Consider the following 115,343-nt stretch of genomic DNA (forward strand, 5'->3'; position numbering starts at 1 on the left):
ATCGGTAGGGAGTGGGTCTGGGAATACGTCTGCAAGCTCAGGAAGTACGGATTCAGCTGATTCCAAAGCTGAAGCCAAGTCCGACTGACAACAATAAATTCATAAGATTGTAAGCCCAGATTTTGAGCTGGGCTTTTTTCGTGGGGCAGAGCTTTTGTGAAGCTATCACCTGTCGGATAGGTCTAAAAGGAGTTCATCCAGCGCCTTTGAAATTCTTCTTGTTCGAAAATATCTTGTGCGATATTTTCATCATCAAAATCAAAAATATGGACGATGTGGTCGCGAGTGGCTTTTTCTCCAAGAATCATCTCGTAGGCAACAGCTCCGTTGCTCATTTGGGAGCACATTCTAGATGGGTAAACATTAAGTTTCGCTCCTTTACAAAGGAACTTGGTTTCGGGGAAGTCTCGTCGCATTCGTGCTAAACATAGGAATAGGTCGTCTTCTGTATAGGTTTTTTTGAATCCGTTTTTTCTAATCAGTGTTAATTCGCTGTACTTGTCTATAAGTGTTGCGAATTCAGTTTTGTTGCCTGTTTTAAGTTGTATTCTATTAATCGGCATTTTGTGGTCTTAGATTTTAAGGTGGTTGTGCGTAGAGCTGTGACGATTGCGTTAATTTCTTGGGTGTGTTGTTCAGGGTGTGTGTTTTAAATGTAGCATTACTGCAGGGAGAGTGATTCAAGCCATTTCTTGTAAAATTTTATTTGATCTTCTATGTTATTTGTGATGTCTTGATCCTCGTAGTCGAAAATTCGGATAGTATCGTCTTCGTCACTTGGTTTTCCTAGAGTCAGTTCATAAGCAGCGAGCCCTTTAGACATCTGTGAAGACATTCGTGAGGGGTGAACGTTTAGCTTTGATCCTTTGCATAGAAATTTTATTTCTGGATTGTCAGCTCTGAGTAAACCAAAACATACGAATAAGTCGTAGGCTGAATATTGTTTAGAGATATCATTTTCTATCGTAAGTTTAAGGCTTAGGTTTATCCTGTCGCATTCGATTGTTGCTGTTTCATTGTTGTTTTTTTTGATAACGGGGATTTCTATTTTTTTCATTTTTTTCCAAGCAAAGTAGTGCTTGTTGTTCTTTAAGGCAGCGCCAAATTTTTATTTTGTCTGCTAGTTCGATTTAGGTTTGTTGGTAGTGTGGCATGACTTTCTTTCCTATATGCTTATTGCATCGTTCGAAATTTGAGCAGGATTTTGAAGGCTGGATAAAATTCTGATTTGTCCAATAGTCAAGTTAGTCTGACTTCTCCGTATTAATCCAGCGCATGTAAAACTCTCGTTGTTCGCTTGGGTTGTTAGTAAGATTTTCATCGTCGTAATCAAATATATAAACTACATCTTTAAGGGATGCTGCTTTTCCCAAGGCGAGTTCATATGCCTTTAAACCTTGAGTCATTTGTGATGACATACTTGAGGGGTGGACATTGATTTTTGAACCCTTGCAAAGAAAATCAATATGAGCGTTATCCTCCCTGAGCTGGCCAAAACATTTATAAAAATTTAAGCCTGTATAGGTTTTTTTAAGTCCGCTATCTAAAAGTAAAGTTATTGAGATGGGGCTATCGTCACAAATTAGCTGAGCCATTTCTTTGATTTTGTTGATGCTAATGGTTATCCTGACATTTGTTATCATTTTCTTATTTTCCTATTTGGATTTGGAATCGAATACCCAAACTCCCTACCGTCATCAATTATCAATGTTGCTCCAAGCACATCTTCGGGTTTTATATGTCCGCGTATCGCAATCTCCTCCTCAGCTCCAAAATCATACAACGTGCCAAGTTCTTTCTTTAAATCGTAGCCAGGAATTTTTTGCAACGTGAAAAGGTATCCGATTTTTGTATTAAACCCGGTCGCGAAAAGTTTACCTACTTCCCTTGATGGTGATGTGCTGATGAAATTACTCGGTGGATGTTCGCTGTCGATAGAATGCAGCAATAAGTCCTCACTTTTGCCTTTGCTTTTGAACCCGTTCTGAAATACGTCATCTGGTTCGAGTTTGTCCCCGCGATATAGGTAGTCGTTTTCCTTTTTGGGCTTGGGAAGCGCGGGCTCTCCCTCATCAACCTTAGCTCCACCCACACTATCCGGCTCTGAACAACCCGGCCTATTCGCCCCCGGACAATTCCCGCTCAACCCCAACGGATCCACCCACCCCGTCGGATTCGGCGTATACCGATACGGGTTCAACCCGCCGGCCAGCTTCACCGGGTCCGGTGTCAGGTAGCGCCCGGTGTCGGGGTGGTAGTAGCGGTGGCGGTTGTAGTGCAGGCCGCTTTCGGGGTCGAAGTACTGGCCCTGGAAGCGCAGCGGTTGCTCCAGCTGTTCGCCGTGGCTGTGGCTGAGCTGGCTGATCTTGCCGTAGGCGGTGTAGCGGGCGGACCAGACGATTTCGCCGCTGTAGTCGGTGAGTTCCTGCGGGGTGCCGAGGTGGTCGAGTTGGTAGTAGAACGGGCAGGCTTTTTTCGGGCCTTGGCCGTCGAGCATCGCCAGCGGGCGGAAGCTGCCCGGTTCGTAGAGGTAGCTGCGGTAGTGGCTTGGGCTGCTTTCGGCGATCACTTGATCGCCTTGCCAGAAAAATTCCGTGGTCTGGCCGTCGACGGTCTTGCTGATGCGTCGGCCGAAGGCGTCGTAGCGGTAGGACGTTTCGCGACCGTCGGGGGCGGTGAAGCCGATCAGGCGGTGCTGGCTGTCGTAGCGGTATTCGCGCAGGTCCTGGCCGCGGCGTTCGCCGATCAGGTTGCCGTAGGCGTCGTAGCGGTAATGCCGGTCGGCGTGGCGCAGCAGGCGGTTGCCCTTGAGGTGCCAGGGGCCGGGGCGGTCGTGGATCAGCAGGTTGCCGGCCGGGTCGTGAGTGAAGTGTTCCGGGTCCTGCCCGCGGGCGTGGCGCACGTGGGTCAGGCGGTCGAGCGGGTCGTACTGGTAATCGCGCTGGCCGTGGCGGGTGTCGGCAACCTGTGCGAGGTTGCCGTTGGCGTTGTAGGCGTATTCGCGACGGTACAGCGGACGCTGCTGCTGGCTGACGGCGTGGGCCTGCAAGCGGCCCTGGTCGTCGTAGGCAAAGTCGCTGTGCAGCACACCGTGCTGGCGCTGCTGTTCGCGACCGCCGACAAAGCGGTGGGTGGTCAACCGCGAGCCGTTGAGGTCGATCGCCGTCAGCGCCCCGCCCTGGGCGCGGTGATACGTGAGGCGGCTGTTGTCCGGCAAGCGCAGGTGCTGCAACTGGCCGCCGGCGTCATAGCCATACCGCAGGGTGCCCCAGCCCTGATGCTCGGTGATCAGCCGGTCGTGGGCGTCATACGCGAACTCCAGCGGATGGTCCTGACCGTCGTCGACGCTGACCAGCCGCCCCAATCCGTCGTAGCGGTACTCGACCTTGGTCCCGTCGGGCAGGGTCTTGACCAGCAGGCGTCCGGCGCTGTCACGCTGGTAAGCGGTAATGAGCTGCGAGCCGTCATCGCCGAACTCGGTTTTCTCCAGCAACTGGCCGTTGAGGTCGTAGGCGTAGGCGGTGCGCCGCCCGTCGAAGCCGGTTTCCTGTCGGATCAAGCCCGTGGGCGTGTAGTCCAGCCGATAGGTGTCGCCGACTTCGTTTTCGATCTCGGTGAGCAGCAGCTGGGCGTGCTCGTAGCGGTACTTGAGCGTGCTGCCGTCGGGGTTGATCCGCCGACTGACCAGGTGCAGGTCGTCGGCGTATTCAAAGCGGGTGACCCGCCCCAGTTCATCGGTTTCAGCGGTGATCTGGCCGTAGGCGTTGTAGCTGTAACGACGGCTGGCGCCTGTGGGAAACGTGGTCTGCAGCAGTCGGCCGGCGGCGTCCCACTGGTAACGCGTAATGGCACCGAATTCATCCTGAACCGTCGTCCGGCGCCCCCGCGCATCGTAGGCATACTGCCGGCATGCGCCGTCGGGCAGGGTTTCGCCGAGCAATTGGCCGAGGCCGTTCCACTCGAACACATGCCGGCTGTGGTCCGGATACCGGATCGTCAGCAGCCGTCCCTGCGCGTCGTACTCGTGGTAGGTGCTCTGGCCGTCGGGGTCGATCAGCCAGGTCAGATCGCCCTGGGCGTTGCGTTGATAGGTCCACTTGGCCTGGCCGCGATAACGGGCATGCAGGAAACCGTTGCGGTACTCGTAGGACGTCGGCTCGCCTTCCGGCGGAATCAGCGCGATCAACCGTCCGAGTTCGTCGTAGCGGTATTCAGTGACCGCACCGAGGGCGTCCTGCTCGGCGATCAAACGACCCTGGGCGTCATAGGCCTTGCGCTGTTCGCCACCGTCGGCCGCGATCCGCCGCACCAGGCGCGCGCGGTCGTCGTGGGCGTAGGTTTCCTCGCTACCGTCGGCGTGCCGGAGCAGCACGCTGCCGTCGTCGCCCCATGCGTAGCGCGTGTCCATCTGGGCAAACGAGGCCCAGTGACGGATGCAACGGGCGGCCTTGCCGGAGTTTTCCCACTCCCAATAGAAACTCGCACCCCCGGCCAGCTGCCGTTGCAGGATGACGTGCTGTTCGTCGTAGTCGTAGCGCTCGCTTTCGCCGGCGGCGTTGCTGGCCTCGATCAAGCGCCCGCGGGCGTCATAGCGGTAGCTGACCAGCGTCTGCTCGGTGCGCCAGACCGGCGGCTGATCGCCCGAACAATCAAAACGCTGGTAGTCGACGGCGATCAAATGGCGACGCTCATAACGCAGCAGCAGACCGCGCCCGGCGCCGTTATCCAGACGCTGAATGCGCTGGGAAATGTCGCGCTGCACGGTCAGACGATTGCCATAGGCATCGCTGATCGCACTCAGGCGCCCGCCGACAAAGTGATAAAAGCGCGCCGCTTCACCGGCCAGGGCGACGATCAGCTCTTCGGGCGCATCACCGAGGTAAATCGCCGCCCGCGACAGGCTGTTGTGGATCGCCGGGCGGGCCGCGCTGGGCAAGGGAAACGGCGTGCGGCGGTTTTCGGCATCAACCCACACCACCGTGTCGCCGTCGATCTCCAGGCGCTGGCCCAGCGAATGGCTCCAGCCAAAGCCCAGGCCACTGTCGATCTCCACCGCGCTGGTGCGATACAAACGGGTGAATTCGAACGGCAGCAGGCCGTCCAGCACGCCGTCGGTCAGGGTCAGCAGTTCTTCGCCGGTGACCAGCGACACCGGGCAGCCATGGGTGGCGGTGCGGTCGGCGGCGTCGGCGCTGTCGCCGTTGGGGTTTTTCGCTTGCGCAGGGACATCATCCCGATGTTCCTGGCGAGCCAGACGGGTCATGGCTGCGGACTTGTTACGAGCGATGGCGACGGGGTTGTCCACCAGCACATCTGCCGACCCTGTCGGGCTGATGCGCATTGGCACCGCAGGCGCGGGTTTCAAGGGCGCGTTGCGGACATTGATCACCACGGGTTTGAGAGCGCCCGCGTGGCTGGACAGATCAGATCGGCGGGCCAGTTCGGCCAGGCGCAAACCTGCTGCTGCGAGCCATTGTCGGGTGCGTTCGGACTTGATCTTCGCCAGCACCTTGGTGCTGATGCCGAGACCCAGGCCGGCAGGACCGGTCAAGCGCACGAGCAGGAAACTGATCAACAACTCTGTACGAATTTGCGCCACGACTTCAGCGATGTACTGCGGCGGCAACATCCTCAGCCAACTGGTAAAGGCCGCCAGATGAATGAACATCAACGGCTCGTCGCTCAACACCAGCAACACGTTGGCGATCGCTTCAGCCGAGGCGTTCAGCAGCGTGGCGAGTTCGACTTCGCTCAGGTATTGAAGGAGTTTTTCACTGTTGGCCTGCAGGTCTGCCATCAGGGCAAAGACCTGCTTCACGTCATCCCATAGACCCTGCAGCGCTTTCTCGAATCCAAGCCAGTCCGCTTGCAGCAACAGGCCGTAGCGCTGGATGAAATCCGCCTCGGAAAAGTGGCTCCACTGCGGTTCAAACTCGAGGGTCCATTCGTTGCGCAACCAGCCTTCCAGCTCATCGACAACGTCCTGGTAAGAGTCGTACAGCGCTTTGACGTGTTCGCGGGTTACGTTGGGAAAAAAAGTGATGCGGTAGCGCTTGCCACGCCAGCAATCAGGGACGTTGAGGATGCCGCTCGGGCCAATGGTTTGATGGATCGGCTCGCCGTATTTCGCGCCGTCGGCACCTTCGGATATCAACGGTTCGAGCTTGACCGGGGTATTGCCGATGGGCACGAAGCGCGCGGCTTCGAACATGTGCACCAGGGTCAACGGGCCGCTGGCGGGGCACGTGGCAACCGTGGAGCTGACGGGTGTGGTGGAGTTTTTCGGGGCGCTGAGGCGGACTTCGTTGCCGACCTTGAACACTTGCTCGACAGCCAGTGTCCCGCCAGTCCAGAAATTTTCCGCCCAGGATTGATAGTCGTTGAGGCATAGGCGGAAATCACCGAGCACCGCTTCGACGTCCGGTCGCTGCGGGTTCATGGCAGCGACCACCAGCAGGCCGATGGTGTTGTTCAAGGCCAGCAGCTTGTCTGGATCAAACATTCGCGGGGTTTCGCCTGGAGAAATAGGCGGGAAACTTTGCGTTGGATCAGGTGCGAAAGAAGTCGGGAAAATTGGAGTTTTCTGTAGGGCGAATCGCCAAATCAGTGTCGCCACTTCGTCATGGGGCGGGTTTTGCCCGTTGCCCTGGGGCTGCCACGCTCGCTATGCTGCTGAAACCTTTAATCCATCACGGAACGGCCGCACCTGAGCCGCCTGGGATATCGTTCAATACGGATCAGATGCGATGAATGCACCGCTGAAAGAATTCGGCCCGATCAAGGCCGTGATTTTCGATATGGACGGCTTGTTGCTGGACACCGAGGGCATTTACACCGAAGTCACGGCTCTGATCGCCGCACGCTATGGGCGAACTTTCGACTGGAGCCTCAAGCAGAACATCATCGGTCGTGGCGCGGGTGACCTGGCGCGCTACGTGGTCGAGGCGCTGGAGCTGCCGATCAGTGCCGAGGAATTCCTGGTGATCCGCGAACCGCTGATGCGCGAGCGTTTTCCTACAGCGCAGGCAATGCCTGGCGCACAGGAGTTGGTTCGGCATCTGAAGGCGCACAACATTCCGATTGCCGTCGGCACCAGTTCTTCGAGCCAGTCGTTCGGTCAGAAAACCACGTTGCATCGCGACTGGTTCGCCTTGTTCGATTTCATCGTCACCGCCGATGACCCGGACGTGGGCGCGGCCAAACCTGCACCGGATATCTTTCTGACTGCCGCGCGGCGCCTGGGCGTTGCTCCCCGGGATTGCCTGGTGTTCGAAGATTCACCGTTCGGTGTCACGGCGGCGAAGGCAGCGGGGATGACCGCGATCGCGATTCCGGACGCGGCCATGGCTGACGAAAAGTACGCACACGCCGATGGCATTCTTCGTACGCTCAAATCCTTCAAGCCGGGCGCCTTTGGCTTGCCGGCGCTGGAATGGGCCTGACATCTGTAGGCATTTGATCGGCGACTAATTCCAGGCGTACTTCATCCGTTCTCTGAACAGACAACTTTTGAGGTACGTCCGGTGACCCCGCTGACATTGCTGTGCCTGCCTTATTCTGGCGCGAGCGCCATGGTCTATAGCCGCTGGCGGCGCAAACTGCCGGAGTGGATCAAGCTGCAACCGGTGGAATTGCCGGGGCGTGGCGCGCGCTACGGCGAGCCGTTGCACACCGACATGCGCCGCCTGGCCCTGCAATTGGCCCACGAACAAAAAGCCATGCTCAAGGCACCGTATGCCTTGTTCGGCCATAGCCTGGGTGCCTTGCTCGCCTGTGAGATGGCCCATGCGTTTCGTTCGCTGGGCGTTGCGGAACCGGTGGCCTTGTTCGCCTCCGGCACCGCGGCGCCAACCATGCGTCTGGAATACGACCGTGGTTTTGCCGAGCCGAAAACCGATGCCGAATTGATCGAGCAACTGCGCAGCCTCAATGGCACCCGCGAAGAAGTGCTGGCCAATCAGGAACTGATGAGCCTGACACTGCCGATCCTGCGCGCCGACTTCCAGCTCTGCGGACGTTTCGAGCCGATCCAGCGACCACTGCTCAAGTGTCCGGTGCACGTGCTCGGCGGCAAGGCAGACCGAGCGACCACCGAGCAGTTGATCGGCTGGAGCAAGGAAACCCACGGCAGCTTTTCCTTAGACATGCTCGCTGGCGGGCACTTCTTCATTCATGAGCATGAAGCCAAGGTACTCAAGGTGATCAAGGATCAGCTCGACGTTCATCATCGACGGCACGCTATGGCCGTCACTGCCTGACCCCGATTCTGTAGGAGCAAAGCTTGCTCGCGATGGCAGTGTGACTGGCGATATCCATGTCGGATGTCACACCGCTATCGCGAGCAAGCTTTGCTCCTACCGGTTTTGGGTTGGTCAGTTTTCTGTTATCGCCCTCGTTTTATCTCTCTTCTGATAGTTGTTCTCATTCGCTAATTTTTCCGGTCTGCATTCGTTTTATAGGGACGACGTGCCTTTGTGCTTCCCGCCACTGATCCGGATACCAAGAAATGAATGCTGAAGACTCCTTGAAACTTGCTCGCCGGTTTATCGGGTTGCCCCTGGAAAAGCGCCAGGTGTTCCTCGCGGCCTTGCACAAGGAGGGCGTTGATTTCGCCCGTTTTCCCATTCCTGCCGGCGTCGACGCCGAGGATCGCCAGGCGCTGTCGTACGCCCAGCAACGCATGTGGTTTCTCTGGCAACTGGACCCGCAAAGCGGTGCGTATAACTTGCCCGGTGCGGTGCGCCTGAGCGGTCGTCTGAATCTGGCGGCGCTGGAACAGGCCTTCGCCAGCCTGGTGGCACGTCACGAAACCCTGCGAACGGTGTTTGCGCCGCAGCCCGACGACAGTCTGCTGCAAGTGCCGGCCACGGCGCCGCTGGTGATCGAACACGTCGATTTCTGCAGCTTGCCGGCCAATGAGCGCGAGCAAGCCGTGGCACAAGCCGCCGAGCGGCAATCGATATTGCCGTTCGACCTGGGCACGGGGCCGCTGCTGCGTGTCACCTTGCTCAAACTCGCCGAGCAGGAACACGTCCTGCTGCTGACCCTGCACCACATCGTCTCGGATGGCTGGTCGATGAACGTGCTGATCGATGAATTCATCCGCTGCTACGACGCTTTCGATGCCGGTACGCAACCGCAACTGGCGCCATTGCCGATCCAATACAGCGACTACGCCTTGTGGCAGCGGCGCTGGCTGGAGGCGGGCGAGCAAGCGCGGCAGCTCGAATACTGGCAGGCACAATTGGGCGACGAACACCCGGTGCTGGAACTGCCGCTGGATCATCCGCGCCCGGCAATGCCGAGTCATCGTGGCACCCGCTACGAGTTCGCCGTCGACGAGCACCTCGCCGAGCAACTGCGCGCCACTGCACAGAGGCACAACGTCACGTTGTTCATGCTGCTGCTCGGCGCGTTCAACGTGCTCCTGCACCGCTACACAGGCCAGCGCGACATCCGCGTCGGTGTGCCGATTGCCAACCGCAACCTCGGCGAAATCGAAGGCCTGATCGGTTTCTTCGTCAACACCCAGGTGCTGCGCACGCAACTGGACGGCCAGACTCGGGTCGACGAACTGCTGCATCGCATCAAGGAAACGGCCCTTGGCGCACAGGCTCATCAAGACTTGCCGTTCGAGCGACTGGTCGAAGCCTTGAAACTGGAACGCAGCCTCAGCCATACGCCGCTGTTCCAGGTGATGTACAACCACCAGCCGCAGGTTGCCGACATCAGCAGCGTCACTACCGCCTCCGGTTTGGCGCTGGGCATGATCGAGTGGCAAGGGCGCACCACCCAGTTCGACCTGACCCTCGATACCTATGAAAAGGCGGGAAAGCTGCACGCCGCATTGACCTACGCCAACGACCTGTTTGACGCCACGACCATCGCACGTATGGCGCAGCACTGGACGCGCTTGCTGCAAGGCATGGTCGGCGATTCACAGCAACGCATCAGTGATTTGCCGATGCTGGAACAGGCCGAATACCAGCGCATCGTGCACGACTGGAACCGCGCCGATGAACGCTTCGCCGAAGATTTGTGCATTCATCAGATGATCGGCAAGCAAGTGTCCGAAAGCCCTGACGCATTGGCCGTGACCTTTGCGGACAAACGCCTGACCTACAGCGAACTCGACCAGCAAGCCAATCGCCTGGCACACAAACTGATCGAACTGGGCGTCGGCCCGGAAATCCGCGTCGGCGTGGCAATGCAGCGCTCCGAACAGCTGCTGGTGGCCTTGCTCGCGGTACTCAAGGCTGGCGGTGCCTACGTACCGCTCGACCCGGATTACCCGGCCGAGCGTGTCGCCTACATGCTGGAAGACAGCCGCGCGCTGCTGCTGTTGACCGAACAGGACGTGGCCAAGACCCTGAACGTGCAGGCCGCAACCCAATTGCTGATGCTCGATGGCATGGCGACAGGCCTGGCCGATTACCCGAGCGATGCCCCGATCACCCGTGTCACGCCGGACAACCTGGCCTACGTGATCTACACCTCCGGCTCCACCGGCAAACCCAAGGGCGTGGCCATCGCCCACCGTAACGTGCTGGCGCTGATCGACTGGTCCGCATCGGTTTACAGCCGCGAAGACATCCAGGGCGTGCTGGCCTCGACCTCGGTGTGCTTCGATCTGTCGGTGTGGGAGTTGTTCGTCACCCTGGCCAACGGCGGTTCGCTGATCATCGCCCGCAATGCCCTGGAGCTGCCGCAACTGCCGGCCCGGGATCAGGTGCGGTTGATCAACACCGTGCCTTCGGCGATCAATGCGCTGCAACGCGACGGGCAGATCCCGCCGAGCGTGCGCATCATCAACCTGGCCGGTGAGCCGCTCAAGCAAAGCCTGGTGGAGGCGTTGTACCGGCAAGCGAGCGTCGAGCATGTCTACGACCTGTACGGCCCGTCGGAAGACACCACTTATTCGACCTGGACCCGCCGCGAGGCCGCTGGCCGCGCCAACATCGGCCGCCCGCTCAAGCACACCGCCAGCTATCTGCTCGATGCCGACCTGCAACCGGTGCCGCAGGGCGTGTCTGCCGAGCTGTACCTCAGCGGTGCCGGGATCACGCGCGGCTACCTCGCACGGCCCGGCATGACCGCTGAAAAGTACGTACCCAATCCGTTTTCCAGCACTGGCGAACGCCTGTACCGCACCGGCGACCTGACCCGGTATCAGGCCGACGGTACTCTGCAATACGTGGGCCGCATCGACCATCAGGTCAAGGTCCGCGGTTTCCGTATCGAGCTGGGAGAAATCGAAGCGCGGTTGTTGCAGCAGGACGCCGTGAGAGAGCTGGCGGTGTTGGCTCAGGACGGTGTCAGCGGTCAGCAGTTGGTGGCGTACATTGTGCCGAGTGACTTGGCACTGATAGTCGATGCCGATGCGCAAGCGATCCTGCGCGAGACGCTGAAAGCGGCGCTGCGTCAGCATTTGCCGGACTACATGGTCCCGGCGTTCCTGCTGTTCCTCGAACATCTGCCGCTGACCCCTAACGGCAAACTCGACCGCAAGGCGTTGCCGTCGATTGATGGCGTTACGCAACAACGCGAACACGTTGCACCTCGTAGCGAATCGGAAAAAGCCCTCGCCGCCATCTGGCAAGACGTGCTGGCCATCGACAGCGTCGGCCTGGAAGACAACTTTTTCGAGCTGGGCGGCGACTCCATCGTTTCGATGCAAGTGGTCAGCCGTGCGCGGCAGGCCGGGATCGTGCTCAGCCCCAAGGACTTGTTCCAGCACCAGACCATCCGCAGCCTCGCTCAAGCCGCACGCTCTGGCGGGCCATCGCAGATCGATCAAGGTCCGGCGGTTGGCGAAGTGGCACTGGCCCCGGTGCAGCAATGGTTTTTCGAACAAGAGATCCCCGAGCGTCAGCACTGGAACCAGTCGCTGCTGCTGGTACCGCGGGTGGCATTGAATGTCGAAGTGCTGAAGCGGGCCCTGGAGCAATTGCTGACTCAACACGACAGCTTGCGGCTGCGTTATGCACAGGCAGAAAACGCCTGGCTGCAAACCTACGCCGCGCCGACCACGCAGTCGGTGTTGTGGCAGCGCAAGGCGCAATCGGTCGGTCAGCTCAACGCCTTGTGCGATGAAGCCCAGCGCAGCCTCGACCTGCACAACGGACCGTTGCTGCGGGCAATGCTGGTTGCGATGGCCGATGGCTCAGAACGTTTGCTGTTGGTTATCCACCACTTGGCGGTGGACGGTGTTTCCTGGCGCGTGCTGCTGGAAGATTTGCAGCACTTCTACAACGGCGGTACCGCGCAGGCGAAAACCAGCAGCTATCAGCGTTGGGTCGCACGTTTGCAGGCGCATCTGCCGGCCTTCGAACGCAACCTTGGTCACTGGCAGAGCCAACTGCAAGATGCGCCGAACGACCTGCCCTGCGAGCGCCCGAACGCTGCGCTGGAAAACCGCTACGAGCAAAAGCTCGAACTCAAACTCGACAGCGAGCAAACCCGCAAGCTGCTGCAACAGGCGCCGGCGGCTTACCGCACCCAGGTCAACGACCTGTTGCTGACCGCACTGGCCCGCGCCGTTTGCCGCTGGAGCGGGCAGGGCAGCACGTTGATTCAGCTCGAGGGTCATGGCCGCGAAGACCTGTTCGATGGGATCGACCTGACCCGCACTGTCGGCTGGTTCACCAGCCTGTTCCCGGTCAACCTGAAACCCTGCGCCGATCTCGGCGCGTCGATCAAAACCATCAAGGAGCAATTGCGCAACGTGCCGGACAAAGGCCTGGGCTACGGCGCGCTGCGTTATCTCGGCTCGAAGCCGGTACGCGATGCACTGGCGGGGTTGCCGCAACCGCGCATCACCTTCAACTATCTCGGGCAGTTCGACCGGCAGTTCGATGAAGGCGCATTGTTCACGCCGTCCGCTGAAGGCAACGGTGTGGCGCAGGACCCCACGGCGCCGCTCGGCAACTGGCTGGTGGTTGAAGGCCAGGTCTACGGCGGCGAGTTGTCCCTGAGCTGGGGTTTCAGCCGCGAGATGTTCGACACCGCGACCATCCAGCGTCTGGCTGACGAGTACACGTTGCAGCTCAACGCACTGATCGATCATTGCTGCGCGCTTGAAGTGGCGCAGGCCACGCCGTCGGACTTCCCGTTGGCGCAGATCGATCAGGCGCAACTCGATGGATTGCCGCTCTGCGTCTCGACGCTGGAAGACTTGTATCCGCTGTCGCCGATGCAACAAGGCATGTTGTTCCACACCCTGCACGAGCCGCAGGTCGGCGCCTACATCAGTCAGTTGCGTTTGGACATCGGTGGCCTGGACGTCGAGCGTTTCAGCCGCGCCTGGCAGGCCGCGGTCGAGCGTCACGACATTCTGCGCAGCAGCTTCCATTGGCAGGGGCTCGACGTCGCGCATCAGGCGATTGCCCGACAGGTGACGCTGCCGCTCGAGGTGCTTGAAGCGACCGACACCGACGCACTGGCCGATGCCGAACGGGCGCGAGGTTTCGAACTGGGCAGCGCACCGCTATTGCGCTTGAAACTGGTGCGTACCGGCACCGACGCCTGGCACCTGATCTACACCAGCCATCACATCCTGATGGATGGCTGGAGCAACGCGCAGTTGCTTGCCGAAGTGATCGAGCATTACGCAGGCGGGCAATCGCTGCCGGCGCCGACGGGGCAGTACCGCGATTACCTCGGCTGGTTGCAACAGCAATCGGCCGACGCTGGCGAGCAGTTCTGGAAAGCTGCGTTGGCACCTCTGCATACACCGACGATGCTGGCCGAAGCCCTGCGCCCACCCGTCGGCGTCGAGGGCAGCGAGGACCTTCGCGTGACCCTCGACAGCCGCGCCACCCAGCGCCTGGGCGAGTTTGCCCGCCAGCAAAAAGTCACCCTCAACACCGTGTTGCAAGCGGCATGGAGCCTGTTGCTGCAACGCTACACCGGTCAGGATTGCGTGGTGTTCGGTGCCACGGTGGCCGGGCGTTCGGCACCGCTGCCGGGCATCGAAGAGCAACTGGGGCTGTTCATCAACACGCTGCCGCTGGTGTGCTCGATGAAGCCCGACCAGAGCGTCAGCCAGTGGTTGGGTGAACTGCAAGGCCTGAACCTGGCGATGCGCGAGTTCGAGCACGTGCCGCTGTACGACATTCAAGGCTGGGCGGGGCAACAGGGTTCGACGTTGTTCGACAGCCTGCTGGTGTTCGAAAACTTCCCCGTCGCCGAAGCCCTGAAGCAGGGGGCGCCGGCCGGGTTGTCGTTCGGCAACCTGCATAACCATGAACGCACCCACTATCCGCTGACCCTCGGCGTCGAGCTGGGCGAAGCGTTGAGTGTCGATTTCAGCTATGACGCGGCGCGTTTCAGTGCCGCTCAGGTGGCGCAGCTCGCAGCCAATCTGCAGCACCTGCTGAGGCAATTCGTGGCAACGCCGGAAATGGCACTGGGAGAGCTGGAACTGCTCGATATCGCAGGCAAGGACGCGTTGCTCGCCATCAGTCAACCGGCAATGGTCGAGTTATCCACAGGGCTTTTGGCTCACGAGCGAATTGCCGCGCAAGCCGCTGCCGCTCCGGATGCGCTGGCATTGAAGGTCGATGGCCAAAGCCTGAGCTACGGCGAACTCAATGCCCAGGCCAACCGCCTGGCCCATCGTCTGATCGACAACGGCGCCGGCCCCGGCAAACGTATCGGCCTGGCCTTGCGGCGCGGTCCACAGTTGATTGTCAGTTTGCTCGCGGTACTGAAAAGCGGCGCGGCCTATGTGCCACTGGACCCGAAATACCCGGCCGAACGCCTGGGCTACATGATCGAAGACAGCCGCCTCGACGTGCTGCTCTGCGAACCCGGCCTGCTGGACGATTTGCCGCTGCCAGTGCATCTGCGCCTGTTGAGCCTTGATGAAACCGCAGGCTACCCGGCCAACGATCCACCAAGCCATGTCGTTGCCGAGGATCTGGCCTACATCATCTACACCTCCGGTTCCACCGGCCGGCCCAAAGGCGTGGCGATTGCCCACGGTGCGCTGCGCGAGTTTTGCCAGACCGCCGCCGATTATTCGCGGTTGTCGGCCGCCGACCGTGTGCTGCAATTCGCGACCTTCAGCTTCGACGGTTTCGTCGAGCAGTGCTACCCGGCGCTGTGCGTCGGCGCGGCGTTGATCATGCGCGGTGACGAGTTGTGGGACGCCGGCCGGCTGGCCGCGCAAATCGTCGCCCAAGGCGTGACCGTGGCCGACTTGCCGGCGGCCTACTGGTTCCTGCTGGCCCGCGAATGCGCCAGTGGCGTGGTGCGTAACCTTGGTGATTTGCGCCAGGTGCACGTCGGCGGCGAAGCCATGTCGGTGGAGGGTTTACGTCTGTGGCATCAGGCTGGTCTGAGCCCTGTGCGTTTGCTCAATACCTACGGTCCGACTGAAGCGACCGTGGTCTCCAGCGTGCACGATTGCCAACTGCAAGATGCCAGCGATGCGTTCGGTATCCCGATTGGTCGTGCAATCCCCGGTCGTGCGCTGTATGTGCTGGATTCGGCGGGTCAACTGCTGCCCGCCGATGGCGTCGGCGAGTTGTGCATCGGAGCTCCGGCCTGCCTGGCGCAAAGTTATTTCGACCGCCCGGCGCTGACCGCCGAACGCTTTCTGCCCGACCCGTTTGCCCGTGAACCGGGGGCGCGGCTGTACCGCAGCGGTGACCTGGCGCGCTATAACGCCCAGGGCGATCTGGAGTACGTCGGGCGCATCGACCATCAGGTGAAAATTCGCGGGTTGCGCATCGAGATGGGCGAGATCGAAGCCTGCCTGCAAGCTCGGGACGAGGTACGTGAAGCGGCGGTCATCGCCCAGGACGGTACGCAACTGGTGGCGTACATCGTCGCCAGTGGCGCGGTTACGTCCGAGACACAATACCTGCAAGCGCTCAGGTCGGTTCTGCGCCAGTCGCTGCCGGAATACATGGTGCCGAGCCATTTGCTCCTGCTCGACAAGCTGCCACTCAACAACAACGGCAAACTCGACCGCAAGGCCTTGCCAAGGGTTGAAGCCAGTGCTGCACAACGGGCCTTCGTCGCACCGCTGGAAGGGCTGGAATCGCAGCTGGCGCAGATCTGGCAGCATGTGCTGCAAGTGGAACAAGTGGGCCGCGACGACAACTTCTTCGAGTTGGGTGGCCACTCGTTGCGGGTACTGCAAGTGATTTCGCGGGTGCGTCAGCAACTGAACATCGAACTGTCGGTGAGCAGCCTGTTTTCCGCTGCGAGTCTCTCGGAGTTTGCCGAGCGTGCGGCGCTTGCCGAAATCAGCGCTCAGCCGCCACTGCAACCTGCGGCGGCCGATCAGCCGCGAGTTCTGTCCTACGCCCAGCAGCGCCAGTGGATTCTCTGGCAACTGGACCCGCACAGCAGTGCCTACAACATCCCGGCCGCACTGCGCCTGAAAGGGCCGTTGAACCGCGACGCACTGCGTGCAGCCTTCCTGCACTTGCAGGCCCGTCACGAAACCCTGCGCACGACCTTCGAACAGGACGGTCAGCAGGCCCGCCCATTGGTGCACGCCGAACTGGCGTTGCAGTTGAGCGAGCGACCAGTTGTTGAGTCGGCGCTCAGCGATGCGCTGGCCGAAGAAATTGCCCAGCCGTTCGACCTGCGCACCGGTCCGCTGTGGCGCGCATTGCTGCTGCAAGTCAGCGCCGAAGATCACGTGCTGGTGCTGACCGTGCACCACATCGCCGCCGATGGCTGGTCGATGCAGGTGATGGTCGATGAATTCAGTGCTTTGTATCAGGCCGCCATCGAGGGTTGCGCGCCTGACCTCAACAGCTTGCCGGTGGCTTACAGCGACTATGCCCGCTGGCAGCGCGACTGGCTGGAAGCGGGCGAGGGCGCTCGGCAACTGGCGTGGTGGCGCGAGCAACTGGACGGCAGTCAGGCACCGCTGGAACTGCCGAGCGAACTGAGCCGTCCGGCCCGTCGCAGCGGGCGCGGTGCCAGCCTGATGCTCAACGTCGATCGGCAACTGCTGGCTGGTTTGCGTGAGCAGGCACAGGAGCAGCAAGTGACCTTGTTCATGTTGTTGCTGGCGAGCCTGCAGACCTTGCTGCACCGCCAGAGCGGGCAGTCGGGCATCAGCGTCGGCGTGCCGAGCGCCGGTCGTTCGCGGATCGAAACCGAAGGCCTGATTGGCTTCTTCATCAACACCCAGGTGCTGCGTGCCGAGATCGACGGGCAACAGCCGTTCAGTGCCTTGCTGCAACAGGTCAAACAAACGGCACTGAATGCCCAGGCTCATCAGGACTTGCCGTTCGAGCAACTGGTCGATGCCTTGCAGCCTGACCGCAGCCTCAATCACAGCCCATTGTTTCAGGTGCTCTACAACCACCAGCAGCAGATGGGCGCGAGCGTCGAGCGGGTGGTCGGCGGTTTGCAGGTCGAGCGCTTGCACTGGCAACAGCACACCGCACAATTCGATCTGATGCTCGATACCCAGGAACAAGGCGACACACTGGACGCCAGCCTGACCTATGCCAGCGATCTGTACGACGAAGCCTCGATGCAGCGTTTCGCCGAGCAATGGCTGAACCTGCTGCGTGCGGTGGTGGCCGATCCGCAGCAACGCGTCGCCGAACTGCCGTTGCTGCAAGCCTCGCAGTACGACGCTTTGATCGAGCACTGGAATCCGGCGTTCCAGCTGCAAGCGCCATCGCCGACCTTGCATCAGTTGTTCGAAGCGCAAGCCGCGCAACGGCCGGACGCGGTGGCACTGGTCTTTGAGGGCGAACACCTGACCTACGCCGCGCTCAACGCCCAGGCCAACCGCCTGGCGCGCAAGCTGCGCGAGCAGGGTGTCGGGCCGGAAGTGCGCGTGGGCATCTCCACCGAGCGGGCGCTGCCGCTGGTGGTCGGTCTGCTGGCGATTCTCAAGGCCGGTGGCGCCTATGTGCCGCTCGATCCGCAATACCCCGCCGAGCGCTTGAGCTACATGATCGACGACAGCGGCATTGCGCTGCTGTTGACCCAGTCTCACTTGATCGACGGTTTGCCGGCACGTGATGGCGTGCAGGTGCTCGACCTGGGCGCGATGCAACTGGACGCTTACAGCGCCGACAACCTGGCGCCGCTGGCGACGGCGGACAATCTTGCCTACGTGATCTACACCTCCGGTTCCACCGGTCGCCCGAAAGGCGCTTTGCTCAGCCACGGCAACGTCGGGCGCTTGCTGACGGCCACCGCCGAACAGTTCAACTTCGGTCCGGACGATGTGTGGACCTTGTTCCATTCCTACGCGTTCGATTTCTCTGTGTGGGAGCTGTTCGGTTCGCTGTGCACCGGCGGGCGCCTGATCATCGTGCCGTACTACATCAGCCGTGAGCCGCAGGCATTCCACCGCTTGCTCTGCGATCAAGGGGTGACGGTGTTGAACCAGACCCCGACCGCGTTCCGCCAGTTGCTGCCGATTGCCTGCGCCAGCGCACGCGGTCTGGCGCTGCGTCAGGTGATCTTCGGCGGTGAAGCACTGGAAGTGGCGAGCTTGCGCCCGTGGTTCGAACGCTTCGGCGATCAACAGCCAACGCTGGTGAACATGTATGGCATCACCGAAACCACGGTGCACGTGACCTACCGCGCCATTCGCCGGGCCGACCTCGACGGCAAGGCGCAGAGCCCGATCGGCCTGCCGATCCGCGACCTGCGCTGGTACTTGCTCGACAGCCAGTTACAACCGGTGCCGGTGGGGGTGGCAGGCGAGCTGTACATCGCTGGCGCCGGTCTGGCGCGGGGTTATCACGGACGTTTCGGCCTCACCGCCGAACGCTTTGTACCGAGCCCGTTCGACGCTTCGCAACGGCTCTATCGCAGTGGCGACCTGGCGCGCCAACGTGCCGACGGCAGCATCGATTACCTCGGGCGCATCGACCAGCAAGTGAAGATCCGCGGTTTCCGCATCGAACTGGGCGAGATCGAAGCCGCGCTGCTGGCGCAACCCGGCGTTCGCCAGGCGGTGTTGAGCGTGTACACCGCTGACGCCGGGCCGCAGCTCTGCGCCTATGTCGTCGCCGAGCAAACCCCGCATGACCCGATTGCCTGGCGTGACAACCTGCGCGCCGCGCTCAAGGTCGACCTGCCGGACTACATGGTGCCAAGCCACTGGCTGCTGCTCGATGACTTGCCGCTGACCAGCAACGGCAAGCTCGACCGCAAGGCTTTGCCGCTGCCGTTTGCCGAAGACTGGCAGCGACCGTTCGAAGCCCCAGAGGGCCAACTCGAACAGCAACTGGCGGCGATCTGGGCCGACGTGCTGGGCGTGGCGCAGATCGGGCGGCGCGACAACTTCTTTGAATTGGGCGGGCACTCGCTGCTCGCCGCCCAGGCCAATGCCCGCGTGGAACTGGAATTGGGCATCGAGCTGCCGTTGCGCGCGCTGTTCGAAAGCCACGACCTTCAGGCTTACGCCGCCATGGCCTCGCAACAAGCCCCGACTGACAACGATGCACGTCTGGATGCGCTTGAGTCGCTTCTCGACGAGATGGAGATCAACTGATGGAACACAGCACCGCCATGCGTATCGCCACCCGCTTCGCCGGCCTGCCTGCCGACAAGCGCCGCGAGTTTTTGAGCAAGATGCAAGAGCAGGGTGTGAGCTTCGGTCAACTGCCGATTCCAGCCGCCGTCGAGCCGCCAGCGCACTTTGAACTGTCCTACGCGCAGCAGCGCCAATGGTTCCTCTGGCAGCTCGATCCACAGGGTTCGGCCTACAACATTCCCGCGGCCCTGCGTCTGCATGGACCGTTGAATGTAGAGGCCCTGCAACAGAGTTTTGACCGGTTGCTGGAACGGCACCAAAGCCTGCGCAGCCGTTTTGTCGAGGATGACGGCCAGGTGCTGCAATCCTTGGCGACGTTCACTTCATTGGCTATCGAGCAGCACGATTTGCGCGATGAACCTGCGGCGCAACGCTTCGAATGTGCAATGAAAAAAGTCGAGCAGGAGATCGCCCGCCCATTCGATTTGCAGCACGGACCGTTGTTGCGTGTCAGCCTGCTGCAACTGGATGCCGAGGATCATGTGCTGGTGCTGACCCTGCACCACATCGTCACCGATGGCTGGTCAATGGGGGTATTGATTGAAGAGTTTTCCCGACTGTATGCCGCCCATTGCCAAGGGCTGGACGCAGAACTGCAAGGGTTGCCGATCCAGTATTCGGATTACGCCGCGTGGCAACGGCGCTGGATGGAAGCGGGGGAGCTGGAACGGCAACTGAACTGGTGGCGTGAAAAACTCGGCAGCGAACAGCCGCTGCTGGAACTACCGACCGATCGCCCGCGCCCGGCCCAGCCGAGCCAGCGCGGTGCGCGACTGGACTTCGCCCTCGACGCGGACTTGGCCAGCGGTCTGCTGACCCTGGCCAAACAACGCGGCGTGACGCCGTTCATGCTGTTGCTGGCCAGTTTCCAGGCCTTGCTCTATCGCTACAGCGGTCAAGCCGACCTGCGCGTCGGTGTGCCGATCGGTAACCGTAATCGCAGCGAAACCCGTGGCCTGATCGGTTTCTTCGTTAACACCCAAGTGATGCGCGCCGAACTCGACGGACGCCTGCCGTTCAGCCAGTTACTGGAGCAGACCCGCGTCACTTCGCTGGATGCCCAGGATTACCAGGACTTGCCGTTCGAGCGTCTGGTGCAGGCGCTGCAAGGCGAGCGCAGCCTCAGCCACAGCCCGCTGTTCCAGGTGATGTTCAACCACCAGCTAGCCCGGCCGGCAGCGGTCAGCGGTTTGCTGGCGGGGCTGCGGGTCGAGGCGTTGAACGCCACGGCGAAGTCCACGCAATTCGACCTGCAACTCGACACCCAGGAACAGGGTGACCAACTGTTAGCCAGCCTGACCTACGCCACCGACCTGTTCGACGCCGAGCGCATCGAAACACTGGCCCGGCATTGGCGCAACTTGCTGGCCGGCGTGCTGGCAAACCCGCAAACCCCGCTGGCCGAATTGCCGCTGCTGGATGCCGACGAGCGCCTGCGTATCCTCGATGAACTCAACGACACCGCTCAGGACTATCCGGGCGAAGTCTGTGTGCAACGGCACTTCGAAGCGCGGGTGCTTGAAAATCCTCAAGCGACGGCGCTGGTGTTCCAGGGCCAGGACCTGAGTTATGCACAGCTGAATCTGCGCGCCAACCGCCTGGCCCATCACTTGCGCGGGCGAGGTGTCGGCCCGGAAGTGATCGTCGGGATCGCCTGCGAGCGCTCGCTGGAAATGGTCGTCGGCCTGTTGGCGATTCTCAAGGCCGGTGGCGCCTATGTGCCGTTGGACCCGGAATATCCGCGCGATCGCCTGAGCTACATGATCGAAGACAGCGGTATTTCGCTGTTGCTGACCCAGGCGCATTTGCTGGCTCAATTACCGACCCCGGACACCGTGCGGACCCTGTGCCTGCACGCTGACGCCGATTGGCTGAGCGATCTGCCGGGCAGCGATCTGCCAAACATTGCCGTGGCGGAAAACCTTGCCTACATGATCTACACCTCCGGTTCCACCGGTAAGCCCAAGGGCGCGGGCAACCGCCATGTGGCGCTGCACAACCGCATCGAATGGATGCAGCAGGCCTACAACCTGCAACCGTCGGACCGCGTGCTGCAAAAGACCCCGTTCAGTTTCGACGTGTCAGTGTGGGAGTTTTTCTGGCCGCTGATGAAAGGCGCCACGCTGGTGATCGCCGCGCCGGGTGAACATCGCGACCCGCAACGGCTAGCCGCATTGATCGTCGAACAGTCGATCACCACGCTGCACTTCGTGCCGTCGATGCTCTCGGCGTTCATTGGCGCTGATGAAGCGCTGGCCTGCACCTCGCTGACCCGGATCATTTGCAGCGGTGAAGCGCTGCCGATGGAATTGCAACGCCAGACCCTGCGCAGCCTGCCCCGAGCCAACCTGTACAACCTGTATGGCCCGACCGAAGCGGCCATCGACGTGACTCACTGGACCTGCGTCGAAGAGGGCCGCGACAGCGTGCCGATCGGCCGACCGATCGCCAACTTGCGCACCTGCATCCTCGACAGCGAACTGCAACCGTTGCCGCTGGGCGCGGTGGGTGAGTTGTACCTCGGCGGTGTCGGCCTGGCTCGGGGTTACCACCGTCGCGGCGCGCTGACCGCCGAGCGTTTTGTGGTCGACCCGTTCGGCAGCGGCGAGCGTTTGTACCGCACCGGCGACCTGGCGCGTTACCGCGCCGACGGCGCCATCGACTACTGCGGACGCATCGACCATCAAGTGAAGATCCGTGGCTTGCGCATTGAACTGGGGGAAATCGAAGCGCGCCTGCAAGAACATGCCGGTGTGCAGGAAGCCGTGGTGCTGGCCCTCGACGGCCCGAGCGGCAAGCAACTGGTGGCCTACATCGTGCCGCAGCAGCGTACCTTGGTCGACGCCGATGCCGAACGGCAGGGCGTGTGGCGTGAAAGCCTGAAAAGCCATTTGCTCGGCAGCCTGCCGGATTACATGGTGCCGGCACAGACGGTGCTGATCGAGCAAATGCCCCTGAGCCCCAACGGCAAGCTGGACCGCAAACGCCTGCCGGCGCCGACCGCGCAGGTCAGCCAGCGCGCATTCGAAGCACCGCGCAGTGCCCATGAGCAGGTGCTGGCGCAGATCTGGCAGGACGTGCTGGGCGTTGAACAGGTCGGGCGTCAGGACAACTTCTTTGAGCTGGGCGGCGACTCAATCATCTCGATCCAGGTGGTCAGCCGTGCTCGCCGCGCCGGCCTGAGCCTGCAACCGCGCGACCTGTTCCAGCAGCAAACCCTGCAAGCCTTGGCCGCCGTGGTCAAGGAACAAGCAGCACCGTCGGCGCAACAGGGGGCGGTGGATGGCGTGCAAAAACTCACGCCGATACAGCGCTGGTTCTTCGCCGAGCCGATCCCGCAACGCGCTCACTGGAACCAGGCGGTGTTGCTGACACCGCGCGAAACCCTTGAGTTGCCGCGCCTGCAAGGCGCCCTGCAACGTGTGCTCAAGCAACACGATGCCTTGCGTTTGCGATTCAGCCAGGTCGACGGTCAATGGTCGGCGCGCTATGTCGGCGCCGACAGTACCGACGTCATCGACATGCTCTGGACCGCCCGCGTCGCCAGCGATGCCTCGCTCGAATCGGTGTGCGACGAAGCCCAGCGCAGCCTCAGCCTGCAAGACGGTCCGCTGCTGCGGGTGGCGCTGATCGCCCAGGCCGACGGTTCGCAACGGTTGCTGCTGGTGATCCATCACCTGGCGGTGGACGGGGTTTCGTGGCGGGTGTTGCTGGAAGATTTGCAGGCCGCCTATCAAGGTGAAGCATTGCCGCCGAAAACCAGCGCGTTCCAGGCCTGGGCGGACAAGCTCGACGCTTACGCTCGTTCCGATGCCGCCGCCAGCGAACTGTACTGGTGGCAGGCGCAACTGGCCGGGGCCAGCGATTCGCTGCCGGCAGCCAACCCGCAAGCGAGTCAGGCCGGGCATCTGCGCCAGGGCGTGAGCATCGGCCTGGACCGCGATCAGACTCGCCAATTGCTGCAACAGGCACCGGCGGCCTACCGCACCCAAGTCAACGACCTGCTGCTCACCGCACTGGCCCGCACCCTCAGCCGTTGGACCGGCCACGCATCGGCGCTGATCCAGCTCGAAGGCCATGGCCGCGAAGAACTGTTCGACGATATCGATCTGACCCGCACCGTTGGCTGGTTCTCCAGCCTGTTCCCGGTGCGCCTGACGCCGACCGCCGAGCTCGGCGCTTCGATCAAGGCGATCAAACAGCAACTGCGCGAAGTTCCAGGCAAAGGCCTGGGCTACGGCCTGCTGCGCTACATGGGCGATGCTGCGGCGCAATCAGCATTGGTCGAGCTGCCCCAGGCGCGGGTGACGTTCAACTATCTCGGCCAGTTCGACCAGAGCTTTGCCGAGGACGCCTTGTTCTCCCCAGCCAAGGAGTCCAGCGGTGCCGCGCAATCGGCGGATGCGCCGTTGCCGAACTGGCTGTCCGTGGACGGTCAGGTCTACGGCGGCGAATTGAAACTCGATTGGACCTTCAGCCGAGAATGCTTCGACCTGCGCGACATTGAAGCTCTGGCGATCGATTTCCGTGCTGAGCTGTTGGCGCTGATCGACCATTGCCTGAGCGACGGTGCGGGCGGCGTGACCCCGGCGGACTTCCCGCTGGCGCGGCTGAGCCAAGCGCAACTTGATGGGTTGCCGGTGCCGCCGGGGCATATCGAAGATGTGTATCCGCTGTCGCCGATGCAGGCCGGTTTACTGTTCCACAGCCTCTTTGAGTCGGCGTCCGGCGCCTATGTCAACCAGCTCAGCGTCGAGGTACGCGGCCTTGATGCGCAACGATTGGGCCGGGCGTGGCAAGCGGTGCTCGACAGTCATGCGATCCTGCGCAGCAGCTTTCACTTCCCACAGGGTTTCGAAGCGCCAGTGCAGGTGGTCCATCGTCATCTTGAGTTGCCGATGACCTGCCTTGACTGGCGTGATCGCGACGATCAGGCCGAAGCACTGGCGCAACTGATCGACAGCGAACGCCTGCAACTGGATTCAACTCAAGCGCCGTTGATGCGTTTGACGCTGGTGCGCCTGGATGACGAGCGTCAGCAACTGATCTACACCCACCATCACCTGTTGCTCGACGGCTGGAGCAATTCGCTGTTGCTCAGCGAAGTCTTGCAGCGTTATGCCGGCCAGGAAGTGCCCGCGCCAACCGGACGTTTTGCCGACTACATCGGCTGGCTGCAACGTCAGGATGCCGAGGCAGACGAGGCCTTCTGGCGCGGGCAACTGGCGAGCCTGGACAACCCGACGCTGTTGGCCCAGAGCCTGGCCCATGGCGGTATGAAGCAACCGTTGGACGCGGAGTTTGCCGACCATCGCCAGACCTTCGATGTCGCCACCAGCCAACGTTTCAGCGACTTTGCCCGCCAGCAGAAAGTCACCCTCAACACCTTGGTGCAAGGCGCGTGGGCGCTGTTGTTGCAACGCTATAGCGGCCAACGCAGCGTGGCGTTCGGCGCCACTGTGGCCGGGCGCCCGGTGGATTTGCCGGGGGCCGAAAGCCAGCTCGGGTTGTTCATCAACACCTTGCCTGTGATCAGCAGCCCCGACGCGGTGGAAAGTGTCGAGCAATGGCTGAACCGCTTGCAGGCGCAGAACCTCGAACTGCGCGAACACGAATTCACCGCCCTCGGAGATATCCAGCGCTGGGCCGGGCGTGCCGGTGAGCCGCTGTTCGACAGCCTGCTGGTGTTCGAAAACTTCCCGGTGGCCGAGGCGCTGCAACAGGGCGCGCCGGCCGGTTTGAGCTTCTCGATCCCGCACAACCACGAACGCACCAATTTCCCGCTGACCCTGGCGGCCACCGCCGAAAGTCAGCTGAGCCTGCATTGGAGTTTCCAATGCAGCCACTTCAGCAGCACGGCGATTGTGCGCATGAGCGAGCACCTGGCCGCGTTGTTGGCGGCAATGGTTGCCACGCCTCAGGCAGCGTTGAGTGAACTGGACCTGCTGACCGCAACCGAACGCACCCAGCAATTGCTGGAATGGAACCCGCCGTTCAAGGCCGCGCAAAACCCGCTGTGCGTGCATCAGTTGATCGAGGCCCAGGCCGTTGCCCGGCCTGACGCCACGGCGCTGATTTTCAACGATGTGCAACTGAGCTTCGACCAACTCAACCGCCGCGCCAACCGCTTGGCCCACCATTTGCGCGGGCGCGGTATTGGCCCCGAAGTGCGGGTCGGCCTGGCGATGCAGCGTTCGCCGGACATGATCGTCGGTCTGCTGGCGATCCTCAAGGCGGGCGGCGCATATGTGCCGCTCGACCCGGCGTATCCGGCGGAACGCCTGCGCTACCTGATGGATGACAGTGGGATCTCGCTGCTGATCAGCCAATCCTGGCTGCGGGAAAAACTGCCATTGCCCGAAGGCCTGGCGGTAGTGGAAATCGACCGCGAGCCGCTGGAGTCCATGGCCGACAGCAACCCGGTCAACCTGACTTGCGGTGAAAACCTCGCCTACCTGATCTACACCTCGGGTTCCACCGGGCGGCCGAAAGGTGTGAGCGTGGCCCACGGTCCGCTGGCCATGCATTGCCTGTCCATCGGCGAGTTGTACGGCATGACCCCGGACGACCGCGAACTGCAATTTGCCTCGATCAGCTTCGACGGTGCCCACGAACGCTGGCTGACACCGCTGGTGTTCGGTTCGGCGGTGATGCCGCGCGACGACGAGTTGTGGAGCGTGGAGCGCACCTGCGCCGAGATCGAAAAACACCGCATCACCATCGCCTGCTTCACCCCGAGTTACCTGGCACAGATCGCCGATTACATGGGCGAAGCCGGGCGCGATTTGCCGATCCGCTCTTACACGCCGTGCGGTGAAGGCATGGCCAAGCATGCCTTCGATGAAGTCCAGCAAGTGCTGCAACCCAAACGTCTGATCAATGGCTATGGCCCGACCGAAACGGTGATCACCCCACTGATCTGGCTGGCCTATCCGGATACCGAATTCGACTCGGCGTTCATGCCGATCGGCCGGCCCGTTGGCAACCGCAGTGCCTATATTCTGGACGGTGGCTTGCAGCCGCTGCCGGTGGGCGTGGCGGGCGAGTTGTACCTGGGCGGCGAGGGCGTGGCGCGGGGTTATCACCAGCGCCCGGACCTGACCGCCGAACGTTTCGTGCCGGATCCTTTCGTGCCGGGCGCGCGTCTGTATCGCAGCGGCGACCTCGCACGATTCCGCGCAGACGGGGTGGTGGAATACCTCGGTCGCATCGACCAGCAGGTGAAGATTCGCGGGTTCCGTATCGAACTCGGCGAAATCGAAGCCTGCCTGATGGAACACGTAGGCGTGCGTGAAGCCTTGGTCATCGACCGCGATGGCCCGACCAGCCGCCAGTTGGTCGGTTACGTGGTGCCGCGTGATCCGCTGACCGACGAACAGGATTTGCGTGACGCACTGACGGCGCACCTGCGCAGTCGCTTGCCGGCGCACATGTTGCCGGCGCACCTGATGTGCCTGGCGGCACTGCCGCTGACGCCGAACGGCAAGCTCGATCGTCAGGGTTTGCCAGCGCCGCAAGCCTCGCGCCAGAGCCTCGATCAAGTGGCAGCGGCATCGCCCGCCGAGGCGCTGTTGGTAGAAATCTGGCAGGCGCTGCTGGGCCTGGATTCGCTGGGCGTCACCGAGAATTTCTTCGAACTGGGCGGTGACTCGATCATTTCCCTGCAAGCGGTGAGCCGTGCCGGGCAGCGCGGGCTGGTGTTCAGTCCGAAGCAGTTGTTTGAGCAACAGACCATCCGTGCACTCGCCGCCGTGGCGACCCGTCGTGAAGCTACGTTGGTCCAAACGCCGACCGTCGAGGCGTTTGCCCTTGTTCCGCAGATTGATGCAGCGGCTCGTACAGGGCTGCAAGACCTGTATCCACTGTCACCGATGCAGCAGGGCATGCTGTTCCATTGCCTCGATTCGCCGGAGCTCAACCCCTACGTCAACCAGTTGAGCGTGGCGGTCGACGGCTTGCAGGTGCCGCGTTTCCGTGCGGCGTGGCAAGCGCTGGTCGAGCGCCACGAAGTGCTGCGCGCGGCGTTCCGCTGGCGCGATGGGCTGGCCGATCCGCTGCAAGCGGTGTTCGCCGAGGTCGAGTTGCCGATCCAGGAACTTGACTGGCGCGAACGCAGCGACACCGAACAGGCGTTGAATGAGCTGGCGGCTTCCGAGCAGGCCAAGGGCTTCGACCTGAGCTGCCCACCGCTGATGCGCTTCATTCTGGTTCGCCTCGGTGAAGCGCGTTACCAGATGATCTGGATCTACCATCACCTGCTGCTGGACGGCTGGAGTGCTTCGCGCCTGCTCGGCGAAATGCTGCGCCTGTACCACCACGACAGCCTGCCGGCGCTGACCGGTCGCTACGCCGACTACATCGCCTGGCTGCAACGCCAGGATGATGCCCAGGCCGAAGCTTTCTGGCGTGAGCGTCTGGCCTTGCTGGAAGCACCGACCATTCTGGCCAAGGCCTCCGGTGCCAGCGGTTGCGGCCATGGCGTGATGTACAGCGACCTCAATGCCGAGGCGACGCGCAAGTTGCACAGCTTCGCCAAGCGCCAGCGCGTGACCCTCAACACCCTGGTGCAAGGCGCCTGGCTGTTGCTCTTGCAGCGCCACAGCGGCCAGCGCAGCGTGGCATTCGGCGCCACCGTGGCGGGGCGTCCAACCGCTTTGCCCGGTGCCCAGGACATGCTTGGCCTGTTCATCAATACCTTGCCGGTGATCCAGACCCTCGACCCGCAACAGCCGCTCGGTGAGTGGCTGCGTGAGCTGCAGGATTACAACCTGGCGGTGCGCGACTACGAACACACGCCGTTGTCCGACGTCCAGCGCTGGGCCGGGCAGGGTGGCCAGGGGCTGTTCGACAGCATCATCGTCTTTGAAAACCATCCGGTGGACCGTGCCTTGCGCGGTGGCGAGGAAGGCGAGTTGCGCTTCGCCGAAGTCGGCAGCGGCGGCGTCACCAACTTCCCGATGGACTTGATGGTCAGCGCCAACGAGGAAGGCCTGGAAGTCGAATATCTGTACCTGCGTGATCGCTTCAGCGAACAGGAAGTCGAGCGCATTCGTGCCCAACTGGAAGGCTTGCTGCGTGCATTGCCTGAGGATGCCGACTGCCTGCTCGGCAACATCGGCTTGCCCGAAGCGCGTTTGAGTCTGCCGCACGCGTCTGCCGACAACACTGATCTATTGCACGCGTTCAATCAGCATGTCCGTCATCAGCCGCAGAAAATTGCGTTGTTCTGCGAGGACCGGGAGCTCAGCTATGCCGATCTTGATGCACAGGCCAACGGTCTGGCTCAGCTACTGATCGCACGCGGCATCGGCGCGGAAAACCTGGTGGCCGTGGCGCTGCCGCGTTCCGAACGGACCCTTGTCGCGTTCCTCGCGGTGCTCAAGGCGGGCGCTGCGTATCTGCCGCTGGACCTCGCGTACCCGGCCGAACGGCTGGCGTACATGCTCAGCGATTCAGCGGCGAGCCTGTTGATTTGCGACAGCGACATCGGTGAACGCCTGACGTTGGCCGACAGCCCGCCGCGTTTGTTGCTCGATCAACTGAACGTTGCCGGCAGCAGCGAGTGCCCGGTTGTCGAGCCGCTGCCCGGCCACCTGGCGTACCTGATCTACACCTCGGGGTCTACCGGCCAACCCAAAGGCGTGGCCGTGTCGCGGGGGCCGATTGCCCGGCATTGCCGCGGCATCATCGATCTCTACGAACTGGCAACCCGCAGCCGTGAATTGCACTTCATGTCGTTCGCCTTCGACGGGGCCCAGGAGCGTTGGCTGAGCGTAATGCTGGCCGGTGGCAGCCTGGTGATCCGCGAGGACAACGTGTGGACGCCGGAGCAAACCCTGGAAGTGTTGCATCGGCACAGCGTCACCGTCGCCTGCTTCCCGCCTGCGTACCTGCAACAGATGGCCGAAGTGGCCGAGCGTCTGGGCAATCCCCCGGCGGTCGAGGTGTATTGCTTTGGTGGCGATGCGGTGCCGGACGCGAGTTTCGAACAGGTCAAGCGTGCCTTGCGGCCGAAGCGTCTGGTCAACGGTTACGGTCCGACTGAAACCGTGGTCACGCCGCTGCTGTGGCGTGCCGAGGCCAGCGAACGTTGCGATGCCGCCTATGCGCCGATTGGGCGTGGCGTCGCGGGGCGCGGCTTGTACATACTCGATGCCGATCTCAATCCGTTGCCGGTGGGTGTCAGTGGTGAGTTGTACCTGGGCGGCGAATGCCTGGCGCGGGGTTATCACCAGCGGCCGGGGATGAGCGCCGAGCGTTTCATACCCGATCCGTTCGAGGCCGGTGGCCGCATGTACCGCACCGGTGATCTGGTGCGCCAGCGTGAATGCGGCTTGATCGACTACCTCGGCCGACTCGACCAGCAAGTGAAGATTCGTGGTTTCCGCATCGAACCGGGCGAAATCGAAGCGCGCTTGCGCGATTGCGTGGGCGTGCAGGATGCCGCCGTGGTGGTGCACGACACGCCGACCGGCAAGCAGTTGGTCGGGTATGTGGTGGCTGGCGCTGCGGTCGGGCTGGACCGTCGCTTGAAAGCCGAGCTGCAAGCGCAAATGCCGGACTACATGGTGCCGGCGCGAATCCTCGTGCTGGAGCGTTTCCCGCTGTCGGCCAACGGCAAGCTCGACCGCCGCGCACTGCCCGAGCCGGAATGGGCGCTGGGCGGCTATCGCGCGCCGCGCAATGCGCTGGAACAGGCGTTGACCGCGATCTGGCAAGACGTACTCGGCGTGCCGCAAGTGGGCATCGACGACAACTTCTTCGAACTCGGTGGCGACTCGTTGCAGGTGCTCAAAGTCATCTCGCGGGTGCGCAGCCAGCCGCAGTTGGGCTTTGAGTTGAAACTGCGCGACTTGATGCAGAAACCGTGCATCGCCGAGCTCAGTGGCTATCAGGTAGCCGAGCCCGCGAAAGCACCAGACCCGTTGTTGGCGCTCAATAGCCGGGTCGCCAATGTGCCGGCGCTGTTCTGCCTGCACGCTGGTTTCGGCACGGTGTTCGACTACGAACCGCTGGCCCGGCGTCTGGACGGTCGGCGCACGGTGTATGGCCTGCAATGCCGCATGTTGCTTGATCCGCAGTGGCAGGACGAATCGCTGCTGGCGATGGCCCAGGCCTACGCCCAACGGCTTCGTGCACAACAGCCGCACGGTCCGTATTACCTGTTGGGCTGGTCCTTGGGGGGCGCGTTGACGCAACTGGTCGCTCGGGAACTGGAAGACCAAGGGCAAACAGTGGCGTTTGCCGGACTGGTCGACAGCTACGTGGCGGGCACCGCGGAAGCAGGGGACTGGCGCGAAGATTTGGCGAACTTCCTGAAGTTCGTCCTCGGTCAACCGTCTGAAGACGCAGAAGCATTGATTGATTTGAAAGCCGCTGGCCTGAGTGAACGGGAAGGCGCCGCAGCGGTGATTGAAGCGGCAATGCACGGTGCCAACGAAAACGCGGCGTTGGGCGCGAGCGAGCTGACGCAGATCTTCGCCACCGGCTCATCGCTCAAACAACTGGCGCTGGCGCAACGACGATTGCCATCGGTGCAGGTGGCGGCGCATCGCTGGTGGGTGGCCGGGCGTGATGACGAGCGCCGGGTGTTCGAAGCGCAAGTCGGTCATCACGGCGTGGATCGCTTGTTGGCGGGCGGGCATTACGAGTTGTTGCGTGGTGATGAGTTGCTCAATGAGCTTGAACAACTGTTGGAGCGCCGGACAGCTATTGCTTGAAAACGTTAGTGGCGAGGGAGCTTGCTCCCGCTGGACTGCGCAGCAGGCCCATTCTTGGGGCCGCTTCGCAGCCCAGCGGGAGCAAGCTCCCTCGCCACAGGTTCCCTTCATTGTGTAAAAGGATTCGTCCCAATGGCCGTACTGCCAGAACTTGAAGCATTCCTCGAACTCGCCGAGTTCGGCCGTCTGACCGGTAAAAATCGTCCGATGCACGAACAGACGCCGCAACAGGCGCGGATCGACTTCGAAGCGTCCTCGGGCTTTCTCGATGTGCCGCTGGCGCACATTGCTTGCGAAAACTTCAGCATCGCCGCGCGTGATGGTTACAGCCTCGCGGCTCGCCTGTATCGCGACGGGCAAGCGGCCGATGGCCTGCAACCGGTGATGTTGTATTTCCACGGCGGCGGATATGTGGTCGGCAGCCTCGATTCCCACGATGCGTTGTGCCGTCGGCTGGCGGCGCAGGGTGGTTTTGCCGTGTTGACGGTGGATTACCGGTTGGCGCCGGAATGGCGTTTTCCAACCCCGGTGCAGGACGCCTGCGATGCCGGCAACTGGCTGGTTCGCGAAGGTGCGGCGCGTGGCCTGGATGCATCACGGGTGGCACTGGCCGGCGACAGCGTCGGTGCGACCCTGGCCACGGTGTTGTCGTTGATTGCCCTGCGCGACCCCGCAGAACTGGCGTTGAAGCCCAAGGCGCAGTTGCTGGTGTATCCGGTCACCGACGCCACCACTCACCGCGCTTCGCATCGCGACTTTGCCGAAGGTTACCTGCTGGAAACCCCGACCCTGGACTGGTTCTACGCCCACTACGGCCGCACTCCGGCAGACCTGGCGGATTGGCGCTGCTCGCCGTTGTTGGCTGAAGACTTGTCGGGCGTGGCCCCGGCGCTGGTGTACCTGGCCGGGCATGATCCGCTGCATGACGAAGGGCTGGCCTATGCCGAGCGTTTGCGCGCTGCCGGCAATGACCTGACCTTGCTCGAACAACCGGGCATGACCCATGACTTCCTGCGCATGGCGGGGTTGTTGGGGGAGGTGGAAGGGATTCACCGTGAAGTGGCGGGGTGGGTGCGTTCGCGCATGTGAGATGAACCCAGATCGTTCCCACGCTCTGCGTGGGAATGCCTCAACGGACGCTCTGCGTTCGGCTGTTGAAGGGACGCGGAGCGTCCCGGGCTGCATTCCCACGCGGAGCGTGGGAACGATCCAAAGGTGGCGGGGTGGGTGCGGTCGAGGGTGTGAGATGAAACCAGATCGTTCCCACGCTCTGCGTGGTAATGCCTCAACGGACGCTCTGCGTTCGGCTGTTGAAGGGACGCGGAGCGTCCCGGGCTGCGTTCCCACGCGGAGCGTGGGAACGCTCCATAAAAAATGCCCGCATCTCACGATGCGGGCATTTTCAGCTCAGCTCAACAGCTCAGAAGTCGTACTTCGCCGTGAGTTGGAAATTGCGCGGCTCGCCGTAGAAGGTGGTGCCGAAGTTGCCCAGGCCCGTCAGGTACTTCTTGTCGAAGACGTTGTAGGCGTTGGCGGTGAAGCTCAGGTGTTCGTCGTACTGATAACGGGTCATCAGGTCCACGAGGGTGTAGCCGCCTTGCTTGAGATTGACGCTGGCGCCTTGACCACTGCCATCCACATTCGGGTTGAAGGTCTGGCCGTAAAACGCACTTTGCCAGCTCACGCCACCGCCGACGGTGACCTGGTCCAGGGCGCCAGGCAGACGGTAAGTGGTGAACGTGCGCACGACGTGTTCCGGTTTGGTGGTCGCCAGCGGGAAGCCGAAGATGCGCTGTTCTTCCTTGTCGCGGGAACGGGCGTAGGTGTAACCAGCCGACACGTTCCAGCCTTCGGCCAGTTCACCGGCCATTTCCAGTTCCACACCTTTGGTGGTGGCGCCGTTGGTTGGCTTGTAGACGTCCTGCCCGGTGGCGGTGTCGGTGGTGACGTACTGAGCGACGTTGTCCTGTTCGATACGGAAGAAGGCCAGGCTGGCGTTCAGCTTGCCTTCGAAGTAGGCCGCTTTCAGGCCGGTTTCGTAGCTGTTGCCTTCCACCGGATCCAGGGTCTTGCCGCTGGCGTCCTTGTAGATCTGCGGCTGGTAGATGTTGGTGTAGCTGGCATACACCGAGTAGGTATCGTCGAGGTCATAGACGACGCCGGCGTAGGGCGTGACGACACCGTGTTCCTTATAGCTGGCATGCGTATCGCCCAGACCGGCGCCAGGGTAGTAGGTGTAATCCTCGTTGTACTTGAAGGTGCTGACGCGGCCGCCAAGGATGAACGACAGGTCGTCGGTCGGTCGCAGGCGTGTGGCCAGGTACGCGCCGTTCTGGCTTTGGGTGCGCTCGTACTTGCCGTTTTTCGGGAACTCCGGTTTGGCGATGTGGCCCTTCCAGTCGAAGATATCGCCCGGCACCAGGCCGAATTCGCTGCTGTCGTAAGTCGAACCGGTCTGCCGGGAATGGGAAGTCATGAAACCCGCCACCAGTTCATGTTCGCGACCGCCCAGGGTGAACGGGCCGGAAACGTTGACGTCCGCGGTGTTCTGCACGCGATGACCTTCCCAGCGACCCCAGTAGAAGAACATGCCTTCGCCGGTGGCACGATCCGGGTTGCCGCCGCTGGCGGACGCCAGTTGGGTGTCGTGATCGGTGGTCTTCTGATCGAGGGTGACCTTGAGATTCCAGTCGTTGGCCAGCGCTTGTTCCAGGGAGGCGAAGTAAGTGGTGCTGTCGAAATCACGACGGCTCCAGTCAGACCCCGGGTTGAAACTGCGGGAGAAATCGGTACGGCCGCCATCGGTGTAGAACGGTGAGTTACCGGTCCAGGAACTGCCGCGCGGGGTAGCGCTGGATTTGTCGACGCCCAATGTCAGCAGGGTATCGTCGGTCAGGTCGGCTTCGAGGATGCCGTAGTACAGGTCTTTCTTCTGGCTGTAGTGGTCGATGTACGAATCTTTGTCCTGCAGGGCGCCAACGAAGCGACCGCGCACGCTGCCGGAGTCGTTGAGCGAGCCGGAGATGTCGCCTTCGGTGCGGTAGTTGTCCCACGAGCCGACGGTGCCGCTGACCGAAGCCTTGAACTCCTTGGTCGGTTTCTTGCGCACCAGGTTGACGGTGGCGGCAGGGTCGCCGGCGCCGGTCATCAGGCCGGTCGCGCCTTTGATGATTTCGACACGGTCAAGGCTGGCCGAGTCGTCGCTGTTGTTCGGGTTTTCGCCGTAGACACCGTCGTAAGGAATGTTGACGCCATCGTATTGGAAGTTGGTGATGGCAAAGCCACGGGTGGAAAACTCGGTGCGGTCACTGTCGTACTTTTGCATGGTGACGCCAGGCGTATTGCGCAGCACATCACTCACGCTCTTGGAGCCTTGGTCATCCATTTGCTGACGGGTTACCACGGTCACCGATTGCGGCGTTTCGCGAATGGTCAGCGGCAGCTTGGTGGCGGTGGTGGTGGCGCCGGTGGTGTAGGAACCGGTGCCTTCGGTGGTCAGGCCCAGGGCCTGGCCGGAGATGGTGGTCGCGCCCAGTTGCAGGCTCGAAGAGCCGCCAGACATCAGCGTCACACTGTTGCCGTTGATCTGGAACGAGATGCCGGTGCCTTTGAGCAATTCGGCCAGCGCCTCGGAAGGTTCGAGCGAACCGGATACCGCACGGGATTTAAGACCGGCCACCTGGTCCGGGCTGTAGAGAATTTGCAGATTGGTCTGCATGCCCAGTTGAGTCAGCGCGCTGGACAGCGGTTGCACAGGAATACTCACTTTTACAGGTGCAGCATTGGCCATCGAGCTCCCCAGCAAGGTGGCGGTCAGCAGTACGCTGGTCAGCAAGGTTCGATGCAAGGTCGGACGCTGTACGGCCAGCGCGAGAGGTGTGCGGCATGGAAGGGATCGCATTACTGCCTGTGCTCCTGAAAGTGTCGTGCAGAGTTTTTGTTAATGGGAATTATTATTAAGACGGGGCGTGAGTGCGAAACCGGAAAAATAATTTTTTCATTTTTGAAACCTGCACAAAAACCTGTGGGAGCAACTGTCTTCCCCATGCCACTCGTCACCGCTATCGCGGGCAAGCCCGCTCCCACAGGTTCTGCGCAAGGTCTTGAAATGGGTGATCAGGCTGGGGTCAATTCGCTCACGACCCGGCCGCTTTCCATGCGCACCAGTTGGTCGGCGACGTCGAAATAACGGTCATCGTGGGAGATCACGATGATGGTCTTGCCCAGGCGTTTGAGGTCCGGCAGCAGTTCGGTGTAGAAAATCCGGCGAAAGGTCGGGTCCTGGTCCGCCGCCCATTCGTCGAACACCAGAACCGGCCGTTCTTCCAGCCAGGCATTGACCAGCGCCAGACGCTTGCGCTGGCCGGTGGAAAGGTCGGTGGTGGTGAAGTTGCCGTCCTTGACGCTGACCTTGTGCGCGATTTCCAGGCGTTGCAGGTACTTGTTGGCATCTTCCGGGATGTGCGTGTCGCCCTGGACCACGTCGTCGAACAGGTAGTAGTCGGCAAAAATGGTGGTGAACAACTGGCGATAGTCGTCGCGGTTCTGTGCATCGATGGCCTCGCCGTTGACGCGGATCTGCCCCTGTTGCGGGGTGTACAGGCCCAACAGCAACTTGATCAGCGTGGTCTTGCCGCAGCCGTTTTCGCCGACGATGAAAGTGATGTCGCCCTGTTTGATGGTCAGGTTGACCGGACCCAACTGGAACGGTGTGGCACCGTCCACCGACGGGAAGGTGTAGCGCACTTCCGCCAGTTGCAGTTGGTGCACGGCGGGTTTGACGTCGCCCTGATCGCTGAGCAACAGGTGCGGCTCAGGGGTGGAAAACTGTTCGGACAATTGAGCGATGCGGCGAAAGGCAATCTGCGCGCGGCTGACGATCGGCAAGGTACTGATCAGGTGTTCCAGCGGGCCTTTCATGTACAGCAGCACCAGCACGAAGCCGCTCATCACGGTCTTGTCGGCGCTCGGCCAGAAGGTTTGCAGCGCCAGGGCCAGGCCGATGACCACGAAGAACAGCATCGAGCCGAAGGTCTTGGCAATGACGAAAGTATTGATCGAGCGCACTTGGGTGTTGCAGATGAATTCGGCGGTGCCCTTGATGCCCGAAGTGAACATGCGCTGGCGGCGCGGGCGGTGAATCCGCAGTTCCTTGGCACCTTCGGCGATGGCGTTGTAGTGCTTCTGCAACTCGTCTTCGGCATCGCGGGCAGCCATGAAGCCCTGTACGCCTTTGCTCTGGGCATAGGCCTGGATCGCCGTGCCGATCATGATCGCGGCCAGCATGATCAGGAACATCGGCCATGACAGGATTGCCAGGTAGCCCATGCAACCGAGGGTCACGGTGACGGAAATCGCCAGCGGCGCGAAGGCGAAGGCGAAATCACTGATGGTGTCGACGTCGTGGGTCAACACCGGGATCAGTCGATGGCTGCGGTAGCGTTCGATCTGTTCGATCGGTGCCGACAGGACTTTCTCACCCAACTGTTTGCGCAGCTTGGCGATGATGTGCTGGCCGACATAGTTGGTGCCGATGTCGGAGCAGATCGAACTGGCCAGCGCCAACAGACACAGGCCGGCGAACAGCGCCACCACGCCCTGGGTCAGGCCGTCCGAGTGCAATGCGTTGTTGATGGTCGCCAGCAACACCGTGACGCTCAGGCCGCCGACCATGCCCAGGAAAATGGACGCGGCGACGATCAGTCGAAAGGGTTTGAGCAGGGCGAACAATTCGCCGATGGCGCCGCGAGTGGGCTGGGTCATGGAAGACTGTTCCTTGGGTCGTAAGGCAGATACCCAGTAGAACGTCTGGTCGAGGGGTTAATTTAGCGTCGGTTGACTGGTGGTGACCGTCGCTCGAATGAATGAAGGTGACGCGGAGCGTCACGGGATGCATTCCCACGCGGAGCGTGGGAACGATCAATCAACCCTGTGGGAGCCAGCCTGCTGGCGATGGCGGACGGTCAGTCGACATCTCTGCTGACTGACAAGTCGTCATCGCCAGCAGGCTGGCTCCCACAGGGGGAACGTGGTGTGCCTTAGAGCTGGCGCACTACGCGAAAGCCTATCCAGTCCCCGCGTTCCTGTGGGTACTGGCTGTTGCGGTTGCCGGAGCGGGAGAACACCGGCGCTTCACCCCAGTCATTGCCGCGGATGCGCACGGCTTCGCAGTTGGCTTCCAGCCAGGCACTACCGTCGGTGGGGGCGCCGACGTAGTTCGGATGTTCGCAATCCTCGACCCATTCGTAGACGTTGCCATGCATGTCGTACATGCCGAAGGCGTTAGGCGGGTAGCTGCCGACCGGTGAGCTGTAGCTGTAGCCGTCAGCCGGGCCGTAGGTGTTGGCGTGCCTGGCGATGCTGTATTGCTTGCCTTCATCGAACGGGAAGGGGAACGGACCCTTGGTACCGCCGCGTGCCGCGTATTCGCGCTGTGCTTCGCTGACCATGCTGTACTTCTGCCCGGTTTTCTTCGACAGCCAGGCGACGTAGTTTTTAACGTCATCGAAGTTCATGCACACCGCTGGCTGGCGCGGGGTCTGTGGATAACGCGGCTTGCTGGCGATGCACTCGCGACCGGGGCGGGTATCGCCGTTGGCGATGGTCACACCGCTTTCCTTGACGTAGCTGTCCCACTCGCCTGCGGTGATCTGGAAGCGGCTCATGGCGAACGGCCTGGCGAACGTCACGTCATGCATCGGCCCTTCATCGGGCTCGCGGCCGACTTCGTCATCGGGGGTGCCCATGGTGAAGGTGCCGGCGGGCAAAACCACCATTTCCGGGCAATCGCGGCAGTCCTTGAATACCTTGCCCGGTGGCGTTGGTGTGGCGGCGTGGACGGCGGCAGGCAGCAGGCCGGCCATGATGGCGGCCAGGGCGAGGGCCTTGAATGGCAGCAGATCACTGTTCATGTGTCATCTCGATAAAAAGGTGAGAGTCGAATCTGTAGGAGCCAGGCTTGTCGGCGAAGGCGATGTGATGGACGCCTTCGCCGGCAAGCCTGGCCCCTACGAAAATCAGGCGTCAGGCGATTTTGTTGAGTAGGGCCATGAAACGGTCGATTTCGCTTTCGCTATTGAGCAGACCCGGGGCAATACGGATCACCGGGCCGACGTCGCGGTCGACCGAGTCGCAGACCACGCGGTTTTGCATCAGTGCGCTGGCGATCTTTTCGCAATCCTGCTGCTTGACCCTGAAAAACGTGAAACCGGCCGACAGCTGCGGACTCTGCGGGGTAACCAGCTCGATCCGCGGCTGTTCCAGCAGCCGCAGCTTGGCGTAGGTGTTGAGTTCATGAATGCGCGCCTGGACGTCGGCCTTGCCCAGGTCCAGGTGCAGTTTGAACGCTTCGTCCGCCGCCCAGCGATGTTCGAAACTGTGATAGCCGCCGGGGGTCATGATGGTTGCGAAATCGGTGGCTTCGCCGAAGGTCGGAATGATCGGCGTGACGTCCTTGACCTCGGCCGAGCGCGCGCAAACGATCCCGGTGCCACGGGGGCCGAACATCCATTTGTGGGTGCCGGCGATGAAGAAATCGCAGTGCATGTCGGGGAAGTCGAGATTTTCGACACCGAAGCCGTGGACGCCGTCGACCACGTACAGCAGGCGGTCCTTTTCTTCGCGCTGGCGGTTCAGTTCTTCGACGAGCTTGCCGATTTCACCGATCGGCAATTTCACGCCGCTGCCCGATTGCACCCAGGTCATGCCCAGCACGCGGGTTTCGGGGCGAATGCCTTTGGCGATCGAGTCGAGCACTTCGTCCACGGAAATGTCGTGGCTGTTTGCGAACAGCTTGAGTTTGCGCACCTTGGTGCCCTGGCGTTGCTGGCGAAACTCCAGGGTGTAGTGGGTCGAGTAATGCTCGTGTTCGCTGACCAGGATTTCCTGGTCCGGGCGCACATGAATACCGCCGTAGATCATCGCCAGGCCTTCGGTGGTGCTGCCGGTCAGTGCGATCTGTTCAGGCGTGGCATTGAGGTAGCGGCCAGCCCAGACCCGCACGTTGTGCTCGCGTTTTTCGGTTTCCTGCAAGTCCCAGTCCATGGCGCGGCCGGGGTTGCGGTCGATGCTGGCGCGGTGCATGTCGATGGCGTTGCGCACCGGCGTCGGGTGCGAGGTCACCAGGAAGTTGGCGAAGTGCAAGTAGTCCGGGTCTTGATTGAACAGCTGGCGCAGTTGCGCCCATTTGCCCTTGGCCAGGGGTTGCGATGGCTGCTGTGGATTGCCGGCCAGCGCCGGCAGATTCACGCCGGCAGCCAGCGGCAGGCCGGCGGCGAGAATACCGGCCTGCTTGAGGAATGAACGACGGTTGGTCATGGCTTCGGCTTCGCTTGGCAAATGTGGTATCAGTTTTTTGCGACGGGTCTGGAGGATTTCTCGACCTGATCCCAGACCCGCAGAAAATTGCCGCCCCAGAGCTTGGCGATGTCGGCTTCGCCGTAGCCGCGGCTGATCAGCTCGGCGGTGACGTTGCGCGCCTCGCTGACATCCTTCCAGCCATCGAGGCCGCCGCCATCGTTGAAGTCGGAGCTGATGCCAACGTGGTCGATACCGATTTTCTTCACCGCATAGTCAATCGCATCGCCGTAATCCTTGAGCGTGGCCTTCGGTTCTTCGTCGACGATGGCGTAGAGCTGGCTGGCGTATTCGCCAAAGCGTTGCTCGGACCAGACCGTGATGACCGGATCCCCCGGCATCAGCGCCATCTCCAGACCTTGCAGCGGTTGCAGGTCGAAGCGCGCACGCAGGGCGTTGAGCTTGGCCTGCGTGGCCTGGCTCAGCGGGCGGATGTAGGTCGGGAAACCGACAATCTGCACCACGCCCCCGCTGTCCTTGATCAACTGCATTTCGTGGTCGCTGAGGTTACGCGGAATATCCACCAGCCCGCGGGGCGCCGAATGCGAGGCGACCATTGGCGTGCGGCTCAACCGGGCGACTTGTTCCAGGGCTTTGGTCGACATCTGCGACACGTCGATGATCACGCCCAAATCATTGAGACGGTGCACGGCTTGTTTGCCGAGGTCCGAAAGCCCGCCGAGGGCGTCCCGCGAATCATTGAAGAACGGCAATGGCCGCGACGAATCGGCCCAGGCGTTATTGCCCACGTAGCTGAAGCCGAACATGCGCATGCCGCGCGCGGCCCATTTGTCCAGGGCATTGAGGTCGTTGCCCAGCGGGTAGGCGTTGAGCATGCTCATGAAGATCGCGAACTTGCCTTCGCCATGCAGGCGACGGAAATCATCGGGGGTGTAGGCGATGGCCACCTGATTGGGGAAGTCACGCACCAGCGTGGTGATGATCTTGTAGCGGGTTTCCTGTTCGAAGCGTGCTTCTTCAATGAAACCCGCGGTGGGGCGATGGGGTGCGTTGGGGCCGTTCCAGATTTCCGGCCAGCCGAAAATGGTCAGCGCGGCACCGGAGAGGCGACCGCGAGCGGTTTTCACCAGGTCGAACTGGCCGCTGCCGTCCTTGTCGGCTTCGTTGCCGGCAGTGCCGAAGTCCATCGGCACGGTGATGTGGCTGTCGAACGAGAGCAGGCGTTCGTGCAATTCATCGGCCTGCTTCATCACTTTGACCGGGTAACCGGGATTGTCCTTGAACCAATAATCCCAAGCCGCGAAGCCGGCACCTGCGCTGATCGCCAGGGCCAATGGCAGGCCGATGTAAAGAGCCTTTTTCGAACGTGGTTTTGTCATTGCCGTCTCAGTCAGGTTCGCCGCGGGGGGCTTTGCTATCTGGGAGGAACGAGTGGGCAGCTGAAGAATTTAGGTGATTGCACTGGCCTCATCGCTGGCAAGCCAGCTCCCACAATGGACGGTGGTGTTCACATAATCCCATCCAAACTCGATACCTGTGGGAGCTGGCTTGCCAGCGATGCTTTTAAATTTCGCAGGGCAACAAACGTTCTAGCTTGGATAAAGCCTGCTCCATGGCTGACACAGGTAGGGCAATGACGATTTCTCGACGATGGTTCATGGCGGGCCTGGCGCTGACCGGCGCTGCCGTGCCTGCGGCTTTTTATGGGCATCGCCAATGGACGAAACCGGACCCGACAATCACGCCGGGTGAAGCTTCATTCGATGTCGCGGATGTCGCCGGCCAGCGCTTGGCGGACACCCTGCGCGGTGTCTGGCAGATTCGTTTCGAAGGCCGTGACGCAGGTCTTGAAGGTTTGCCGCGCGAAGGGCTGGAAGTGTTTCTCGACATCGGTCACAAGGGCCGTGGCCTGATCGGTTTTCTCGACACCGCCGCACGATTGCGCTCCAGCGAACAACCCCGCTACCGGGTGCTCGGTGATCTGGCCAGTGCCAAACCGGCGCAGTTGAGCTGGCGACTGGTGAGCGCGACGGGAAGCTGCGATTACGAATTCAGCATGGCGCTCGATGAGGTCTGGGCCGGGTTCGGCAATGCCGGCAGCGGCTCACTCAGTGGTCGCGTGCTGGATCTGGATCGACCCTTGATGCTGACGGCGCAGGACAACCGTTTTGTTGCCGTGAAAAAAGTCTTCCCCGAAGCCCGGGAGCGCACCGGTTTGAACCCGCCGCTATTGGCGTGGCTGACGTCCCAGGAGCATCGCCTGTTTCACCAGCTCTGGCATGCGTCCCGGGACAAGTGGCATACCTTGCCCGAAGACAAGCGCAATGCCTTGCGCGGTATTGGCTGGCAACCCGGCCCGCGGGACCAGGAGCGAGATGCCCGTGGCAAACGCAAGGATCGCAACGGCTCGGGCGTGGATTTTTTCTTCATGCACCGGCACATGCTCGGCACCGCACGTTCGATGCAGGATTTGCCATCGTGGACGCATTTTCCGCTGCCGCAGCCCGAACTGGCCCGGGACCGCGTCGGCTTCGCCAACTATTTCGACAATCACGACGGCACCGCACTGCCGCCGACCTGGCTGGCCGAGGACGATGACGAGTACTCGCAGTGGGTCAGCGATATCAAGACCGCCGAGACCTACCACAGCAATTTCCAGGTTTGGGAATCGCAGTACCGCGATCCGCGTTATCTGTCGAAGTTGACGCTGGGGCAGTTCGGCTCGGAGGTGGAGTTGGGTCTGCACGACTGGCTGCACATGCGCTGGGCCTCGGTGCCGCGTGACCCATCCAACGGTCAGCCGGTGCCGTTCGCCCGGGATCCGGCGGACTTCTCGGCGCGTTGGTATGCGCCGGAAAACGATTTTCTCGGTGATCCGTTTTCCTCTCACGTGAATCCGGTGTTCTGGCATTTCCATGGCTGGATCGATGATCGCCTGGAAGACTGGTTCCGTGCCCATGAGCGCTTTCATCCGGGGCAGGTCAGTCGGCTGGAGGTCAACGGCGTGCCGTGGTTCGCACCGGGGCGCTGGGTCGAGATCGCCGACCCGTGGCTCGGTCCTGCCACCCATGGTTGCAGCACCACACCAGGGTTGCAGGCGGGTAAGTCAGTGGAAATGGATCCGGAAACCATGAAGCTGGCGCTGCGGATTACCTTTGGCGAGGATGAAAAGAAACTCGAAGACCTGTTTCGCAAAGTGCCGCAACGACCTTGGTATGCGCGGCATTTAAAGGCCAAACAAAGTCAGGCCTGAGCACCGCAGTGATCGTTCCCACGCTCCGCGTGGGAATGCAGCCCGGGACGCTCTGCGTCCCATCCAGAGCCGAACGCGGAGCGTCCGTGGAGGCATTCCCACGCAGAGCGTGGGAACGATCAACACCACCACTACAAAGCCTGCCACCCACCCCCAAGCGCCTTGTACAGCGCAATACTCGCCTGCATCCGCGACAGCCGCAGTTGCACATTCAAGTCCTGCGCCGCATACAGCGTGCGCTGGGTTTCCAGCACGGTCAGTAAATCCTCGGCCCCCGCTTCATAGCGACTTTGCGCAAGGTTGAACGCGGTTTGCGCCTGTTGCAGTTCTTCACTTTGCCACTGCCGTTGTTCGTCCAGCCCGCGAATGCTGTTCAGCGCTTTTTCCACGTCGGCGAAACCATCGATGATTGCGCCACGATAGGTTTCCAGCAGCTCTTGCTGTCGCGCTGTGGCCTTGTCGCGTTCGGCGCCGAGGCGGCCATTGTTGAACACCGGCGAGAGCAAACCGGCGGTGAGGTTGTAGAAGGGACTGCGCAGAATGTCTGCGGCACGATCGGCGCCGGAGCCGATTTCCGCGCTCAGGGTCACGGTCGGCAACATGGCGGCGCGGGCTACGGTGACGTCGGCCTGGGCGGCGGCCAGTTGTGCTTCGGCGCGGGCGATGTCCGGTCGACGGCTGAGTAATTGGCTGGGCACCCCGGCATCAATGGCTGGCCATGACAGTTGATCGAAGCGCTCCTGGCCCAAAGACAATGCCTGCACCGGACGGCCGAGCAGGGTGGCGAGGCTGATCTGCGCGTCCCTGACCTGCTGCTGCACCAGCGGCAACTGGCGTTGCTGCGCGGCCACCAGGCTTTTCTGCTGAGCCAGTTCCAGCGCCGTCGCCGAGCCCGCGTCAAAACGGGTCTGCACCAGTTTCAACACACTCTGCGCGTTGGCCAGATTCAACTCGGCAATGCGGCTTTGCTCTTGCAGCGACAAGGTCTGTGCGTAGCCGCTGGCCACGCCGCTCAGCAGCGTCAGCTCAACGGTCGCCTGATCGAATTCGCTGGCGCGCAGGGCAAATTGCGCACTGTCGCGGGAGGCACGCTGGCCGCCCCAGAAATCGACTTCGTAACTCGCGGTGAGATTGGCGTCGAAGTAATCCACAGCGTCATTACTGCTGTCGGCGTCGAGTTGGCTGTAACCGCTGCCGCGCAGCAGTTTTTGCCGGTTGGCGTTGGCCCCGGCCTTGACTTCGGGCAACTGTGAACCACCAGCGACTACCGTTTCAGCCTGTGCCTGGCGCACTCGGGCGATGGCAGCGGCCAGGTCGTAACTGCCGACCCGGGCCTGTTCGATCAGCCGTCCCAGTTGCGGGCTGCCGAAGCGGTTCCACCATTGCTGATTGTCGTGAACGGCGCCGGCGGTGTGCGGCGATTGCCAGGCGGCGGGCGGCACAACGCCGCTGTCCGGGCGCTGGGCAGGGCTGCCGCAAGCGCTGAGCAACAAACACAGGGTCAACAGGCTGAGTGGCGGCTTCATCAATCGTTTATTCACTGGTAAGGGCCGTGACCGGGTCGAGTCGGGCAGCTTTGCGGGCCGGCATGAAGCCGAAGACAACACCGGTGACCAGGGCGCAGCCGAAGGCGCCCAGCACCGCTATCAGGGAGAAGGCGACCGCGACTTCGCTGAGGACCAGCACGCCACCGACGATCAGCGCCAGGGCAATTCCGGCGAGCCCGCCGACGACCGACAGCATCACGGCTTCCGTCAGAAACTGGCGCAGGATATCCCGCTGCCGGGCGCCGGTGGCCATGCGAATACCGATCTCGCGAGTGCGCTCACGCACAGTCATGAGCATGATGTTCATCACACCGATACCGCCCACCAGCAGCGAAATCGCGGCAATCGAACCGAGCATCAGCGACAGGGTGTTCTGCGTGCGCGCTTCGGCCTGGATCATCGCCGCGTTGTTGGTCAGTTCGAAATCCTTCTTGCCGTTGTGCAGGCGCAGCATCAATTGCTCGATGGCGCGTTCCGTTTCCTTGACCTTGCGCGCATCGGCGGCGGCAATCGCGATGTACTCCGGGTTGTGTGTGCCGAACAGGCGCACGCTGGCGGCGGAGTAGGGGATGGCGATGCGGTCGTCGCTGTCGGAGTCGCCGGAGCTGGCACCTTTTTCCGCCAGAACCCCGACCACCTGGAACGGCACGTTCTCGATCAGGATGTATTGGCCAATCGGGTTGGCCACGTCCTTGAGCAGTTTAGTGCGGACCTTATGGCCGATCACCGCCACGGCTGCCGCGTTCTGTTCGTCGGCTTCGGTGAAGTAACTGCCTTCGACTACAGGCCAGTTGAAGATCGCGGGGAAGTTGGTGTCGTTGCCGCCGACGTAGCTCAAATGGTCGAGGTTGCCGAAGCGCACCCCGGCTTCCTGGCCGTTGACCGGCATGATGCGCATCACTTGCGGCAGGCTGGCCACGGCCTTGACTTCGTCGAGGGTGACGATGCCCAGCGGTGTACGCGGGTTGGGCGACGAGCCGCTGAGGTAAATGATGTTGGAGCCGAACGCGCCCATCTGTGCCATGACCTGACGCTTGCTGCCTTCGCCCACGGCCAGCATCACCACCACCGAAGCGACGCCGATGATGATCCCGAGCAGGGTCAGCGCAGTACGGAACTTGTTGATCCACATCACCCGCCAGGCGGCCTGGACCGCGTCGACCAGTTCGCCTTTCCAGGCACCGGTAGCTTGGGCACCTTCGCTCAGGCGCTTACGCAAATCGACGGCTTGCAGTGCACCGGAGGTTGCCGACTGTTGCGCGGCGGGATTGTCACGGGCGCTGTCGCTGATGATCAGGCCATCGCGTATTTCAATGATGCGTTTGGCCCGGGCCGCCACTTCGCGATCGTGGGTGATCAGGATCACGACGTGGCCCTGGCTCGCCAGTTCGTCAAGCAGCGCCATGACTTCCTTGCCGCTGTGGCTGTCGAGGGCGCCGGTGGGTTCGTCGGCCAGGATGATGTGGCCGCCATTCATCAAGGCGCGGGCAATCGACACCCGTTGCTGTTGCCCGCCCGAGAGTTGGTGCGGGCGGTTGCCTGTACGCGCGCCCAGGCCGAGGCGGTCGAGCAGGGCGGCGGCGCGGGCGTGGCGCTCGGCAGCCGGAATGCCAGCGTAGATGGCCGGCATCTCGACGTTTTCCTGGGCCGAGCCGGATGGAATCAGGTGGTAACCCTGAAACACGAAGCCGAACGCTTCGCGGCGCAGCCAGGCCAGTTCGTCACTGTCGAGCGCCGCGACATTTTCCCCGGCGAAGCGGTACTCGCCCGAGGTCGGCCGGTCGAGGCAGCCGAGGATGTTCATCAGTGTCGACTTGCCGGAACCGGACGCGCCGACAATCGCCACGAATTCCCCGGCATGGATCGACAGGTCAATGCCGCGCAACACGTGAACTTCAGGTGCGTCGCCACCGCCATAGGCCTTGCGGATGTCCTGCAGTTCGATCAGGGGCGTTTGCATTCAACCGCCACTCCCGTCGGCCGGGCCAATCAACAGGTGATCGCCTTCTTGCAGGCCGTCGAGAATCTGCACCTGCAGACGATCGCTGATGCCGGTGCGGACGTTGCGTTGTTCGATGCTGCCGTTTTTGGCAACCACTTGCGCGGTCTGGCTGCCGGCTTGTTTTCCTGCCTGCAGCGCCGCAATCGGCGCGGTGAGAACGTTTTGCGCCTGATCGGCGACAAAAAATACCTGGGTGGTCATTTCTGCCATCAACGCGTTGTCGGCGTTGTCGACGTCGAGCAGTACGGTATACAGCACCACCCGAGCGCTGCCGCTTTTGCTCGAGCTGGCGGGGCTGCCGCCGCCCTGACTGGTTTGGTCGAGGGGTTTTGGCGGCACCGGCAGAATCTGCCGCACGGTGCTTTTCCAGCGTCGGGCGCCACCGCTGAGGGTGGTGAACCAGGCCGTCATGCCGGGTTTGACATGGCCGATATCAGCTTCAGAAACTTCGGCCCAAACCGTCATCGGCGACAGTTTGGCGATGCGCAGAATCAACGGCGTCTGCTGCTGGGCATTGAGGGTCTGGCCCTCGCGGGCGTCGAGTGCGACTACGGTGCCGGACATCGGCGCGTAGATCCGGGTGTAGCCGAGTTCGGCCTGATCGCTGCGCAGGCTGGCCTGGGCCTGGCGAATCTGCGCCTGGAACATGTCGATGCGCGCTTGGGTGGCGCGCAGTTCGGCCTGGGCGGTCTGCACGTCTTCTTCGCGGGTGGCGCCACCGGCCTTGAGATGCTGTTGACGCTGGAATTTTTGCCGGGCGAGTTCGTGCAGCGCACGCTGTTCTTCAAGCTGTGCCTTGAGGTTTTCGATGGAAAAACGTCCAGCGTCGAGTTTGGCCTGTTGCGTGGATGGATCGATTTCCACCAGCAACTGGCCTTCCTTGACGACATCTCCGACTTCCACATGGATCTTGTGGATTTGCCCGGACGCCTGCGCGCCGACATCGACATAACGCCGCGGTTGCAAGGTGCCTAGCGCGGTCACGCTGCTTTCGATATCGGCGCGGGTGACCTGCACCGTGACGAACTGGTCGCGGCCGGGAGGGATGATCTGCCAGGCGGCGACGGCGATAACGGGGATCAGACAGAGCGCAGCAAGCAGGGCGCGTCGGGCGGGACGGGGACGTTTCATGCAGAGTTCCGGCCAAAGGATTTCGGCCCGTCGTTCAGCGCGGGGAGCGGATAGAGACGGGTAGCTGTCCTGTAAACGAAGAAGCCATTGGGGAATTTAGCCTGGGACATATGGCGTAACAGCTGCCGCGTGCCTGGGTGATACAACCATCCTGTGGGAGTTGGCTTGCCAGCGATAGCGGTGGATCAGTCAGTGAATGTGCCGGCTGATACTCCGCCATCGCTGGCAAGCCAGCTCCCACAGGTATTGTGTAATTCGGAGGTTTCCACGGCCCGGCAACTATTTGTCAGCCAAGACAAAGCAATACTTTAAATCTATATGAGAATTACTATAAATTACGCAGCTCAATTGCCACTATCGTGCCATTGCCTGTTTTCTGGTCGATGAAGTGGCTCAAGACCGTCCCCGTGCCGGAGTCATGTTGGAAAACTACTATCGCGAGCTGGTGTGTTTCCTGAACGCCAAGCTCGGCAACCGACAGGTTGCCGAAGATGTGGTGCATGACGCTTATCTGCGAGTCCTGGAGCGCTCCAGCGACGCGCCGATCGAGCAGCCGCGGGCGTTTCTTTATCGTACGGCGCTGAACCTGGTGATCGACGATCATCGGCGCAATGCACTGCGCCAGGTCGAGCCGCTGGATGTGCTGGACAACGAGGAGCGTTACTTCTCCCCGTCACCCCTCAACAGCCTCGATCACGGCCAGCGCCTGGACATGCTCCAGCGCGCGTTGGCGGAATTGCCTCGGTTGTGTCGCGAGAGTTTTCTGCTGCGCAAGATCGAAGGCCTGTCACATCCGCAAATCGCCGAGCAGTTGGGTATTTCCAGGGCCATGGTCGAAAAGCACATCGTCAATGCGATGAAACATTGCCGGGTGCGCATGCAGCAATGGGATGCGCACTGATCGGCGTCCTTTGATGCCTTGCGGTTAAATTTTATTTCACTGTCCTCGTTCCTACTCAACAGACGACCTACTGTCCTGCTCCAGGCCGGTCAGGTCACTTAGGCTCTCCTTGCCCCGTCGCCCCGGGGTTCATCCAGAGGACACTGGAAATGACACAGGCAATTGCATCGCCCATCGTTCACGACCTGATCGGCGTCGGCTTCGGCCCTTCGAACCTGGCGCTGGCCATCGCTCTGCAAGAGCGCGGTCCGATCCAGGGCGAACTGGATGTGCTGTTTCTCGACAAACAGGCGAACTACAGCTGGCACGGCAACACGCTGTCGACCCAGAGCGAGTTGCAGATTTCCTTCCTCAAGGACCTGGTGACCTTGCGCAACCCGACCAGCCCTTATTCGTTCGTCAATTACCTCAAGGCCCACGGGCGCCTGGTCGACTTCATCAACCTGGGCACCTTTTATCCATGCCGCATGGAGTACAACGACTACCTGCGCTGGGTTGCCGCGCAATTCGAGCGTCAGAGCCGCTACGGCGAAGAAGTGCTGACCATCGAGCCGGTGCTGCACAACCAGCAGGTTGAAGCGCTACGCGTGATTTCCCGTGATTCGACGGGCCATCAACATGTGCGCACCGCGCGTGCCGTGGTGGTCAGCGCCGGTGGCACGCCGCGTATTCCCGAAGCGTTCAAGGCGCTGAAAGAGGATGGCCGGGTGTTCCATCATTCGCAGTACCTGGCGCAAATGGCCAGGCAGCCGTGCGTGAACAACCAGCCGATGAGCATCGCGATCATCGGTGGTGGGCAGAGTGCGGCGGAAGCGTTCATCGATCTCAACGACAGCTTTCCTTCGGTGCAGGTCGACATGATTCTGCGCGGCTCGGCGCTCAAGCCAGCCGACGACAGCCCATTCGTCAACGAAGTCTTCTCGCCGGAGTTCACCGACCTGGTATTCCACCAGCAGAGCAGCGAGCGTGAGCGTCTGGTCAACGAGTACCACAACACCAACTACTCGGTCGTGGACATCGACCTGATCGAACGCATCTACGGTATTTTCTATCGCCAGAAAGTCTCGGGGATTGCCCGTCACGCGTTCCACACCCTGACCACCATCGAGACAGCCACCGCCACTGAGCGCGGTATCGAACTGGCGGTGCGCAACAATGCCACCGGCGAAGTCACGGCTCGCCATTACGATGCGGTAGTGCTGGCCACCGGATACGAGCGGCAGATGCACCGAAAACTGCTGGCACCGCTGCAAGCGTATCTGGGTGATTTCGAGGTGGACCGCAATTACAAGGTGATCACCGACGAACGCTGCAAGGCGGGCATTTATATGCAGGGCTTCTGCCAGGCCAGCCATGGCTTGAGCGACACGTTGCTGTCGATCCTGCCGATCCGCGCCGATGAAATCGCTGGCTCACTGTATGACCATGGCAAGCATCGCGGGCACGCCAGTTCGGTGGAGGATCTGTTATTGGCGACTGCCAGCTAAAGATTTGCCGGCTGCACAAGCGTTATCGCGGGCCCGCTCCCACAGTTCGATCTTTGATCACACATTTTTGTGTCCACTGAAGATCCCTGCGTGAGCGGGCTTGCCTGCGATTGCGCTCTGATAAACCGAACCGGTGCATTGGTATTTGGGAAAAGTCCTACAGAAAGGCCTTCGGGTCTTCCGTAGTCTTGCCACCTCAATAATCTGACCGGGGAGGCCACGTTGTTCAAAAAATCCATACGCATCCTGATCGCGGATGAACAACACTTTAACCGGCTAAGAATCGAGCGCTGGTTCAACCAGCTCGGTTATTACCGGGTGGCCCCGGTACAAGACATGGCAGAGCTGCTGGTTCTGGTGGAGTACGCCAGCGAGCCTTTCGATCTGTTGATCATCAACGCCGCAATGGGACACGGAAAACTCGACCTGCTGGATTTCTGCCTGGATAACCACCAGCTCGATCGCGTGATGATCTACGACGGCCAGCGCGCGCAACTGCCTGCAATCGCGCTCTGCGCGCAGCGCAAAGTCAGTGTTAGCCATGCCTTGTTGCCGGATCTCGCTTCGATCCAGCGGCTGATGGCCCTCGCGGATTCACGGCGACCGTCTGTCGGCACTGTCATTTCTGTCAGGTAGTTTCGCCTCGCTTTCCATGCAACAGTCCAGGCGCAGCCGCTGCGTCTGATTCGAGCCTTGCTCGAAGACTGTCAGCGCCCGTTTATCGTGTAATTGCCCAGGAGTTGCCATGAAGTCAGTGCTGATTGTGGACGATCATCCGGTGATTCGCGGCGCAGTCAAAATCGTCCTCAAGCTGGAAGGGTACAAACGCATCCACGAAGCCTCCACCGGTAATGAAGTCCTGCCGATGATCCGTGAACACCAACCGGAACTGGTGATACTGGACCTGAACCTGCCGTTTCTCGATGGGCTTGATGTGTTGGCTCGCATCAAGGCGGGCGAGGTGAATTGTCGCGTGGTGGTCTTTACCTCTCAGGAGCCGTCGTTTTATCAGGATCGCTGCATGCGCGCCGGAGCCGCTGCCTATGTCGCCAAGACCAACGACCTTGAGCACCTGCACAAGGCGGTGCACGCGGTGATGGGCGGATACACCTACTTCTCGCGGCTGCCCACAAGTTCAGTGTCGATGAGCACGTTGCAGCGCAGTGAAAAACAGATGATCGACAATCTGTCAGACCGGGAGTTGACGATTTTTCAGCATCTGGCCCGCGGAATGAGCAACAAGACCATCGCCGACATCATGCATTTGAGCCACAAGACCGTCAGCACCTACAAAACCCGTTTGATTGAAAAACTCAACGTGGATTCGTCGGTGCATCTGCGGGATCTTGCCCGGCGTAATCATTTGATCTGAGAGAACGCCATCGAACTTTCGCGCAGCTTTAGAAAACGTTTGTTGCTGGTGCTTTGTTTGTGGGCATCGAGTGTCTGTGCGCAACCGCAAACACTGACGCTGCTCGGGCGCTCCAGCGTGGAAGGAGATACCGTCCAACTGTCGGAAGCCGATGCACGCTGGCTGCAGCAAAAACGTCGATTGGTGCTGGCGGTGTCAGCACCCGACTATCCACCTTTCGACATCACCACCACGGGACATGCCCTGGAGGGACTGACGGCAGACTATGCCGACCTGCTCAAACAGTTGTTGCAGACAGAGATTGAAGTTCACCGCTACGCCACACGCGCCGAGGCGGTGCAGGCCCTCAAGCAAGGAGCGGCCGACCTGCTGGGAACGGCCAACAGTTATGAGGCGCAAGACCCGCAGTTACAGATGTCCAGTACCTATGCCGTCGATCAACCTGTGTTGGTCACCCGTACCGACTCACCGCAAACGCTGGACCGGGCGCTGGCCGGCAAACGCCTGGCGATGCTGTATCACTACTTGCCGGAAAAGTACGTGCGGCAGTTCTATCCCGGGGCTCGTGTAGAGTTGTTTCCTTCGACGCTGGGCGCGGTGGGGGCTGTGGCGTTCGGGCAAGCGGATATCTACCTGGGTGATGCCATCAGTGCCCATTACCTGATCAGCAAGAACTACCTGAACAACGTTCGACTGGCGAAATTTTCCTCCATTGAACCGGGCCGGTTTGCGTTTGCCCTGGCCGGTGACAATCGCCGGTTATTGCGCATCGTCAACCAGGCATTGGCGGCGATCAGCGCCAATGAACAGATCAGCATCTTGCGCCGCTGGGGCGCAGGGGGGGCCACTGTTTCCGGCACCCAGCCATTGCAGCTAAGCGTGGTCGAGCAGCGCTGGCTCAAACAAAACCCGCGTTTGCGGGTGGCGATCAATGAAAACATGATGCCCATTTCATTTTTCGACAGTGAAGGCCGATTTCGCGGTATTGCTGCCGACGTTTTGGAAAAAGTCAGCCTGCGCACCGGTTTGAAGTTCGATATGCGACCGACCCAATCCGTCGCTGAAATGCTTGAGTGGATCAGGACCGGGCAGGTGGACCTTGTCGCGGGGATCAGCCCCAGTATTGAACGCGAAGCCCAATTGCTATTCACCCGCCCGTTCCTCACCAGTCCGAATGTGCTGGTCACCCGCGTGGAACCGGGCAGCCCCGCGACCCTCGATGACATGGCCGGCAAAACCCTTGCCGTTACCCAAGGCAACAGTGCTGGCGAATTCATCCGTCAGAATTTTCCGCAGATCCGGCTGGTCAACGCATCGTTGACGGCGGATGCGATGGAGAAGGTCGCGCAGGGCAGGGCCGATGGCGGTATCAATTCGTTGATCGGCGCCCGCTACATGATTTCGCGGCTGTATCGTGGGCGATTGCAAGTGACCAGCACCGTCGGCGTCGAACCTGCTCGCGGCACGCTGGCGACCAGTCGAAACGCGACAGAGTTGCATTCGATACTGGACAAGGCGTTGCTGAGCATTGCCCCCGAAGAAATCGACGAGATGACTCAGTATTGGCGCAATGACCTGATGCTCGAACAGAGTTACTGGTTGCGCCATCGCCAGCAAATTCTTCAGGCCTTTGCGGTCGCCGGCAGTTTGTTGTTGCTCGCTTTGGCCTGGATTGCCTGGCAGCGTCGGCAGATCCGTCAGCGCCAGCAATTGCTTGCCCAATTGCAAGACGCCAAGGAGGCGGCCGATGAGGCAAACCGGGCGAAGACCACGTTTCTGGCAACCATGAGCCATGAAATTCGTACGCCCATGAATGCCTTGATCGGCATGCTGGAACTGGCGCTGAAAAGGGCGGACGAGGGCGTGACCGACCGTGCGGCCATCGAGGTGGCGTCCAATGCCGGGCAACAGTTACTGGGGTTGATTGGCGACATTCTGGACATTGCGCGCATTGAGTCCGGTCATCTGTCGCTGACCCCGGAGCGGGCCAATCTGCAGGACCTGGTGCTCTCGGTGGGTCGGGTGTTTGAAGGCCTGGCGCAGCAAAAGAACCTGCGCTGGCGGGTCGAACTTGAGGAACACAGCGACCGCGATGTGCTGGTCGATCCCACGCGCTTCAAGCAGGTGTTGTCCAACCTGTTGAGCAACGCGATCAAATTCACCCAAGAAGGTGAGGTCAGCCTGACTCTGCGCACGGTGTCGACGTCATCCGATCGCTTGGCGGTCAGCCTGCGTGTAGAAGACAGCGGCATCGGCATCAGCACCGCGGACCAGCAGCGATTGTTCAGCCCCTTCGTGCAGGCCGGCAATAGCCGGCAATCTGGCCGCCAGGGTTCCGGTCTTGGACTGGTGATCAGCCGCACGATATGCGAAATGATGGGCGGCCGATTGCATCTCCACAGTGTGCTCGGAAGCGGTACGCAAGTGGACATCAACCTTGAGCTGATCGCGCTGCAACCGTTGCCGGCCATTGAAGTACACAAGCATGACGACCTGCCACCCACTCGAGCGCTGTTGATTCTGGTGGTTGACGATTATCCGGCGAATCGTTTGTTGCTTTCGCGGCAGTTGAGCTACCTGGGGCATCACGTGCTGTTGGCGGAAGATGGCCAGCAGGGTTTCGAGCAGTGGCGCGGGCACGAAGTGGACCTGGTCATCACCGATTGCAACATGCCGGTTGCCAGTGGTTATGAACTGGCGGGTGCGATCCGCGATGAAGAACGGTTCGAGGGCGGATCACCGACATTGATTCTGGGGTTTACCGCCAATGCACAGCCGGAGGAAAAAATCCGCTGTATCGAGGCGGGTATGGACGATTGTCTGTTCAAACCGATTCGATTGGGCGACTTGAGCAAATGGCTGGCCGAAAGGTTCGGCCACCTCCCGACGGGCGCGAACGAACAACGGCCAAACGCCGAGATCGACTTGAGCGGTCTGGCGAAGTATGTCGGTGCGGACGATGAACTGATCGCCGAATTGCTGCGCGACGTAATGGCGACTAATCGCGATGATCGCGCGCGTCTGCTGCAGGCACATGTCACCCACAATTATCCTCTCCTGCAAGAGCTGGCGCACCGTATCAAGGGCGGCGCGCAGATGGTTCGTGCGCAGTCATTGGTGACGTGTTGCGAACAACTGGAGCGTGCCTGCGGCGAGGGCCGCGCTTCGCTGATCGACGCCGCCGTCGATCAGCTGCAACAGGCGATGACGCGCCTGGACCGTAGTCTTGAGGTCAGGCGCGATTAATCCCAGTTCGGTGCGATGCCTTTGGGGCTGGTCAGGCGTTGGCCGCGATCCAGGCTGCAGATCAGCGCCATGTCGGCGTCACTCAACTGCATGCCACAGGCCTTGAGGTTGCTGGCGAGGTTGATGCGTTTGGTCGACGAAGGAATCACCGCGTACCCCAACTGCATGGCCCAAGCCAGGGTGACCTGTGCCGGTGTCGCCTGAAGGCGCTCGGCGATGTGTGCAATGACCGGGTCCTTGAGTACTTCGCCATAGGCCAGGGTCATGTACGACGTGATCTGGATACCCTGGCTTTGCGCGAACTCGACCACCTTGCGGTTTTGCAAGTAGGGGTGCAGTTCGATCTGGTGGGTGGCGATGTTTTCGGCACCGACGGCGGCGATCGCCCGTTGCATCAGGTCGATGGTGAAGTTCGACACGCCGATCTGCCGAGTCAGGCCCAGGCGCTTGGCTTCGAGCAGGGCGCCCATGAATTCTTCGACCGATACCTGGTCTTCGGGCGAGGGCCAGTGGATCAGCGTCAGGTCCAGGTAGTCGGTCTGCAGTTTTTGCAGGCTTTCCTTGAGGCTTTCAAGCAGACGATCCTTGGCGAAATTGGCCACCCAGATCTTGCTGGTGATGAACAGCTCTTGCCGGGGGATGCCGCTGGCGGCAATGGCTTCACCGACTTCAGCTTCGTTTTCGTAGATTTGCGCGGTGTCGATGGCCCGGTAGCCAAGTTCCAGAGCGGTGCTGACCGAATCAATGACCACCTGGCCTTGCAAGCGAAAAGTACCAAGACCGAATGCGGGAACAGACATGAATGACTCCAGAGGTTGCAGTGGGAATGCACTGAGTATCCGTGCCTGCATTCGTGGGAAAAACCGCTGGATGGGCAAAGCAATGTTTACCGTAAGTCAAGAAACGCTGTATTCCGGTGAGGTTATCGACGTTTGAAATGTCCTCTTCGCGAGCGAGTCCACATTTAATCTTCAGTGAGCATGGGCTTTTGTGTCCCATATAGATTAAATGTGTGAGTGGGCTCGCTTGCGAAGGCAGCACCGCGGTTCTGGAGCCTTACCCTCGAGCCTCAAGAATCATGCAAGTGGTCGTCCCTGTCGCATACAAGCGCCCATCCACATCATAAATCCGCCCTTCGGCCAGTGCTGTCGAGCGCCCCAGATGGACGATTTTGCCCTCGGCGCGCACCGGGCCGCTGGCGTTGTTCAAGGCGCGGACGTAGCTGATGCGCAGGTCCAGCGTGGTGTAGCCCTGGCCTTTTTTCAATTGCGTATGGATCGCACAACCCATGCAGGAGTCCAGCAACGTTGCGGCATAGCCACCGTGCACGGTGCCCAGCGGGTTGTAGTGCCTTGAATCGGGCGTGCCCTGAAAAACGAACAGCCCGGCGGACCATTCGATTGGGATGAAATCCATCAGCACGCCAATGGGCGGCGAGGGCAGGTCACCGTTGCCGATGCCTTCGAAAAACTCGGCAGGCGACAGGGCGCTGACCTCGGCCATGGACAAACTGCCAGGTCCTTGCAGACGAGCGCGCATGGCCTGTTCCTGGGCGATCCATTGGGCGAGGGTGGCTTCGCGGTTGGGGCTTTGCATATTCAAGACCTCGGGCAGGAGCGGATATTATGGTTGTAATTCTCGGTAATATTATGTCCGGAATAAAAAGTCCGCCAGTCCCATAAATCCTGAGCTTCTCACTATCAGAGGGTGTTGATGCCTTGCACCATCGTTCTCCCGATAGAACACAGAGACTGATTTTTGCAGTCTAGTGCAGCAAAGGTCATGGTTTTAAGCTTTGTCCATGGCCTTACTCACTTCATCAGGAGACACCATGAAAAACATCATTGGTATCTACACCAGTCCACGGACCCATTGGGTCGGCGACGGTTTTCCGGTGCGCACGCTGTTTTCCTACGACAACCTGGGCAAACACATCAGTCCGTTTCTGCTGCTCGATCACGCCGGCCCCGCCGAATTCACTCCGACCACCGAGCGACGTGGTGTGGGGCAGCATCCCCATCGCGGCTTTGAAACCGTGACGATCGTTTACAAAGGTGAAGTGGAACACCGCGATTCCACCGGCAGCGGCGGCAAGATCGGCCCCGGCGATGTGCAATGGATGACTGCCGCTTCCGGGATCCTGCATGAAGAGTTCCACTCCAGCGACTTCGCCAAAATCGGCGGCACGCTGGAGATGGTGCAACTGTGGGTCAACTTGCCGGCCAAGGACAAAATGGCCGAGCCCGGTTACCAGACAATCCTCGATGGCGACATCCCGAGCATCGCCTTGAAGGACAACGCCGGCCGCCTGCGATTGATTGCCGGCGAATTCGACGGCCATACCGGCCCTTCGCACACCTTCACGCCCATCGATGTCTGGGACCTGCGCCTCAATGGTGGCAAGTTGCTGACACTGGACTTGCACGAAGGTCGCAACACAGCAGTGGTGGTGCTGCGCGGCACGGTTCAGGTCAATGGTCTGGAACTGGTGCGAGAAGGGCAGCTGGCGCTGTTCGAGCGCAAGGGCGATCAGTTGAGCCTTGAAGCCAATAGCGACGCAGTGGTGCTGTTGCTCAGCGGCGAACCGATTGATGAACCTATCGTTGGTCACGGCCCGTTCGTGATGAACAGCGAGCAAGAAATCCACCAGGCGTTCGCCGATTTCCAGTCCGGCCGCTTCGGCCAGATGCACGGTTGATTGCAGGAGCTGCCGCAGGCTGCGGTCTTTTGATCTTGATCTTCGGACGTTCTCGGAGCGATAAAAATCAGGATCATAAGATCGCAGCCTGCGGCAGCTACAATGTGTGCGATATTTGCGTTCATTGTCCTGTGCCGGAGTTGCTTGATGCTGTCGTTGATCGCCGAACACCCGTTGATCTGCGCCTTGGTCCTGATCCTGATCGATATGGTCATGTGGCGCTTGATCGACGCCAACCACCACAGCTGGAAACTGTTCCTGCGGGTAGTGATTTTTTCGCTGTACAGCGTTTTGCTGTTCAACGAAGGCATGAACCCGATGGTGCCGGCGCCGTGGGCGGACAACGTGCCGTTGCACCTGGCGGCCACCGGTTTGCAGATCGCCTGGTGGTTATTCGCCGCGCGCACCCTGACGGTGCTGATTGGCGCGGCGATGATGCAAAGGGTCGGGCATACCGGGCGATTGCTCCAGGACCTGCTCGGTGCGCTGATTTTCCTGATCGCGGTGATTGCCGCGCTGGCCTATGTGCTCGATTTGCCGGTCAAAGGCGTGCTGGCGACTTCCGGCGCGCTGGCGATCATCGTCGGCCTGGCGTTGCAGAGCACACTCAGCGATGTGTTCTCCGGGATCGTCCTCAATACCACCAAGCCCTACCAACTGGATGACTGGATTGCCATCGACGGCACCGAAGGCCGGGTTATCGACATCGACTGGCGGGCCACGCGGTTGCAGACTTCCCAGGGCAGCATGATCGTGATTCCCAACTCGCTCGCGGCCAAGGCCAAGATCACCAACTTCAGCCGGCCCAGTGACATGTTCGGCGTTTCCATCAGTTTGCAGGTCAGCCCCCATGTCCGTCCGCAAACCGTGATCGATGCTCTCGAGCGGGCCATGCAAGGCTGCCGCATTCTGCTGAGTGCGCCGGGGCCGAAGGTGGCGCTCAAAAGCTCCAGCGCTGCTGGCGCGGACTATGAAATCAGCGGGTTCGTTGCCTCGATGAGCGAAAAGCGCACGGTGCGCAATCAGCTGTTCGACCTGGCATTCCGGCACTTGCGGGCGTCCGGGATCAATTTGCTCTCGAGCGTCGAGCCCAATCCCGAGAGCGATTCTTCACGGCCACGGGCGTTGCTCGACAGTTCGCCGATTTTCTCGACCTTGCGCCAGGAAGAGAAAGAAACCTTCAGCCAGAACATGGCCCTGCAGACTTTCCGTGCCGGCGAGACGATCCTGGCGGCGGGGGAGGTCAGTCATCACTTGTTCATCATCGAGTCCGGCGTGGTGTCGGTAACGTTGAACGTCCACGGCGCGCTCATCGAAACCGGGCGCATGGGGCCAGGGGAAGTGATCGGCGAGGCTGGCATCCTCACCGACACATCGTCGGCTGCCGAGTTTGCCGCGAAGACTTTTTGCACGCTTTACCGTATTGAAAAGGACTACCTGAAACCGTGCCTGGATGCTCGCCACGACATCAACGATGCGATGAAAACCTTGCTGGATTTCCGCTTGCACAAGGTGCAGTCGCTGATTCAGGAAGAACCGGTTGTGGTGCGCAAGAAAGGGTTTTTGCAGTGGTTGCTCAAGCGCGCCTGACGGCGGTGAAGGCCGACGGCGTCAGACCCGCGGCTCGATCGTCAACCAGTATTGGGTCATGCGGCTGATATTCAACGGCAAGGTATCGCTGAGCAGGCGCAGGCTGGCGTCGGTGTCGCGCAGGGAAAATGCGCCCGACACACGCAGCCCGGCGACGTCCGGGTGGCAGCGCAATACCCCCGGGCGGTAGCGGCCAAGTTCGCTCAACAGTTCATCCAGACGCATGTTGTTGGCCAGCAGCATACCCTTGTCCCAAGCGACGGTGTTGAGGTCAAAACGCTGCGCAGCCTCGGCCCTGTCGAGCCTGAAGCGCTGACGCTCGCCAGCACTGAGGGTCGTGCTTTCGCGCAGTAATTGCGGGGTGACCACCACTTGCCCTTCGAGAACGGACACCTGACTTGTGGCGTTTTCTGTGCGCACGCAAAACCGGGTGCCCTGCGCATGAGCCGTGCCTTGCGGAGTTTCGACGATAAAGGGGCGCGCGCCGGGGTCTTTGGCGCTGCTGATCAACATTTCGCCATTGAGCAACAGGACGCGTCGCTCTTGCGGATTGAAAGCGATGTTCACCGCGCTGTCGGTGTTGAGCAGCAACTGGCTGCCATCGGGCAGTTGAAGGTTTTTCTGTTCACCCACGGCGGTGCGCTGATCGGCGGTCCATTGCTCCCAAGGCAGGTGTTGCGATGCCATACCCAAGGGCCCGGCAATAAACAACAAGCCCAGCCGGGTGAGGGTCTGTCGGCGACTCAAGCCCTCTTTGCGCGAAGCCCGTTGCAAAGTCTGCATGGCGAGGTTGGCCGGCACACCACGAAAATCCCCGAGCAGTACTTCGACCCGCTGCCAGGCCTGGGCATGCTCGGCACTGCGGCTGCGCCATTGGGCGATGGCCTGGTGATCGGCGGCCGTTGCCGTGCCGGAATGCAATTGCACCAGCCAGTCGGCGGCTTCGCCAAGAATCTGCGGGTTGATCATCGACGAATTCATCAGGCGACACTCAGGCAGGCAATGAACGCCGTGCGCATGTGGCGTTTGACGGTGATCAACGAGACATTCAAACGGGTGGCGATCTGCGCGTACGTAAGGCCCTCGATCTGCGACAGCAAGAACGTTTCGCGGGTGACGGCGGGCAGTTCCCGTAGCAGCGCTTCGATGCGCCACAGGGTTTCAAGGATCAGCAGACGGGTTTCCGGCGACGGCACTTCGGCCGCCGGCAAATGCGCGATGGTTTCCAGGTACGCGCGCTCGATGTCCTGCCGCCGCCAGCGGTCAATCACCAGGCCTTTGGCAATGTGCGTCAACAATGCCCGCGGCTCGCTGCCCAGCGGTTTCACCACCTGACGTGTCAACAAGCGCAGGAAGGTGTCGTGGGCCAGGTCGGCCGCATCACAACGGTTGCCCAGTTTGCGATGCAGCCAACTCTGCAGCCAACCGTGATGTTCGCTGTAGAGATGATGAACTTGCTGGTTCAGGGATTGATCGGCGGACGGCATGGCGGGCAAGTACTCGACTCGGGCATCCTGCGTGAGTGCAATTAAGAATTGATCGCATTCTAGTAGGGCGGGCCGAGTGATGGCAATTCACATTTCGCAGTTTCTTTCGGAACCTGTGCCAGTGGCCTCCTCGAGTTCTCGAATATTGGCTATTTGTCCTTAACGCTCGGGGGACTAACGTAGCTCCACCCCCATTTGTCCTGGAGCTCACCATGCAACCGCGTATCGATTTCTACACCGCCAGCCCTGATGCCCTCAAAGCCATGATCGCGCTGGAGACCGCTGTATCCAAGCTGCCGCTGGAAAAGAACCTGATCGAACTGGTCAAGTTGCGCGCCTCGCAAATCAACGGCTGTGCCTTCTGCATCGACATGCACACCGCCGACGCGATCAAGGGCGGCGAAACCCCACGCCGTCTGTTTGCCGTGACTGCCTGGCGTGAAGCGCCGTTCTTCACCGATCGTGAACGCGCCGCTTTGCTGTGGACCGAATCCCTGACCCAGCTCAGCCTGACCCACGCCCCGGATGAAGATTACGACGTGGTCGCGGCCCAGTTCAGCCCCAAAGAACTGGTCGACCTGACAGTCGCCATCAACACCATCAACAGCTGGAACCGCCTGGCCGTCGGCTTCCGCAAAACCCCTCAGGCCTGATTTTCAGGAACAGTGCCGAGGCTCAATGGGCATCGGCACTTGGCGTGGGCGGTGGTTGTTCCTTGCGCATCAAGGGCACCATCGCTTTCCGGTTATGTCATTTGCTTGCCTGTCGGCAGAAAAATTGCGATCTGGCATAAGGCATTGCACATTTCAGGTGCAGGCTTCAACGGACCAAGGTATTCAGACGTAGAACCACACCAACCCAGCACTGTTAGGCTTCACGGGTATTCTTGCCTGGCATGCAAAACGGATACGATTTCGATTCGATCCGTCACCCGGTAGACACCAGATAATTGGGATGAACAACAATCTCCCGCGTACCGGGTACGCGACCGAATCGATATAGGTAGGGATGTTGCGGAAGGGCTGAGGTAGCAACCTCAATGGCTTGGTACAGCTCGCTAGCGGCTACAAGGTGGCGGTCGCCGATGTAATCAATGATTTGCCACAGCTCAGTTCGGGCTTCGGGTCCCAACGGTCGTAGCTGGCGGCTTGCTCTTCGAAGGTCTGTTGTCGGATCCGGGTTTCACTCGGTGCTGTGGAAGCTGCCGCAGGCTGCGACCTTATAAAGACAAGGTCAAAAGATCGCAGCCTGGTTTCACTCGACAGCCCCTACGGCAAGGGGTTAGACGCGCTCGAAAATCGCCGCGATCCCCTGGCCACCACCGATGCACATGGTCACCAGCGCGTAGCGGCCGTTGGTGCGGTGCAGTTCGTGGATGGCTTTGGTGGCGATGATCGCGCCGGTGGCGCCGACTGGGTGGCCCAGGGCGATGCCCGAGCCGTTCGGGTTGACTTTGGCCGGGTCGAGGTCGAGTTCCTGGCTGACCGCGCAGGCCTGGGCGGCGAAGGCGATGTTGGCTTCGACCACGTCCAGATCAGCGACGGTCAGGCCGGCGCGTTTGAGCGCCAGGCGCGTGGCAGGGATCGGACCGAGGCCCATCAGTTCCGGTTCGACGCCGGCGTGGGCGTAGCTGACCAGGCGCGCGAGTGGCTTGAGGTTATTGACCTGGACAGCGGTGCCGGTAGCCATGACCAGGGCAGCGGCGCCGTCGTTCAGGCCCGAGGCGTTGCCGGCAGTCACCGAACCGTCTTTCTTGAACGCAGGCTTCATGCCGGCCAATTGTTCCAGGGAGGTGGCACGCGGATGCTCGTCGACGCTAAACAGCTTGGTGCCCTTGCGATCCTGGATTTCCACGGTGGCGATTTGCTCGCTGAAGTAGCCGTTGGCAATCGCGTGGGCGGCGCGTTTCTGGTCTTCAAAGGCCAGGGCGTCTTGCATCTCGCGGGTGATGCCGTTGCGTGCGGCCACGTTTTCGGCGGTGATGCCCATGTGAATGCCATGGAACGGGTCATGCAGGATGCCGAGCATGTAGTCGATGACCTGGGCGTTGCCCATGCGCGAACCCCAGCGGGCGCTCGGCATCAGGTACGGGCCACGGCTCATGGACTCGGCACCGGCACCGACGACGATGTCGGCGTCGCCGAGCATCAGGGTCTGGGCGGCGTTGATGATCGCTTGCAGGCCCGAACCGCACAGGCGGTTGACGTTGTAGGCCGGGGTTTCCTTGGGAATGCCGGCGTTCATTGCGGCAACCCGGGAAATATAGGCGTCACGGGTTTCAGTCGGGATCACGTTGCCCATCACCAGATGGCCGACGAGCGCCGGGTCTACGGCGGCCCGCTCCAGGGCGGCTTTCACAGCGGTGGTCGCCAGGTCGGCCAATGGCACGTCCTTGAGCGAACCGCCGAAGGTACCGATGGCGGTACGGGCGGCGCTGACTACGAAGATGTCCGGGGTGTTCATGACTGGGCTCCTTTCGGTGGATTCTTATCTGTACTGCGATTGAGCAGGGCATTCAAGGCTGTTTTCGCCTCTTCGCTGTTGAGGCGCTGGATGAACAGCGTGTTTTCTTCGCGCAGGGTGGCCTGCAGTTCTTCCATACCCGGCTGCTTTATCAATTGCCGGGATTGGCGCAAGGCTTGCTGAGGCATCGCCAAAAAGCGCTGGGCAATTTTGGCGGCCGCGGCCAGGCACTGTTCGCCGTCATCGAAGGCTTGGTTGGCCAGGCCCCAGGCCACCGCTTCGCTGCCATCGAGGCTGTCACCCAATAGCAGCAGGCGCGCGGCACGGGCATGGCCGAGCAGGCGAGGCAATAGCAGGCTGGCGCCAAATTCGGGGCACAGACCCAGATTGACGAACGGCGTGCGCAGCTTGGCGTCGCGCGTAATCAGCACCTGATCGCAATGCAACAGCAGGGTGGTGCCGATACCGATGGCCGCTCCGCAAACCGCTGCGATCAACGGCTTTTGCAGGTGCGTCACGGCGCGCATCAGGCGAAACGCGGGGCTGTCCAGGTGCTTCGGCGGTTCCTGCAGGAAGTCCACCAAGTCGTTGCCACTGGTAAAACAGTTCGGGCCGCCGGTGATGATGATCGCCCCCACGGCATCGTCTTCATTCGCGGTAAACAACAGGTCGGCCAGCCGCGTGTACATGCTGTTGGTCAGCGCGTTGAGCTTGTCCGGGCGGTCGATGGTCAGCGTCAGCACGCCATCGCGGTGTTCTTGTTTGATCAGGTCGGTCATGGCGCGCTCTTGGCGAGTCGGTTCAACGGGCACTTTAAGCGTCAGGCAAACCCTGCCGCTATGCCAAAACGGGTCAACCGGGCTGATGCTTTTTGCCATGTCGCCGGCCCATCGGGTGTTCACACCCATTCGGGGTATGGTGCCGACCTGTGAATCCGCCAATAGTAGGTACATCCGCTCATCCAGAGCCGAACTCGCTTGATAAGGTGCATTTGCTATGGGCAAGACACTGCTTAAGGTGATTTCCAGTCTGTTTGTTGTACCACTGACCCTGAACGCCTACGCCGCCGAGGTAAACGACAGCAACACGCTGCGGCTCTATAACTGGGCGGATTACATCGGCGAGAAAACCCTCGCCGATTTCGAAAAAGCCACCGGCATCAAAGTCATCTACGACACCTTTGATGCTTACGAAACGGTGCAGGCCAAGTTGCTCACCGGGCACTCCGGCTATGACCTGATCGTGCTCAACGCGTCCCTCGCACCGCCGCTGATCCAGGCCAAGGTGTTCCAGCCACTGGACAAGAAACTGCTGCCGAGTTGGACCAACCTCGATCCGAAAGTCTTGCAGGACCTGCAAGGTTTCGACCCCGGCACGATGTATTCCGCGCCCTATACCTGGGGCAGCAATGGCATCACCTACAACGTCGACAAGATCAAGGAGCGCATGCCGGACGCGCCCATCGGTTCGCTGGCGATGATTTTCGATCCGAAAATTGTTTCGCGCTTCGCCGACTGTGGTGTGACCCTGGTCGATGCGCCGACCGAAGTGATTCCGCTGGCCCTCAAATACCTTGGCCGCGATCCTCGCAGCGCCAGGCCAGAGGACCTGAAAGCCGCGCAGGAACTGCTGTTGTCGGTGCGGCCATACATTCGCAAATTCGACTCGGTCAATTACCTGACCAGCCTGCCCAACGGCGACGTGTGCATGGCCATGACCTGGTCCGGCGATTACGCCACAGCCATGGCCCGCGCCGAAGAAGCCAGGTTGAACATCAACCTGTCCTACTTCATTCCCAAGGAAGGTTCGTTGATCTGGTTCGACAACCTTTACATCCCGGCCGACGCGCCCCACGTCGCCAATGCCCACAAGTTCCTGGAGTACCTGATGCAGCCGCAGGTGATGGCGGACGTCACCGACTACATCCATTACGCCAACAGCAACGCCGCGGCCACGCCTTTGTTGAAGGCCGATGTACGCAACAACCCGGCGATTTACCCCGATGCCGAAACCCGCGAACGGCTGTTTCCGCAGAAGACTCAGGACGGCAAGGACATGCGGGCCATGACCCGGGTCTGGAGCACCGTCAAGAGCGGCATTTGATTGTTCGAACGTTAGTCAATTCGGTTAGAGGTTTACTTATGGCGACGCCAACACGCAGCGTTTTTTCCCCAGCGGATGAATCCCGGCTGGTCAAAGCCGACAAGGCCCACCATATGCACGGCTATCACGTGTTCGACGAGCACGCCGAACAGGGTTCGCTGAACATCGTCGCCGGAGACGGTGCCTACATCTATGACACCCAGGGCAACCGCTTCCTCGATGCAGTGGGTGGCATGTGGTGCACGAATATCGGCCTGGGGCGTGAAGAAATGGCCGACGCCATCGCTGACCAGGTACGGCAATTGGCCTATTCGAATCCGTTTTCCGACATGTCGAACAACGTCGCCATCGAGCTCTGCGAGAAGCTCGCCAGCCTGGCGCCGGGGGATCTCGATCACGTGTTCCTGACCACCGGCGGCTCCACCGCTGTGGACACCGCGTACCGACTGATCCAGTACTACCAGAACTGCCGTGGAAAACCGCAAAAGAAGCACATCATTGCGCGCTTCAACGCGTACCACGGCTCTACCACACTGACCATGTCGATCGGCAACAAGGCTGCCGACCGGGTGCCGGAGTTCGATTACGCCAACCCGCTGATCCATCACGTTTCCAACCCCAACCCGTACCGTGCTCCAGACGGCATGGATGAGGCGCAGTTTCTCGAATTTCTGATCAAGGAATTCGAAGACAAGATCCAGTCGATTGGCGCTGACAAGGTCGCGGGTTTCTTCGCCGAGCCAGTGATGGGCTCGGGCGGGGTGATCATTGCGCCCAAGGGCTATCTCAAGCGTATGTGGGAAGTCTGCCAGCGCTACGACATTCTGTTCGTCGCCGACGAAGTGGTGACTTCGTTCGGACGCCTGGGCAAGTTCTTCGCCTCCCTCGATGTGTTCGATGTGCAACCCGACATCATCACCACTGCCAAGGGCCTGACCTCGGCTTACCTGCCGCTGGGCGCGTGCATTTTTTCCGAGCGCATCTGGAAGGTCATCGCCGAACCGGGCAAGGGCCGTTGTTTCACCCACGGTTTCACCTACAGCGGTCATCCGGTGTGCTGCACGGCGGCGCTGAAAAACATCGAAATCATCGAACGGGAAAACCTGCTGGCCCATGTCGAGGATGTCGGCGGCTATCTGGAACAACGTTTGGCGACGCTGCGGGACTTGCCGTTGGTGGGCGATGTGCGCTGCATGAAGCTGATGGCGTGCGTGGAGTTTGTCGCGGACAAACGCACCAAGGAACTGTTTGCCGACGAGATCAACATTGGCGAGAAAATCCATTCGCGGGCCCAGGCCAAAGGCTTGCTGGTGCGGCCGATCATGCACCTCAACGTCATGTCGCCGCCGTTGATCCTCACCTATGCGCAAGTCGATGAGATCGTCGAGACCCTGCGGGTGTGCATCCTGGAGGTGGCGGCCGAACTTTCAGCGAACGGCCAGTACGCGGGCCAATGATTTCGTCGGTCAAGCTGTTACCAAGGGCTTGCGCAGCCGCTAGACTGCGGGGCATGAGCAAACCAGACGACAATACGCTGATCGCCATGCCCTTCGGGGCATTGCACAAATGGCATGGGGGAATGCGCGAGGCATTCGCCCATATCGATGAGCCTGACGCCCTGCAACACCTGGCATCCGCGTTGGCGCAACTGGCGGGCGTCGAGTCGATGATGATCAGCCTGGAGCGCAAGGACCGCGCGCCACAGTTGCTGCATCAGCGCGGGATTGCCCAGGAATATCAGGTGTCGATTCTTGAGCGTTATTTTGCCGGGGGCTATTTGCTCGACCCGTTCTGCCTGGCGGTGGAGCAGGGGCTGGCGCAAGGGTTCTATCACCTGGAAGAAATCGCCCCGGACCACTTCTTCGACAGCGACTACTACAAGACTTATTACCTGAACGCGGGCTGTTCCGAAGACAGCTACTACATTGTCGATACTGGCAATGACACGAAGATTTCACTCAGCCTGTTTCAGGGTTTCGGCGGTGAGTGCCTGTGCGCCGAGCAATTGAATCTGCTGCGCGCCGTGGAACCGCTGGTGCGTGAATTCATCAGTGAATTCAGCCAGCGCGGGATGCTGCGCAGTCGCGAGATCCAGTGCGACCAGGATCAGGGCCAACGCGATGATCTCAAGCATCGGGTGCAGTCGGCTTTCGAGCATTTCGGCAGCGATTTGCTGACCGAGCGCGAGCGGCAAGTGGCGCACATGGTCCTGCGCGGGCATTCGGTGAAGTCTACGGCCAGCCAGATGGGCATCTCGCCGGAAACCGTGCGCATGCACCGCAAGAACCTGTACCTGAAGCTGGAGGTGGGGTCGCAGTCGGAATTGTTTGCGCTGTTTATCGAGTGGTTGCGCAGGCACTGAGCCTTTCACGATCGTTCCCACGCTCTGCGTGGGAATGCCTCAAGGGACGCTCCGCGTTCCAGCGCTGGAGGGGACGCAGAGCGCCCCGGGCTGTATTCCCACGCGGAGCGTGGGAACGATCAGTCAATGGTGCGAGGTCAGTCTTCGCGTTTTACAACCAACGTTAAAATGTCATAGCTGGCCACCAGTTCGCCGAGTTGGTTGGTCACCTCCACATCCCACGCCACCACGCCTTGCGGAATTCCTTGAGGGCTCTTCTTGCCCTGGTCGATCTTGCGTTTGCAGGTCAGGCGCGCCTGGATGGTGTCGCCGATGCCCACCGGGTTGATGAAGCGCAAGGTGTCCAGGCCATAGTTGGCCAACACCGGCCCCGGCGCAGGCGACACAAACAGCCCGGCTGCCGCCGACAGCACGAAGTAACCGTGGGCAATGCGCTTGCCGAATTGCGATTCCTTGGCGGCGATCTCGTCGAAGTGCATGTAGAAGTGGTCGCCCGACAGGCAGCCGAAGTTCACCAGATCCGCTTCAGTGACGGTGCGGCGGTGAGTCAGCAGCGATTCGCCGATCTGCAGGTCCTGGAAGTAACGACGGAACGGATGCACTTCGGTTTCGATGACCTTGGCACCGCGCACGTACTCGCCGGTGACCGCCGCCAGCATGGTTGGCGAACCTTGAACCGCCGCGCGTTGCAGGTAGTGTTTCACCGCACGCAGGCCACCGAGTTCTTCACCGCCACCGGCGCGGCCCGGACCACCGTGCTTGAGTTGCGGCAGCGGCGAGCCGTGACCGGTGGATTCGCCAGCGGACTCACGGTCCAGCACCAGTAGCCGACCGTGCAATGCAGCCGCCACCGGAATGGCTTTGGCGGCGATGTGCGGATCCTTGGTGATCAAACTGGCCACCAGGCTGCCTTTGCCGCGTGCAGCCAAGGCCAAGGCTTCATCCAGATCGTCGTAGGCCATCAGGGTACTGACCGGCCCGAACGCTTCGATATCGTGGGCGCCGCCCTCGGCATGCGGGTCGCGGGCCTGCAACAGGGTTGGCGCGAAGAACGCGCCTTTGTCGACATTTTCACCACGCGGTTCAAAGCCATCGCGCGCGCCAAACAGCATGTCGCTGCTCTGCAACAGTGCTTGCAGACGTTCAGTCACGTCCTTCTGCTGGTCGTGGGACGCCAGCGCACCCATGCGCACGCCTTCCACCGACGGGTCGCCGACCACCACTTTGGCCAGGCGATCGCGCAGGCGGGTGGCAACCGCATCGATGTGCTTGGCCGGGACGATGGCGCGGCGGATGGCGGTGCATTTCTGCCCGGCCTTGGTGGTCATTTCCCTGGCGACTTCCTTGATGAACAGCTCGAACTCTTCGTCATCCGGGGTCACGTCCGGGGCGAGGATCGCGCAGTTCAGCGAGTCGGCTTCGGCATTGAACGGCACCGAATTGCGAATCAGGTTCGGGTTGACCCGCAGCTTGGCCGCGGTATCGGCCGAACCGGTGAAGGTCACAACGTCCTGGCCTTGCAGGCGGTCGAGCAGGTCGCCGGTGCCGCCGATGATCAATTGCAGGCTGCCGGCCGGCAACAGGCCGGATTCATCCATCAGTCGCACTACGGCTTCGGTCAGGTAGCTGGTGGCGCTGGCCGGCTTGACGATGCACGGCATGCCGGCGAGGAAGCTCGGGGCGAACTTTTCGAGCATGCCCCAGATCGGGAAGTTGAACGCATTGATGTGCACCGCCAGGCCACCACGAGGCACCAGGATGTGGGTGCCGGCGAAGGTGCCCATTTTGCTCAGCTGCATCGCCGGGCCTTCATGGACGACGTTGCCCGACGGCAGTTCCCGCGAGCCGAGGCTGGCGTAGGTGAACAGCGTGCTGTTGCCGCCCTCGATGTCGATCCAGCTGTCGGCGCGGGTGGCGCCACTGTGGTGGGAAATCGCGTAGAGCTGTTCCTTGCGCTCGCTCAAGTACAGAGCCAACGCCTTCAGACGTTGGGCGCGTTGCTGGAAATCCAGCGCCATCAGGCCACTGATGCCCTGGCGGCGACCGTGCTCGATGGCTTCGGCGAAGTCCGGGCGCTCTTCATGGGTGTACGCAATATCGTGGCCGTCGATGGCACTGCGCAGGACTTGCGCGCCGTGTTGGCCGAGCCAGCGGCCGGCGATGAAGCTTTGCAGGGTTGGGGCATGCGGTGCAGTTGAGGAGGACATCAGGATTGCTCCGGGTATGGTCAGTGTCTGGCGCGGTTCGAGCCGCGCCGGTCAAAAGAGGATCAGTGCTGGCTGGCGCCCGAGGCGCCGATACCGGTCATGGAACGGATGAACTGCGCCAGATAACGGCCGCGTTCAAGGGCTGCACGGGGTGACTGGTCGGTGACGGAAAATAGCCAGGCGCTGAAGAACGCCAGGCTCATGGAAAACAGCGCCGGGTTGGAATACGGGAACAGTGCCTTGTCGTGATGCATGACGTTGACCCACACGGCCGGGCTCAGTACCAGCAGGACAATCGCCGAGACCAGGCCAGCCAGGCTGCCGAGCACTGCGCCACGAGTGGTCAGGCCTTTCCAGTACATCGAAAGGAACAGCACCGGGAAATTCACCGAGGCGGCGATGGCCAGCACCAGGCCGGAGAGGAAGGCAATGTTCTGCGACTCGAACAGCAGGCCGAGGATGATCGCCAGCACGCCGATGCACAGGGTGGCGATTCGCGACACGCGCATCTCTTGCTGTTCGCTGGCCTGGCCCTTGCGCATCACGCAGGCATACAGGTCATGGGACACCGCCGAGGCGCCGGACAGTGCCAGCCCGGCAACTACCGCCAGAATGGTGGCGAAGGCCACCGCCGAGATGAAACCGAGGAACAGGTTGCCGCCAACGGCCTGGGCCAGGTGCACGGCGACCATGTTGCCACCGCCGATGATCGCGCCACTGGCGTCACGGAATGCCGGGTCGGTGCCGACCATGACGATGGCGCCGAAGCCGACGATGATCAGCAGCAAGTAGAAGTAACCGATGAAACCGGTGGCGTAGAACACGCTTTTACGCGCTTCCTTGGCATCGCTGACGGTGAAGAAACGCATCAGGATGTGCGGCAGGCCGGCAGTGCCGAACATCATGCCAAGCCCTAAGGAAATTGCGTCGATCGGGTTCGACAGCAAACCGCCGGGTGCCATGATCGCGCCGCCCTTGGCATGCACGGCAGTGGCGCCGGCAAACATCGCTTCGGTGCTGAAACCGAAGTGCTTGAGCACCATGAACGCCATGAAACTGGTGCCGAACAGCAGCATCACCGCCTTGATGATCTGTACCCACGTGGTGGCGAGCATGCCGCCGAAGGTCACGTAGAACACCATCAATACGCCGACCAGCATCACGGCGTAGAGGTAGTCGATGCCGAACAGCAATTCGATCAGCTTGCCAGCGCCGACCATCTGCGCCACCAGGTACATCAGCGCCACGGTCAGGGTGCCGAATGCCGACGTCAGGCGCACCGGGGTTTGTTCCAGTCGATAGGAGACCACGTCGGCGAAGGTGTATTTGCCCAGGTTGCGCAGGCGTTCGGCAATCAGGAACAGGATGATCGGCCAGCCCGCGAGCACGCCCAATGCGTAGAGCAGGCCGTCGTAGCCATTGAGGAACATCATCGCGGAAATGCCGAGGAACGAGGCAGCCGAGATCATGTCACCGGCAATCGCCAGGCCGTTCTGAAAACCCGTCATGCCGCCGCCAGCCGTATAGAAATCGCTGGCGGAGCGGGTGCGCAGTGCCGCCCAGCGTGTCACGCCGAGGGTGAACAGGACGAACACCAGGAACATGCCGATGGCGTTCCAGTTGAGCGGGCGGGACACGCCATCGGCGGCCACCGCCAGATCAGTGACCACCGCCAGCGGCAACAGGAACAACGCGAGAAGACGGCTCATCGGGCGCACTCCTGCTTGAGTTTTTCGTTCAGCGGGTCGATCACGTTGTTGGCGCGATAGACATAGAAACCGGTCAGGGCAAAGGCCAGCACCACGATGACCACACCCACCAGCATGCCCACGGTGGTCACGCCGCCGCTCAGGGATTGGCCGAGCGTGGAGGGGGAGAACGCGACCAGCAACACGAAGCCGAAGTAGATCACCAGCATGATCAGCGACAGCGACCAGTACAGCGTCTGCTTGCGCCGCACCAGTTGAATGAAGTCGGGGTGCTGGCGGATGAGTTCTATGTCTTGGGGTGTCATGACGCGCTCTCCTTTGTTGTTTTTGTTTTGGGGTGAAACAGTATTTCGGGTCTATCGCTAAAACTGAGGGAGCGGGCTTGCCCGCGATAACGATGGATCAGTCACCAGTGATGTTGAATCTGATGGCCTCATCGCGGGCAAGCCCGCTCCCACAGGGTTTGGTGTGGCGCCTGATATCAGAGCTGGTCGAAATCCAGCACCACCTTGTCGCTGATCGGGAAGGCTTGGCACGACAGCACATAACCGGCGGCCACTTCGTAGTCTTCCAGAGCGTGGTTGCTGTCCATTTCCACTTCGCCTTCGATCACCTTGCATTTGCAGGTCGAGCACACGCCGGCCTTGCACGAATAAGGCAGCTCGGCGCCCTGGGCATTGCCCGCATCGAGGATGCTCTGGCTGTTACGCGGCAGGTCGAAGGCCAGGGCGCGGCCGTCGCTGATCACGGTGATTTGGCTGACCGCTGAATCCACCTGGCGCGCCGCTTCACGGGCTTCGCGTTTTTGCTGGCTGCCGGCGGCGGCGAACAGTTCGAAATGGATGCGTTCAGGTTGCATGCCCTTGGCCTTGAGACCATCGCGCACCGTCTCGGTCATCTCCTGCGGACCACAGATGAAAGCGGCGTCGAGCGCCTTGACATCGAGCCAACGGCTGAACAGTTGCTCGCATTTCTCGGCGTTGATTCGGCCGTTGTACAGGTCGACGTCCTGTTGCTCGCGGCTGAACACGAAGATCAGGTTAAGGCGTTGCAGGTAGCGGTTTTTCAGGTCTTCGAGCTGTTCGCGAAACAGCGCGCCGGAGCTGGAGCGGTTGCCGTACAACAGGGTGACGCGGCTGTGGGGTTCGGTTTCCAGGGTGGTCTTGATGATCGACAGGATCGGCGTGATGCCACTGCCGGCGGCCACGGCCAGATAGTTGCCATGACGCGCCGGGTCGAGTTCGACGCAGAAATGCCCGGCCGGAGGCATCACCTCCAGCGTGTGGCCGGCCTTGAGCTGCTCGTTGGCAAACGCCGAAAAGCGTCCACCGGCCACACGCTTGACGGCGATGCGCAGTTCACCGTCGTTGACCCCGGTGCAGATCGAATAGGAGCGACGCACTTCTTCGCCGTCCAGTTGGGTACGCATCACAAGGTGCTGGCCCTGGGTGAAGTGAAAACTGTCCTGCAAGTGCTGCGGAATTTCGAAGGCGATGGACACCGCGTCACGGGTTTCGGCGCGTACATCCTTGATGGTCAGGCTGTGAAATTTGCTCATTGTTGTTCTCCAGCTGGGACGGCCGATTCGCCGCTCAGATGCACTTGAAATAGTCGAACGGTTCCCGGCAATCGACGCAGCGGTACAGCGCCTTGCACGCGGTGGAACCGAACTCGCTGAGCACCTCGGTGTGGGCGCTGCCGCATTGCGGGCACACAACCTGCGGGCCTTCACCGAGCAGGCTGCGCTTGCTGGTGCTGCCCTCGGGCGGGGCGATGCCGTAGGCGCGCAGGCGTTCGCGCCCGCTGTCGCTGATCCAGTCGGTGGTCCAGGCCGGGGTCAATTTGCGTTCCAGCTGCGGCGCCTTGAATCCGGCGAGCTCCAGGGCATCACGGATATCGCTCTCGATCACTTCGGTGGCCGGGCAACCGGAGTACGTCGGCGTGACCACAACGTGAAGGTGCCCGGCCTGCCAGCCCAGATCGCGGACAATGCCCAGGTCGACCACGCTGACCACCGGGACTTCCGGGTCCATGACCCCGGCCAGAATCGCCCAGGCGGCAGCCAGGTCGGACGGTTGCGCCGGCCGGGCGCCGAGGTCGCTGGCGATCAGCTCACCAGGTTGCATCGGGGTACGCTCGTGGCAGGAACTGCATCTCGGCCAGCAGAATGCCCAGGTGTTCGCTGTGCAGGCCCTTGCGCGCATTCAGATAGAAATAGCTCGGCGCGGCGGGCACGGGCAGGGTGGCGCTGGCGAAGATTTCGTTGACCTTGGCTTGCCACTGCGCGGCGACGCTGGCGATGTCCGGGGTGATGCCGGCTTCGCACAGGCGCTGTTCGCTGTCGTCGGCGGCGATCAGTTCTACAGTGAAGCGCCAGACTTCGGGGATTGCCGCGAGCATGCGCTTGTGGCTTTCCTCGGTGCCGTCACCCATACGCTCAATCCATTCGCCGGAGCGGCGCAGGTGATAGGTCACTTCCTTCACCGCCTTGGCGGCGATCCCGGCGATGCGTTCGTCGCTGGACTGGCTCAGGCCCTGCAGCACCGGCAAATGCCAGGCGTCATAGAGGAACTGCTTGAGCATGGTCACTGCGAAGTCGCCGTTGGGTTGTTCCACCAGCAGCAGGTTGCGATAGGCGCGCTCATCGCGACGAAACGCCAGGTGATCGGCATCGCGGCCGTCACCAAGCAATTGGGCGGCGTATTCCAGCCAGTTGCGCGCCTGGCCCACCAGGTCGAGGCCGACGTTCATCAGCGCCAACTCTTCTTCCAGCGCCGGGGCCTTGCCGCACCATTGGCACAGGCGCTGCCCCTGGATCAGGGCGCTGTCGCCAAGACGCAACAGGTATTCGATCAAATCAGTCTTGTTGTCCATGGTCGACCTCACATGTGCCCGACTTCGGCCGGCAACTCGTAGAAGCTGGCGTGGCGGTAGACCTTGTCGTCCGACGGGTCGAACAGCGGGTCTTTTTCATCCGGCGACGAAGCGGTGATCAGGGCTGAAGGCACCACCCACAGGCTCACGCCTTCGCTGCGACGGGTGTAGAGCTCGCGTGCGTTCTCGATGGCCATGGTGGTGTCGGCGGCATGCACGCTGCCGACGTGCTTGTGGTTGAGGCCGTGCTTGCTGCGCACGAAGACTTCGAAGAGGGTCCACTCGGACATTTCAATTACTCCACATCAGGTGGCCGAATCAGGCGGCGTTCTTGTTTTGTTTTTTGCGGGCGTGGGCGACGGCGGCTTCACGTACCCAGGCACCGTCTTCAATCGCCTTGCGGCGGGTGGCAACGCGTTCGGTGTTGCACGGACCGTTTCCCTTGAGCACTTCGTAGAATTCGCTCCATTGGATTTCGCCAAAATCGTAGTGACCGCGTTCGGCATTCCACTTCAGGTCCGGATCGGGGCAGGTGCAGCCCAGCAGTTCCAGTTGCGGGATGGTTTGGTCGATGAAGCGCTGGCGCAGTTCATCGTTGCTCTGGCGCTTGATTTTCCAGGCCATCGATTGCGCGCTGTTCGGCGAGTGTTCGTCGCTCGGGCCGAACATCATCAGCGACGGCCACCACAGACGATTGATCGCGTCCTGGACCATGTCTTTTTGCGCCTGATTACCGTGGCGCATCATGGTCAGAAGAATTTCGTAGCCCTGGCGCTGGTGGAAGCTCTCTTCCTTGCAGATGCGCACCATGGCCCGGGAGTAGGGGCCGTACGAGGTGCGCTGCAACACCACCTGGTTGACGATCGCCGCGCCATCCACCAACCAGCCCACCGCGCCCATGTCGGCCCAGTTCAGCGTCGGGTAATTGAAGATGCTCGAATACTTGGCCTTGCCGCTGTGCAGTTTGGCGATTTCTTCATCACGGTCGGCGCCGAGGGTTTCCATGGCGCTGTACAGGTACAGGCCGTGGCCGGCTTCGTCCTGGATCTTGGCCATCAGTTGCAGTTTGCGTTTGAGCGTCGGCGCGCGGGTGACCCAATTGCCTTCGGGCAGCATGCCAACGATTTCGGAGTGGGCGTGTTGGGAAATCTGCCGGATCAGGGTCTGGCGGTAGGCATCTGGCATCCAGTTCTTGGCTTCGATCTTTATTTCTGAATCGATTTTTTCCTGGAAGGCGCGTTCCTGTTCGGACATTTCCGAGAGGTCCTTGATGCGCTTGACGCCGGTTTCTACGAGCTGTGCGTACATTTTTTGTTCCCGCCTTGAAATCTGTTCTGGGGCATGGAGAACTTTATAAGCGATACAGAAATTTTTATCAAACATAAAATGACGTGTCGCGTTTGTTTTTTGTATCGCTTTCGATTGATCGTTCCCGCGCTCCGCGTGGGAATGCATCCCGTGACGCTCCGCGTCACCGTTGCGCAGGCGGCGACTGCGGGACGCAGAGCGTCCCCGGCGGTATTCCCACGCGGAGCGTGGGAACGATCATCTTCCGTGCGCCCAAAAAAAAGCCCCGCAAAAGCGGGGCTGAAAAGGGTGCAGCAGTCATGCTTTCGGACGTTTATCCAATACGTGGCAGGCCTTGCCTTCCGAGCGTTTGATCGAATGGAACGGCTGCAAGACAATCCGCGAGCTGATGCCGATATACGTCTTGATGTGTTTGCTCAATTCCCCGCAAACAGCCTTCTGTTGTTCGTCACTCAGGTGCTGGTGCTCTGCCTTGAGTTCGACATGCACATCCACGCTGTCCAGGTTGCCATTGCGATACAGATGGATCTCATAACACTCGGCAAGTTGTTTGACTTTCAGGACCTGTTCTTCAATCTGCGTCGGGAACACGTTGACCCCGCGAATGATCAGCATGTCATCGCTGCGTCCGGTGATTTTGTCGATGCGTCGCATCGGACGCGCGGTGCCCGGCAGCAGGCGGGTCAGGTCGCGGGTGCGGTAGCGGATCATCGGCAGGGCTTCTTTGCTCAGTGAGGTGAACACCAGTTCGCCCATCTGCCCGTCCGGCAGCACTTCACCGGTGACCGGGTCGATGATTTCCGGGTAGAAATGGTCTTCCCAGATGGTCGGGCCGTCCTTGGTTTCGGCGCATTCCATGGCGACACCTGGCCCCATGATTTCCGACAGGCCGTAGATGTCCAGCGCGGTGATGCCCAGGCGTGCCTCGATGGCGCTGCGCAGTTCGGCGGTCCACGGTTCGGCGCCGAAGATGCCCAGGCGCAGGGCCAGTTTGTGCGGGTCGATGCCCTGGCGCTCGATTTCATCGGCGATGTTGAGCATGTAGGACGGCGTGACCATGATGATGTCCGGCTGGAAATCCTTGATCAATTGCACTTGCTTTTCAGTCTGGCCACCGGACATCGGAATCACGGTGCAACCCAGGCGTTCGGCGCCGTAGTGCGCGCCGAGGCCGCCGGTGAACAGGCCGTAGCCGTAGGAAATGTGCACTTTGTCGCCACGGCGGCCACCGGCTGCACGGATCGAACGGGCCACCACATTGGCCCAGGTGTCGATGTCGTTCTGGGTGTAGCCGACCACGGTCGGTTTGCCAGTGGTGCCGCTGGACGCGTGCAATCGCACGATGTCGTGCATCGGTACGGCAAACATGCCGTAAGGGTAGTTGTCGCGCAGGTCGGATTTGGTGGTGAAGGGAAACTTCGCCAGGTCGTCCAGGGATTGGATGTCATCCGGGTGCACGCCCAGCGCATCGAAACGCTGACGATACAGCGGCACGTTGTTGTAGGCGTGGTTCAGGCTCCAGCGCAGGCGTTCCAGCTGATGCTGGCGCAGCTCGTCGATGCTGGCGGTTTCCAGCGGGTCCAGCACAGGGTTGAGCACGGCTTTGGCAATTGGCATGTTCATGTATTCACTCGAATTGTTTTTGTGTTCCAGCCCCCGCGTGCAGGGGCTTTGAGTGCATGCCCCAAGGATACCTCTGGGCTCCTTGGGAATCGCGATTCTTTAGTGGGATAGACGCTCGATGATCAGGGCGATCCCTTGGCCGACACCGATGCACATGGTGCATAGGGCGTAGCGGCCGTTACGTTCCTCAAGCTCATGCAGGGCAGTGGTCACCAGTCGCGCGCCGCTCATGCCCAGCGGGTGGCCGAGGGCAATGGCACCGCCGTTGGGGTTCACCCGCGGATCGGTGTCGCTCAGGCCAAGCTCGCGCAGCACCGCCAGGCCCTGTGCGGCAAACGCTTCGTTGAGTTCGATCACGTCCATGTCGGCCAGGCTCAGGTTTGCCAGCTCCAGCACCTTGCGCGTGGCCGGCACCGGGCCGATGCCCATGATCCGTGGTTCGACGCCGGCAGTGGCCATGGCCACGACCCGGCCACGGGCTGTCAGGCCGTGGCGTTTGGCGGTTTCCGGGTTGGCCAGCAGCAGCGCGCAGGCGCCGTCGTTGACCCCGGAGGCGTTGCCGGCGGTGATGCTGCCGCCTTCGCGGAACGGCGTCCCCAGTTTGGCCAGTTGCTCAAGGGTGGTGTCGCCGCGAGGATGTTCATCGAGCTCGACCACTTTGGCCGGGCCTTTGCGCTGCGGGATTTCTACCGCGACGATTTCTTTCCCCAATCGCCCACTGGCCTGGGCGGCCGCGGCGCGTTGCTGGCTGCGCAGGGCAAAGGCATCCTGGTCAGCGCGGGAGATGTTGAACTGTTCGGCGACATTCTCGGCGGTTTCCGGCATGGAATCGATGCCGTAGGCCTTTTTCATCAGTGGGTTGACGAAGCGCCAGCCAATGGTGGTGTCGAACATTTCGGCCGCACGAGAGAACGCCTGCTCAGCCTTGCCCATCACCAGCGGCGCGCGCGACATCGACTCAACACCCCCGACCAGCATCAACCCGGCCTCACCACTGCGAATCGCCCGCGCCGCTGTGCCGACAGCATCCAGCCCGGAGCCGCACAAACGATTGAGGGTGGTGCCCGGCACGCTCACCGGCAACCCGGCCAGCAACGCCGACATGCGCGCGACGTTGCGGTTGTCTTCGCCGGCCTGGTTGGCGCAGCCGTAGATCACGTCGTCGACGCTGTTCCAGTCGACTTGCGGGTGGCGGCGCAGCAGTTCGCGCAACGGCACCGCGCCGAGGTCGTCGGCGCGCACGCTGCTCAATGCACCGGCGTAGCGGCCTATCGGGGTGCGGACTGCATCGATGATCAGGGCGTCATTCATTCGGGTTCTCCTGCGTCAGCACCGGGCCGCGCACTTTGTAGGATTTGCCATGGAACAGGGCGATCAACTGGCCCTGCTGGTTTTCAATGCGCACGTCGTAGTTGCCGGTGCGCCCGGAGCGGCTTTGCTCGATGCAGTCGGCGTTGAGCGTGTCACCCAGGCGGGCCGGGGCGATGTAGTCGATGCTGCAACCGATGGCCACGGTGGCTTCGTTGTAGCTGTTGCAGGCAAAGGCAAACGCCGAGTCGGCGAGGGCGAACAGGTAACCGCCGTGGCAAGTGCCGTGGCCCTGGAGCATGTCCGCGCGCACGGTCATGCCGACCCGGGCACAACCGGGGCCGGCCGAGAGCAGGCGCATGCCCATGGCCTGGCTGGCGGTGTCGCGCTGGAACAATGCTTGCGCACAGTCGCTGGCCAATGTCATGGCTTGGTGATTAGTCATGGAAGTGTCTCCCTTCGGCGACCCGACGGCGCAGCAGCAGCGACGGCCGGTAGCGCTCCTCGCCATAACTGGCCTGCAGGTTTTCCAGCGTTTCAAGAATGTGCGACAGGCCAATGGCATCAGCCCAGGCCAACGGCCCCTGCGGATAGTTGACCCCGGCGCGCATCGCCAGATCGATGTCTTTGGCTGAGGCCACGCCTTGCAGCAGGGCGTCGGCCGCTTCGTTGGCGAGCATCGCCACGGTGCGCAGCACGGCGAGGGCCGGGCTGTCACTGAGCAGGCTGACCTTGAGCCCGGCCCGTTCCAGCAAGGCCACGCCTTGCTCAAGAGCCTGTGGATCGATGCCAGCCGCATGGCTGATGGCGATGCGTTTGGCATTGACGTAATCGAACGCCAGATCCAGCAGGATCAGGTTGCGCAGCCCGTCTTCCCGAGCCCGCTGACAGGCCATGCGCCCATCGCTCAAGGCCAGCACGGCGTCACCGATCCGCAGCAAACCCTTGCCATCGCGCTGGATGATCTGGACGCCTTGTTCGCGCAGTCGCACAAGCAAACCTTGGGCGATACCGAGGTCGCCTTCCACGGCACAAACCTCGACCTGCGCGTCGCTGCTGATTTGCGTGGTATGCGGGCGCTCTGCCCCTTGGGCGTAGCTGTAGAAACCCTGGCCGCTCTTGCGCCCCAGGCGTCCACCGTCGACCAGCTCTTTCTGGATCAGCGACGGCAGGAAGCGCGTGTCCTGGTAATAGGCGTCGAACACCGAGCAGGTCACGGCGTAGTTGACGTCGTGGCCGATCAGATCGGTCAGTTCGAACGCGCCCATGGCAAAGCCACCGGCCTCGCGCATCAACGCATCCAGTGTCGGGCAGTCGGCCGCGCCTTCCTGAAGCATCCGCAGACTTTCGGCGTAAAACGGCCGGGCCACGCGGTTAACGATGAAGCCCGGTGTGGAGCGGGTGTGCACCGGTTTTTTGCCCCAGGCCCTGGCGGTGTCGTACAGGCACTCGGCCAATGTCGGATCGCTGGCCAGCCCGGAGACGATTTCCACCAGCGCCATCACTGGCGCCGGGTTGAAGAAGTGCAGGCCGAGCAAGCGGTGAGGATGTTCAAGCTGCGCAGCGATGCTGGTGATCGACAGCGATGAGGTATTGCTGGCGAGGATGCAATGTTCGCTGCAAATGCCTTCGAGCTGACGGAACAGTGCACGCTTGACATCAAGGTTTTCGACGATGGCCTCGATGATCAGCGCGCAGTCGGCCAGGGCTTCGATGGCGTCCACCGCCTGCAGGCGAGCAACGGTTGCAGTGCGCGATTCGGCCGACAGCTTGCCGCTTTCGACCCGTTTGCCCAGTTGCCGATCGATGCCTTCAATGGCTTGAGCGGCCGCGCCTGGGCGATTGTCCAGCAGCAGCACCGGATGCCCGGCCTGCGCCGCGACCTGGGCAATGCCCGCGCCCATGGCACCGGCGCCGATCACGGCGATGCGTGCGTTGGTGTTGAGTGCGCTCATGACTCAGCGCCCCTTGAAAACTGGGGTGCGTTTTTCCATGAAGGCGCCGACGCCTTCGCGGTAGTCCTCGCTACGCCCGGCCAGGCGTTGCAGGTCTCGCTCCAGTTCCAGCTGTTCGTCAAAGCTGTTGCTCAGGCTGGCGTTGAGGCTGCGCTTGATCAGCGCCAGGCCGTAGGTCGGCTGCGTCGCCAGATGGCGGGCCAGTTTCAGCGCTTCGTCGCGCAGGTCGGCGTCGTCCACGCACTGGTAGATCAAGCCCCATTGTTCGGCCTGTTCGGCACTCAGGCGGTTGCCCAGCAGTGCCAGAGCCTTGGCCCGAGCCATGCCGACCAGGCGCGGCAAGGTCCAGGTGCCACCGGAATCAGGGATCAGGCCGATTTTGCAGAACGCCTGAATGAAGCTCGCCGAGCGCGCCGCCAGTACCAGATCGCAGGCCAGTGGAATGTTGGCACCGGCCCCGGCTGCCACACCGTTGACCGCGCAAATCACCGGCATCGGCAGGTCGCGCAGCTGGCGGATCAGCGGGTTGTAGAACTTCTCGATGGACTCGCCCAGATCCGGCACGGCGCTGCCCGGGGCGACGTTGCGGTCGCTCAGATCCTGCCCGGCGCAGAAGCCGCGACCTTCACCGGTCAGCAGCAGCACGCGCACGTCCGGGTTTTGCCGCACTTGTTTGAGCGCTTCTTTGACCTCGCCATGCATCTGGGTGTTGAAGCTGTTGAGCTGGTCCGGGCGATTGAGGCTGAGCAGGGCGACGCCGGCCTCGATGGAAAACAGGATGTGTTCGAAGTTCATGGTCTTGGCGCTCTCTTGGAGATCTCGAATTCAGTGATTACTGGCCGGTAAAGGTCGGCAGGCGTTTTTCCTGAAAGGCGGCAATGCCTTCGTTGCGATCGCGGGTGCCGGCCAGCACGGTGAAGGCGTGGCGCTCGAAGCGCAGGCCGCTGGCGAGGTCGGTGTCCATGGCTTTGAGCAGGGCTTCCTTGGCCAGGCGTACTGCCAGCGGCGCCTTGACCGCGATGCTGCGGGCAATGTGCAGGGCGCGTTCGACGGTGAATTCCGGTTGCGTCACTTCGCTGACCAGCCCGGCGCGTTGGGCCTGGCGGGCATCGATCGGTTCGCCGGTGAGGACCATTTGCATGGCCATGGATTTGCCGACCGCGCGCAACAGGCGTTGGGTACCGCCCGCGCCGGGCATGATCCCGAGATTGATTTCCGGCTGGCCGAAGCGGGCGTCGAGGCCTGCAATGATGATGTCGGCGTGCATCGCCAGTTCGCAGCCGCCGCCCAGGGCGAAGCCGTTGACGGCGGCGATCAGCGGTTTACTGAAGCGGGTAATGGCTTGCCACGATGCCTGGCGCGGATCGTCGAGGATACCGACCAGATCGCGCTCAGCCATTTCCTTGATGTCGGCGCCAGCGGCGAAGGCTTTGCGGCTGCCGGTGAGTACGACGACGCGGGTGTCGGGATCGGCTTGCGCAGCATTCAGTTCATCGGCCAGTTCACCGAGTAACTCAGTGGTCAGGGCGTTCAATGCTTGTGGGCGCTGCAGGGTAATCAGGCGGACGCCAGGCTCGATCAACTCGACGGCAAGGGTTAGAGGCATGGCGGATGCCCTCACGGTGCACGCTCGGCGTGATGCCGGCTCGTTATTGGATCGGCCGCTGGGGCCGGTTTTGCCAAAGTATAGCTACAACGTGATACGTAAAAGCAATATGAAAATAGAATTAATGTGTCTTAATTGAGAGTCTTCTGGTTTGATGTCACTGCGATTGAGGGGCCCTGTGTGAGTGATTTGTCTCGGTTTTATTGGGTTTTTCGTTGATTCTAGGGCCCTGCTGGCATTCGTCGGAAAGGGCTGTTTCAAGTGATACGCTTTTTAGTCTTTGTGATTGCAAAAGTGATGTGATACAAAATGAGTCATTAATTGCATCGCTTTGTGAAGGAACCTGCCATGACCTGCTACAGCCTTGATGGCCTGACTCCAGTGGTTGACCCAAGCGCTTATGTGCACCCGTCCGCTGTATTGATAGGTGACGTGATCATCGGCCCGCGTTGCTATGTCGGTCCGCTGGCCAGCCTGCGTGGCGATTTCGGGCGGATCGTGCTGGAGGAGGGCGCCAACCTGCAGGACACCTGCGTCATGCACGGCTTCCCCGACAGCGACACCGTGGTCGAGCGCAACGGCCACATCGGCCACGGCGCGGTGCTGCACGGCTGTCGGATCGGCGCCGATGCACTGGTGGGGATGAACGCGGTGGTCATGGACAACGCCCGGATCGGTGCGCGTTCTTTCGTTTCGGCGGCGGCGTTCGTCAAGGCCGGGTTCGAATGTCCGGAGCAATCGCTGGTGATGGGCGCACCGGCCGGCGTCAAGCGCACCCTCAGCGATCAGGAAGTGGCGTGGAAGCAGGCGGGAACGCGCGAATACCAGCAACTGGCCCAGCGTTGCCTGGAGCAGATGCAGGTTTGCGAACCGCTGAGCGAACCGGAGCCGGATCGGCCGCGAATCAGCGACAGCGGCCTTCGCCCCAAAGGCAACACTTTGTGAACATGGTCCCCTGCAGGCTGGCTCCTGCAAGGGATTGGGATTAACACCCCGGCATTCGGTATATTCCTTTTCTTTTTTCGCTCGGTACGCCCATGTCGTCCCTGACACCCTTGAACCATCTGATTACGCGCTTCCAGGAGCAGACGCCGATTCGCGCCAGTTCCTTGATCATCACGCTGTACGGTGATGCCATCGAGCCCCACGGTGGCACCGTGTGGCTGGGCAGCCTGATTCAATTGCTCGAGCCGATCGGCATCAACGAACGGCTGATCCGCACCTCGATTTTCCGTTTGACCAAGGAAGGCTGGCTGACCGCCGAGAAAGTCGGCCGCCGTAGCTATTACAGCCTGACCGGCACCGGTCGCCGGCGTTTCGACAAGGCGTTCAAGCGGGTCTACAGCACCAGCATGCCGGCCTGGGACGGTTCGTGGTGCCTGGTGATGCTGTCGCAGTTGACCCAGGACAAGCGCAAACAAGTGCGCGAAGAACTGGAGTGGCAAGGTTTTGGTGCGATTTCGCCAGTGGTCCTGGCCTGCCCGCGCAGCGACCGTGCCGATATCAACGCAACGCTGCTCGACCTGGGGGCCCAGGAAGACACCATCGTCTTCGAAACCACCGCTCAGGATGTGCTGGCCTCCAAGGCCCTGCGCCTGCAAGTGCGCGAGAGCTGGAACATCGAGGAACTGGCGACCCATTACAGCGAGTTCATCCAGCTGTTCCGACCGCTCTGGCAAGCGCTTCGCGAGCAGGAGAACCTGCAACCCTCGGACTGCTTCCTGGCACGGATTCTGCTGATTCACGAGTACCGCAAACTGCTGCTGCGCGACCCGCAATTGCCCGACGAGTTGTTGCCCGGTGATTGGGAAGGGCGTGCGGCCCGGCAGTTGTGCCGCAATATTTACCGTTTGATTTACGCCAAGGCCGAAGAGTGGCTCAACAGCGCACTGGAGACGGCCGATGGTCCGTTGCCGGATGTCGGTGAAAGCTTTTATCGACGTTTTGGCGGACTCAAGTAAACACGTCATTGTTCAGGGAAAGGTGCGGTTCAGGAGACTAGAAGCATCCCGATGTCGTGTGGATTGGCGTAGACAATAAAAATAAGCCTGCGTGAGGCCTGACATGATTTCTACAACCGCACAGCGCCAGGACGGGTTCGATCAGTGGATCCATCAGATCAACCAGATCTGCGGCGCCTTCAACGCACAACCCCTGGGCAGCGACTTTGCCGGGCGGATCCGCGAATACCACAGCGATGCCTTAAAGCTCAGCTTCGTCGATGCTTGCCAGGCTCGGCTCTACCGCACGCCGCAACAAGTGGCGGCGGGCGAGGACGGCAAGTACTTTGCGGTGTTCCAGCTCGATGGCACCGCAGGCATGGCCCAGGGCGACGACAAGGTGCTGTTGTCCGCCGGTGACATCACCCTGATCGATGCCTCGCGGCCCAGTGATTTCACCTACAGCGAAAATTCCCGGCAATTGTCGTTGATCCTGCCGTATCAACTGGTCGAGCAAACCCTGCGCTTCAACCAGGTCAAGTGCGGCCACCGGATCGCGGCGACATCGCCCATTGCCATGCTTTCGCATCGCTTGATCCTCGATGCCACGCGCCAGCAGAACCTCAGCCGCCAGGAAAGTGAAGCGACCCTGGAAGCGATTGTCAGCCTGCTGCGTCCGGCCATCAGCCAGACCGACGATTGCACAGACCCGCATGAACGGATCTTCCGCAAGACCCTGAGCTTTATCGACGCGAACATCCGCTCCGAGGAACTGTGCCCGGAATGGCTGGCGCGGGAAGTCGGCATGTCGACCCGAGGCCTGTACCGGATGTTTGCCAAGAAAGGCCTGGTGGTGGCGCGCTACATCAAGAACCGACGGCTGGACCTGTGCGCTGAATCCCTGCGTCAGTCAGGCAAGGAACAGAAATTGTCGGTGCTGGGGTATTCGTGGGGGTTCTCCGATTCGAGCTACTTTTCCACAGCGTTCAAATCGCGCTTCGGCATTGCACCGGGCGAATACCGCAAACAGTACGCCTGATTTCATGAGCACCGCTTGACCCTGTGGGAGCGGGCTTGCCCGCGATAGCGGTGTATCAGACAACAATGCTGTCCACTGACACTCCGTCATCGCGGGCAAGCCCGCTCCCACAGGTAATGTGCTTACCGTTTTACTTCGCTGAATTGAGATTCAACGTTGGCGTTTCATCAAAAAAGTTCCACGGCTTGAGCAGCACATGCACCCATTCGGTCGGCATGATCGGCCATTCCTCGGCGCGGGCGATGTGGGTGGTGCCGGTGGTCAGCCAGACCACATTGTCGGTGTTCTCGATGGACTGGTTGTCCTGGGTGAACTGCCCCAGCCCCGAGTCCTTGTCCGAGCGGTTCGGGTATTTGCCTTCCGGGTACTTTTCCTCCGGGTTGTACTGCGTCACCCACAGTTGCTTGTCCATGAAACTCAGCCGGTGGTAGAGCCATTCGTCCTTGCCGAAGTTGGCACCCTTGGCCACCGGGTGCGTGCCGCCGGCATACGGAATCAACTGGTAGGACACTGGGTTGCCGACCTTGTTTTCCTTGCTGAAGTTGGTCAGCAGGCGCACGGTCGACGGGTCGAATTTCTGCGCCGCTTGCTGTTCGCTGGTGACTACTCTGGTCTCGGTCTGCATGGTGCTGGTGCGCGGTCCGCCGCGGTCGTTGGGCAACACCACCGGGTTCACTTCCACCAGCGAGTTCTGCTCGCCGTCCACATCCATATCGAGGCGGAAATTGTAGATGTGCTGGTGCGTGGTGCCGACAATGTTGTGGTCGAGCAGAGTGCCGTAGCGGGTGTCTTCCTTGGCGGTCTCTTCGTGCATGGTCCTGGATTTCACGCCCTTGACCGCTTCGATACCGGTGGCGCCGGCATCGATGCCGAGGGTGCCGTTCTGCTGGAAGACCCAGTCGAAGATGTAGTCGTAGTTGCCCACGGTGCTGATCCAGCGCACCACCAGTTCACGCCGCTCGGTGCTGAGGTTGGGCTGGCCCATTTCCTGGTGTTTGTACTCCGGGCCGGCATAGCGCTCGAATACCGCGATGGCCCGGGGGATGGCGGTTGGTGCGCCGGTGTAGTCGGCGATGGTGGCGTCCAGCAACACGGCGTTTTGCGGCGCGTCTTTGCCGCGGGCAATCGGTGAAGTCAGGGTGCCCATGCCGTAGTCGCCTGAGTCGAGGTAGGCCTTGAAGTACCAACCGACATCGGGGTCGCCGTAAGGCACGATCATCCCGCCCAGCGAGCCTTCGTACATGATCTTGCGTTTCTTGCCCTTGTCGTCGTAAGTAACGGTGGACAGGATCGGCCCGACCCGCGAGTCGAGGCGAACATGGAAATCCCAGTTCTGCCAGTGAATGCTGTTGCCGCTGATGGTGTAGTTCTTGCCCTCGGGTTCGATGATTTCCAGCGGTTTGACGGCCACGGCCTGGCGTCCACGTCCGTCATACGGCGTCGGTTTCATCGGCACCGGGATCAGCGCGTCGTCTTCGATCTTGATCAGTTTTTTCTGTTCCAGATCGACAATCGCCACCAGGCCTTCGATCGGGTGCGCCCAATAATTGCCGTCATCGACATTCAGGTAGCTGACGATTTTCAGCAGGCGTTTGTCCTGCGCCAGGCCGTCCTTGCCGTCGAAGTAACCGACGGTCAGCGGTGTCGCCACGACCTTCTTCACATCGGTGATACCGCGCTTGGCCAAGGCTTGCGCGTATTCCGGGCTGGTTTCCACGGCGGTCTGCACCGTGGCGAAATCGTCCAGCAACACCATGCCATGGGCGCCTTGCAGCGGTGTCCAGGACTTGAGCTGTTTGCTGTCGAGATCGACCAACGCTTCGATCACATGCTTGCCGTCCAGTACCACGATCGAAGCCTGGCGCGGCTGGCTGACGTTTTGCCCCGTAAGGACGAAGTTCCACACCTGATCCTTCGGCGGTTCCTTGACCGAGACTTCGGTGAAGCGAAAGCCAGGTTTGTAGTTTTCCGATTGCTTGACGATGTCCACCGCCGCCGTGATTTCAGCCGCGCTCAAGGGGTTGAGCGGACTGGGACGGGTCTCGACGACGAAGGTCTTGTCCAGGCCGGACTGGAACACCTGGTTGATGAAGTCCTTGGACATGAACGCCGTATGGTCCTTGAACACCACCGGCACCGTCAGCTCGATGCGCTTGCCGTTGAGCATGGCCACTTTGCTGTCAGGCTTGACCTTGAGGTAGACCCCATCCTTGGCAATGGTGAACAGGTTCGAATAATCGTCCCATTTGACCGTGGCCCCAAACGCTTCAAGACCCGCCTGCAGTGGCACCATTTCCGCTTGGCCACCATGGGCCAGGGCATTGCCGGCGCAGAAAGACAGGCCGAGTGCACTCAGGGAAATGGCCAGGGCGAGCCGGGCAAGCGGTGATCTCTTTGGTGATGCGTGGGTGCTGGACATGTGTGCATTCCTGAGGAAAAGCCGGTGACTGGCATTCTTGCACTTTGCTACAGCCAGCCGCCGGATGCATTGGGATTCCTGCCAGATTGCTTTGGATGCGTGCCGGGTTACTGTTTGTTGCGCATCGCCACGTACGAATTGCGCAGGTCGCTGGCCCAACCATCGAGCACGCTCTTGACGTTCGCCGTCGTGATGACTTGCTGGTCGTTTTCCAGCGGGACACCCGTGCCTTTGCGCACCACTTCAGCTACCACGGCCTTGGTCCCGCCATCGAGAAGCAGCACTTCGGTAGCGATTTCACTGTCTTGGTCGCGGATCCCGGTGGCCGTGCTGACGCCCGCTGCAACCAGGGTAATCGGCAACCATTCATAGTAGCGCAGGCTTTGGGTGCTGGCCGTGACGCCGGTGATCGCGGGCCGAACGATCAGGGTGTTAGGCCCAGGCTTTGTAACCACATGCAGGACTTTACCCAGTTCGTGCTTGAGCACGGCGTCGTAATACCAGGTGGTGTCCGAGAGCGTAGTCTGCGGAATTCGCTCAGAAGGCAGGGGCTGTGGATAGAACTGGCTCGGTTCGATGTACACCTGCGTGTAACGCTCGACCTTGAGTGTCGGGCTCACCCAGCTCAGCACGGTTTGCCCCGACGGCGACTGGTGTTCGGTCAAAACGCTGTAGTCCTTCAAGAAGCCCGAGTAGGCCTCAGGCATGACTTTTTTGTTGCTGCACGCCGCAAGGGCCAGGGTGGTGGCAGCCAATAGCGGCAGCGAGAAGTGTTTTCTCATCAAGGGATTCCTGAGTGGATGAATTGCGCAAGGGGCTTGCCGCTGATCATCTGCCGTTCGGCAGCTCTTCCGAGCATTCGATACGCAGGCCGCCATGGGCCATGATCCAGTGGGTGAATTCGGCAATGGGCACTGAGTGGATGTATTCCACCCAGTTGCTGTCGGTCGGGCTGTAGCGCTCGTAATAACGGCGCAGTACAACGTGGGTCCGATCGTCGGTCAGACCCAGGCATGCCTGCTGGAATAAAATCGGTTCGTCGTCGCCTGGGGTACTTGTGCGCTGATTGAGGATCACGCTATGCGCGCTATCGACCGCCTCGATCGGGTAGGTGCTGTTTGATCCCTGCATGGAAGACCTCATGGGTTGAAAGTCGCGCAGGGTGCCGCAGGGGGATTGCGGTGGTATGTCCGAAAAATGTCCGGGATGTAGAAATGTTGCTCGATTGAAATATATGACCGCGGCCGCGCAATGGTTTTAGATACGCTCCTTTTCCGACCCATGGACCCCTGAACGTGAGCAGACTGCTGATCGTCGACGACGATGTGGAAATCCTGGACTTGCTGAAAAAGTTCTTTGTTCAGCATGCCTACGAAGTGGATCTGGCCACCCAGGGTGACGCCATGTGGGCGGTGATCGAAAAAAACCGCCCGGACATCATCATTCTTGACCTGATGCTGCCGGGCGAAGGCGGCCTGAGTCTTTGCCAGAAGCTGCGGGCGAGAACGGCAATTCCGATCATCATGTTGACCGCCATGGGCGAGCTGAGCGACCGCATCATCGGTCTGGAACTGGGCGCTGACGATTACCTGACCAAACCGTTCGACCCGAGGGAGCTGCTGGCCCGTCTGCGCGCTGTGCAACGTCGCGCAGGCGAGAAAAGCCTGGGGCAGGAACCGACGCGGCCGGTCATTACCTTTGCCGATTGGCAACTGGATATCACCTGTCGCGAGTTGCGCTCACCCGAGGGCGTGATGATTCCGCTGTCGGCCGGGGAGTTCGATTTGCTGCTGGTTTTTCTCGAGCATCCGCAACGCATTCTCACCCGGGAACAACTGATCGACCTGGCGCGTGGCCAGGGCCACGATGCCTATGACCGCAGCATCGATGTGCAGGTCAGTCGCCTGCGCCGCAAGATCGAACCGGACAGCAAGCGCCCGGACCTGATTCGCACGGTGCGCAACGGCGGCTACATGTTCTCTGCCAGGGTAACCCGCTCGTGATCCGTCGACTGGCCCCTCGCGACACTCTCAGAAGCCGGATCGCGCTGACCATCGTCGCGGCGATGATCGCTTCGCTGGCACTCAATGGTTTGTTCATGCAGCTCGCCGGTACATGGGGCCGTCCGCCCATCGAGCGCACGGGCTTGCTGGAACAGATGGCGGCGAATGTGCGGGTAATCGAAGCGGCGCCGGCGGCCTCGCGTTCGCATTTGGCCGCTGCGGCAAGCAGCCCGATGCTTGAGGTGAACTGGCACCCGCAGCGGTCCGATTTCCACCTGCCCTCGGGCGGTAAACAGGTGACGCCGAACAGTTCGCCGTTACAGCAATTGCTGGGTGATACTCCCCGAGACATTGAAGTCTTCAACCCCGGCGACTGGCCGGACGAAAGCCCTCAGGCGCACTACGTTGCACTCGTGCAGTTGCTCGATGGCAGCTGGTTGTCGTTCACGCCGCCGGAACGAAGCTGGGGACTCGACGCCAATGTCCGGATCCCGATCATCATTGCCCTGGGTCTGATCGCAACCCTGCTCGTCGCCTGGGTTGCCACCCGGCAACTGGCCAACCCGCTGCAACGCTTTGCCAGCGCCGCGCGCCGCTTCGGCGGGGATTTGCATGCGCCGCCGATCAAAATCGAGGGCCCCCATGAGATTCGCCAGGCCATCATCGCCTTCAACACCATGCAGGCGCAGATTCGGCACTTTCTCAGCGAGCGCACGCAAATGCTCGCCGCCATCTCCCACGACCTGCGGGCTCCTTTGACGCGGATGCGCCTGCGCAGCGAGTTCATGGACGACCTGGAGCAGCAGCGCAAAATGGTCCGTGACATCGAAGAAATGCAAACGATGATCAACGCGGCGCTGGGCTTTTTCCGCGAAGAAACCCACAGGGAGCAAACCACTGCGTTCGATCTCTCGGAGTTGCTGCAAACGATCATCGATGATTTCCGCGACCAAGGTATCGAGGTCGATTTCACTGGCCCGGCCCATCTGGTGTACGACGGCCGCCCGCTCGGGATCAAGCGGGTGGTGGTCAACCTGCTGGAAAACGCAGTGAAGTATGCAAGTAAGCCGAGCATCCAGCTGATGGAGGATGAGCAGCGGGTTTGCATCGAAGTCATGGACGATGGCCCGGGCATTCCCGAGTCTGCGCTTGAGCGAGTGTTCGAGCCTTTTTATCGACTGGAAACCTCACGCAACCGTGATACCGGCGGTGTCGGCCTGGGATTGTCCGCTGCGCGGGCAATCGTTCGCGAACAAGGCGGAGAGCTGACACTGCGCAATCGCAGCGGCGCGGGGCTGATTGCGCGTGTGCAATTGCCCGGCGCTCGCAGAGCAAACGCTGCCGGACGATAGCGGATGGCGGGCTGTTTGCCCACTGAGCTGCAAATCGTTGCCTTGGGTTAATAGGAAGCATTACTATTCACGCCCCCGTCTCCACAGCACACCGAAATGATCCCCAAGCTGCCCCGCAGACACGGCTTTTTCGAGCATTACGAAGAGTTGGTTGGCACCTGGACCCGTCGCCTGAGAAACCGTCAGCAGGCTGAGGATCTGGCCCACGACACCTTCGTGCGGGTGCTTGAGGCGAATTCGGCGGCGGTGGAGCAACCTCGGGCTTACCTGCACCAGACCGCGCGCAATATCGCGGTGGACGGTTATCGGCGTGAGGATCGGCGGGGCGCCATGGAGTCAGAGGCGATTGATCTCAGTGTGTCGTCAACCGGCGACCCGGAGCATTTCATGCACGCGATCCAATTGGCCGATTCCATCGAGCGCGCGCTCACCGAATTGCCGATCAACTGCCGCAAGGTGTTTGTCTGGCAGAAGATCGAAGGCCTGACCCAGGCTGAAATCGCCGAACGCCTGGGGCTGTCCAAGAACATGGTGGAAAAGTATATGATCCGCACGCTGCGGCATCTGCGCGACCGCCTGGACGGACTGCAATCATGAGCGGTGGCCATTTTTCATCCCCAGCCAAACAGGAACTTCCATGATGGATACTCGTGCTTGTGCGTGCGGGCAAACAGCGGTCCGCGATGAAGCGGCGCGGTGGTTTGTGCTTTTGCAGGAACCTGCGGTCGATGCCCAAACGCATCGCCAGTTCGAAACCTGGCTGGACCAACACCCGCAACATCGAACCGAATTCGAATGGCTCCAGGGGCTGTGGAAAGCTGCCGACCTGGTGCCTGCGGCGCGTCTGCAAGCGCTGTGTCAGGAAGCGCCAACGCGCAACAAACGCCGCCCGGTGCTGCGTTATGCGGTTGCCGCCAGCGTGTTGGCGGTAGCGCTCGGGCTGGGTTTGTTCAGTGGCCTGAATCATCCGGCGCCTTACACGGCTGAGTTCTCCACAGCACTGAACGAGCGCCGTCATGTGGCGCTGCCGGATGGCTCGGTGGTCGACCTGGACAGCCGAAGTCGCATTCAGGTGCGATTTGAAAAAGACCGACGCACCGTTGAACTGAGTGAAGGCGAGGCGATGTTCAGCGTCCAGCATGACACCCGCAGACCCTTCATCGTCGAGGCCGGCAGCGGCAAAGTCACGGTCACCGGCACCCGTTTCGATGTGCGCCGTGGCGCCAGCGAAACCCGGGTCGTGGTGGAGCAGGGCACCGTCAAGGTTCAGGGGCACGACGCTGCCGACAACGATTTCATCAACCTTACGGCTGGCCTGGGCACCCACGTCGATGCGCACGGCAAAGTCGCGGCGGCCTATGCGGTCAACTCGGCCGAACTGACCGCCTGGCGCAACGGCAAACTGGTCTTCAACAACGCCAGGCTGGCCGATGTCGCCGAGCAAGTCTCGCGCTATCGCGAGACGCCGCTCAAGGTCGGCAGCCGCGCAGTCGGCGATCTGCGTCTGACCAGCGTGTTCAAGTCCGACAACACCGATGCGCTGCTCAAGGCCTTGCCGAGCATACTTCCGGTGGCCGTGCGTACCCTCGCTGACGGCAGTCAGGAAATAATTTCAAAATAAAATTCAGGTTTTTTTCGAGTTCATCGTCTTCCTGTTCAACTGCAACTGGTTTGCATTAACAAGCGCACACTCTTGCGATTCACAGGACGCCGTTTGACGTGAAAAAATCCGCCGCTAAAAACAACAATCTCCCTTGGTTGCCCTTGGCGCTCGCACTGGCGATCAACGTTGCGATGCCCCAGGCCTTCGCGGCCGACGCCATTAAAATCAGGGCGCAGCCACTGGGTCAGGCCTTGAGTGAGCTGGGCCAGCAAACGTCGTTGCAGGTTTTTTTCAGCCCTGAACTGGTGGCCGGCAAACAGGCTCCGGCGGTGGAGGGCAATATTTCCCCGGAAGAGGCGCTGCGTCAGCTGTTGCAGGGCAGCGGCCTGCAATACCAGATCGATGAAGGCTCGGTCACCTTGTTGCCGGCGCCAACGGCGGCTGCAAAAGGGCCACTGGAATTGGGCGTGACCGACATCAAAGTGGTCGGCGACTGGCTCGATGATGCCGACGCCGCCGTGGTGCAGAATCACCCGGGCGCGCGAACCGTGATCCGCCGCGAAGCGATGGTCGAGCAAGGTGCGATGAACGTCGGCGACGTTCTGAAACGTGTGCCGGGTGTGCAAGTGCAGGACGCCAACGGTACCGGTGGCAGCGACATTTCCCTGAACGTTGGTGTTCGCGGCCTGACGTCTCGCCTGTCGCCGCGCTCCACCGTGCTGATCGACGGCGTGCCTGCGGCGTTCGCGCCTTATGGCCAACCGCAGCTGTCCATGGCACCGATTTCCTCCGGCAACCTCGACAGCATCGACGTGGTGCGCGGGGCCGGTTCCGTGCGCTACGGACCACAGAACGTGGGCGGTGTGATCAATTTCGTGACCCGTGCGATTCCGGAACAAGCCTCGGCGGAAATCGGCACGACCCTGGAAACGTCCCAGCACGGTGGCTGGAAGCATATCGACACGGTATTTGCCGGCGGCACCGCGGACAACGGCATGGGCGTGGCGCTGTTGTACTCCGGGGTGAACGGCGACGGCTACCGTGAGCGCAACAACGGCAACGACATCGACGACGTGATCCTCAAGACCCATTGGGCACCTACGGATTACGACGATTTCAGTCTTAATTTTCACTACTACGACGCCAGCGCCGACATGCCCGGCGGCCTGACCCAGGCGCAGTACGACGCTGACCCGTTCCAGTCCGACCGGAACAACGACAGCTTCAGTGGCCGTCGCAAGGACGTGTCGTTCAAATGGGTCCGCCAACTCGACGACCGCACTCAGGCCGAAGTGCTGACGTACTACACCGACAGTTTCCGCGGCAGTAATATCGCCGCCCGCGATCAGAGAACCATCGGCTCGTTCCCGCGTACCTACTACACCTTTGGCATCGAACCGCGTGTATCCCATGTGTTCGATGTCGGCCCGACCACCCAGGAAGTCAGTGTCGGTTATCGCTACCTGAAAGAAGCCATGCACGAAGAGGCCAGCCGCCTGGGGCTCAACAGCAGCAACGAGCCGGTGGTACGTCCAGGTTCGGACGGGCATGTCTATCAGGACCGAACCGGTGGCACCGAAGCCAACTCGGTGTATATCGACAACAAGATCGATGTCGGCCAATGGACCGTCACTCCCGGTATTCGCTTTGAACATATCAGTACCGACTGGCACGATCGTCCGGTACTCGACACGGCCGGCCGGCCCGTACCGGAAAAGAAACGCAGCATCGAAAGCAACGAACCGCTGCCAGCGCTGAGCGTGATGTATCACATCTCCGATGCCTGGAAACTGTTCGCCAACTATGAAACTTCGTTCGGCAGCCTGCAGTATTTCCAGCTCGGTCAGGGGGGTACAGGCGACAGCACCGCCAATGGTCTGGAGCCGGAAAAAGCCAAGACCTATGAAATCGGCACGCGCTACAACGATGACGTGTGGGGCGGCGAAGTGACGCTGTTCTACATCGACTTCGATAAAGAGTTGCAGTACATCAGCAACGATGCGGGCTGGACCAACCTGGGCGCAACGACCCACCAGGGGATCGAAGCATCGGTGCATTACGACATGGCGGCACTGGACCCGCGTCTGGCCGGTCTGACAGCGAATGCCGGCTACACCTACACCCGTGCCGTCTATGAAGGCGATATCCCGGATTTCGAGGGGCGTGACCTGCCGTTCTATTCGCGTCAGGTGGCCACCGCCGGGCTGCGTTACGACATTGATCGCTGGACCTACAATATCGACGCCTTTGCCCAGTCCAAACAGCGCTCACCGGGTGTTGCGGTGAACGCCGACGGCAGCTTCAGCAACAACTACATCACCGAGGGCACGGCCGATGGTCAGTACGGTGACATTCCGGGCTACGTCACCTGGAACGTCCGTGGCGGTTATGACTTTGGTCCGCAGGTGTCGAACCTGAAGCTGGGCGCGGGGGTGAAAAACATCTTCGACAAGCAGTACTTCACTCGCTCCAGCGACAATAACTCGGGCATGTACGTTGGCGCGCCGCGTACGTTTTTCGTGCAGGCCAGTGTTGGCTTCTGATAGACCGGGAAGCCTTTATCGCTGGCAAGCCAGCTCCCACAGAGTTCGCGGCGAACACGACTTAGGTGTACGACTACGATTCTGTGGGAGCTGGCTTGCCAGCGATGCCTTCAGACTTTCAATACCTTCCCGCCAATCGCCACCGCCACCAGCAACAACGCCATCAATCCAAAGGCAAAGCTCAAGCTGGCGGCATGGGCGACAAAGCCGATCACCGCAGGTCCGGCAAGAATGCCGGCATAGCCCAGGGTGGTAATGGCCGGTACGGCGATGCTTTCCGGCATGACGGTCTGCTTGCCGACGGCGGTGTACAGCACCGGGACAATGTTCGAGCATCCTGCACCGAGCAACGCATAACCGGCCAACGCCGCTTCCCAGCTCGGGGCGAATGTCGCCAGAAACAGCCCGGCCGCCGCAGTCAGCCCTCCGAACACGATCACCCGTGTCGCGCCCAGCCGCCGCACGATTTTGTCACCGGTCAAGCGTCCAACCGTCATGGTCAGGGCAAACGCCGCATACCCCAGCCCCGCATAGGCCGTATCGATCCCGCGCTCCTGCGCCAGGAACACTGCACTCCAGTCCAGTGCCGCGCCTTCGGCGAGGAAGACGATGAAGCACATGCCGCCGATGAACAGCACGATGCCATGGGGAACGGCAAACGCCGGCCCTGAACTGTCGCTGCCATAGGGCAACATGTGTGGTACGGCCTTCAGCAGGGCGACCAACAGCAAAGCGACCACCACCAGCATCGCACCGAGCGGCGACAGCCCCAGGCCGAGCAGGGCACTGACGCCCGCCGCGCCGACGATGCCGCCCAGGCTGAACAAACCGTGGAACCCCGACATCATGTTCTTGCCGCTGGCACGTTCGACGATGACCGCTTGCAGGTTCACCGTCGAATCCACCGTGCCGAGGCCTGCGCCGAACATAAATAGCGCGCCGATCAAGGCCGGAATCGACGACACCGTGGCCAGCAGCGGCAGCGCTGCACAGATCAATAGCGTCCCGCCGGTCGCCACTTTGCGGCAACCGAAGCGCGTGGCCAGGATCCCAGCCATCGGCATGGCCAGAATCGAACCCACCCCCAGACACAGCAGCAACAAACCCAACGTGCCTTCGTCCAGCCCGGCCCGCGCCTTGGCATACGGCACCAGCGGTGCCCACGCGGCGATGCCGAACCCGGCGATGAAAAAAGCGACGCGCGTGGACATTTGTTCCATGCGCCCCGGTGCGTATGAAGTCTGGGTGTTGAGGTTGGTCATATCAATCCTTGGCTAAAAACATCGCGTCTCCAAGGGACAGTGATCGTGCGGCGAGGGTTCGATCAGCGTCCGCAGGGTTTTGCATTGCGACAGACTGACATCGTTGCACAGCCGATGCGCGTTTCGCGATATGTTGAGTCAGACCGATCATTCCAACAGAGAGGGCGCCATGGCGCGGATGTACGATGCACGAGGCAATATCTACATGGTCGTGGCGCCCGAGGCGCTGCGCCAACAGGGTATCGCCGTACCCGATGAAGCCGGTCACGCCGCGCAAGCCCGCGAATCGTGGGCATTGGCGGCTGTCGAGGCATGCTGCTCCTGGGCGCCGGGCGAGCAACCGGCCGGCAGCAAAAGCCATTGCAGCGACGGTCTGCTGGTCGGTCCGTTCCAGTCGTCGCCACCGTTCGATCTGTTGATTGTCAACACCGACGGCACCCTCGCCGAACGCAGTGGAAACGGCCTGACGATTTTCTCCCAGGCCCTGAGTGACCAAGGTTTATTGCCCCGGGACGAGGCGTGTGTGCTCAAGGTTCATCACGACAAGACCGATGTGATTTCACCGGGAGAAACCTCGGTGAAAGCGGCGCAGGTCGAAGGGGTGCAGGGTTTCTGGCTGGATCTGGGGCAACCGACTTTCGGCCCGCAAGCAGTCAGTGCTCAAGGCGTTGAGAGTGTAACGTTCAACGGCCGGGAACTGAGCCATGTACAGCCGCTGGCAGCATTGAACGGCGCATGGGTCCGCAGTCAGTTTGTACGGGTCGGCAATCCGCATTGTGTGACGCTGGTGGACCACGTGGATGCGCTGCCGAGCAACGAGCAAATGCGTGAACCCGCATTGGGCGAAGGGCTCACGCGAATCGCTTTCGCCATGCCCACCGGGGCAGGACAACCGTGCCCGGCGGGGATCAATCTGCAATGGGCGGCCCATGATGCCGCGCAGCGAGTGATCGCGCGCGTATTCGAACGCGGCGAAGGGCCGACGGCGTCCTCCGGCACCAGCGCCACGGCGGTGGCGTGCGCGGCCTGGCGGGTGGGCTGGGTGAGTGCCGGGGAGGTGAAAGTGACGATGCCCGGTGGTACTGCGCCGATTTTGCTGGAGGAAGAGCGGGGGGAGTTGCGACGGGTGAGCCTGTTTGGTACGGCCCGGTTGACGGGTTGACGGATTGACGCTTGGATCGCTATCGCTGGCAAGCCCCTTTGTAGGAGCGAACCTGTTCGCGATGGTCGTCAACGATGACACGGGTAGTCTGGCCCCCCGCATTGTTCTCGGGTTCATCGCGAGCAGGCTCGCTCCTACAAGGGGCTTGCCGACCAGCCCAACGCAAGTCTCAGCTCTGCCCACTGAACTCCACCACCGGCATCGTCCGCTTCATCAACACCTTGCCCCCGCGCACTGAATACAACGGCAATCCCTGGCTGCGGATCACCTCGTAGTCGCTATCGGCAGAAAGAATCAGCAGGTTCGCTGGCCGGCCTGGTTCCAGTCCGTAGCGGTCACCCAGGGCCAGGGCCTTGGCGCTGTTGTCGGTGACCAGGTCCAGGGCGCTTTGCAGGTTGCGGTAACCGAGCATGTGGCAGATGTGCAGGCCCGCTTCGAGTACCCGCAAGATGTTGCCGTTGCCCAGCGGATACCACGGGTCGACGATCGAGTCCTGGCCGAAACACACGTTCATGCCGGCTTCGAGCAGCTCGTTGACCCGGGTCACGCCGCGGCGTTTCGGGAAATTATCGAAGCGGCCCTGCAGGTGGATGCTTTCGGTGGGGCATGAAACGAAGCTGATACCCGAATGCCCGAGCAGACGAAACAGTTTGGCGCAGTAGGCGTTGTCGTAGGAGCCCATGGCCGTGGTGTGGCTGGCGGTGACCCGCGAACCCATGTCGCGGCTGCGGGCCTCTTCGGCGAGCACTTCGAGAAAGCGAGAGTGCGGGTCGTCGGTTTCATCGCAATGCACGTCCACCAGACACCCGGTGCGCTCGGCCAGGTCCATCAGGAACTTCACCGAACTGACACCCTGCTCGCGGGTGTACTCGAAATGCGGAATGCCGCCGACCACGTCGGCACCCATGTGGATCGCTTCCTCCATCAAGTCCCGGCCGTTGCGATAGGACTCGATGCCTTCCTGCGGGAATGCGACGATTTGCATGTCCACCAGGTGCCGGCTTTCCTCGCGCACTTCGAGCATCGCCTTCAGGGCGGTCAACTGCGGGTCAGTGACATCGACATGCGTGCGCACGTGCTGGATGCCGTGGGCCGCCAGGTTCTGGATGGTTTTCCTGGCCCGGGTCTTGGTGTCTTCCTGGGTGATGGTGGCTTTGCGCTCGCCCCAGCACTCGATGCCTTCAAACAGCGTACCGCTCATGTTCCAGCGCGGCTCGCCCGCAGTCAGGGTTGCGTCGAGATGAATGTGCGGCTCGACGAAGGGTGGTATGACCAGGTTGCCGCCAGCATCCAGATCGTCTGGCCCCAGGGTAGGTGCTTCGGTCTGGCGGGCGATGTTGCTGATCAGGCCGTTTTCCAGGTGCAACTCATGCAGGCCTTCCTGGTTGCGCAACCTGGCATTGATGATGTGCATCAGGAGAGTCCTTTTAGAGGTTCGGTTGTCAATGTCCTTACGTTAGCTCGGTGATGGCAATCCCCGCCAGTGGCAAAAATCGCATCAACGCCGCGACAACGGCCTCAGGAGCATCTTCCTGCACCAGATGACCGGCGTTGGGAACCGCGTGAAACTGTGCGCCCGGGATCATCTGTTGCAAGGCTCGCCCGCGTTCGATGGGAATCCACTGATCGTCCTCGCCCCACAGGATCTGCACCGGGCAGCGCATCGTCGGGTAGAAGCCTTCGACTTCGCGGGTGAAGCGTTCGTCCATCTGAGCGATCTGCCGGTAAAAGGCCGCTTGCCCGGGGTCGCCCAGCCAGGGTTGCACGTACGGTGCGAGTTCGTCGTCCGGAATGTCGCGTTTGATTGCCCCGCGGATATAGGCCGGCACGATGGCTCGCTGAATGTAGTCGGGCAAACCGCTGAATGCCGCTTCATGCTGTCGCACGTGTTGCACGAACGGCGAGCCCCAGGGCGTCAGCGCGACCGGGTCGATCAGCGTCAGGCTGCGGTAATCCTTGCCGTTGAGCAGGTGCGCACGCAGGGTGGTCGCGCCGCCAAAGTCATGGGCCACCACATCGGGGTTATCCAGGCCCCAGTGTTCCAACAGTTGCGCCAGTAATTCGTTCTGCACGCCCAATGAAACGTCACCCTCAACTTTCTCGGATAGCCCGTAGCCCAGCAGGTCGAAGTAGTGAATGCGGTGCGTGGTGATGAAATGCGGCGCAATCCGGTGCCATACATAAGAAGAGAAGGGTGTGCCGTGCACGAACACCAGCGGCGGGCCATCGCCGCGAACGGCATAGCGAACGGAGTGCCCTTTGAAACGGTAGGTTTGAGCCAGTGGCCATTCAGTCATGGACGTGTCCTCTTGGCAGGTGCGAGCCAAAAAGCATAGGCATAAAAAAACAGCCGTTGAAGGCTGTTTTTTGTATCACTGACGAAACGCATACCCAATGTAGGAGCGAGCCTGCTCGCGAAAGACGTTAACGTTAACGTGGTGTATCTGGAAAAAACGCGGTGTCTTGACGTCCATCGCGAGCAGGCTCGCTCCTACAGGGTTGTGCATCCATTGGCAGGTTTACTCGCCGCGATAGATGCAACCGCTGGTGCACGTCTCGTGGATGCGGATCGCACTGAGTTCCGGCAGCAGAGGTTTCATTTCGGTCCAGATGAACTTGGCCAACACTTCACTGGTCGGGTTTTCCAGGCCGGGAATGTCGTTCAGATAGTTGTGGTCCAGACGCTCGTACAGCGGCTTGAAGATCGCCTTGATTTCGGAGAAATCGCGGATCCAGCCGGTGTGCGGATCGAGGTCGCCGCTCAGATGAATCGCCACTTTGAACGAGTGACCGTGCAGGCGGCCGCACTTGTGGCCGTCCGGGACGTGGGGCAGGCGGTGGGCGGATTCGAAAGTAAACTCTTTGAAAATTTCCACAGTGTTTTCAGCTCTGTTCAGATGGCGTTCGCCGCAGCGATTCGGGCAGGCGGCGAGTTTAACAGCTTGTCCTGACTAAAGGGTCAGCAAGCGCTCGCCAAGGCGACCGTTGGCGGCCAGTTCGAGAAACTCATCGCCCAGGCGCCGACTTTCATCCATCGCCGCACGCCAGTATTTCTGTCGGCTCGGGGCGTCGCCCATGAAGCGTTTGAAGTCGTTGCGGTCCGGCAGTTTGCCGTAGGGCAAACGCGCCAGGTACTCCTTCGACGGCGCCACCAGCAAGACATTTTGCAGGCGTGCCGGGCAGGCGCGGCGCCAAGGCAGCGTCTTGTCGAACCAGCCGGGAATCACCCGGTCGGTGAAATGCGGATAGAGCACGATGTCATCGCCGCTGTAGGGCAGGTCGAGGTGATAGTCGAGCAAGCCGCCGTCGCGGAACGTCCCGGCGCCGGCACCCGGCAGATCGCGCACGCCTTCCATCACCATCGGGATCGATCCGGAGGCTAGCAAGGCCTGGCGCAGATTCCCGGCATCGAGGGCGACGAAACGTGACGGGAAGTCATTCAGCGCATTGACCGGCGGCGCCAGGCGCGGATCGTGAATGATCAACCGTTCGAAGTGCCGCGACAGCCGCGCGCGGCCGCGCAGGTTATCGGCAATCACCGACGACAGGCCAAGGCCCAGACGCCCGCGATGGTCATCCGCGAGCAGGCCGTGGCTTTTGACCACCATGACGTTCAGGCGGTAATGGGGGTTGGCGAGCAGGGCGGCATCGTGACCGTCGAGCAAGTCATCGAGCATGCGCCGCGAGCTCTGGCTGATTTGCGCCATGGTCACACCCTTGGCGAAATCCTGCTCGGTGTAGAGCTGGCCAAGTCGGCGGATGCCTTCGGCGGCGTCTGGCAGGCAGGCGCTGGCGAAGCGCCAGGAACCCACCGATGCGCCGATCAGCGAGCGCTCCCGGGGCGCCGTCGGCAACCATTGGCCGAATAACGCCAGGTCCAGCCCCTGAATCCCCAATGCCTTGGGGCCACCGGCAGCGCCCGGCAACGTGCCGACATCGGCAGCCTGCAACCCGTTTTCACGGATGCGCGCCAAGGCACGCGGCCCGGCCTTGAGCGTCAGGGAGGGAAACTTGATGTGGATGGCGGTCATACCGGCCTCTGTGTCTGGCAACAGTTAATTATGTAACAGCTTGCGCCAAACCCGTAGGAGCAAAGCTTGCTCGCGATGGCGATCTCCCGGGCGCCATCGCCGGCAAGCCGTGCTCCTACAGGTTTTGTGTTGCTGTGGCCAATGATGGCAATTCAGTTTCAATTAAGTTCTTATCGCTAACGTGGCCCCCGTAGGCAACACCTAAAAGAATACGGAGACACCCATGAAAACCCTGACTGCCCTGTTCACCGCGTCCATCATCAGCCTGACCGCCAGTATCGCCCACGCGCGCGATCTGGGGCCGGATGAAGCCTTGAGGCTGCGCGACGCTGGTACCATTGTGTCTTTCGAGAAACTCAATGCCACCGCGTTGACCAGGCACCCGGGTTCCACTATCACTGAAACCGAGCTGGAAGAAGAGTACGGCAAGTACATCTACCAGATTGAACTGCGCGACTCGCAGGGTATCGATTGGGATCTGGAATTAGACGCTGTCAGCGGGCAGGTTCTCAAGGATCATCAGGATTCGTAATGACGTTGCTTTCCTTTACAACACGGCGCGCCGGCAGTCGACTGGCGCTGGTGCTGCTGGCTTTCTGTTCGGTGGCCATGGCTCGTGACCTCGATCAGGACGAAGCCCTGCGCCTGCGCCAACAGGGGGTGATCCTGCCGCTCGAGCAATTGTTGCAACAGGCGCTGGACCGCTACCCCGAGGCCAAACTGTTGGAGGCTGAGCTCGAAGAGAAGCACGACATCTATATTTACGAAGTCGAGTTGCTCACTACTGAAGGCGTGGTGCGCGAGCTTGACCTTGACGCCGCCACCGGCCGATTACTGAAAGACAAGGAAGACTGACCGATGCGTTTGCTCCTGGTGGAAGACCACGTGCCCCTGGCCGACGAATTGATGGCCGGCCTCAATCGCCAAGGGTACGCCGTGGACTGGCTGGCCGATGGTCGCGACGCGCTGCATCAGGGCAGTACCGAGCCCTATGACCTGATCATCCTCGACCTCGGTTTGCCGGGCGTCCCGGGGTTGGACGTGCTGGCGCAATGGCGCGCCGCAGGTTTGGCTACGCCAGTGCTGATCCTCACCGCACGCGGTTCCTGGGCTGAACGCATCGAAGGCCTGAAGGCCGGTGCCGACGATTACCTGACCAAACCGTTCCATCCCGAAGAGCTGCATTTACGCATTCAGGCGTTGTTGCGTCGCTCCCACGGCCAGGCCAATCAACCGACGCTCAAGGCTGCCGGGTTGCATCTGGACGAGGGCCGTCAGTGCGTGACACGCGATGGCGCCGAGGTCCAGCTCACCGCAGCCGAGTTCCGCTTGCTGCGTTATTTCATGCTGCACCCCGAGCAAATCCTTTCCAAAAGCCACCTCGCCGAACACCTCTACGACGGTGAAACCGAGCGCGATTCCAACGTGCTGGAAGTTCACGTCAATCACCTGCGGCGCAAGCTCGGCAAGAGTGTGATCGAAACCCGTCGCGGCCAGGGTTACCTGTTCGGCGGGCAAGCCAGGTGAGGTCGATCCAGCGGCGCTTGAGCCTTGGCCTGATCAGCGTCATGGTGATTGTCGGCCTGATACTGGCGCAAACCAGTCTGTGGTTGTTTGAAATGGGCTTGCAGCGCTACCTCGAGGCGGGATTGCGCAACGACAGCGAGAGCCTGCTGGTGGCGCTGGTGCGTGGCCCGCAGGGCTTGCAACTGGATGAGCGGCGCTTGTCTCCAGCCTATCAACGGCCGTTTTCCGGTCATTATTTCCGTATCGATTTTGCCGACAGTCATTGGCGCTCCCGTTCATTGTGGGATCAGGAGCTGCCGCGCCTCGATCATCCCGGCCTGCACAGCAACCTGCAACTGGGGCCGGAAGGGCAGCAATTGCTGGTGTTGCGTTCCGACTATCGGCGCCTCGGCCAGTCGATTTCCATCAGTGTGGCGCAGGATTACACGCCGGTGCGCGAGAGCTTCCAGCGGATGCAGCAGGTCGGGCTCGGACTGGGGCTGGCGGGGTTGCTGCTGATCCTGCTGTTGCAACGGGTCACTGTGCGTCGCGCCTTGCGCCCGCTGGAAAAGGCCCGCGAACAGATCGCGCAACTGCAACAGGGCCAGCGTTCGCAACTTGATGAGCAGGTACCGGTGGAATTGGAGCCGCTGGTGGCGCAGATCAACCACCTGCTGGCTCACACTGAAGACAGCCTCAAGCGCTCGCGCAATGCCTTGGGCAATCTGGGTCACGCCTTGAAAACCCCATTGGCCGTGCTGTTGAGTCTTGCCTCGAGCGAACAGCTCGACGCGCATCCGCAACTGCGCAAGGTGCTCAAGGAACAACTGGAACAGGTGCAACAGCGGCTCAATCGTGAACTCAATCGCGCTCGCTTGGCCGGCGATGCACTGCCGGGCGCACTGTTTGACTGCGACGCCGAACTGCCGGGGTTGTTGGCGACATTGAACATGATTCACGGCGACCATCTGAACCTGAGCTATCGCACCCCGGCCGGGCTGCAACTGCCATGGGATCGCGAGGATCTGCTGGAACTGCTCGGCAACCTGTTGGACAACGCCTGCAAATGGGCCGATGCCGAAGTCCGATTGAGTGTGGTCGAGGCTGCAGAAAGTTTTCAGCTGATTGTCGAAGACGACGGGCCGGGCATTCCCGAAGACCGGCGCGATCAGGTGTTCAGCCGCGGCGCACGGCTGGATGAACAGGCCGATGGGCATGGCCTGGGCCTGGGCATTGTGCGCGATATCGTCGACACCTGGGGCGGGGTGATGCACTTGCAGGTGAGCGAGTGGGGCGGGTTGAAAGTGTTGATCGAACTACCAAAACGCACCTGAAAACACACCGACATCCCCCGTAGGAGCAAAGCTTGCTCGCGATGGCGATCTCCCGTCCGCCATCGCCGGCAAGCCGTGCTCCCACAGGGGTTGTGTTGTGCCGGTTTCAGGTGTGATGAATCTCCCGATCCTTGGTTTCCGGCATGAAGAAAATCCCCAGAATCGCCGTCATCACTGCGATCACGATCGGATACCACAGGCCGTAATAGATATCCCCAGTGGCTGCCACCATAGCGAAGGCCACCGTCGGCAGGAACCCGCCAAACCAGCCGTTGCCGATGTGGTACGGCAGCGACATCGAGGTATAGCGGATACGTGCCGGGAACAGTTCAACCAGCCACGCGGCGATCGGGCCGTACACCATGGTCACGTAGATGACGAGAATGGTCAGGAGCAACAACACCATCGGATAGTTGGTCTTGGCCGGGTCAGCCTTTTCGGGGTAGCCGGCCTCTTTGAGAGCAGTAGCGAGCGAGGCGGTGAAGGCATCGTTCTTGGCCTTGAAGTCGGCGGCCGGCATGCCGGTGCCCTCGAAACTCTGGATCACCTTCTCACCGATCCGCACTTGCGCCACAGTGCCCGGCTCGGCTTTTTCGTTTTTATAGGGGATCGCCCGTCTGGCCAGCACGGTCTTGGCCAAGTCACAGGAACTGGTGAATTTGGCCTTGCCCACCGGGTCGAACTGGAACGAACACTGGTCAGGATCGGCGACCACCGTGACCGGGTTTTTCTCCTGGGCGACGAACACATCGGGATTGCCGTACTGGGTCAGCGCATTGAAAATCGGGAAATACGTCAGCGCCGCGAGGATGCAGCCGGCCATTATGATCCCTTTGCGGCCGATCCGATCGGACAGGCTGCCGAAAATCACGAAGAACGGCGTGCCGATCAGCAACGAGCCGGCGATCAGCAGGTTGGCGGTCTGCGGTTCGATTTTCAATGTTTGCAACAGGAAGAACAGCGCGTAGAACTGCCCGGTGTACCAGACCACGGCTTGCCCGGCAGTGCCGCCGAGCAGGGCCATGATGACGATCTTGAGGTTGTCCCAGCGGGCGAAAGATTCGGTCAGCGGCGCCTTGGAGGATTTGCCCTCAGCCTTCATTTTCAGGAACACCGGTGACTCGTTGAGTTGCAGGCGGATGTACACCGAGATGATCAACAACAGGATCGACAACAGGAACGGGATCCGCCAGCCCCAGGCTTCGAAGGCTTCAGTGCCCAGTGCTGTGCGACAGGCCAGGATCACCAGCAGTGACAGAAACAGACCGAGGGTTGCGGTGGTCTGAATCCATGAGGTGAAGTAACCGCGTTTGCCTTTTGGCGCATGCTCGGCCACGTAAGTCGCCGCACCACCGTACTCGCCGCCCAGGGCCAGACCTTGCAGCAAGCGCAGGGTGATGAGGATGATCGGCGCCGCCACCCCGATGGTCGCGTACCCCGGGAGGAAACCCACCACCGCCGTGGAAACACCCATGATCACAATGGTGATGAGGAAGGTGTGTTTGCGTCCGATCATGTCACCCAGTCGGCCGAACACAATCGCGCCGAATGGCCGCACGGCAAAACCTGCGGCGAACGCGAGCAAAGCGAAGATGAAGGAGGTGGTCTCGTTGACGCCGGCGAAGAAATGCTTGGCGATAATCGCGGCGAGGGAGCCATACAGGTAAAAGTCGTACCACTCGAACACGGTGCCCAAGGACGAGGCAAAGATGACTTTACGTTCCTCCTTGGTAATCCCGCGGTTGGGCGCACTGCCCGTGGTTGTATTGTCGATTGCCGCCATGAGTTTTCTCCGTTGTTCTTGTTTTAGGCCGGAGCACCTCTCATTTGTTGCCGTACCCGGGCCCTGGGACACAGACTGACGGCCTCGCATCGCTGCAAGGTTTCATGAAGCATAATCGGCTTCCGGAAGATATCCACTCGCCATCATTGAAGATGGAAAGTGAATGGCAAGGATGTACACGAAAACCTGTGGGAGCGAGCTTGCTCGCGATAGCGGTGTACTGGACACATTGATACTGAATGTGTCGCCGCCATCGCCAGCAAGCCGGCTCCTACAGGGGATCAGTGGTAATTAGACGCGGAACTGATCCATCAACCCCTGCTGATGATTGGCCAGGCAATTGAGCGACTGGCTCACCCGTGCTGATTCGTTGGCTTGTCCCGACAACGATTCGGTCACATCGCGAATGGTCGCGACATTGTTATTGATCTCCTCGGCAACCGCGCTTTGCTCTTCGGCTGCACTGGCGATTTGCAGGTTCATGTCGCTGATCACGGTCACCGCATCGCCGATCTGCCGCAGTGCCGTAACGGCCTGTCCAACCTGCTCGACACTGCCCTGGGCCTGGCGATGGCTGTTGCCCATCGAGCCCACCACATCCTGGGTGCCGCTTTGCAATTGCTCGATCACCACCCGGGTTTCCTCGACGGACTCCTGTGTGCGCCGCGCCAGGTTGCGCACTTCATCGGCCACCACGGCAAACCCACGTCCGGCTTCACCGGCACGGGCGGCTTCGATGGCGGCGTTGAGTGCCAGCAGGTTGGTCTGTTCAGCAATGGCGCGGATCACTTCGAGTACCGAACCGATTTTTTCGCTATTGGCAGCCAGGCCTTCAACCTGGACCATCGCCGCGCTCATGTCGGCGGCGAGGTTGTCGATGCTGGTGGTGGTGCGGTCGATCACGGTCAGGCCTTGGCGAGTCGCCTGGTCGGCATCCCGCGCCGCTTGTGCGGCCTGGGCGGCGCTGCGGGCGACATCCTGGGCAGTGGCGCTCATTTCGTGGGACGCGGTAGCGACCTGATCCACCTGACGGTACTGCTGTTCCATGCCGGCGCTGGTCTGGGTGGCGATGGCGGACGATTGGTCAGCGGTGTTGCGGGCATCCTGCACCGAGCGTTTCACTTCGGCGATGATCGGTTGCAGCTTGTCGAGGAAGCGGTTGAACCAGCCCGCCAATTGCCCCAGCTCATCCTGTTTGTCGTAGGCCAGGCGCCGGGTCAGGTCGCCTTCGCCGCTGGCGATGTCTTCGAGCATGTACGCCACGCCGAGGATCGGTTTGGTCACACTGCGGGCCATCAGCCACACCAGCACCAGCCCGATCAATGCGGCGAGGACACCCAGCCCCAACTCGGTCAGTGTGCCGGCCGTGTTGCTTTCATCCAGCTGCTTTTTCAAGGCTTCGGCGGGACCGATCAGCACTTTTTCAGGGACGTCGAGCAACACACCCCAGGATTTTCCATCGGGAATCGGTTGGAAGGGCGATATGACTTTGAGCTGCTGATGGCTGTGCAGGCTGCCGGTCTGGCTGCTGCCGGCGAGCATGCGCATCAGTTCGGCACCGCTGGTCTGGTCCACGGTTTCCAGGCGCTGGCTGAGTTTGCCGGCGTCCGGGCTGTGACCGGCGAGCAGGCCGGCCGGGCTGACAATACTGACGCTGGTCTGGCCGTCGTAGAGCTTTTTGCTGGCGCCCTGACTGATCGTTTGCAAGCTGTTGAGGTTGATATCCACCGATAGCGAAGCGATGACCTTGCCGTTGACCATCAGCGGGAACACGATGCTGGTCATCAGCACTTTCTGGCCGTCGATCACATAAAAGTAGGGTTCGATCACGCAGGGCTTGAGGCGGGTGCGCGGGCAGGTGAACCAGGCATTGGCCGGTTCGCCGCTGGGGCCGCTGCTGGTGTCGGCCATGTCGCTTTCCGGCAGCGCCATGGACGTTACTTTGCCCGGCGTCGGCTGTGACCAGTACAGGGCAAAACGGCCCTTGTCGTTACTGCCCAGTTCGGCTTGTCCGCTGAACAGATCGTCCTTGCCATCCAGGCCATTGGGCTCAAACACCAGGGACAAGCCGAGCAGTTCGGGGTTGGCTTGCAGGGCTGATTTGACCTGTCGTGTCAGGTCTTCGCGCAGGTCGAAGGCATCGAGGAAACGCTTCTCGGCCTGGTCTCGCAAAAACAGCACCTGACGGGAAAATCCATGCCCGTATTGATAGGCGTCCATGAACTGCTGGCGAATGACCAGTGCCTGGTTTACACCCTGGGACTCGATCCGTGCCTGCGCCGCTTCAGTCAGCATTTCCATGCTCGAGGCTTTCACCAACTCGGAGCTGTGCTCCATGCGGTACAGCGAAAGACCTACCAGCAGGGTCACGATGCCCGCCAGGCACAGCCCGGCCAGCAGGGTGATTTTCCATTGAATGGAAAGTTGTCTGAGCGACATGGAGACGTCCTTATTCGATAAATATCTGAGACTTTGCACTGTAACGGCTGTGATTTGGCTTTCTTTATCTCGCCCCGGTGAATAAATGACCTCGAGCGCGGCTTTGACACCGGGCCGTGTCTGCGGCAAAGTGCGCGCCCTTCTAATAAGACCCATTCTTTAACCCGCTGGTGGCTCATGCAGGCGCCCGGCTGGACTCTTTTCGCTTGTCTGGAGTAGTGACAATGAATGCAGTAATTGCCGCGGTCGGCGTCATGCTGATACTCAGCCTGTCCCGCGTGCATGTGGTGATCGCGCTGATCGTTGGTGCGCTGGTGGGTGGCTTGACCGGTGGCCTGGGGATCGAGGCGACGCTCAAAGCCTTCAACAGCGGGCTCGGCGGCGGGGCGACCGTGGCGTTGTCCTACGCCTTGCTCGGTGCTTTCGCGGTGGCCATTGCCAAGTCCGGCATGGCCCATGCCCTGGCCGACAAGGCCTTGGCGATGGTCGATCGCCAGCACGCCTCGGGCGGTGGCCAGGTCAAGTGGTTGTTGATCGGGTTGCTCTGGGTCGTGGCCATTGCCTCGCAGAACATCTTGCCGATACATATCGCCTTCATTCCCTTGCTGGTGCCGCCGCTTTTATACGTGCTGACCAAGTTGCAACTCGATCGCCGGTTGATCGCCTGTGTCATTACCTTCGGCCTCATCACCCCGTACATGTTTCTGCCCGTGGGCTTCGGCAACATCTTCCTCAATGAGATTCTGCTGGCCAACGTCGCCCGCAGCGGCGTAGACATCAGCGGCATCAACGTCACCCACGCCATGGGGATTCCGGCGCTGGGCATGCTGGTGGGCTTGCTGATTGCGTTCGTCAGTTACCGCAAGAAGCGTGTCTACGATCTGCAAAAGATCGAGCAAGTCGAACAGGTTGCGGTGCAATACAACCCGTTGAGCCTGATGGTCGCGGGTGCGGCGATTGCGGCGGCCTTCATTATTCAGCTGTTGCTGGACTCGATGATCATCGGTGCGCTGGCCGGATTCCTGATTTTCTCGGTATCGGGCATCGTCAAATGGCGCGACACCGATGACCTGTTCACCGAAGGCATGAAGATGATGGCGATGATCGGCTTCATCATGATCGCCGCTTCCGGGTTTGGCGAAGTGATCAAGGCCACCGGGCAAGTGCAGACACTCGTCGAAACGTCGGCAGCGTGGATCGGCCACAGCAAAGCCATCGGCGCCTTGCTGATGCTGCTGGTGGGATTGCTGGTGACCATGGGCATCGGTTCGTCGTTTTCCACCGTGCCGATCCTGGCGGTGATTTTCGTGCCGTTGTGCGTGCAACTTGGCTTCAGTCCGATCGCCATCGTGTGCATCGTCGGTACGGCCGGTGCCCTCGGTGATGCCGGTTCGCCGGCATCGGACTCGACCCTCGGCCCGACTTCCGGCCTGAACATCGACGGCCAGCACCATCACATCTGGGACACCGTGGTCCCGACCTTCCTGCACTACAACCTGCCGTTGCTGGCGTTTGGCTGGGTGGCCGCGATGGTCCTCTGATTTCACTCATGTAGAAGCCAGGTTTGCCGGCGAAGGCGTCTTTGACATTGCTTTCGCCGGCAAGCCCGGCTCCTACAGTTTTGCCTTGGCGTGCCGTTATAGCCTTTAACCACGCCAACAAAATCAAAAGAGTGAACGTCATGCGCATGAGCCTGAAGGCCAAAGTCCTGTCCCTCGCCGTCCTCCCGGTATTGCTCTTCGCGCTGGTCATCAGCCTGACCACGTTGTTCATCCTGCAAGGCCAGGCCCGCCAAGAGGTCGAGGTCACCCGCGAGCGCCTGCTCAGCGATGCCAAGGCCACCCTGCAAAGTTACGTTGCCGTGGCAATGACCACGATCAAGCCGCTGTACGACGCTGCCGCGCAAGGCGATGACGCAGCGCGGGCGCAGGCGATCAAGTTGCTGTCGAACATCACCTACGGCAAGGACGGCTACTTCTTCGGCTATGACTCCAACACCGTGCGCCTGTTCAAGGCCAAAGATCCGGAAGGCGTAGGCAAAAGCTTCAAGGACAACCGCGACCCCAACGGGGTCTACGTCAATCGTGATCTGGTGAAAGTCGCCCAGGACGGGACGCACTATCTGCAATACAGCTCGCCGTTGCCGGGCAACAATAAGGTGCTGGTGCCCAAGCTCGGTTACACCGAATACCTGCCGAAATGGGACATGGCGGTGGGTACGTCGGTCAACCTCGACGGTATCGAGGCGCAAGTCGCCGTGGTCGAGGCCAAGGTTCAGGAGCGTATGCAAGGCGTGGTGCTGAGTATCGTCGGTGTGGCCGTGGTGGTGCTGTTGCTGATCGCGGCAGCCGGCATGCTGCTGGCCAACACCATTCTGCGGCCATTGAACCTGATGAAAGCCAACCTCGACGACATCGCCGCGGGTGAGGGGGACCTGACCCGTCGCCTGACCATCACCAGCCAGGATGAGCTGGGTCAACTGGCGGGTTCGTTCAACCGCTTCGTCGACAAGATCCATGGCCTGGTGCGCCAGATCACCGAGATGACCTCACAGTTGACCGGGCTGGTGACTCAGGTTTCCGAACAGGCCAACCGTTCCGACCAGGCCATGGAGCGCCAGCGTCACGAGACCGACCAGGTGGCCACGGCGATCAACGAAATGTCCGCCGCTGCCCAGGAAGTGGCCAAGAGTGCGCAAAACGCCGCGGTTGCTGCCCAGCAGACTGATGAAGAAGGACAAGCTGCCAAGCGAGTGGTGGCCGGCAGCATCGTCAAGATTCATGCGTTGGTGGACGACATTCGCAGCAGCGGCGTGTCCCTGGACAGCCTGCAAAAAGACGTGTCGTCGATTGTCAGCGTGCTTGGGGTGATTCGTTCGATCGCCGAGCAGACCAACCTGCTGGCACTCAACGCCGCCATCGAAGCGGCCCGTGCCGGCGAGGCCGGGCGCGGTTTTGCGGTGGTGGCCGACGAGGTACGGGCGCTGGCCAGTCGTACGCAGATCAGCACCCAGGAAATCCAGGGCATGATCGACCGCTTGCAGGCCGGCACCCAATCGGCGGTAGAAGCCATGCGACGTTCCAGCGAAGCCGGTGACGGCACGTCCGCGCAGGCCAATGAGGCGGGTGCTTCGCTCGATACGATGGCGCAGTTGATCGCCACCATCAATTCGATGAACGCACAGATCGCCAGCGCCGCCGAGGAGCAGACCGCCGTGGCGGAAGAGATCAACCGCAGCGTGCACCAGATCGCGGTGGCGGTGGACAACGTTGCCGATGAAACCCAACTCGGCGCGCAGACTTCGCGCAGTTTGGCCGACCTGGGACAGCGGTTGGGCGGTCTGGTCGGGCAGTTCCGGATCTGATCAGCGATGCTTTTTGTGGCGAGCGAGCTTGCTCGCGCTTGAGTGCGCAGCGCTCACCGCTTTTTTAAGGCTGCTACGCAGCCAAGCGGGAGCAAGCTCCCTCGCCACAGAAGCGCAACCTTTCCGTCTGAGGGGTCATGACCTGTCCCAATACGGCACTTCGCCAAAGCATTGGACGAAGTAGTCGATCACCGTCCTGACCTTCACCGACAGGCGTCGGCTGCCGGGCCAGAGTATCGCGATCTGCTGCGGCTCCAGGCTGTTGGATACCTGATAGTTGCCCAGCACCGGCACCAGCGTACCGCTGCGCACCGCCTCGCCAATCAACCATGACGGAAACATCACCAGGCCCAAACCCTGTTCAGCGGCTTGCGTCAGGGTGTCGGCGTGGTTGCCGGTAATTGACCCTTTCACCGAATACGGTACCCACGGCTGTGTACCCTTGCGGAAAAACCAGCGTTGCAGGCCAGCCACGCCTTTGTAGGCCAGGCACTGGTGGTTGGCCAGTTCGTCGGGATGCTCGGGCCTGCCGTGGCGTTCCAGGTAAGCCGGGCTCGCCGCGACCTGAAAGCGCTGCGGCGCCAGCACCCGCGCCTGCATGCTCGAGTCGTGCAGCGAACCGATGCGAAACAGCAGGTCTGCGCCTTCCTGCAACGGTGCGACATAGCTGTCGGTTTGCTGGATATCCAGTTGCAGCTTCGGATAACGCGCGCACAGTTGACCCAGCCAGGGTGACAGGTGCCGCTGACCGAAGACCACCGGCGCATTGATGCGCACCAGTCCGCTCGGTTCGGCTTGTTGTTCCTGCAACGCCTGTTCGGCTTCCTCCAATTGCACCAGCACCCGCCGCGCGTGATCGCCCAGCACTCGGCCAGCTTCGGTAGGCATGACGGCGCGGGTGTGGCGGTAGAGCAATTGCTGGCCGAGGGCCTGTTCGATCAATTGGATCTGGCGGGAAATCGAAGACGGCGCCACGCCTTCGCGGCGGGCGACTTCGGAAAAACTGCCGTGGTCGAGCACCGCGACAAACAGCCGAAGCGCCTTGAAACCCAATTCGTTGAATCCTTGCATGGTAGATCCTGCTGTGCGAGACGCGCAAAAGTGTTGTCCGAATGCTCCCATTTATCGCACAGCTATGCCAATCGATAATGCACGCCATCATTCCTTTACACAGGTGTTTTCTATGCATGCTTCTGTTGATGATGTGGGGGGAGTACAGGCGCCGGTCGCCAACTCCGGGTTGCGTTTATTACTGCTGCCACTGGTGATACTGGCCGGTATGGGCCTTTCCGTGGAGGCCGGTCTGCTTGGCCCTTTGGGTGTCCAGGTCGGTCATTTGTGGGCGACCCTGAGCATTTTCGGGGTGGGCTCGGCGATTCTGTTTTTCCTGCTGTTGCTCAGTGGCCCGCAAAAGGGGCCGGCCCTGAGCGAACTGCCGCGCTGGCAATTGGTTGGTGGCTTTCTCGGGCCGATCTATGTGGTGGTGTTGACCCTGGCAACCCCGCATATCGGTATTGCGATGACCATGATCGCGATCCTGTCCGGGCAGGTTGGCAAGAGCGTCTTGATCGACCATTTCGGCTGGTTCGGCGCCACGCGAAAAAAAGTTAACGGTGAACGTTGGCTGGCCTTGCTGCTGATTGTTGCGGCACTCGTTCTGATTGCCCGGGGGTAATGATGAGTCTGATTATTTTGTTGGCGGTGGTGGTGGCCGCCGGTGCGGTGTTGAGTGTGCAGGCGGCGATCAATGGGCGTCTGGGCGAAACGGTCGGCGTATTGCGCAGCAGCTTGCTGACCTTTGTAGTCGGCACGGTACTGACCGGGTTGCTGATTGTGTTTTTTGAACCGGTTCATGCAGTGAGTTTGCTGGAGGTGCCGAAATGGCAACTCAGCGGGGCGCTGTTTGGGGTTGTCTACATGATGGTCATGGTGGGCGCGGTGCCGCGGGTGGGGACGGCGGTGGCGACGGTGGCGGTGATTGTCGGGCAATTGGCGATGGGGATGTTGATCGACAATTTTGGCTGGTTGGGGAATCCGGCGATTGAGTTGTCGGGGAGTCGTGTTTTGGCGATGGTGCTGTTGGGGTTGGCGTTGGTTTTCATGTATCGCAGTAGTGGGCGGCGCGGGGCTGCTTGACCTTGGCGGCCTCTGGGCCGACCAGGCGGTGGGTTGAACGTGTACATATCCGTTGCTGCGGTAACGGCGGCTTAGGGTTTCGCCCTTACGGCGACTCACTTTTTTTTCAGGCGCCAAAAAAAAGTAAGCAAAAAAACGCTCGCCCCTGACGTACGGCCCCTCGCTAAGGCTCGGGGTACCTTCGCTCCGGCATTCATCCGGGGGCATCGCCTCCGGTCTGCTTCGCGACGACCTCCTCTCGATGTGTGCGGCTTCGCCGCACGGCGCTGCGCGCCCACCCCCGGATAAATGCCTCCACTCAGCCTGCCGAGGGGGCGGGTGGATCAAGAGCGGCAGGCGAGCTAACGCTCGGCCTGTTGAGTGGTGAGGAGCAACGGCGGTTGTGTGGCGTTCTGCTTTTGCTTTTGCTTTTGCTTTTGCTTTTGCTCTGGCTCTGGCTCTGGCTCTGGCTCTGGATCTTGCTCTTGCTCTTTGTGGGAGCTGGCTTGCCAGCGATGGCGGCCTGACAGCCATCCAACCTCTGGCAGATGTACTCTATCCCTGTGGTAGCTGTTTGCCGGCGATGGCGGCCGGGCCAATCATCGTGCGAGTCTCCGAGCAACTCCTACACTGGTTGGATGGGCTGTTTCTACAGCCCTGACGACCACTGCAAAAGGAGTCAGCTCCATGACCGACGACCGTACCTGTGACTGTCCGAAATGCAACTGCAAGCTCGGCGAGCATCCGATTGTGCGTCACGGCAAGCACTATTGCTGTGAAGCCTGCGCCAAGCATCACGAACACGGCGAGGAATGCAGTCATCAAGGCTGCAAGTGCGCTCACTGACAATCGTTAGCCGTGCGCAGGAATGTGGAGCCTAATCGGGCTCCACTTCCAGTTTCAGGCTGTTATCGTCCAACCGTTCACTGTGGCGAACGGTGCCGGTCAGGCGACGTCCCTCGACTCTCAATACCACGGTTTTTGCCTGTTCCAGGTCTTCGGGCAAGGGCGCCGTGATGCGCACGGCGAAGCGGTCCGGCGCATGTTCGACCTGTTCCAGGCCAACCCGGCATTCAGCGCTTTTGGTGACGCGACCGAACAGCGTATCCAGCCCGTAGTCCAGATGCGCCGGTTGGCTGATGGTTGTACCTGTCATGCCTATTCCCCCGTACCCGCCGAGATTCAATTCGCCGGCCGCCATTTGACGTTCTCCACCCCGAATTTCTCCGCCATCGGCTTGCTGGTCTTTTGCACTTTTTCGCGGCCGAAGCGCGGGATACGCCCGACTCCCGCGTCGCAGCTCGCCCAATGCCAGGCTTCCGCGTTATCCATCTTGTCCAGACGGATAATGAACGATTTTGGGGCGCCATGAAGGGTGTACTCGATGACGAAAAGTTTTGCGTTATTCATAAAGCCCTGGATCCTCCCTGTTGTATTAGAGGGATCGCAGGCCACTCGGAAAATTCATTCGGATTGTCGGACGGTGACGATCATGAAGAGCTCCCATCCTGAATGAGCACTGGGCTTGTCGTACAAATTTACGGTTCTGTACAAGTGAGTTTGCTCGCCACTGCTGCCTTGCGATTAACAGGTTTTTTGCCGGATTATCAGGCGAAACTCCAACAAAACCGACACATTCGCCACCG

Annotated in this window: 81 protein-coding genes and 2 pseudogenes; 35 read left to right on the forward strand and 48 right to left on the reverse strand. The window is 61.0% G+C overall.

Features of this window, described 5'->3' with window-relative positions:
- Positions 1-182 precede the first annotated feature (182 nt).
- From D8U73_RS08125 to D8U73_RS29710, 6 genes and pseudogenes are all read right to left on the reverse strand, one after another.
- Positions 183-563, reverse strand: coding sequence for a hypothetical protein (locus D8U73_RS08125; protein WP_130904166.1), 381 nt, complete (start codon positions 561-563; stop codon positions 183-185).
- 98 nt (positions 564-661) lie between these two features.
- Positions 662-1,057, reverse strand: coding sequence for a hypothetical protein (locus D8U73_RS08130; protein ID WP_130904167.1), 396 nt, complete (start codon positions 1,055-1,057; stop codon positions 662-664).
- A 187-nt stretch (positions 1,058-1,244) separates the two neighbouring features.
- Positions 1,245-1,643: a hypothetical protein gene (locus tag D8U73_RS08135; protein WP_130904168.1), complete on the reverse strand. Its 399-nt coding sequence runs from the start codon at positions 1,641-1,643 to the stop codon at positions 1,245-1,247.
- Positions 1,640-3,751 carry an RHS repeat-associated core domain-containing protein gene (locus D8U73_RS29440; RefSeq protein ID WP_241668505.1) on the reverse strand — a complete coding sequence of 704 codons (2,112 nt, stop codon included), beginning with the start codon at positions 3,749-3,751 and terminating at the stop codon, positions 1,640-1,642. Before D8U73_RS29440 ends, D8U73_RS08135 begins: the two co-directional genes overlap by 4 nt.
- Positions 3,741-3,833, reverse strand: coding sequence for a hypothetical protein (locus tag D8U73_RS29445; protein ID WP_241668506.1), 93 nt, complete (start codon positions 3,831-3,833; stop codon positions 3,741-3,743). The genes D8U73_RS29440 and D8U73_RS29445 overlap by 11 nt, the downstream gene beginning before the upstream one ends.
- A 68-nt stretch (positions 3,834-3,901) precedes the next feature.
- Positions 3,902-6,502 (reverse strand): annotated as a pseudogene (locus D8U73_RS29710) (DUF6531 domain-containing protein); the annotation flags it as partial.
- Positions 6,503-6,746: 244 nt separating this feature from the next.
- Between D8U73_RS29710 and D8U73_RS08145 the strand changes: the two are divergent.
- From D8U73_RS08145 to D8U73_RS08165, 5 genes are all read left to right on the forward strand, one after another.
- Entirely contained in the window at positions 6,747-7,442 is a 696-nt protein-coding gene (locus D8U73_RS08145) for an HAD-IA family hydrolase (protein WP_130904170.1), read from the forward strand.
- A gap of 81 nt (positions 7,443-7,523) precedes the next feature.
- Positions 7,524-8,258, forward strand: a complete 735-nt coding sequence (locus D8U73_RS08150) for an alpha/beta fold hydrolase (RefSeq protein WP_056854883.1) — start codon at positions 7,524-7,526, stop codon at positions 8,256-8,258.
- A gap of 248 nt (positions 8,259-8,506) precedes the next feature.
- Positions 8,507-19,492 carry a non-ribosomal peptide synthetase gene (locus D8U73_RS08155; RefSeq protein WP_130904171.1) on the forward strand — a complete coding sequence of 3,662 codons (10,986 nt, stop codon included), beginning with the start codon at positions 8,507-8,509 and terminating at the stop codon, positions 19,490-19,492.
- A complete protein-coding gene (locus D8U73_RS08160) occupies positions 19,492-31,254 on the forward strand; it encodes a non-ribosomal peptide synthetase (RefSeq protein ID WP_130904172.1) in 11,763 nt (3,920 codons plus the stop codon). The genes D8U73_RS08155 and D8U73_RS08160 overlap by 1 nt, the downstream gene beginning before the upstream one ends.
- 132 nt (positions 31,255-31,386) lie before the next feature.
- Complete coding sequence (locus D8U73_RS08165; protein ID WP_130904173.1) at positions 31,387-32,343, forward strand: alpha/beta hydrolase; 957 nt, start codon at positions 31,387-31,389, stop codon at positions 32,341-32,343.
- Between the two features lie 331 nt (positions 32,344-32,674).
- Here the strand turns inward: D8U73_RS08165 and D8U73_RS08170 are convergent, their stop codons facing one another.
- From D8U73_RS08170 to pvdM, 5 genes are all read right to left on the reverse strand, one after another.
- Positions 32,675-35,155, reverse strand: coding sequence for a TonB-dependent siderophore receptor (locus D8U73_RS08170; protein ID WP_130904174.1), 2,481 nt, complete (start codon positions 35,153-35,155; stop codon positions 32,675-32,677).
- 215 nt (positions 35,156-35,370) lie between these two features.
- Positions 35,371-37,017 carry a cyclic peptide export ABC transporter gene (locus tag D8U73_RS08175; RefSeq protein ID WP_130904175.1) on the reverse strand — a complete coding sequence of 549 codons (1,647 nt, stop codon included), beginning with the start codon at positions 37,015-37,017 and terminating at the stop codon, positions 35,371-35,373.
- Between the two features lie 275 nt (positions 37,018-37,292).
- Positions 37,293-38,165 carry a formylglycine-generating enzyme family protein gene (locus tag D8U73_RS08180; RefSeq protein ID WP_130904176.1) on the reverse strand — a complete coding sequence of 291 codons (873 nt, stop codon included), beginning with the start codon at positions 38,163-38,165 and terminating at the stop codon, positions 37,293-37,295.
- Positions 38,166-38,277: 112 nt separating this feature from the next.
- A complete protein-coding gene (locus D8U73_RS08185; protein WP_130904177.1) occupies positions 38,278-39,570 on the reverse strand; it encodes an aminotransferase class V-fold PLP-dependent enzyme in 1,293 nt (430 codons plus the stop codon).
- Between the two features lie 29 nt (positions 39,571-39,599).
- On the reverse strand, positions 39,600-40,949 hold the full coding sequence (gene pvdM / locus D8U73_RS08190; RefSeq protein ID WP_056854876.1) for a pyoverdine-tailoring dipeptidase-like protein PvdM: 1,350 nt from the start codon (positions 40,947-40,949) through the stop codon (positions 39,600-39,602).
- A 254-nt stretch (positions 40,950-41,203) separates the two neighbouring features.
- Between pvdM and D8U73_RS08195 the strand changes: the two genes are divergently transcribed.
- Positions 41,204-42,823, forward strand: a complete 1,620-nt coding sequence (locus D8U73_RS08195) for a PvdJ/PvdD/PvdP-like protein (RefSeq protein ID WP_130904178.1) — start codon at positions 41,204-41,206, stop codon at positions 42,821-42,823.
- 131 nt (positions 42,824-42,954) lie between these two features.
- Here the strand turns inward: D8U73_RS08195 and D8U73_RS08200 are convergent, their stop codons facing one another.
- The 3 genes from D8U73_RS08200 to D8U73_RS08210 are packed head-to-tail and all read right to left on the reverse strand — an operon-like array spanning position 42,955 to position 47,503.
- On the reverse strand, positions 42,955-44,349 hold the full coding sequence (locus D8U73_RS08200; RefSeq protein WP_130904179.1) for an efflux transporter outer membrane subunit: 1,395 nt from the start codon (positions 44,347-44,349) through the stop codon (positions 42,955-42,957).
- A 7-nt stretch (positions 44,350-44,356) separates the two neighbouring features.
- Positions 44,357-46,330 carry a MacB family efflux pump subunit gene (locus D8U73_RS08205; protein WP_130904180.1) on the reverse strand — a complete coding sequence of 658 codons (1,974 nt, stop codon included), beginning with the start codon at positions 46,328-46,330 and terminating at the stop codon, positions 44,357-44,359.
- On the reverse strand, positions 46,331-47,503 hold the full coding sequence (locus tag D8U73_RS08210; RefSeq protein WP_130904181.1) for an efflux RND transporter periplasmic adaptor subunit: 1,173 nt from the start codon (positions 47,501-47,503) through the stop codon (positions 46,331-46,333). It lies immediately after the preceding gene.
- 388 nt (positions 47,504-47,891) lie between these two features.
- Between D8U73_RS08210 and D8U73_RS08220 the strand changes: the two genes are divergently transcribed.
- From D8U73_RS08220 to D8U73_RS08240, 5 genes are all read left to right on the forward strand, one after another.
- Positions 47,892-48,404: a sigma-70 family RNA polymerase sigma factor gene (locus D8U73_RS08220; protein WP_082557599.1), complete on the forward strand. Its 513-nt coding sequence runs from the start codon at positions 47,892-47,894 to the stop codon at positions 48,402-48,404.
- A gap of 149 nt (positions 48,405-48,553) precedes the next feature.
- Positions 48,554-49,891, forward strand: a complete 1,338-nt coding sequence (locus D8U73_RS08225; RefSeq protein WP_130904183.1) for a SidA/IucD/PvdA family monooxygenase — start codon at positions 48,554-48,556, stop codon at positions 49,889-49,891.
- A gap of 222 nt (positions 49,892-50,113) precedes the next feature.
- On the forward strand, positions 50,114-50,527 hold the full coding sequence (locus tag D8U73_RS08230; RefSeq protein WP_130904184.1) for a response regulator: 414 nt from the start codon (positions 50,114-50,116) through the stop codon (positions 50,525-50,527).
- Positions 50,528-50,636: 109 nt separating this feature from the next.
- Positions 50,637-51,263, forward strand: a complete 627-nt coding sequence (locus D8U73_RS08235; protein ID WP_130904185.1) for a response regulator transcription factor — start codon at positions 50,637-50,639, stop codon at positions 51,261-51,263.
- Between the two features lie 39 nt (positions 51,264-51,302).
- The gene (locus D8U73_RS08240; protein WP_130904186.1) at positions 51,303-54,509 is read left to right on the forward strand and encodes a transporter substrate-binding domain-containing protein; all 3,207 of its coding nucleotides are present in this window, start codon (positions 51,303-51,305) and stop codon (positions 54,507-54,509) included.
- Here D8U73_RS08240 and dkgB read toward each other — a convergent pair.
- Both dkgB and D8U73_RS08250 read right to left on the reverse strand, forming a co-directional pair.
- Positions 54,506-55,309, reverse strand: coding sequence for a 2,5-didehydrogluconate reductase DkgB (gene dkgB / locus D8U73_RS08245; RefSeq protein WP_056854866.1), 804 nt, complete (start codon positions 55,307-55,309; stop codon positions 54,506-54,508). The genes D8U73_RS08240 and dkgB overlap by 4 nt on opposite strands.
- Positions 55,310-55,565: 256 nt before the next feature.
- Entirely contained in the window at positions 55,566-56,105 is a 540-nt protein-coding gene (locus D8U73_RS08250; RefSeq protein WP_056854865.1) for a PaaI family thioesterase, read from the reverse strand.
- 235 nt (positions 56,106-56,340) lie between these two features.
- On the opposite strand from D8U73_RS08250, the gene D8U73_RS08255 reads away from it, so the two are divergent.
- Entirely contained in the window at positions 56,341-57,207 is an 867-nt protein-coding gene (locus D8U73_RS08255; protein WP_056854864.1) for a pirin family protein, read from the forward strand.
- Between the two features lie 147 nt (positions 57,208-57,354).
- The gene (locus D8U73_RS08260) at positions 57,355-58,797 is read left to right on the forward strand and encodes a mechanosensitive ion channel family protein (RefSeq protein WP_056854863.1); all 1,443 of its coding nucleotides are present in this window, start codon (positions 57,355-57,357) and stop codon (positions 58,795-58,797) included.
- 21 nt (positions 58,798-58,818) lie between these two features.
- Here the strand turns inward: D8U73_RS08260 and D8U73_RS08265 are convergent, their stop codons facing one another.
- The gene (locus D8U73_RS08265; RefSeq protein ID WP_130904187.1) at positions 58,819-59,778 is read right to left on the reverse strand and encodes a FecR domain-containing protein; all 960 of its coding nucleotides are present in this window, start codon (positions 59,776-59,778) and stop codon (positions 58,819-58,821) included.
- A complete protein-coding gene (locus D8U73_RS08270) occupies positions 59,778-60,284 on the reverse strand; it encodes a sigma-70 family RNA polymerase sigma factor (protein ID WP_056854861.1) in 507 nt (168 codons plus the stop codon). The genes D8U73_RS08265 and D8U73_RS08270 overlap by 1 nt, the downstream gene beginning before the upstream one ends.
- A gap of 212 nt (positions 60,285-60,496) precedes the next feature.
- Here D8U73_RS08270 and D8U73_RS08275 point away from each other — a divergent pair, with 212 nt between their 5' ends.
- The gene (locus D8U73_RS08275; RefSeq protein WP_130904188.1) at positions 60,497-60,937 is read left to right on the forward strand and encodes a carboxymuconolactone decarboxylase family protein; all 441 of its coding nucleotides are present in this window, start codon (positions 60,497-60,499) and stop codon (positions 60,935-60,937) included.
- Between the two features lie 221 nt (positions 60,938-61,158).
- Here D8U73_RS08275 and D8U73_RS29455 read toward each other — a convergent pair.
- The 3 genes and pseudogenes from D8U73_RS29455 to D8U73_RS08290 form a co-directional block, all read right to left on the reverse strand.
- Positions 61,159-61,415, reverse strand: a pseudogene (locus D8U73_RS29455) (type II toxin-antitoxin system RelE/ParE family toxin).
- A gap of 150 nt (positions 61,416-61,565) precedes the next feature.
- Positions 61,566-62,747, reverse strand: coding sequence for an acetyl-CoA C-acyltransferase family protein (locus D8U73_RS08285; protein ID WP_056854858.1), 1,182 nt, complete (start codon positions 62,745-62,747; stop codon positions 61,566-61,568).
- The gene (locus D8U73_RS08290) at positions 62,744-63,526 is read right to left on the reverse strand and encodes an enoyl-CoA hydratase-related protein (RefSeq protein ID WP_130904189.1); all 783 of its coding nucleotides are present in this window, start codon (positions 63,524-63,526) and stop codon (positions 62,744-62,746) included. Before D8U73_RS08290 ends, D8U73_RS08285 begins: the two co-directional genes overlap by 4 nt.
- A 217-nt stretch (positions 63,527-63,743) precedes the next feature.
- Between D8U73_RS08290 and D8U73_RS08295 the strand changes: the two genes are divergently transcribed.
- Genes D8U73_RS08295 through D8U73_RS08305 form a run of 3 tightly spaced genes read left to right on the forward strand, consistent with a single transcriptional unit; the run spans position 63,744 to position 67,212 of the window.
- Complete coding sequence (locus D8U73_RS08295; RefSeq protein ID WP_130904190.1) at positions 63,744-64,850, forward strand: polyamine ABC transporter substrate-binding protein; 1,107 nt, start codon at positions 63,744-63,746, stop codon at positions 64,848-64,850.
- A gap of 38 nt (positions 64,851-64,888) precedes the next feature.
- Entirely contained in the window at positions 64,889-66,307 is a 1,419-nt protein-coding gene (locus D8U73_RS08300) for an aminotransferase (protein ID WP_130904191.1), read from the forward strand.
- Positions 66,304-67,212 carry a helix-turn-helix transcriptional regulator gene (locus D8U73_RS08305; RefSeq protein ID WP_130904192.1) on the forward strand — a complete coding sequence of 303 codons (909 nt, stop codon included), beginning with the start codon at positions 66,304-66,306 and terminating at the stop codon, positions 67,210-67,212. The genes D8U73_RS08300 and D8U73_RS08305 overlap by 4 nt, the downstream gene beginning before the upstream one ends.
- A gap of 137 nt (positions 67,213-67,349) precedes the next feature.
- On the opposite strand, the gene paaZ is transcribed toward D8U73_RS08305, so the two are convergent.
- The 14 genes from paaZ to paaF all read right to left on the reverse strand — a co-directional run bounded on the left by paaZ (position 67,350) and on the right by paaF (position 81,802).
- Positions 67,350-69,419, reverse strand: a complete 2,070-nt coding sequence (paaZ, locus tag D8U73_RS08310) for a phenylacetic acid degradation bifunctional protein PaaZ (RefSeq protein WP_130904193.1) — start codon at positions 69,417-69,419, stop codon at positions 67,350-67,352.
- Positions 69,420-69,481: 62 nt separating this feature from the next.
- Positions 69,482-71,128, reverse strand: a complete 1,647-nt coding sequence (locus D8U73_RS08315) for a cation acetate symporter (RefSeq protein ID WP_056854852.1) — start codon at positions 71,126-71,128, stop codon at positions 69,482-69,484.
- Entirely contained in the window at positions 71,125-71,433 is a 309-nt protein-coding gene (locus tag D8U73_RS08320) for a DUF485 domain-containing protein (RefSeq protein ID WP_130904194.1), read from the reverse strand. The genes D8U73_RS08315 and D8U73_RS08320 overlap by 4 nt, the downstream gene beginning before the upstream one ends.
- Before the next feature lie 176 nt (positions 71,434-71,609).
- Positions 71,610-72,686, reverse strand: coding sequence for a 1,2-phenylacetyl-CoA epoxidase subunit PaaE (paaE, locus tag D8U73_RS08330; protein ID WP_056854850.1), 1,077 nt, complete (start codon positions 72,684-72,686; stop codon positions 71,610-71,612).
- Positions 72,687-72,720: 34 nt separating this feature from the next.
- Positions 72,721-73,254 (reverse strand): 1,2-phenylacetyl-CoA epoxidase subunit PaaD, encoded by a 534-nt coding sequence (paaD, locus tag D8U73_RS08335; RefSeq protein WP_130904195.1) that lies wholly within the window; start codon positions 73,252-73,254, stop codon positions 72,721-72,723.
- Positions 73,241-74,002: a 1,2-phenylacetyl-CoA epoxidase subunit PaaC gene (gene paaC / locus D8U73_RS08340; protein WP_130904196.1), complete on the reverse strand. Its 762-nt coding sequence runs from the start codon at positions 74,000-74,002 to the stop codon at positions 73,241-73,243. Before paaC ends, paaD begins: the two co-directional genes overlap by 14 nt.
- 8 nt (positions 74,003-74,010) lie before the next feature.
- The gene (gene paaB / locus D8U73_RS08345; RefSeq protein WP_007943393.1) at positions 74,011-74,292 is read right to left on the reverse strand and encodes a 1,2-phenylacetyl-CoA epoxidase subunit PaaB; all 282 of its coding nucleotides are present in this window, start codon (positions 74,290-74,292) and stop codon (positions 74,011-74,013) included.
- A 28-nt stretch (positions 74,293-74,320) separates the two neighbouring features.
- Positions 74,321-75,310 carry a 1,2-phenylacetyl-CoA epoxidase subunit PaaA gene (gene paaA / locus D8U73_RS08350; RefSeq protein WP_056854847.1) on the reverse strand — a complete coding sequence of 330 codons (990 nt, stop codon included), beginning with the start codon at positions 75,308-75,310 and terminating at the stop codon, positions 74,321-74,323.
- Between the two features lie 297 nt (positions 75,311-75,607).
- Entirely contained in the window at positions 75,608-76,933 is a 1,326-nt protein-coding gene (gene paaK / locus D8U73_RS08355) for a phenylacetate--CoA ligase PaaK (RefSeq protein ID WP_130904197.1), read from the reverse strand.
- Positions 76,934-77,032: 99 nt separating this feature from the next.
- Positions 77,033-78,244 (reverse strand): 3-oxoadipyl-CoA thiolase, encoded by a 1,212-nt coding sequence (gene pcaF, locus D8U73_RS08360; RefSeq protein ID WP_130904198.1) that lies wholly within the window; start codon positions 78,242-78,244, stop codon positions 77,033-77,035.
- Positions 78,237-78,686: a hydroxyphenylacetyl-CoA thioesterase PaaI gene (gene paaI / locus D8U73_RS08365; protein WP_056854844.1), complete on the reverse strand. Its 450-nt coding sequence runs from the start codon at positions 78,684-78,686 to the stop codon at positions 78,237-78,239. Before paaI ends, pcaF begins: the two co-directional genes overlap by 8 nt.
- Positions 78,679-80,196, reverse strand: coding sequence for a 3-hydroxyacyl-CoA dehydrogenase PaaH (paaH, locus tag D8U73_RS08370; RefSeq protein ID WP_130904199.1), 1,518 nt, complete (start codon positions 80,194-80,196; stop codon positions 78,679-78,681). The genes paaI and paaH overlap by 8 nt, the downstream gene beginning before the upstream one ends.
- A 3-nt stretch (positions 80,197-80,199) precedes the next feature.
- Positions 80,200-80,991, reverse strand: coding sequence for a 2-(1,2-epoxy-1,2-dihydrophenyl)acetyl-CoA isomerase PaaG (gene paaG / locus D8U73_RS08375; RefSeq protein WP_056854842.1), 792 nt, complete (start codon positions 80,989-80,991; stop codon positions 80,200-80,202).
- Between the two features lie 37 nt (positions 80,992-81,028).
- A complete protein-coding gene (gene paaF, locus D8U73_RS08380; protein WP_056854841.1) occupies positions 81,029-81,802 on the reverse strand; it encodes a 2,3-dehydroadipyl-CoA hydratase PaaF in 774 nt (257 codons plus the stop codon).
- A gap of 348 nt (positions 81,803-82,150) precedes the next feature.
- On the opposite strand from paaF, the gene paaY reads away from it, so the two are divergent.
- The 3 genes from paaY (at position 82,151) to feaR (ending at position 84,781) form a co-directional block, all read left to right on the forward strand.
- Positions 82,151-82,747, forward strand: coding sequence for a phenylacetic acid degradation protein PaaY (gene paaY / locus D8U73_RS08385; protein ID WP_056854840.1), 597 nt, complete (start codon positions 82,151-82,153; stop codon positions 82,745-82,747).
- A gap of 92 nt (positions 82,748-82,839) precedes the next feature.
- On the forward strand, positions 82,840-83,763 hold the full coding sequence (gene paaX, locus D8U73_RS08390) for a phenylacetic acid degradation operon negative regulatory protein PaaX (RefSeq protein WP_056854839.1): 924 nt from the start codon (positions 82,840-82,842) through the stop codon (positions 83,761-83,763).
- 103 nt (positions 83,764-83,866) lie between these two features.
- Positions 83,867-84,781 carry a transcriptional regulator FeaR gene (feaR, locus tag D8U73_RS08395; protein ID WP_130904200.1) on the forward strand — a complete coding sequence of 305 codons (915 nt, stop codon included), beginning with the start codon at positions 83,867-83,869 and terminating at the stop codon, positions 84,779-84,781.
- A gap of 130 nt (positions 84,782-84,911) precedes the next feature.
- On the opposite strand, the gene tynA is transcribed toward feaR, so the two are convergent.
- The 3 genes from tynA to D8U73_RS08410 all read right to left on the reverse strand — a co-directional run bounded on the left by tynA (position 84,912) and on the right by D8U73_RS08410 (position 88,331).
- Complete coding sequence (tynA, locus tag D8U73_RS08400; RefSeq protein ID WP_130904201.1) at positions 84,912-87,200, reverse strand: primary-amine oxidase; 2,289 nt, start codon at positions 87,198-87,200, stop codon at positions 84,912-84,914.
- A gap of 107 nt (positions 87,201-87,307) precedes the next feature.
- Positions 87,308-87,982 (reverse strand): DUF3313 domain-containing protein, encoded by a 675-nt coding sequence (locus D8U73_RS08405; protein ID WP_130904202.1) that lies wholly within the window; start codon positions 87,980-87,982, stop codon positions 87,308-87,310.
- 46 nt (positions 87,983-88,028) lie between these two features.
- Positions 88,029-88,331, reverse strand: coding sequence for a hypothetical protein (locus D8U73_RS08410; RefSeq protein WP_130904203.1), 303 nt, complete (start codon positions 88,329-88,331; stop codon positions 88,029-88,031).
- A gap of 164 nt (positions 88,332-88,495) precedes the next feature.
- Here D8U73_RS08410 and D8U73_RS08415 point away from each other — a divergent pair, with 164 nt between their 5' ends.
- The 5 genes from D8U73_RS08415 to D8U73_RS08435 all read left to right on the forward strand — a co-directional run bounded on the left by D8U73_RS08415 (position 88,496) and on the right by D8U73_RS08435 (position 94,701).
- Positions 88,496-89,203, forward strand: coding sequence for a response regulator (locus D8U73_RS08415; RefSeq protein ID WP_056854834.1), 708 nt, complete (start codon positions 88,496-88,498; stop codon positions 89,201-89,203).
- The gene (locus D8U73_RS08420) at positions 89,200-90,555 is read left to right on the forward strand and encodes an ATP-binding protein (RefSeq protein ID WP_056854833.1); all 1,356 of its coding nucleotides are present in this window, start codon (positions 89,200-89,202) and stop codon (positions 90,553-90,555) included. Before D8U73_RS08415 ends, D8U73_RS08420 begins: the two co-directional genes overlap by 4 nt.
- Before the next feature lie 96 nt (positions 90,556-90,651).
- Positions 90,652-91,152: a sigma-70 family RNA polymerase sigma factor gene (locus D8U73_RS08425; protein WP_056854832.1), complete on the forward strand. Its 501-nt coding sequence runs from the start codon at positions 90,652-90,654 to the stop codon at positions 91,150-91,152.
- A 40-nt stretch (positions 91,153-91,192) separates the two neighbouring features.
- Positions 91,193-92,176, forward strand: a complete 984-nt coding sequence (locus D8U73_RS08430; RefSeq protein ID WP_130904204.1) for a FecR family protein — start codon at positions 91,193-91,195, stop codon at positions 92,174-92,176.
- A gap of 98 nt (positions 92,177-92,274) precedes the next feature.
- Positions 92,275-94,701, forward strand: coding sequence for a TonB-dependent receptor (locus tag D8U73_RS08435; protein ID WP_130904205.1), 2,427 nt, complete (start codon positions 92,275-92,277; stop codon positions 94,699-94,701).
- A gap of 110 nt (positions 94,702-94,811) precedes the next feature.
- Here the strand turns inward: D8U73_RS08435 and D8U73_RS08440 are convergent, their stop codons facing one another.
- A complete protein-coding gene (locus D8U73_RS08440; protein ID WP_130904206.1) occupies positions 94,812-95,963 on the reverse strand; it encodes an MFS transporter in 1,152 nt (383 codons plus the stop codon).
- Between the two features lie 169 nt (positions 95,964-96,132).
- On the opposite strand from D8U73_RS08440, the gene D8U73_RS08445 reads away from it, so the two are divergent.
- A complete protein-coding gene (locus tag D8U73_RS08445) occupies positions 96,133-97,125 on the forward strand; it encodes a diaminopimelate epimerase (RefSeq protein WP_130904207.1) in 993 nt (330 codons plus the stop codon).
- A 169-nt stretch (positions 97,126-97,294) separates the two neighbouring features.
- Here D8U73_RS08445 and codA read toward each other — a convergent pair whose 3' ends face one another.
- From codA to D8U73_RS08465, 4 genes are all read right to left on the reverse strand, one after another.
- Complete coding sequence (gene codA, locus D8U73_RS08450) at positions 97,295-98,539, reverse strand: cytosine deaminase (protein ID WP_130904208.1); 1,245 nt, start codon at positions 98,537-98,539, stop codon at positions 97,295-97,297.
- A 37-nt stretch (positions 98,540-98,576) separates the two neighbouring features.
- On the reverse strand, positions 98,577-99,422 hold the full coding sequence (locus D8U73_RS08455) for an alpha/beta hydrolase (protein ID WP_130904209.1): 846 nt from the start codon (positions 99,420-99,422) through the stop codon (positions 98,577-98,579).
- Positions 99,423-99,644: 222 nt separating this feature from the next.
- Positions 99,645-100,001, reverse strand: a complete 357-nt coding sequence (gene queD / locus D8U73_RS08460; RefSeq protein WP_130904210.1) for a 6-carboxytetrahydropterin synthase QueD — start codon at positions 99,999-100,001, stop codon at positions 99,645-99,647.
- A 75-nt stretch (positions 100,002-100,076) separates the two neighbouring features.
- Positions 100,077-101,156 (reverse strand): patatin-like phospholipase family protein, encoded by a 1,080-nt coding sequence (locus D8U73_RS08465; RefSeq protein ID WP_130904211.1) that lies wholly within the window; start codon positions 101,154-101,156, stop codon positions 100,077-100,079.
- A gap of 223 nt (positions 101,157-101,379) precedes the next feature.
- On the opposite strand from D8U73_RS08465, the gene D8U73_RS08470 reads away from it, so the two are divergent.
- Genes D8U73_RS08470 through D8U73_RS08485 form a run of 4 tightly spaced genes read left to right on the forward strand, consistent with a single transcriptional unit; the run spans position 101,380 to position 103,996 of the window.
- Entirely contained in the window at positions 101,380-101,688 is a 309-nt protein-coding gene (locus D8U73_RS08470) for a PepSY domain-containing protein (protein WP_056854819.1), read from the forward strand.
- Positions 101,688-102,011, forward strand: coding sequence for a PepSY domain-containing protein (locus D8U73_RS08475; protein WP_056854818.1), 324 nt, complete (start codon positions 101,688-101,690; stop codon positions 102,009-102,011). Before D8U73_RS08470 ends, D8U73_RS08475 begins: the two co-directional genes overlap by 1 nt.
- Positions 102,012-102,014: 3 nt before the next feature.
- Positions 102,015-102,683 (forward strand): response regulator transcription factor, encoded by a 669-nt coding sequence (locus tag D8U73_RS08480; protein WP_056854817.1) that lies wholly within the window; start codon positions 102,015-102,017, stop codon positions 102,681-102,683.
- Positions 102,680-103,996 (forward strand): ATP-binding protein, encoded by a 1,317-nt coding sequence (locus tag D8U73_RS08485; RefSeq protein WP_130904212.1) that lies wholly within the window; start codon positions 102,680-102,682, stop codon positions 103,994-103,996. The genes D8U73_RS08480 and D8U73_RS08485 overlap by 4 nt, the downstream gene beginning before the upstream one ends.
- 106 nt (positions 103,997-104,102) lie before the next feature.
- Here D8U73_RS08485 and D8U73_RS08490 read toward each other — a convergent pair whose 3' ends face one another.
- Together D8U73_RS08490 and D8U73_RS08495 are read right to left on the reverse strand one after the other, a co-directional pair.
- The gene (locus D8U73_RS08490; RefSeq protein ID WP_056854815.1) at positions 104,103-105,779 is read right to left on the reverse strand and encodes an MFS transporter; all 1,677 of its coding nucleotides are present in this window, start codon (positions 105,777-105,779) and stop codon (positions 104,103-104,105) included.
- Positions 105,780-106,070: 291 nt separating this feature from the next.
- Positions 106,071-108,218, reverse strand: a complete 2,148-nt coding sequence (locus D8U73_RS08495) for a methyl-accepting chemotaxis protein (protein WP_130904213.1) — start codon at positions 108,216-108,218, stop codon at positions 106,071-106,073.
- A gap of 224 nt (positions 108,219-108,442) precedes the next feature.
- Here D8U73_RS08495 and D8U73_RS08500 point away from each other — a divergent pair, with 224 nt between their 5' ends.
- Positions 108,443-109,759, forward strand: coding sequence for a Na+/H+ antiporter NhaC family protein (locus D8U73_RS08500; RefSeq protein ID WP_056854813.1), 1,317 nt, complete (start codon positions 108,443-108,445; stop codon positions 109,757-109,759).
- 140 nt (positions 109,760-109,899) lie between these two features.
- The gene (locus D8U73_RS08505) at positions 109,900-111,582 is read left to right on the forward strand and encodes a methyl-accepting chemotaxis protein (protein ID WP_130904214.1); all 1,683 of its coding nucleotides are present in this window, start codon (positions 109,900-109,902) and stop codon (positions 111,580-111,582) included.
- Between the two features lie 135 nt (positions 111,583-111,717).
- Here D8U73_RS08505 and D8U73_RS08510 read toward each other — a convergent pair whose 3' ends face one another.
- Positions 111,718-112,653, reverse strand: coding sequence for a LysR family transcriptional regulator (locus D8U73_RS08510; RefSeq protein WP_130904215.1), 936 nt, complete (start codon positions 112,651-112,653; stop codon positions 111,718-111,720).
- A gap of 112 nt (positions 112,654-112,765) precedes the next feature.
- On the opposite strand from D8U73_RS08510, the gene D8U73_RS08515 reads away from it, so the two are divergent.
- The 3 genes from D8U73_RS08515 (at position 112,766) to D8U73_RS08525 (ending at position 114,543) form a co-directional block, all read left to right on the forward strand.
- The gene (locus tag D8U73_RS08515; RefSeq protein ID WP_130904216.1) at positions 112,766-113,257 is read left to right on the forward strand and encodes a DMT family transporter; all 492 of its coding nucleotides are present in this window, start codon (positions 112,766-112,768) and stop codon (positions 113,255-113,257) included.
- Positions 113,257-113,718: a DMT family transporter gene (locus D8U73_RS08520; protein ID WP_177336587.1), complete on the forward strand. Its 462-nt coding sequence runs from the start codon at positions 113,257-113,259 to the stop codon at positions 113,716-113,718. Before D8U73_RS08515 ends, D8U73_RS08520 begins: the two co-directional genes overlap by 1 nt.
- 666 nt (positions 113,719-114,384) lie before the next feature.
- Entirely contained in the window at positions 114,385-114,543 is a 159-nt protein-coding gene (locus D8U73_RS08525; protein WP_056854808.1) for a metallothionein, read from the forward strand.
- Positions 114,544-114,574: 31 nt separating this feature from the next.
- Here D8U73_RS08525 and D8U73_RS08530 read toward each other — a convergent pair whose 3' ends face one another.
- Both D8U73_RS08530 and D8U73_RS08535 read right to left on the reverse strand, forming a co-directional pair.
- Positions 114,575-114,853: a hypothetical protein gene (locus D8U73_RS08530; protein WP_056854902.1), complete on the reverse strand. Its 279-nt coding sequence runs from the start codon at positions 114,851-114,853 to the stop codon at positions 114,575-114,577.
- A gap of 26 nt (positions 114,854-114,879) precedes the next feature.
- Positions 114,880-115,107: a DUF6555 family protein gene (locus D8U73_RS08535; RefSeq protein ID WP_008152143.1), complete on the reverse strand. Its 228-nt coding sequence runs from the start codon at positions 115,105-115,107 to the stop codon at positions 114,880-114,882.
- Between the last annotated feature and the right edge of the window lie 236 nt (positions 115,108-115,343).

This window comes from Pseudomonas sp. Sample_22 (assembly GCF_004307635.1).
GTDB lineage: Bacteria > Pseudomonadota > Gammaproteobacteria > Pseudomonadales > Pseudomonadaceae > Aquipseudomonas.

What these genes read in the sequence shown, in the direction of transcription:
- D8U73_RS08195 (WP_130904178.1), top strand. Translation starts at nt 41,204, where the DNA reads ATGACGATTTCTCGACGATGGTTCATGGCGGGCCTGGCGCTGACCGGC.
- D8U73_RS08305 (WP_130904192.1), top strand. Translation starts at nt 66,304, where the DNA reads ATGATTTCGTCGGTCAAGCTGTTACCAAGGGCTTGCGCAGCCGCTAGA.
- D8U73_RS08535 (WP_008152143.1), bottom strand. Translation starts at nt 115,107, where the DNA reads ATGAATAACGCAAAACTTTTCGTCATCGAGTACACCCTTCATGGCGCC.
- D8U73_RS08290 (WP_130904189.1), bottom strand. Translation starts at nt 63,526, where the DNA reads ATGACCGACCTGATCAAACAAGAACACCGCGATGGCGTGCTGACGCTG.
- D8U73_RS08205 (WP_130904180.1), bottom strand. Translation starts at nt 46,330, where the DNA reads ATGCAAACGCCCCTGATCGAACTGCAGGACATCCGCAAGGCCTATGGC.
- D8U73_RS08270 (WP_056854861.1), bottom strand. Translation starts at nt 60,284, where the DNA reads ATGCCGTCCGCCGATCAATCCCTGAACCAGCAAGTTCATCATCTCTAC.
- D8U73_RS08530 (WP_056854902.1), bottom strand. Translation starts at nt 114,853, where the DNA reads ATGACAGGTACAACCATCAGCCAACCGGCGCATCTGGACTACGGGCTG.
- D8U73_RS08525 (WP_056854808.1), top strand. Translation starts at nt 114,385, where the DNA reads ATGACCGACGACCGTACCTGTGACTGTCCGAAATGCAACTGCAAGCTC.
- D8U73_RS08500 (WP_056854813.1), top strand. Translation starts at nt 108,443, where the DNA reads ATGAATGCAGTAATTGCCGCGGTCGGCGTCATGCTGATACTCAGCCTG.
- D8U73_RS08465 (WP_130904211.1), bottom strand. Translation starts at nt 101,156, where the DNA reads ATGACCGCCATCCACATCAAGTTTCCCTCCCTGACGCTCAAGGCCGGG.
- D8U73_RS08495 (WP_130904213.1), bottom strand. Translation starts at nt 108,218, where the DNA reads ATGTCGCTCAGACAACTTTCCATTCAATGGAAAATCACCCTGCTGGCC.
- D8U73_RS08490 (WP_056854815.1), bottom strand. Translation starts at nt 105,779, where the DNA reads ATGGCGGCAATCGACAATACAACCACGGGCAGTGCGCCCAACCGCGGG.
- D8U73_RS08430 (WP_130904204.1), top strand. Translation starts at nt 91,193, where the DNA reads ATGATGGATACTCGTGCTTGTGCGTGCGGGCAAACAGCGGTCCGCGAT.
- D8U73_RS08405 (WP_130904202.1), bottom strand. Translation starts at nt 87,982, where the DNA reads ATGAGAAAACACTTCTCGCTGCCGCTATTGGCTGCCACCACCCTGGCC.
- paaH (WP_130904199.1), bottom strand. Translation starts at nt 80,196, where the DNA reads ATGAGCGCACTCAACACCAACGCACGCATCGCCGTGATCGGCGCCGGT.
- D8U73_RS08155 (WP_130904171.1), top strand. Translation starts at nt 8,507, where the DNA reads ATGAATGCTGAAGACTCCTTGAAACTTGCTCGCCGGTTTATCGGGTTG.
- D8U73_RS08410 (WP_130904203.1), bottom strand. Translation starts at nt 88,331, where the DNA reads ATGCAGGGATCAAACAGCACCTACCCGATCGAGGCGGTCGATAGCGCG.
- D8U73_RS08295 (WP_130904190.1), top strand. Translation starts at nt 63,744, where the DNA reads ATGGGCAAGACACTGCTTAAGGTGATTTCCAGTCTGTTTGTTGTACCA.
- D8U73_RS08170 (WP_130904174.1), bottom strand. Translation starts at nt 35,155, where the DNA reads ATGCGATCCCTTCCATGCCGCACACCTCTCGCGCTGGCCGTACAGCGT.
- D8U73_RS08520 (WP_177336587.1), top strand. Translation starts at nt 113,257, where the DNA reads ATGATGAGTCTGATTATTTTGTTGGCGGTGGTGGTGGCCGCCGGTGCG.
- D8U73_RS08315 (WP_056854852.1), bottom strand. Translation starts at nt 71,128, where the DNA reads ATGAGCCGTCTTCTCGCGTTGTTCCTGTTGCCGCTGGCGGTGGTCACT.
- D8U73_RS08250 (WP_056854865.1), bottom strand. Translation starts at nt 56,105, where the DNA reads ATGCAAAGCCCCAACCGCGAAGCCACCCTCGCCCAATGGATCGCCCAG.
- D8U73_RS08225 (WP_130904183.1), top strand. Translation starts at nt 48,554, where the DNA reads ATGACACAGGCAATTGCATCGCCCATCGTTCACGACCTGATCGGCGTC.
- D8U73_RS08510 (WP_130904215.1), bottom strand. Translation starts at nt 112,653, where the DNA reads ATGCAAGGATTCAACGAATTGGGTTTCAAGGCGCTTCGGCTGTTTGTC.
- D8U73_RS08200 (WP_130904179.1), bottom strand. Translation starts at nt 44,349, where the DNA reads ATGAAGCCGCCACTCAGCCTGTTGACCCTGTGTTTGTTGCTCAGCGCT.
- D8U73_RS08445 (WP_130904207.1), top strand. Translation starts at nt 96,133, where the DNA reads ATGGCGCGGATGTACGATGCACGAGGCAATATCTACATGGTCGTGGCG.
- D8U73_RS08515 (WP_130904216.1), top strand. Translation starts at nt 112,766, where the DNA reads ATGCATGCTTCTGTTGATGATGTGGGGGGAGTACAGGCGCCGGTCGCC.
- D8U73_RS08275 (WP_130904188.1), top strand. Translation starts at nt 60,497, where the DNA reads ATGCAACCGCGTATCGATTTCTACACCGCCAGCCCTGATGCCCTCAAA.
- D8U73_RS08470 (WP_056854819.1), top strand. Translation starts at nt 101,380, where the DNA reads ATGAAAACCCTGACTGCCCTGTTCACCGCGTCCATCATCAGCCTGACC.
- D8U73_RS08125 (WP_130904166.1), bottom strand. Translation starts at nt 563, where the DNA reads ATGCCGATTAATAGAATACAACTTAAAACAGGCAACAAAACTGAATTC.
- D8U73_RS08235 (WP_130904185.1), top strand. Translation starts at nt 50,637, where the DNA reads ATGAAGTCAGTGCTGATTGTGGACGATCATCCGGTGATTCGCGGCGCA.
- tynA (WP_130904201.1), bottom strand. Translation starts at nt 87,200, where the DNA reads ATGTCCAGCACCCACGCATCACCAAAGAGATCACCGCTTGCCCGGCTC.
- D8U73_RS08165 (WP_130904173.1), top strand. Translation starts at nt 31,387, where the DNA reads ATGGCCGTACTGCCAGAACTTGAAGCATTCCTCGAACTCGCCGAGTTC.
- paaF (WP_056854841.1), bottom strand. Translation starts at nt 81,802, where the DNA reads ATGCCTCTAACCCTTGCCGTCGAGTTGATCGAGCCTGGCGTCCGCCTG.
- D8U73_RS08505 (WP_130904214.1), top strand. Translation starts at nt 109,900, where the DNA reads ATGCGCATGAGCCTGAAGGCCAAAGTCCTGTCCCTCGCCGTCCTCCCG.
- D8U73_RS08455 (WP_130904209.1), bottom strand. Translation starts at nt 99,422, where the DNA reads ATGACTGAATGGCCACTGGCTCAAACCTACCGTTTCAAAGGGCACTCC.
- D8U73_RS08185 (WP_130904177.1), bottom strand. Translation starts at nt 39,570, where the DNA reads ATGACCAACCGTCGTTCATTCCTCAAGCAGGCCGGTATTCTCGCCGCC.
- D8U73_RS08210 (WP_130904181.1), bottom strand. Translation starts at nt 47,503, where the DNA reads ATGAAACGTCCCCGTCCCGCCCGACGCGCCCTGCTTGCTGCGCTCTGT.
- dkgB (WP_056854866.1), bottom strand. Translation starts at nt 55,309, where the DNA reads ATGTCTGTTCCCGCATTCGGTCTTGGTACTTTTCGCTTGCAAGGCCAG.
- D8U73_RS08475 (WP_056854818.1), top strand. Translation starts at nt 101,688, where the DNA reads ATGACGTTGCTTTCCTTTACAACACGGCGCGCCGGCAGTCGACTGGCG.
- paaY (WP_056854840.1), top strand. Translation starts at nt 82,151, where the DNA reads ATGACCTGCTACAGCCTTGATGGCCTGACTCCAGTGGTTGACCCAAGC.
- D8U73_RS08175 (WP_130904175.1), bottom strand. Translation starts at nt 37,017, where the DNA reads ATGACCCAGCCCACTCGCGGCGCCATCGGCGAATTGTTCGCCCTGCTC.
- D8U73_RS08300 (WP_130904191.1), top strand. Translation starts at nt 64,889, where the DNA reads ATGGCGACGCCAACACGCAGCGTTTTTTCCCCAGCGGATGAATCCCGG.
- pcaF (WP_130904198.1), bottom strand. Translation starts at nt 78,244, where the DNA reads ATGAATGACGCCCTGATCATCGATGCAGTCCGCACCCCGATAGGCCGC.
- D8U73_RS08480 (WP_056854817.1), top strand. Translation starts at nt 102,015, where the DNA reads ATGCGTTTGCTCCTGGTGGAAGACCACGTGCCCCTGGCCGACGAATTG.
- paaK (WP_130904197.1), bottom strand. Translation starts at nt 76,933, where the DNA reads ATGAACATGCCAATTGCCAAAGCCGTGCTCAACCCTGTGCTGGACCCG.
- D8U73_RS08160 (WP_130904172.1), top strand. Translation starts at nt 19,492, where the DNA reads ATGGAACACAGCACCGCCATGCGTATCGCCACCCGCTTCGCCGGCCTG.
- pvdM (WP_056854876.1), bottom strand. Translation starts at nt 40,949, where the DNA reads ATGACAAAACCACGTTCGAAAAAGGCTCTTTACATCGGCCTGCCATTG.
- D8U73_RS08425 (WP_056854832.1), top strand. Translation starts at nt 90,652, where the DNA reads ATGATCCCCAAGCTGCCCCGCAGACACGGCTTTTTCGAGCATTACGAA.
- D8U73_RS08145 (WP_130904170.1), top strand. Translation starts at nt 6,747, where the DNA reads ATGAATGCACCGCTGAAAGAATTCGGCCCGATCAAGGCCGTGATTTTC.
- D8U73_RS08285 (WP_056854858.1), bottom strand. Translation starts at nt 62,747, where the DNA reads ATGAACACCCCGGACATCTTCGTAGTCAGCGCCGCCCGTACCGCCATC.
- D8U73_RS08260 (WP_056854863.1), top strand. Translation starts at nt 57,355, where the DNA reads ATGCTGTCGTTGATCGCCGAACACCCGTTGATCTGCGCCTTGGTCCTG.
- D8U73_RS08180 (WP_130904176.1), bottom strand. Translation starts at nt 38,165, where the DNA reads ATGAACAGTGATCTGCTGCCATTCAAGGCCCTCGCCCTGGCCGCCATC.
- paaC (WP_130904196.1), bottom strand. Translation starts at nt 74,002, where the DNA reads ATGGACAACAAGACTGATTTGATCGAATACCTGTTGCGTCTTGGCGAC.
- paaG (WP_056854842.1), bottom strand. Translation starts at nt 80,991, where the DNA reads ATGAACTTCGAACACATCCTGTTTTCCATCGAGGCCGGCGTCGCCCTG.
- D8U73_RS08255 (WP_056854864.1), top strand. Translation starts at nt 56,341, where the DNA reads ATGAAAAACATCATTGGTATCTACACCAGTCCACGGACCCATTGGGTC.
- D8U73_RS08130 (WP_130904167.1), bottom strand. Translation starts at nt 1,057, where the DNA reads ATGAAAAAAATAGAAATCCCCGTTATCAAAAAAAACAACAATGAAACA.
- paaZ (WP_130904193.1), bottom strand. Translation starts at nt 69,419, where the DNA reads ATGTCCTCCTCAACTGCACCGCATGCCCCAACCCTGCAAAGCTTCATC.
- paaB (WP_007943393.1), bottom strand. Translation starts at nt 74,292, where the DNA reads ATGTCCGAGTGGACCCTCTTCGAAGTCTTCGTGCGCAGCAAGCACGGC.
- D8U73_RS08135 (WP_130904168.1), bottom strand. Translation starts at nt 1,643, where the DNA reads ATGATAACAAATGTCAGGATAACCATTAGCATCAACAAAATCAAAGAA.
- D8U73_RS08320 (WP_130904194.1), bottom strand. Translation starts at nt 71,433, where the DNA reads ATGACACCCCAAGACATAGAACTCATCCGCCAGCACCCCGACTTCATT.
- D8U73_RS08265 (WP_130904187.1), bottom strand. Translation starts at nt 59,778, where the DNA reads ATGAATTCGTCGATGATCAACCCGCAGATTCTTGGCGAAGCCGCCGAC.
- codA (WP_130904208.1), bottom strand. Translation starts at nt 98,539, where the DNA reads ATGCACATCATCAATGCCAGGTTGCGCAACCAGGAAGGCCTGCATGAG.
- D8U73_RS08440 (WP_130904206.1), bottom strand. Translation starts at nt 95,963, where the DNA reads ATGACCAACCTCAACACCCAGACTTCATACGCACCGGGGCGCATGGAA.
- paaD (WP_130904195.1), bottom strand. Translation starts at nt 73,254, where the DNA reads ATGCAACCTGGTGAGCTGATCGCCAGCGACCTCGGCGCCCGGCCGGCG.
- paaI (WP_056854844.1), bottom strand. Translation starts at nt 78,686, where the DNA reads ATGACTAATCACCAAGCCATGACATTGGCCAGCGACTGTGCGCAAGCA.
- paaE (WP_056854850.1), bottom strand. Translation starts at nt 72,686, where the DNA reads ATGAGCAAATTTCACAGCCTGACCATCAAGGATGTACGCGCCGAAACC.
- feaR (WP_130904200.1), top strand. Translation starts at nt 83,867, where the DNA reads ATGATTTCTACAACCGCACAGCGCCAGGACGGGTTCGATCAGTGGATC.
- paaA (WP_056854847.1), bottom strand. Translation starts at nt 75,310, where the DNA reads ATGTACGCACAGCTCGTAGAAACCGGCGTCAAGCGCATCAAGGACCTC.
- paaX (WP_056854839.1), top strand. Translation starts at nt 82,840, where the DNA reads ATGTCGTCCCTGACACCCTTGAACCATCTGATTACGCGCTTCCAGGAG.